The following is a 115343-nucleotide window of genomic DNA, read 5'->3' as shown; positions in this document are numbered from 1 at the left end:
TTGTAAGGGAAGATTCTAAACCAGTCTTCCCTTTCATTTTTCTCATTGTTGTCAAACACAATTCTTTTTGCCGGTTCTTACTTCTTCGAGATAAATAAAAGAACCGTCTTCCATTTTTTTATATAAGTGATGGCTTCAAGTCCTGTTTGGGTTTTGCTATCTCCTACAATCTGATCAGGACTATTTAGGATTTCAGGTATCCTTCCAAAATCTTGTTCAGTAATAGCAATTTGTCCACGCTTCTTTTCTTCCTCTTCATTTCCATGCTTTCTTAAAACATGGTTAAAGCTGCTTTTTCTATTGTATGTTTATAATCTGCCGTTATCTCCTTTCCGGTTAGTTGAGATAAAAACAATGCGCCTTCAGGTGTAACACTACCCAGTATGGTCTTTTCGTCAGCATTAAGATAGTCCGTCTTGATTTTTGCAGTAAAATTTACAACTATATTTTTTGCCTTTAGTAACAAGTCTTTTACACTCCAATATCTTACTGTAGGTTCGCTAACAATTAACCCTGATAATGATGATTCATCTAATTTATATTGTATATAATACAACTTGCTTTGCACTTCGCGGTATTCTACTTCTTCATCGCTTAATGCAGTTTTCGCAACCGGATCCCAATTGATCATTCGCGCGCCACGATAAATCAAACCTTTTTTATGAAGATCAACAAACACTTTGATTACCGCCTTGTAATAATGATCGTCCATGGTAAAGGTTACACGGCTCCAATCCACGCTACACCCCAATCGTTCAATCTGGTTGTAAATAATCCCACCATATTTATCCTTCCATTCAAATGCATACTTTAAAAACTCATCTCTAGTCAATGTGTTTTTATCAATACCTTTTTCACGCAACATCTGCACTACTTTCGCTTCTGTAGCAATAGAAGCATGGTCGCTACCGGGCACCCAGCATGCGTTGTAGCCGCTCATTCTGGCGCGGCGCACCAAAATATCCTGTACGGTCTCGTTCAGCGTATGACCCATGTGCAGCACACCGGTTACATTGGGCGGTGGGATCACCACAGTAAAGGCAGGTCGTCCATCCGGCTTGCTTTCAAAATACTTTTTTCTTTCCAACGATTGGTCCAAAATTGCTCAATCTGTGCAGGTTCAAAATTTTTCGATAATTGCATAGGGCTGCAAATTTACTGCATTGTTCAAAGAAAATTGCAGTATCTTTAAAAGAGGATTTTACTTATTTTTTCGATACGAACTACAGTGCTTATGGCATCGATATTGCATTGCAAGCACTTCATCGTCCCGATCAATAAGCATCATTTTATAATCAGCCTAACATTATTTTTAAACTGTCCTGTAGATTTAAAAATTGATAAACCATAGAAATACCAGCAGTATTATTGTAATTGATAAACACCTACCACATGCATTCTATAATCAGTCGCTTACTTTTTACGAGCTACCCGAACTCATTTAATTTAATTTAAATACAATCATAGATTTACTTAGATTTTAAAAATCTATTTGTTCATCAAAAAATAACACAGTTGCAACCTATAAGTCGATACTTCATTATTATTATTTTCTTCCTTGTCACCCATTATCCACCTGCTTGGGCACAGGGTAAATCAGAATATGCTGACAGCATACAAAATTTAATAATAGACGCAGAAAATACGTGGGTAAACGCGATGGCTCTGATAGTGCTTTTCTCCTGCTAAAAAAGCAGAAACATTGGCCTTGCGAACCAAAAATGTCATCGATCTTATGAGATTATATAGTAAAAAAGCTTTTCTTTTTCACTATATTAAAGATACAGCTGCGAGTCGAAGATATGTTCAAAAAACGAAAGAGCTTATTAAGCAAACTAATAATTCTTTAGAAATAGCATTTTGCTATGAAATATTTGGAATTATAGAACCAAAAGGCAGCAAAGAGGCTGAAAAATATTACCTGAAAGCCTACCAGCTTTTTTCAAAATTCGGGGAAACCGAAAATTTGATTGATGTGTGTTTTAATTTGGTAGATCATTACAATAAACTGAAAAACTGGAGCAATGTAATTAAATATGCACAATTGAGTATGGACGCTATTAAAGAATCTGGAATAAAATACGGACGGGCAAAATATCTTTACTCCTATACGCTACAAGCATATACGGAATTGGGGAATATTGAAAAAGGAAAGGAAACTATCGCTCATTTAGATTCTATTAGAAAAAGTTCAGGCTATTTTAAATATTCATTGTTTGAATATATGTACTTGAAAAGTGTTGGAAATTTCTATTCCAGCATCAATCAGTATGAAAAAGCAACGCAATTATATATTGAGGCATTTAAAATTGTGGACAGTTTGCGAAAGCAAAAAGAAATACAATTGAGCAACAACATGCTCACTCAAAATAAGTTAAACATTCAGAGTGAAAAGCTAAAAAGATTTGAGGTTGAAAATAAGCTCAAAAAAATGCAAATAAAAGTTGGGTTAATTGTTATTGCCGGCGTACTTGTTTTTCTAATTTTCTTTTCAATATATCAAAGAAAGGTTTCAAAAAAAACTGGTGCGCTGAACTTGGTACTTGAAAATAAAAACAAAGAATTGGAGACCCTGGCAACGGAACTCAAAAACGCTTTAAATGCCAAAACAGAGTTTTTAAATGTAATGACACATGAGCTTTATATACGCCCATAAACGGAATAGCCATTATCACACACAACCTAAAAGCAGAAACAAACAAAGAGTGTTTTGCCCAAAATCTGGACTTGCTTGAGTTTTCAAGCAATTATTTATACCGCCTTCTAAAAAATATGGTAGACACACGATCTATACATCAGGATAAAGACCTGATTTTAAACAGAGATGCTACACACCTGAAATCCCTGGTACAAAAAATTGCCAAAACCGTAAATATTTTTTAAAAACGTCAACCAATAGTTTTCAAAGTTCTGTTGATCCTAATATACCCGATCCACTACAAGTGGATTCTGTCAAATTATCGCAAATATTGATCAACCTGTTAAATAATGCGAATAAATATACATCAAACGGAAAAATATCTTTAGATATAAAACTGACAAAAGAAACGGACGATAACGTACTGATTAGATTCTGCATTACAGATACTGGTATTGGCATTGATCCTGAATTTTTTGAGATTATCTTCGATAAATTTCAACACGGATCCGATTCAATCAAAGAAAAATATGGAGGAAGCGGTGTTGGGCTTTATATTGTAAAACATTTCTTATCGCTTCACAACAGTGAAATTATTGTTAACAGCCAACCAGGCAAAGGCGCTTCTTTTTCTTTCTCCATCTGGTTTGAAAAAGTGTATAAAAACAAAACCTCACCTACAATGCTTACTAATCAAAAAATAGCAGGAAAAGTACTTTTAGTAGATGATAATAATGTAAACCTTATTGTTACCAAAACACTTTTAGAGACAAAACAATATTACTGCGAAACAGCAGAAAACGGGTTTGAAGCTATTGAAAAAGTAAAGGAAAAAACTTACGACCTTATACTTATGGATATTATGATGCCAGGTATAAACGGGTTTGAAACTACTCAAAAAATAAAAGAAGCCAATATACAAACACCTGTAGTGGCCTTAACGGCTGTAGACGTGAATCAAAACCAAGAAGATTTTGACAGAGTAAATTTTGCTGCTGTTATAACCAAGCCATTCATTCCTGATGAGTTTTTTGATATAGTGAAAAATGCTATCGGTCGTTCTTAAACTTTTGATACCATTAAATGCTATTTTATGACATAAAAAAAACCACCTCAAAATAGGACGGTTTAGATATGCGAAACTTTTTTGTTATTCTTTAATGTCAGCGGCTAAACCAGCGCCTGCAAAATCTCTGTTAAGTCGTGCAATATTGGTGATTTCAATTTCTTTAGGACAAACAGCTTCACAAGCACCAGTGTTGGTACAGCTACCAAACCCTTCTTTGTCCATTTGCGCCACCATGGCCAATGCGCGATTGTTTCTTTCCGGCTGACCTTGAGGTAGCAAGGCCAAGTGAGAGGTTTTTGCTGATAAAAACAGTAATGCCGAAGAATTTTTACAAGCAGCAACACAAGCACCGCACCCAATACAAGTTGCAGCAGCGAATGCTTTATCAGCAATATCCTTTCCTATCATGTGGCTGTTGGCATCAATAGTAACACCCGTATTCACGGAAACGTAACCACCTGCCTGTATAATTCTGTCGAATGAAGTGCGATCTACAATAAGGTCTTTCACCACAGGGAAAGCATTGGCGCGCCAGGGTTCTACCACAATGGTATCACCATCTTTAAAAGCACGCATGTGCAGTTGGCAAGTGGTAGTACCCTGCCAAGGACCATGTGGACGCCCATTAATATACATAGAACACATACCACAAATACCTTCGCGGCAATCGTGATCAAAAGCGATAGGCTCTTTTCCTTCATGTATCAGTTGCTCATTCAATACATCAAACATTTCCAGAAATGACATCTCCGAAGAAATGTTATTCACTTTGTATGTTTCAAAACCACCTTTGCTATTTCCGTCTTTTTGTTTCCACACTTTTAAAGTGAGGTTCATATTGTAATGTTCCATATTGTACTAATGAATCAATTTATAATTTTTATAAGAAAACGGCCTTAAGCCAAATTTCTTATCCAAAAATAATAAAGCCGGTGCTTTATACTTTTAAAATTCTTTTTATTAATATCTCTGTCAAAACTCCAATCTTCCTGTTCCACAATTTCTTTCATCACTACCGGATGCGTTGCTTCAAATAAAGTAAGCGAATCAATCTTGCTATAATCAAAGGCAATGTCTTCCTTATGATTGCTTTCCTTTCCATTATACAAACTACTAAATGCAGTCTGCTTGCGATTCATCACAACCGGGTTACGTGCCCAACCGTAATGATAAATATGGGCATTGATCAGTTTTACATTCAATTTACGGCCATCTTCCCACCTGAAGCCTTGCGCATCGCGATATGAGCGTATTGCCTTGTTATTTTTGATCACCCTTATTTCAAATGGATACCAACTGCGGCCATCGCCTAATAACCTGTAGCTTCCATAAAAATGATAATAGCGAAATAATAATCCGTCAATATTTTTATCATCTTTATACTTCAGCATTTGCCGGCGTATTTCTTCATAATCTTTTTCATGAATTACTTCGTCGCCTTGTATGTAAAAGAGCCAGTCCGCATCAACAGATGTAGCGTCCAATGCTTTGTTCGTTTCCTCTGCTAAAACCTTCCCACCTATTCTTAAAGATTCATCCCAAACACTGTATATCTTCCTAATCTTTTCCTGGGGCAAATTATCCACAACCTCATTTGTTCCATCTTCGCTATCGCCCAGGTTAATTATAAATTCATCGACCAAAGGTAATACAGATAATATAGACTGCTTAAAAGGGTAACCGTATTTCACCCCATTTCGAACAAATGAGAATCCGGCTACTTTCATTTTTATATTATTTATAATTTCTTTGGGTCGGCTTAATCAACTCGTAATCCAAGGGTTCTTTCTGCAATTCCCAATCACTATCTCCGTTATATTTCCAAGCAGCCACATACATAAACTCCTCATCATTTCTTAATGCTTCACCTTCCTCTGTCTGGCTTTCCTCGCGGAAATGCCCGCCACAGCTCTCTTTGCGCTCCAATGCATCTTTACACACATTAATTCGCCAAGTTCAATAAAGTCTGCCACCCGGTTTGCTTTATCCAGTTCCGGATTCATTTCGTGTATGCCGCCTGGTATGCGCACATTTTTCCAGAACTCTTTTTTAAGCTCCTGAATTTCGGTGATCGCTTCTTTTAATCCTTGTTCGTTACGCGCCATACCACATTTTTCCCACATTATTTTACCTAAGCGCTTATGGAAACTTTCTACAGATTGTGTGCCTTTTATATTCATCAATTGTGTGATGCGGGCATTTACTGCAGCTTCTGCTTCTACAAATGCCTTATCAGTTGTAGGTATTGGTTTAACGGAAATTTCATCGGCTAAATAATTACCAATTGTATAGGGTATTACAAAATACCCGTCGGCCAACCCCTGCATTAATGCAGAAGCTCCTAAACGATTAGCACCGTGATCGCTAAAATTAGCTTCGCCCAAACAATACAATCCTTTAACAGAAGTCATCAGCTCATAATCTACCCAAACACCACCCATTGTGTAATGCACTGCCGGGTAAATACGCATGGGAACTTCGTAAGGATTTTCGCCGGTAATTTTTTCGTACATATCGAAAAGATTACCATATTCTTCTTTTACCACTTCTTTACCCAAACGGATCAACGTTTCGGTATCGGGATTTTCAATACCCTGTTTACTGGCCTCGGCTCTTCCGTATTTATTAATCAGGTTATATTTAAAATCAAGATATACCGCTTGTTTGGTAGTACCTACGCCATAGCCCGCATCACAACGCTCTTTAGCAGCACGGCTCGCTACATCGCGTGGAACCAGGTTACCGAAAGCAGGATATCTTCTTTCCAGATAATAATCCCTTTCATCTTCAGGAATGTCGTTGGCTTTGCGCGTATCGTTTTGCTTTTTAGGAACCCAAATACGCCCGTCATTTCTTAAAGATTCTGACATCAGCGTTAGTTTAGACTGATGATCTCCAGAAACCGGGATACAGGTTGGGTGAATTTGCGTGAAGCAAGGATTAGCAAAATGCGCCCCTTTTTTGTGTGCTTTCCAGGCGGCTGTTACATTGCTGCCCATTGCATTTGTTGACAGATAAAAAACATTTCCGTAACCACCTGTTGCTAAAATAACCGCATGTCCAAAATATCTTTCTAACTGGCCGGTAGTAAGATTGCGCGCAATGATGCCGCGAGCCTTACCATCTATCATCACAATATCCAGCATTTCGTGGCGGGTATATTGTTGTACATTACCCAAAGCCACCTGCCTTTCCAGCGCCTGATAAGCACCTATTAATAACTGCTGGCCTGTTTGACCTGCAGCATAAAACGTTCTTTTTACCTGTGTACCTCCAAAAGATCTGTTGTTTAGCAAACCACCATACTCACGCGCAAATGGTACACCTTGTGCCACACACTGGTCGATAATGTTTGCGCTTACTTCTGCCAGGCGGTGCACATTGCTTTCGCGTGAGCGATAATCACCGCCCTTAACAGTATCATAAAAAAGACGAAAAACAGAATCGCCATCATTTTGGTAATTCTTTGCAGCATTGATTCCACCTTGCGCAGCAATAGAGTGTGCGCGACGCGGCGAGTCCTGAAAACAAAAAGCCTTAACCCTGTAGCCCTGCTCACCTAAAGTTGCGGCAGCCGAAGCACCAGCCAAACCTGTTCCAATCACAATCACTTCAATCTTCCGTTTGTTAGCAGGATTTACTAATTTACAATGGCCTTTATAATCGTTCCATTTTTCTTCCAGCTTACCCGCAGGTATTTTTGAATCAAGCATAAATCAAATTTCTAATTTCTAATCTCAAATTTCTAATGCAAACCCGTCAACGAACATCCGTCAACTGTCAACTTTTGTTACGAAATCCAGCCAAATAAAAAGCTAAGTGGCATCATAATAAAGCCTAAACATACAATTAAAGAAAACGCCCATCCCAAACCGATCATCATATTGATGTACTTATGATTGGTAAGGCCCAACGTGCGAAACGAGCTTTGAAAGCCGTGCACCAAATGCCAGAACAATGATGCAACCCCTAAAATATAAATAACAATCACAATGTGGCGGTACTCAAATTCACTAAACTTATATTTCATTTCAGCATACAAATTATGATAGGGCTTACCGTCAATTATCGTCTCTGTTAAACCTCCAAAACGGGAAGGAATCCAAAAATCAATAATGTGAATTACCAAAAAAATAAGTATCAAAGATCCTAATATACCCATTGAGCGGCTATACCATTTACTTCCTCTGTTACCCAGGTTTACGGCATACCCGATTTTCCGTTTGCTTCGGTTTTGAATTTCGAGCACCAAACCTTGAATAATGTGGATTAGGAAAAAGGCAAACAGTCCTATTTCCAGCACGCGCGGCACCCAGTTAGCTCCCATGAAATGAGCTGCTTTATTAAACATTACTCCGCCATCATTTGCCCAGATACAGGCATTTAACCCTACGTGTACTATCAGGAATAAAATCAGAAAAATACCGGAAAGCGCCATCGTTAGTTTCTTACCAACACTCGAAGTAAAAAATTGGGACCAATTCATATATAAGCTTATTCTAAAATTGTGAATGGGGCAAAAGTAGCACAGAATTATTAATTCTATGACAAAAAAATGACGCAATAAGCAAAACCATAGTTACAAATTCACGCAAACGATTGCATCCGGCCCCGTTTTTGCCCAATCTTTCTAAATCGTTAAAAAAATAGAACTATTCATCCGAAAAATATTCATTCCCGTAAATCCTAATATGAATATATTACTATCGTACACAGCAAAATTGAAATATATTTACTTTAGTTTACCAGGGGAACCTTTTAATTTTATTATTGATGAGAATAAGTAACAATTTGGAAGACCTATCAAAATCTGTCATTGAACAGTTAAGCAAGCTACAAACCACTATACAAGAATTAGGCGATGGCCTCTATACCCGGCATATACCAATAATGTACGACGCCAGCATTGGCATGCACGCAAGGCATATCATCGAAATGTATTTATGCCTTTTAAAAGCAGTTGAATTACAGGCGCCTGTTGACTATGATGCGAGAGATCGTGATGTGAAGATTGAAACAGATCCTGCTTTTGCTTCAGAACAAATTTCAATGATATGTCAAAAAATAAGTAACACTAACTTTGAAGAATCTTTGGAAGTTGTTTGTCACAATATGCGTGTACAATCTAATTACCAAAGGGAATTGTTATATCAGATAGAACATTCCATTCATCACATGGCATTGATCAAAACTGGGCTTCGCTCTTTGGACATTATTATTGAAGATGAAACCTTCGGGGTTGCCCCAAGTACTATTACTCATAAGCAGACATGTGCACAGTAACATATATTAAAGACGGCGATCATATTTTTTTACTTCCAACAGAGATGAATCTTTAAACCGGGCACCGGCAAAACCACCTCAGTGGTATCCATTCGCCAACGGTAACATCCTTTTCCCAAAAGACGGACATGCAGGAGGTTCCTGGTTGGGCGTTCACGAAAATGGAAAAATTGGCATTTTATTAAACGGAGCGGAAAAAGCACATATAAGGCAAACGCCTTATCGTCGAAGTCGCGGACTTATAATGTTGGATCTGCTCAACACAACATTACGGGTTGAGGATGAGTTCGAAACAATCGATCTTATGAACATTGAACCCTTTACCTTGCTACTTCTGAATTCAAATGGAAAACTTTACCAGCTTAGGTGGGATGGTTCACATAAAACTATTGTTGTTAAAGACGAGAATGAAAACCATATCTGGTCATCCAGCACGCTTTACCAACCAGAACATATTCAACAACGCGCAGCATGGTTTGATCAGCGGCAAAAACAAAATAAATTATCAGATACAAAACATATTCTCGATTTTCATACCAACGGTGGGGTAGGTAATCGTGATATTGATATTAACATGTACCGGACGGAAACGAAAATGCAAACTGTAAGCATCAGCCATATTGCAATCAATGGTTCGACACGTGAGCTACATTATTTCGATTTAATTAAACACAGCGAAACGATTGTACCTTTTTAAGTAAGTATCTGTCAGGGGAATATCATTTATGAGTAATAGTTCAAAAATCTTTCTACATAAAATACTAAACAAGGAATACTGGCCTTCGTTCCTGATTTACTTTCCCCTGTTTCCTGCATGGATCTACTACAGCATTAAAGCACGCTCCTTATTATTTCTTTCTGCGGCTAATCCCGGCATAGAATATAGCGGGATCTTTTTAGAACGCAAGAGCAAAATACATGAAACATTACCGCCTGCATTTACACCCAAGACAGTTTTAATTACACCAGGCAACACAGACGTTCACGAGGTATTAAATATTTTACAAAAAGGAAATATTGGTCTTCCTTTATTTGCCAAACCGGATATTGGAGAGAAAGGAACGGGTGTAAAAAAATAAATACAATCGTTGAAATGCAAGCCTATCACGCTTCTGCAACGACGCCCTATCTTGCACAATCGTTAATTCCGTTTGAGAATGAAGCTGGTGTTTTTTTATCAGAATACCCAACCAGTCAAAAGGTTTTATAAGCGGCATCGTTTATAAAGAACTGCCACATGTGATTGGCAATGGGAAAGATTCGGTAAGACATCTTGCATTTAACGATTTACGTTATGCTATGCAAAAAGAAAGCATCGAAAAGCTTTCGCGTGAATTACTTGATCATATTCCGTCAAAAGGAGAGCGAGTGAACCTGCTTAGTTATGGCAATCATGCAAGAGGCGCTAAGTTTTATGATTATACATTTAAAAACTCGCCGGAACTGGAGCAAACAATAAATGAAGTTTGTTGTGCCATTCCCGGATTTTATTATGGAAGGCTTGACATCAAGTTTGACAATTGGGAAGATTTCACTAAAGGGAAAAACTTTGCAATAGTAGAGTTAAACGGTAGTGGCGCTGATCCTACCCATATTTTCGATCCTAATCTTTCTTTAATTTCCGTTTGGAAAATTATTTTGAAACACTGGAGTGGGTTGTGCAAAGTGGCAACTTATTTAAACAGGCATCAAAACGTTCCTTACATGAGTATTAGAGAATATTTTATTCTAAGAAAAAATACAAGACGTATTTAAAAACCATAAAATAAAACGGATGAAACACCCGCGTAAATTTCTCACCATTTTAGATACATAGGTTTTATGATAAATAGGAGACATAAATACACATAATCGCTCTTTTCCCGAAGGCTATGTCCGCCTAAGGCGGATGCTAAATATCCTCAAACGAAGCAAATGCTATGTATCTATGTGTTTTATTAAAAAAGTTCAAGGATATACTTATCGGGCATTCCATCCGGCAAAAATAATTGCAGCCCAGCGGCAAACTATAAATTATAAACGAATGAAAATATTTATTTGGCTTTTACGTATTGCAGTAGCATTTATTCTGATCAATACCGTTATCATGCATAAATTCCGAGCCACTGAAGAAACCTTGTATATTTTTGAAACGATTGGCATGGAGCCTTACGGAAGAATTGCTACCGGGATTGTTGAACTAATTGCCGGCATATTAATCCTAATACCACGCACATCGGGTTATGGTGCTTTATTGGGATTGGGTACTATGGCCGGAGCTATTTACTTTCACCTTACAACTTTAGGTATTGAGGTTTTGGGTGACGGTGGCGAATTGTTTTATATGGCAATTGGTGTATTTGTTGCATGCCTCGTGTTAGTTATTATTCACCGGAAACAAATACTATTACCCTTCCGAAAAGCCAAGTCGGGCCGATAGTTGACCATCTATTTTTTAAATAAATGATAAGGCTTGTAAATCCTCCAATTGTCCAGTTCCATTAACTCAATAAATTGGTTGAGTTTTGCCTGCTTAAATTCATACTGGGTTTGTTCAGGCATATTCAGGCATACGATCCATCCGTCTTCATCAGAAAGTTCTTCATGTAATTCTTCATAGTATTCTTTATCACTACTGTGAAAATTAAGTACATTTTCCGCAATTAAAATAAACTTACAAATATCTTCCTGCATAAAAGCTTCCAGCACATCCCGCTTGAATGTCATAATATCGTTTTCTACCGCGTCATTCCACTCCCCTATCATTTCAATAATAGCGTACTTTTCGTCATAATCCGCCATCAGCACTTTTAAGTAAAGCGTTTTACTTCCAAAATAATCCCATTGCGGATGGATATAGTAATTGTAGACAGTATCTGTATATTCAAACTGTGAATGTTCCGCTCCAAAAAATGGAGAACGCTCATCTTCTTCACTCACATAAATGTGCTGCCAGTTATAGTAGGGTTCTAAATCGTGCATCTCCGCGGCAAGGTAAATTTATTTGCTTTATTAGCAAAGAGCAACGCTTGTCTAGGTCGAAAAATCAACTATTACTGAAAAGCAATTAACTTTTTTTTAGCAATCTTCAGCTTCGCATACTATCCAGAGATTCGGATACAAAATATCCATCCCCCTTTCTTCTAACAATAATACCTTCTCTTCGCAGGTCCCGGTAGGCTCTTTCAGCTGTTGCAAGAGAAATAGTATTGCCTTTACCAATATCTCTCGCAGAAGGAAGCTTTCCTCCTTTCTCAAATTCGCCATTTAAAATAGCCTGTTTTAGAACATTCTTAACCTGTAAATACAAAAATTGTTCGGAAGACGGATTTATATCAACATTCAGATTACAATCAAAGACCATTCTTCCATTTTTAAAAATTGCTTTCATCCGGTTCTTTTTTATGATTTTAATAGTCAGTTGGCGGAGCTTTGGGGTATGCAAAACGTTGGCTCATTTCATATAACACCACCTATAGATTTAAAACTTGCTTAATTCAGGGATTGGGAAGCGCGGTAACAGAAACCCGCAAATAGGAGTGTTAAAATATGCAATCGCTCTTTATACCCTTACCCGAAACTACTTACAGAATCGAGATAAGAGCATTCATATCGTACCAAAAAATCAGCTTTTTGATACAATTCATTTGACTTTCTGGTTGATTTTCAGTCCAATTGATGTGGTTTGCTCCTTTAAGCAGTAGCATATTTGTACAGGCAATAATGAATGCACCAATTCCTGGATTACGAATTACTGGTATTATCCTGCTGACTGTATTTCTTGGGTGTAGTGCCATACCGCTTTTGAAACATGCGGCCAAAACTAGTTGCATCAGCATAACCTACCATAAATGCTATTTCGGTAACCGAATGTCCGCCTTCGAGTAATAAACGGGCAGCTTTGCTTAGCCGGATGTCCGTAACAAATTCATGTACCGATTGGTTACTAATAGCTTTGATTTTTCGATATAGTTGAGTGCGGCTCATGAACAATTGATTAGCCAGCCATTCCACATTCACCTCTGCATCAGCCATGTTTTCTTCTATCAATGCTACCGCTCTGGTAAGAAAGGATTTATCGGCGGCATTAAGCCCAACGGGGTTTGTGTAAGACTCCGGCGACTGTCCAAATAACTCCCGAAGTTTTGTCCGGCTTTCAATAAGATTACGAATACGAACCTGTAGCAACGGCATGCTAAATGGCTTTGCAATATACGCATCAGCTCCTGTCTCATATCCTTCTGCTTCATATTGATCAGACTTACGCGCCGTTAGCAAAACAACAGGTATATGGCTGGTGTTTTGATCTGTTTTTAATTTTTTACAGAGTTCCAAGCCATTCATGCCAGGCATCATAATATCGCTAATGATCAGATCTGGTATCGCAGATATTGCCTTTTCAAAACCTTCCGTTCCATTGGTTGCTTCTATAACAGAATAAGGCTCCGATAAATTTGAGCTTACATAATTTCTTATATCATCATTGTCTTCAACTAATAATAATGTGAGTCTTTCTGTTGATTCTTCTATTTTAGGCAAATACAAAAACTTATTTTGTAAATAGTCCTCATTCATCATGTTTTGTTGTGGACTTTCTATACCGACATTATTGGTTTCAATATTCATGATTGTAACAATAAAATCAGCACCAATACCAGATTTGCTCTCATGCATGGATAGATCCCTGATGCAGTTCAACGAGTTCCTTTGTAAGGGCAAGCCCCACTCCCGTTCCAGAATGTTGTTCATCAGTTTCCACCTGATAAAAAGGGTGAAAAACCTTCTCAAGATTTTCAACTTCAATACCAATTCCGGTGTCAGATACAGATATCATCACATTGTCAGGCGCTTCACTCTCTGCCCGAATAATTACGCGAATCGTTCCTCCTGGAGGCGTAAACTTAAAAGCATTTGATAGAAGGTTGTAAAGCACTTTGCCAACAATATCAGCATCAAAACCCATAATTATCTTTTGCGGTGTGGCCGATACTAAGAATTCAATATTTTTTTCTGCTGCTTTAAAATCGAATGCTGCTGAAGTGTTTTTTAGAAAAGCGACTAAATCCTGCCGAACTGGTTTCAATTGCATTTTACCAGATTCCAGTTTTCGAAAGTCGAGAAACTGGTTGATAAGCGTAAGTAACCGTTGAGCATTACGATACATCACGTTGTAGTGAGAACGATCCTTTTCGGTTGCTGTATTTTTTCAAGTAACGATCTTAGTGGATCAATAATAAGTGTTAACGGTGTACGAAACTCATGTGAAACATTAGTGAAGAAGCTGGATTTTAATTGATCCAGTTCCTGCGCCTTCTCAGCTTTAAGGCGCTCTGTTAATATTTCACGATGATATTGCTGTCTTATCTGAATGATTCGAAACAATGCAAAAACAGCCATCAAAAAGAATAAAGTGTAAATGGTATAAGCCCACCATGTTTTCCACCATGGAGGCAACACTATAATTTCAAGAATAGCGGGTTTCAAATTCCAAACACCGTCGCTATTGGATGCTTTAACCTTTAAAATATACTTGCCATCGGGCAAGTTGGAGTAACTGGCAACACGGCGCGTAGCATCTGTATAAATCCATTCTTTGTCCTGGCCATCCAGCATATAAGCATATTGATTTCTTGCAGGATTAGAATAGTGAAGCGCAGTAAATTCAATGGAAAAGCTTTTATCCTCGTGTGTTAAGGTAATTGTCTTTGCCATATGTAGTGGTGTAGAAAGAATTATTCGCCCATTTATAGTATCTCCTACACGTACGGTTTTATTCAGAACCTGAAGAGCAGTAAAAGTTGGGTTTGGCAAAAACGGGTTATCAACGATTTCATTCGGGTTGAAATGAACAAATCCTTGCGTGGTTCCGAAATACATTTGCCCAGACGCCTGCTCGAAGAATCCTGAGCCATCCATGAACTCGTAATCCTGGCCAGGTTTCTTTACCGTATAATTTTGAACCTGCTCACTTTTGATATTAAATTTGGATATTCCATTTTTATGCGCAAACCAGATATATCCCGGTGTTGTGCCGCTACGCGGGTAATATATTGATCTACTAACCCAGTTTTAATAGTATAACTTTTGATGCTTCTGGTTTGCGGATCAATCCTGCTAAGCCCGTTTGCTGCTCCAACCAAATAGAACCATCCGAATCTTCTGTTACTGAATACACACGTTCATCCGGCGATCTTGTATCGGACGCTACACTTGTATACATAATAGTATCACTCCAGGCACTGCTTTGAGATTTGCGTTTTAGCTGAACCAACCCGGCATATTCTGTGCCTATCCATAGATTATTTTTAGAATCAAAGAAAAGACATCCCGCTCCCGATCGGGTGTAGAAACCAAACGGCTGTTTCTCAAAAGTTTTCACATGGGGGTCATATTTAAGCACTCCGTTATAATACGAGAACCACAATTCACCCGTCAAAGGATCTTCCGCTATGGCGTAAAAACGGCTATATTCAGTCTCTTTACCCGCATCAAAATAAGTGGTCAATATTTTCGTTACAGGATCATACTTATCAAGTCCTGATCTTTTTCCGATCCAAATATTGCCGTTTTTATCTTTGAGAAGCGCTTTAATATTTTCTCCTTTTAATTGCGTCAATACGTAATGGGTTGTTTTACTTTTAAAATCAAGAAAAACTAAGCCATCATCTTCAGTACCCAACCATATACCTTTGCTATCAACCCACATCGACCTTACAGCCCTGATCAAGTCAGGCTGTCCTGGAGCATTCACCTTTGTACTCTGAAACCTGCTTGCATTAAGATCAGCTTTATTAATTCCTCCAGAACCAGTTCCTACCCATAAGATATCAGCGTCATCACGATAAATACAATTAACATTATTATCATTCAAACCACCATATACACCAACAGGTGTTTCAAACACAATATGCTCTTTAGTAAATGAAAGGTGGAATGGGCCGATCAGTTTTCGCAAAAAATCTTTTGAGTTTTCAAACACCACCAGGTCTCTCATTCGGCTTACAGAATCTCTAAAAGGAGCGGGTAGATCGGTTAATTTAAATCGGGTAAAATTATCAGTATTATAATTGTAACGACAAACCGTCTCATTGAAAACTGATATCCAAATGTCTCCTTTTTGATCTTTATATAAATAGTGAATACGGTTGCTGGCTAAAGAAGATGTATCGCCAGGAATGGTCCGGTATATTTTAAATGAATAGCCATCATAACGACAAAGCCCATTCCAGGTGCCAAACCACATAAATCCGTACTTGTCTTTTACAATGCCTCTTATGGTACTTTGTGGCAAGCCATTTTTAGCAGTTATATATTCGAAACTAACCTGTTGCCCGTTAAGCGCTTTAAAAACAAATACGCCAAATAATAAGATGGATATTCTCAAAAAAGCAGCCATTGACAAACTGATTCTGTTCAGTTACGAATATAAACCATTAAAAGTTTGTATAGTTAGTATTTATAGTCTGCTCAGCAAAAACGATTTGAGTTCGTCAAATAATGGTTTAATAACCACCGATTCTTTCTTGACTTTCATCATCGCATCCAGCGTTGACGGAATTGCTACATTTTTACCTGTCGCGGCTTCCACAGCATCTGGAAATTTTACCGGGTGTGCGGTTTCCAATATAAAACCTTTATCAGCAGTATTTTCCTGTAAATGATTTTCCAAAGCAAGATAAGCTACTGCGCCGTGTGGATCCAAGGTATATCCATGTTTATCATACACACTTTTAATAGTATCGATCGTTTGCTGATCGGTTATGGTTTGAGCCGATAAGTTTTGTTTTAGATTTGGAAACTGCTGTTGAAAGAGTTCGATGATCCTTACAAAATTACTCGGATTGCCTACGTCCATTGCATTGGATAACGTAGCTACAGCTTCTTTAGGTTTCAGTTCCTCCGTTTGTAAATAGTGCGATACAATATCATTTACGTTGCAAGCTGCAATAAAATGCCCAAGTGGCAAGCCTGTGACTTTTGCTAAAATTCCTGCGCATATATTTCCAAAATTTCCGCTGGGTACACAAACAACAGGGTTAATACTTTTTTGTTTCCATTGTTTGTAAGCTAAGAAATAATAAATCTGCTGCGGCAACCAACGTGCTACATTAATAGAATTTGCAGAGGTTAAGAATTTTTTATCGTTGATGTCTTTATCTGCAAAAGCCTGCTTTACCATTCGCTGACAGTCATCAAAGTTGCCTTCCACTTCAAGCGCTGTAATATTTTTTCCAAGTGTAGTTAATTGTTTTTCCTGCACCGTACTTACGCGACCTTTGGGATAAAGTATTACTACATTTACATTGTCTACTCCATAAAATCCATTAGCGACAGCACCACCAGTATCTCCTGAAGTAGCCACCAACACTGTTACTTCACGATCTTCATTTTTTAAAAAATGTCCCAGACAGCGGCTCATAAACCTTGCTCCAACATCTTTAAAAGCAAGCGTTGGGCCATGAAAAAGTTCTAACGAAAAAATATTATCAGTAATAGGTTCAAGCGGAATTGGGAAACTGATTGTTTCGTTTACAATGTTATAAAGCTCCTCATCATTAAGGGATCCATCAACATAAGGTTTCATTACCTGAAATGCTATATCAATATCTGATAAAGATTCAATATCCGCAATCAATGATTTTTCAACAACAGGTAATTTTTCGGGATAGTACAATCCCTTATCAGGCGCTTGTCCTAAAATAGTAGCTTCTTTAAAAGATACAACTGGAGACTGTTTATTAAGGCTATAATAATTCATTAGATGGTGGGGAAGGTTTAATGTGGTTGGATGTGGTTGAAGTTTGTTTAAGATGGTTGAATGGTTAGCGAGTAGGGAGTAGTGAGTGATGAGTAGGCGTTGACCTACCTTCCGTTACCTACTTGCTACTCACTATTCCCTACTCGCCGTTTCTTCCACCCCATTTTTATTAATCGTAGTTACGTAAACATAATTTTCTATTCCAATTTCATCATAAATGTTTTTCATAATATCACCTACAGTCCTTGCTGTATCTTCGTTTTCACTCAACATAAATATAGATGGACCGGAACCTGAAATACCGCCACCCATTGCACCAGCTTCTTTACAACGAAGTTTTACTTCATCAAAAGCAGGAATTAAAATGCTACGCACCGGCTCTATAATTACATCTTCCAGCGAGCGACTTATCAACCCGCGATCGTTATTCATAAAGCCTGCAACCAGTCCGGCGATATTACCCCATTGTTTAATAGCGTCTTTTAAATAAACCTGCTTGCGTAATATTTGCCGCGCATCTGCTGTACGCACTTCAATTTGCGGATGCACAACTGTTACAAACAGATCAGGGCTTGCAAGAGGTACAATATCCAGCGGATGTATAGAACGAATTAATGTAATGCCACCAAGTATGCAGGGTGTAATATTGTCAGCATGCTTCACACCTGTTGCCAACTTTTCACCAATCATTGCTAGTTGCACTAAATCTTCGGTAGAAAAAATATTGCCTAATAATTTATTCGCACCAACCGCTGCACCCGCCGCACTTGCTGCGCTGGAACCCAGTCCACTGCCGGGTTTGATGCGCTTTTCAATAGTAACTTTAATTCCCTTATTGATTCCTGCTTTTTCCAAAGCAGCCAATAATACTACACCAGCTACGTTCTTTTCCGGATCGGTTGGAAGATTGAACTGATCTCTGTTTTGAATTACAACACCAGGTTCATCAATCAACTCAAACTCCATGATGTCGTAAGGCTCTTTCAAAGCAAGCCCCAGTATGTCAAAGCCACAAACCAGGTTGGCTACCGTTCCGGGAGATTTGAGACGTACGAGCCCATCCCCAACCCCTTCCCAAAGGGAAGGGGAGTTGGGTCGTTTAAATTATTGGGTTTATTTTCTTGATTCATACAATTTGTTCTTTAGGGTTTCCAAAAGCCCTCCCTTTGGGAGGGTTGGGTGGGCTTGGCATTATATTGCCGCTCTTACAATATCTGCAAATACTCCGCTTGCTGTTACATCCGCTCCTGCACCAGCTCCTTTAACAACCAAAGGCTGTTCTGGATAGCGCAAAGTATAAAACAAAACCACATTGTCCTTACCGTATAAATGGTATAGATCATTTTCAGGATTAATGTGCTGTAATCCCACTGATGCTTTCCCTTCGTTAAATGTAGCTACAAATTTCAATTTGCATTTTTTGCGTTTGCTTCGTCCAGCAATTTTTTAAAATGTGCTTCATGACGAACCATGCACTGATAAAATTCTTCAACACTACCTTGCATACATTCATCTGGTAAAAATGTATTATTGGTTATATCACCCATCTGCATTTCGTAGCCTGCTTCTCTTGCCAGAATCAATATCTTTCTCATTACGTCTGTTCCGCTTAAATCCAAACGCGGATCGGGTTCGGTATAACCTTCCTCCTGAGCCTGCCGAACAACATCAGAAAAAGGCCTGATACCATCATAATTATTAAATACAAAGTTGAGTGTCCCGCTTAATACTGCTTCTATTTTTTTACTTCGTCGCCGCTATGCACTAAATCATTTAAAGTACCGATTACCGGCAAGCCTGCACCTACATTGGTTTCGAACAAAAACTTGCAATTGAACTCACGCGCCAGGTTTTTAAGCAGTTTGTAATGCTCATAATCTGATGAAGCCGCGATTTTGTTGCAAGCCACAACTGATATACTTTTTTGCAACAATCTTTCGTAAACCGAAGCTACATCTGCATTTGCTGTAATATCTACAAAGATTGAATTACGCATATTTTTCTCAACCACATTATCAACAAATAATGATAAAGAAGCTTTTTCACCATTTTCTAATAATTGCTTCCAATTTTGCAACTCGATGCCTTTTTCATTAAAAAGCATATTGCGGCTATTGCTAATTCCAACTACATTTATTTTTATTTTATGATGATGTTGTAAAGACGCAACCTGTTTTTCAATTTGCTGCAATAATTTGGCTCCCACATTACCAACACCGGTTATAAATAAGTGTACCTGTTTAAAAGTAGTTTCAAAAAGTCTTCATGCAATACGTTAATAGCCTTGCGAACATCGTCTGTTGAAATGACTGCGCTGATATTTTTTCCGAAGAACCCTGCGCAATCGCACGAACATTAATTCCGTTTCTGCCCAATGCACTAAACATGCGCCCGCTCACACCTGGATGACTTTTCATTTGCTCACCAACTAACGCGACAATTGAAAGACCAGTTTCTACTTTAAGCGGCTCAACTTTCTGAAGCGCTAACTCTCCCGCAAAAGCCGCGTCAATTGCATGTTTCGCATCTTCAGCTTTGGCCTCATCTACTGCTACACAAATGGAATGCTCTGAAGAGCTTTGTGTAATGAGTATAACATTGATTTGTTCATTGCTTAATGCTTCAAACAATCTTTTTGAAAAACCCGGAATACCTACCATTCCGCTGCCTTCTAAACTTAACAGTGCTAAATTATTGATACTTGAAATACCACGTATAATATTGCCATTTCCTTCTGATTGTTCATTATTAACAACCAGTGTTCCTTCATCACTAGGCGCGAAAGTATTTTTAATCCAGACAGGAATATTTCTGTTCATTACGGGCTGAAGTGTAGGCGGATAAATCACTTTAGCACCAAAATGTGAAAGCTCCATGGCTTCACCATAAGAAATTTTTTCAATCACTTTAGCGTTCGCTGTCAGACGTGGATCAGCAGTCATCATGCCGCTAACATCAGTCCATATCTCCAAGGCCGATGCATTGATTGCTGCAGCAATAATGGCGGCCGTATAATCAGAGCCACCACGCCCAATGGTTGTAGTAACGCCTTCTTGGCTGCTTGCAATAAAACCGGGAATTAAAAAAGTTGTTGCGGAGCAGCATCAAAGTAATTGATGATATTGGCTTTTGTTAAATCGAAATCAACCTGGGCCTGCGTATAGTTGCTATTTGTTTTAATTAATTCACGGGCATCTTTCCATTGCGCATCCACACCTTCAAATCTTAATTTTTCTGAAATGATCTGCGATGAAATCCACTCGCCATAACTTGCCAGCCTATCTTTTGTGCGCGGTGTGATTTCGCTAAGCAAAAAGATGCCATTGCATATATCTTCGATTTCGTTTATAGATGTTTTGACAAGGCTTAGCAACTGGCTTTGATGCGCCACAGGAATAAGGCTTTTCACAACATCAAAATGTCTCTTTTCAATTTCTGAAATGATCTGCTTATAGTCCTCATTCCCTCTTGCCGCCTCACTTGCAGCCAGCAAAAGCATATCTGTTACACCTCCTAATGCAGACACAACTACTACTGTTTTTTCTTTGACAACTTCATTTTTAACAATAGCGATAACTTTATTGACATTCTCTGCATTGGCTACCGAAGTGCCGCCAAATTTCAAAACCTTCATGGTTTATTTATATTATAATGAACAAAAATGTTTGTGAAAACGGCCTAAGGCCCAAGGTGGTGATATGACAGATTACAACCCTTAACGGGTTGTGATAATAGTTGTGGTTGTAGTGGAAACTACAACGAAGGATGAATTTGTATGTGTACTGTTGTTAAACATGAACCTGCACAAGATAAGACAGGAATGAAATACTAACAAATATTTTTTGATTTCTTATTTCGGCAATTTCATTGACGCCAATTCTTGTCAAACCCATTCTGGACTAATATCTCCTTGTACTAATAATATTATCCGGCAGCTCAAGATGATTCCAGTCCTTATGAATAGCCATCGCCGCACCTATTGCTGTGGCTTGAGACACCGATGCCGCATACACTTCCGCTTTCGGGTACGCTTCAGCCAGTAATTGCATATAGGTTTCATTTTTTGCAAAACCTCCATCTACAAAAATTATCTTTACGTTATTATATACCAGATCCGTAGACCGTTTTTGCGCAATGATTACCTGCTTAATAAAATTGGTATATGCTTCTTCGTAGCTATGATAATTGGTTACGTCAAAATCAGTCAACTCTCTCAACTCTGGTTCTTCTTTCAGCAAAGTTTTATCGTATGCGATCTTTTCAAAATAATTAGGAACCTCGATAAAATGCTGTGACAGCTTTTTAATGATTTGCTCGTGAGCATAGCCAGCGAACAAACGCGATGATTTTACAGTGCCTCCTTCATAGGTCATATAGCAAAGACAATCTTTTTCCAATTCATCTCTGGTAAGTGGTGAATCGTTAAAAGCATTCATGCTAATGCACCAGGTTCCTGTGGATATTAATAAAAACGGCTCTGCTATATTTTGAATATATGGAATGAAAGCTGCCGAGCTATCATGCAAGCCAATGCCACATTTCAACTGCTTGCCATTATAGTTTATGTCCAATGATTTTGCTGAAGAAAAAATAGGTGGTAATTTCTTATCAATGTCTTCCTTCATCACCCAATCGTGATAATTGCTTTTTGAAAAATCCCATAACGCAGTATGGCAACCAATACTGGTAATATCCGAATATTTCTGTCCACTAATTAATGAACTTAAATATTGCGGGAAATGAACTGATTGAGCCGTTCTCTCAAAAAGGCGCGGCTTATGATACTTTAATGAATAAAGCTGCAATCCTGAATTAAGGTTTCCCAATGCTGGAGAGGCCGTGCGTAACGCAATATCTTCCTTAGTGCCATACGCCGAATAAAATTTTTCTTCTACAGCAACAGGATAAGGTTTTAAATAATTATACAAAGGTGCCACCAAGTTATCATGAGCATCTAAATGCACAAAACTGGCTCCATAAGCCGAAAAGTTAACCGCTTTTATATCGTAAGTATTGCTATGTATATACTGACTCAATGTGTCAAGAACCCATCTCCGCAAAGCTCTGATATCTTCACAGGCAAATCCGTCCTCATCTTCTATTTCCTCAAAATACACGGATAACTCTTCAACAATTTTATAATCTTCGTTAAAAAGGAAAAATTTTTTATTGGTCTTTCCAATATCGAATATCGCAATTACAGGAATCAAAGCTATTTATGATTTATGATTTTGTCGTCGTTCCGACCGAAGTTTTGCCTCAAGCAAAACGAGTGGAGGAATCTGTTACTCTACAGGAGATTGCTCAACTCCACTTCGTTTCGTTCGCAATGACGATCAGCTAAATTTTACAACCCGGTTGCTATGCTGTTAGTTCCTCTTTTACCGATCAGTTGCTGTCTTATTTTTTCTTCCCTGAACAATTGCAGTGGCTGCAAAGCCGCGCCAGATCTTAATCTTGCTTCTGCCACTAAGGAACGCAAATCTGTACGATAAGCGCTTTGTAAAATTTCTTGTGCGCCTGCCACGTCATTATTAAGTTGAGCATCGCTCAGTACTTTGCTATCTACCAATAAAGCCTGGGCATAGGCAAGCATGATGGCTTCCACACTTTGCAATAAATCTTCAAGCGGATCTTTTACATTGTGGCTGGCATCGATCATCCAACCTAAATCTGTTGCATGATTCATTCCACGTGCATCCATCCCTTCCACAAGTTCTTTAAATATCAAAAACAATTGATACGGTTTTATGCTGCCAACTGTCAAGTCATCGTCGCCATATTTACTGTCATTAAAATGGAAACCACCCAGTTTCTTTTCGTTCAGCAATAATGCTACAATTTGCTCAATGTTTGCATTGGGCAAATGATGGCCCAGGTCAACCAAAGTATAAGCTTTATCTCCAAGCTTACTTGCGTATAAAAGTGATTGCCCCCAATCGCCAACCGTTGTTGAATAGAAATTAGGTTCGAAAGCTTTGTACTCTACAAACACTTTCCAATCTTCTGGTAAAGCAGCATACACGGCTTGCAAGCTTTCTAAAGTGTTATTAAAAGCATTTCTAAAATTCAACTGCCCCGGAAAGCAGGATCCATCAGATAGCCAAACCGTTAATGAGTTAGAACCTAACTCCTCGCCGTATTTAATCACTTCGATATTATGATCAATAGCTTGTTGGCGCACCGCTTTATCAACATGCTGCATAGAGCCAAACTTATAACTCAGCTTTTGATCTTTCTGATCCTGAAACGTGTTAGAGTTCATAGCATCAAACTTCAAATCGAAGTCTGTAGCAAGGTTTTTAATAGCCTGGGCGTCTTTTGGAATGTCCCATGGAATATGCAAGGAAACCGCACCGCTGCTACGGTTCAGCTGATGCAGCAAACCAATATCTTCTATTTTTTCTTCTAACGTTGACGGCTCACCGCCGCCGCTAAAACGACCAAATCTTGTACCTCCGCTTCCCAAAGCCCATGAAGGAATGGCTACTTGAAAATCTACCAGCTTCCTGATAATAGCCTCCGCATCAGGCAATTCGCCAGATACAAAATCAAAAGCTCTTTTATGTTGCGCTAAGCGTTTTTCGTTATGTGCATCTATCTGCGCTTTATTTAAAATCATAGATCAAAATTTAATACAATTTTATTAATATTTTTATTGAACCAGCTGTAGCATATATCTCATCGAAATTGCGACGCTCCATTCAGCTTCAATACAAATCTCATCTTTTATCCGCCAATTTGATTGGCGGCCATTAATATTGAAGCCCTTGGGGCTTCACAACCCCTGCTTCGCACGCGTCATATAACATCCAAGCCTTTGGTAAGGCGAGGTGCATTGGCTATTCGAGGCGTCTTCGCCTCGAATTACTATGTTATCGCCTCCAGGCGATTTCCTTAATAATTAAAAAAACGGGTCGGCAGACTGGAAAATCACCAACCCTTGTTGCTTTGCTATATGAAGACTCGGCCTCTCCCCAGCCCCTCTCCGGCGGAGAGGGGAGCAGGAGATAAAACTCTTGATAGGTGTTGAAACATTACTCACAATAACCTAAACTAAGACCTTCCAGGTTTTTAAAACCTCGAAGGCCTTATAGAACTCTATCGCACAAAAGCCTGCGCCACTCCACCATCTACATTCAATATATTACCAGTTGATTTATTAAGCAAGCCGCTTACAAATACAAAGCAGGCATTAGCTATATCATCAGGTAAAATAATTTCGTTCATTAATGTACGCTTAGCATAATAAGCCGGTAATTCTTCCACGGTGATACCGTAAGCTTTGGCACGACCTTCGGCCCAGCCGCCAGCCCAGATATTCGAATCAGAAATCACCGCATCTGGATTTACCGTATTCACACGTATTTTATCTCCCCCTAATTCTGCTGACAATAACCTTGAAAGATGCGCCTGCGCTGCTTTTGCAGAACCATAACCCGCATTGTTAGGCCCGGCTACAATAGAGTTTTTAGAAACAATATTGATAATATCACCGCCAATGTTTTGCTTGCGCATGATCTTTACCGCTTCTTTTGAAACCATAAACTGGCCCTTAACCAAAATATCATAAAGCCTGTCCCACTCTTCAATAGAATGTTCCGTAATACTTTTTGATATACTGATGCCAGCATTGTTTATAATAATATCAACACCACCAAATGCAAGCGCTGTACTTTCCATCGCGGTAGCAATTGAAACCGGATCTGTTACATTTAATACCACCGAAGCGGTAGAATCTTTACCAAATGCTTTTTGAAACTCTTCGGTTGTAGCATTGATGCGCTCTTCATTGATATCGTTGATGATAACGCATGCACCTTCCTGTGCAAATTTCTTAGCAATAGCTTTACCAATACCGCCACCGCTACCGGTGATCAGCGCCACACGTCCGCTTAAAGGTTTAGGCTTCGGCATGCGTTGCAGCTTTGCCTCTTCCAATAACCAGTATTCAATATTGAAAGCTTCCTGCCTTGGGAGAGACGTATATTCAGAAATAGCTTCCGCGCCACGCATTACGTTAATGGCATTGGTATAAAACTCAGCAGCAACACGTGCTGTTTGCTTATCTTTTGCGAAAGCAAACATTCCTACACCCGGATAAATAATAATTACCGGATTCGCGTCGCGGATGGCTGGGCTGTTCGGATGTTTACAGGTATTGTAATACTGCTCATACATGTTGCGATAGTCATCAAACAATGGAGCGATCTTCTCTTTAATTGCAGCCACATCTTCCAGGTTTTCTTCAGTTGAAAGATTTAAAACCAATGGGCTGATCTTGGTACGAAGAAAGTGATCGGGGCAAGAAGTTCCCAACGGGGCTAATCTTTCCAGGTCGTTAGAATTAATGTATTGCAACACACGATCATCATCTGTAAAGTGACCAATCATCTTAACTTTTGAAGAACAGAAGCCGCGAAGTACAGGAGCCAGTTCAGATGCTTTTTTCAAGCGCTCTTCTTTAGCTACGGACTGTATTTTTTCGCCACCAAAAACCGGCCCTTTCTTACCCAAATTTTGTTCAATATATTCCGCACATTTTTCGATTACTTCAAGTGTGTTGATGTAACTTTCATAAGCGGTATCGCCCCAGGTAAATAAACCATGTGAGCCTAACATAATGCCGCGGATACCAGGATTTTCGTCCAAACACTTTTTGAGCATTAAACCCAACTCAAAACCCGGTTTTTGCCAAGGCACCCAACCAATGGTACCACCAAATAATTCTTCTGTGATTTTTTTCCGTCTTTTGCTGCCGCAATTGCAATCGCTGCATCTGGATGTAAATGGTCTATATGTTTAAAAGGCAGAAACCCATGCAAAGGTGTATCGATCGAAGGCGCTTTGGAGTTTAGGTCGTAAATACAATGATTAAATAATTCAACCATTTCATCTTCATACTCCAGTCCGCGATATACATTTTTGAGGCTGCGCAGTTTATCTACATATAACGCTGCAAGCCCGTTTTTGGTAAGTGTACCCAAATCTCCGCCGCTACCTTTAACCCACATAATCTCTGTTTCTTCACCAGTTAAAGGGTCTTTAGCCATTGCCTTGCAGGATGTATTGCCACCACCATAGTTGGTAAGGCGAAGATCTGCACCCAACAAGTTAGAACGATAGATCAGCAATGCTACTTCATCTCCCGCGAGTTCAGCAGCTTTTGCCTCGTCCCATAAATAACTTACATGTTTGAAAGTTTTAGTGTCTGTTGCCATAATTCTTGTTTTGACCTCACCCCCAACCCTCTCCTATAGGAGAGGGGAGTGAGATCCTGAGTTTTTAAATATCTCTTTTATATTATTGATTCATATTCTACAGTACAAGAGTGCGATCCTTCGACAAGCCCGACCGATCATCCGGGCAGGCTCAGGATAAACTGCCACGAATGTGATGCCACATAATCGGGACGATAAACCGATCCGCCAGCTGGCGGAAATACCGATGCCATCTGTACTTCAGCCGGATTCATAAAACCTCACCCCTATCCTCTCCTAAAGGAGAGGGAGAAGTTATTTTAATGAATTACCCAAGCCAACTAATAAAACCGATAATAAAATAACGACGATACCTGCGATAACAGTAAACATCGTTTTTTTACTTACGCCTTTCCATTCTTTTAATATTAATCCCCACACATTTGCTATTAAAATAATAAAAGCCATGTGTAATATCCACGAACTGGGGCCGTTACCCATTTTGCTTTCTCCCATACCATAAAAGAAGAATTGCAAAAACCAGGTTGTTCCTGCCAATGCACAGAAAATAATATTAGAGAGAATGGGTGTTTTATTATTTGTATAATCCTTAAAAGTTTTGTTACGTGCATTTAGGATTAAACACCAAATGAGATTGGTGGTGAGTCCGCCCCATAAAATAATGATATAAGAAACATTGTTCTGAAATAAGAACTCGCCCTGATTAGGATTAGCGGCTTTCCAAAGTTCGTTAGCAACGTTTGCCATTGGCTTGGCTGCCTCTATTCCAAAGTTGAAACAGGCACTCAATATACCAGAAACGATGGCTACGGCGATACCCAATCCAAATTTGTATTCATCCTTCCCCGAAAGATGTGCTTCTGTGTCAGCGTTACCAACTGCATGTGGATCTGAGTTGGCGAGCGCACTGCCTTTCAGCTCCTTTTCTTTCATCACGCCGGCCTTGCCGCACATAACAATACCAATAATACAAACCAATAACCCCGCTAAAACCGTTTGCCCCCAACTGGTTCCCGTTAATAACCCGATCGTATCTTTTCCATCTGCTGGTGTAAACTGATAATAAATAGCAGGCATTAAGGCTCCAAAAACCATAGACAAACCAAGGATAATACTGCTGCCTAATGATACGCCCAAATAACGAACGCCCAACCCATAAGTTAAGCCGCCAATACCCCAAAGCAATCCAAACAGAAACGCAAAACCAAGCGTAGAACCACCAGCCTGGCTAATGATTTCAGTAAAATTGGGAATGGTAAGCCATGCCGCAATTGGCGGAACAATGAGCCACGAAAACAAACCGCCCACAAGCCAGTAAGATTCCCAGGCCCAGCCTTTTACTTTTTATAGGGGATATAGAAGCTTCCCGAAGCAAAACCTCCAATAAAATGAAAAATAACTCCAAGTAAAGCGTTCATGAATTGTAAATTTTCTATATAGTAAGCAAATCTTTAGAAGTCGAAAATAATTCAACAAAAACCGCTAACTGTCATGTACTGTCATGATTTATTGTAATTTTTACAAAAATTAAGAAAATAGAAACATTTCTGTTCATTTCTCTATATTGCTTCCTTAACATATTTGACTTTGCTTTACCGGTTACTTAAAATATATGTGCGTGCGGCTATTCATCTTTTTTGCCATTCTATTTATGTTGACAAAAAATATTTGTTGAATACAAAGGGCCCTTTACTTATTGCCGCTAATCATCCCAACTCGTTTCTTGATGCGATGATTTTTGATGTATTGTTTGAGATTCCCATAACCTCTTTGGCAAGAGGCGATGCGTTCAAAAACAAATATATATTTAGAGTATTGCGAGCGCTAAAAATGCTACCGGTGTACCGCGTAAGGGAAGGCGCAGAAAATCTGAATATTAATTATAAAACGTTTGACGAGTGCATTGAGTTGTTTAAAAAAGAAGAGGCTGTATTGATATTTAGCGAAGGGCTTTGTGTGAACGAGTGGCACTTGCGTTCGTTAAAAAGGGTACAGCAAGGCTTGCGTTTCAGGCATGGAACACTGGCATACCTGTGAAAGTATTGCCCGCCGGAATTAACTATAGTTCTTTCTATAAGTTTGGGAATAAAATCCATCTTCATTTTGGAGATTTTATTAACGCCGATGTGTTCGATTTAAATAATGCCGATGGCATTAACTATACGCTGTTTAACGAAAAGCTGAAAACCCAATTACAGCCGTTGGTTTATGAAGTGAAACCTCTAGACAAAAAATTGCTTAAACAAAAATTTGGCAAAAGCTCATTACTACAAAAAATAATTCTTGCTCCTTTTGCTTTGGCAGGAGCCTTACTTCACGCGCCATTGTATTGGACAATCAAATGTATTGTAACGCTACTTTTTGGCAAAACCGATCATTTTACTTCGATTATGTTTGGTTTGTTATTATTGACTTATCCTTTTTACCTGGCTGCAATTACCATTGTAGCATACAGCACTGGCGCGGGATGGGGACTACTGACCTTGATCGTTATGCCTTTACTTGCGTTTAGTTATGTGAAGTATGGTGTGAGGAAAGGGTAGTGTTTAATATACGAGATACGGAAAAACTGTTGTGGCTGGCTTATGTTGGCTGAATATATTCTACTGTACAAGCGAGCGTGGCAACACCGATCCCATATATTGACTGCTGACTAATACACAAAAAAACCCCGGCAAAATACCGGGGTCTTACAATTTATCTGAAACTACTTATTCACCATTCACTATTCCCTACTCGCTAATTAAGCAGTTACTTTACCTTTTGCTTTTGCAATCACTTCTTCCGCGATGTTGGTAGGTGCAGAAGCATAGTGAGAGAACTCCATGGTGCTGGAAGCACGGCCAGAGCTTAAAGAACGCAATTGAGTTACATAACCAAACATTTCGCTCAACGGAACTTTAGCTTTAATAACCTGAACGCCTGCACGGGTATCCATACCTTCCATTAATCCACGACGACGGTTTAAGTCACCCGTTACATCTCCCATGTATTGCTCGGGAGTTAATACTTCAACTTTCATAATGGGTTCTAACAAAACTGGTTTTGCTTTTCTACCGGCTTCACGGAAACCTTGCTTAGCGCAAAGCTCGAAAGACATAGCATCAGAATCCACAGCGTGGAAACTTCCGTCGAATACGCGAATCTTCATATTATCTACCGGATAGCTTGCTAATACGCCGCTTGTCATTGCTGACTCAAAACCTTTTTGGATAGCTGGTACAAATTCACGAGGAATAGAACCACCAAAAAGATCGTTTACAAACTGATAATGTTTATCGGGATTTTCTTTTTGCCACTCTTCGTCTACAGGGCCAATGCTAAACTGGATGTCGGCAAATTTACCACGACCACCGGTTTGCTTTTTCAAAGTTTCGCGATGCTCCACAGTTGTGTTGAACGCTTCTTTGTAAGCTACCTGAGGTGCACCCTGGTTTACTTCTACTTTAAACTCACGACGCATACGATCGATGATGATCTCCAAATGAAGCTCACCCATACCGCTTAAGATAGTCTGGCCAGTATCTTCATCTGTTTTTACACGAAGTGTAGGATCTTCTTCAACCAGCTTCGCAATAGCCATACCCATTTTATCAACGTCAGCCTGAGTTTTAGGCTCAACCGCTACAGAGATTACAGGCTCTGGAATGAACATGTTCTCTAAAGTGATCGGATGGTTTTCATCGCAAAGAGTATCACCGGTTTTGATTTCTTTAAATCCTACCGCTGCACCAATATCACCCGCTTCAATAAAATCAACAGGGTTTTGTTTGTTTGCGAACATTTTCATGATACGGCTGATACGCTCTTTCTTACCGCTACGCACATTCAATACATATGAACCTGCATCTAAATGGCCGCTATAACAACGGAAGAAGGCCAGACGACCCACGAATGGATCCGTCATAATTTTAAAAGCCAATGCAGCAAAATGGTTCTTTTGCATCGGGCTTACGAACTAATTTCTTTTCAGGATCTTCAGGATCCGTTCCTTCAATTGCTTCTACGTCAACCGGAGAAGGCAGGTAGCGACAAACTCCATCAAGTGCGGTTTGTACACCTTTATTTTTGAAGGAAGAACCACACATCATTGGCACAATGCTTAAATCGATTGTTGCCTTACGAATGGCTGCATGAATTTCATCTTCAGAAATGGTGTTTGGATCGTCGAAGAATTTCTCCATCAACTGATCGTCATATTCAGCCACCGCTTCAACTAATTGTGCTCTCCATTCATTCGCTTCTTCAACCATGTCGGCAGGAATATCAATTTCATCAAAAGTCATTCCTTCAGTTTCCATGTGCCAGATGATCCCTTTCATTTTGATCAGATCCACCACACCTTTAAAATCATCTTCAGCACCAATTGGTAACTGCAATGGCACCGCTTTAGAGCCCAGCATTTCACGAACTTGTTTTACAACGTTCAAAAAATCTGCACCCTGGCGATCCATTTTATTTACGAACCCGATACGTGGAACTCTGTAACGGTTAGCCTGGCGCCAAACTGTTTCAGATTGAGGCTCCACACCATCAACCGCAGAAAACAAGGCGATCAAACCATCCAAAACACGCATAGAACGCTCTACCTCAACGGTAAAATCCACGTGACCCGGAGTATCAATAATGTTAAAAGAATATTCTTTAGTAGTTCCTGTAACAGCTTTTCCTTTATCGGTAGGGAACTGCCATTTACAGCTTACTGCAGCAGAGGTAATGGTAATACCGCGCTCTTTTTCCTGCTCCATCCAGTCGGTGGTAGCAGCGCCATCATGTACCTCACCGATACGGTGAATCATACCGGTGTATCGTAAAATACGTTCGGTTGTGGTGGTTTTACCGGCATCAATGTGGGCGGCAATACCAAAGTTTCTTTGAAATTTTAAATCTGCCATGATTATTCTTAGTTGAATTATAAACTTTTAAATCCTTAAATTACTGATTGTCAACAACTTGAATACCAAGCGCATGAAGCCCTTAATTTAAGGCTGCAAAGGTAAGGAAATAAGCAGAATTAGTAATTTGATTTTTTTGTAACCGGCGACAGTACTTCTATCGGCGAAATTGCGTCGCACTTTTGTTTTGTGGTGCATGCCTGGACTGTTGCGCTAACATAAAAGACTTCGCAGGATTTAAAACCTGCGAAGTCTTTGCCCCGTTTATATAGGATGCCATTTGCACCACAAAAAAACGGAGCGTAGCAATACCGATGCTACATATTCATTGACGGCTTAATAAAGATCCGCCGTTTCTTACTCTTTATTTTTAAGTTTAGAAAAGAACTCTTTCACTTCTTGTCCTGCTGCTTCGCGCCCGCCTAATCCAAAAGACAAAGCAAATGCCACAGCAATAGCACCCAAACTTAAACCAAATGCCAGTTCAATAATATCGTTGGCAATACCCATGGCGTGTAAGCCCATTGCCAAAAAGATAATAATAATAGCGCCACGTATAATTGCAGAAGTAAGTTTATTGGCATTTTTGTTTTTCAGGAAAAGGCCGGTAACAAAATTTGCCACCACATTGCCCAGCGCCAGAATCAACAACCCAAATACAATTTTACCGGCAACTGCTAATACGTTATCCAACACATCTACAACCTCCATCAATCCTAACTGTTTGGAGGCTTCAACAATACCAATGTAGATGATAAAAAAGTAAGCAATGTTGGTGATCACTTTTACAAGGCTGATACTGCCCAGCACATTATTTAATTGTAGTTTTTCACTTAGCTTATCTGCGCCAAGGCTTATTAGCAATTCGCGCAACAGCCCTGTTAAGAATTTACCACCGATTGCTGCAGCCAACAGAATAATAATGGCATACACAATACTTGGTATAGCATTAATAAAAGTATCGAGCATATTGGTAGCAGGTTTTGTAATTACCTGCATATTTAATTTCTCTAAGGCGATGATCAGGATGGGAACGAAAATGAAAATAAAAGCTACGTTTTTAGAATGCGCACAATGTCAATCTGCGCCGCATCTGCTTTTACTTCTTTTAGGTCCTGGTTTACTTCCGTCAAACTATTGTCAAACTGGTTGTTGTCTTTAATTTTAGTAAGTCGCGGCATACAAGAGCGAATTTTATCGCCCGATGCTTCAATAAGTTCAGCAACGATTTTTGCAAGAAAATAACCTACATAAGCAATGATACCCGCAGCCAAAATGTTTGGAATGGCTCCAAAGAACTTACTCGTCATTTGATTGAGCGGGGCCAAAACATCTCCACTTACTCCCATTAAGCTTAACGTAGCCATCAATACGATTATCATCAACAGGTAATATACCAGCTTACCTGCCATTTTCGATATGGATATTTTTCCTTTAGTTTTACTATCGATACCCGATTTGCTGATCGCATTTTTTATAAGTCCGCCAACAAACTTTGCTACCAAATATCCCAAGATCAGCAATAGCAACCCACCTACAATGTTTAATGCATGCCCGGTTAAACCCAGCCATTGACCAGCACTTTCAAACCGCTGTGCTAGAGTTTCGGAGGCTCCATATATTACATTCGATTGTTCTTCATTAGGGTTTATTTGTTGTTGCAATAAAATTTGTGAAAGTAATTTTACCATTGTGTTTTAGGTTTTAGTTTTAGTTAAAAAAATAGAATTTCTCTGCAGTAAGAAAACGACGGTAGTTAGCGTTAGCGCCTTACTTAGTTAAACGATAAATGCGTAATAGGTCAGCAAGAATTATCGTAAAGGAAATAATGACATTATGTTGTCAATTATATCTGTGATCCATACAAATATAGAAAAAATTAATGCAGCACAAAGAAAATCTGCAACACGTTGATTACCGTTGCATTACATGCAAGGAAGTAAAATATTTTTTAGAACTAGTGTTTTGTTAAGTAAAATCTGTCGTGTCTGTTATCACCCTGAGCCTGCGAAGGGTCGTCAGAGTGGGCTTCGGCAAGCTCAGCCTGACATCATACTATACTTAACACTATTAAATTAGCTATTGTAAGGATTACAATCTTTCTTCAGCTTCTATCAACAACGTGTTGGCTTTATCAAATAACTTAAGCCGATTGCCAATCACCTGGTATTTACTAACCAAAGGCAACACTTTAGTAAACACCGATTCATTAACCGCAGCATCCTGGCAAAACATTCTTGTACTGATCGCATTACCGATGCTGATGTTGTAAGTATCATCGGCAGTGACAGCAAATGAAAAACGATTGCAACCTACGCTTCCTGTTCCTTTATCAAAATCAGTTAAGTCTATAAATGCCGTGTCTTTTAGCAACTGCTCATTGTTGGCGTTGATCATAGTTTGAATATACCATTTGCGGTTTACTGAGCCTTTCTCATCATCAGCTGCTTTACGACCTTTAAATAAAGTAGAACCATCAGTAGCAAAGAATTTCAGATCACTATTTACCAAAGAGAAAGTAGCGACATCTTTAAGGTTGCTCAATAGAATATTATCAAGCGAACCATCTGAACACGCTGCTAAATGAGTAGAAATATTATCTATTTTTATTCTGCTATTATGCCCAAACTTTGGCGTAAAAGAAAAATATTGACAGCCCGCAGTTGCGCCAGAATGATAAACATCTCTTAAATCAATATATACATCAGGCAAATTGTCTTCAGCATTTTTCATGCTTACAATCTTCCACTTATGGTGTAACCCTTCGGTATGCATTGAGCTTGTTAGCGGGGCATTTTTATGGCCGCAAGACGAGGCCCATATAAGGATTACAATTGTTAAACTCTGGATTAGCTGTTTCATACTTTTCTTAAGATTTAAACCAATTGATTCGTGTTGCAAAGGTTAGTTTTTTTCATGAACCTAAATTATCTAATTAATGGTTATGCAATTTGCGCCAGAATCGCATCTTAATATTAAACAGATTTATGAGAACTATTCTAACCCTGATCTTTATTTGCGCTTTTCTGAGTTCTTATTCACAAATGCCTACGCTTAAAGTTACCGGCGAAACAGGCAACCCTGTTGTACTTGAGAAAATGAATGTGGACGTAACAATTGTTGGAAATATTGCCACCACCAATATGACCCTTTCATTTAAAAACAGTGGCAAAAGAGTGTTGGAAGGTGAACTTACTTTTCCTATGCCCGAAGGCGTAACTGTAAGTCGATATGCCCTCGATATAAACGGCACAATGCGCGAAGCGGTTCCTGTTGAAAAAGCAAGAGCAACAGAAATTTTTGAAAGCATTGAACAGCGCAATGTTGATCCGGGTCTTTTAGAAAAAGTAGAAGGCAATAATTTTCGTACCCGTATTTTTCCTTTCCCTATTGGCGGTACACGCACCATTACAATTGGCTATGAAGAAACCTTAAAAATGGTTTCGGGCAATGCCTTGCAATATCATTTGCCGTTTCAATATGATAAAGCGATTGCTGAGTTTGATTTAAAAGTTTCAGTTTTTGCAACCAACCAAAAACCAATATTAGTTGAACAGCCAGACGGTAGTTTTTCTTTTTCGCAAACTGCAAATGCATTTATTGCAGAACTGAATAAGGAAAATTATAAACCGGAAAAATCGTTGGTTATTAATTTACCCAAACAAATCAACACATTTGAAAGCCTCATACAACCTAATACAGACAAAAGCGCTTATTTTTTAATTAATGATTTTCCTGAAACTGAAAGCCGCGAAAGGCGTTGGGGAAACAATATCGGATTGCTATGGGATATTTCATTAAGTGGTTCCAAAAGGGATCATAAAAAAGAACTGGAGTTACTGGATAAAATCATTCAACAAAAACAAAATCTCTCAATTACTTTAGGCCTTTTAAACGATCGACTTACTTATGACAACACATACCGCATTTCAAATGGGGATTGGAGCGCTTTGAGGAAACGTATTGAAAGCTTTGTATATGATGGCGCTACCGATTACAGTGTACTTAAGTTGCCGTATTTTGTTAGTAACATTCTACTTTCTGGCATTGATGAAATATTATTTTTTACAGATGGCATGAGTAGCTTTGGCGATAACGAAATCAATCTTAACAAACCAATTCATACCATTACCACCAGCGCCATTACTGATTACAGTGTATTAAAAAATATTAGTGGGAAAAACGGAGGGCAGTTTATCAACCTGGGAAATCAGTCGGTTAATCAGGCTTTTAATGATCTGAGCAAAGAACATCTGCAATTTCTGGGTATTGAAGGGGATGGTGTGAGCGAAGTATATCCCGATGTGCATATTCCGGTTTCGCATTCTATAAGCATTTCGGGTTTACTACAAGATCCATCAAAAGAAATTATTCTGCTATATGGCTGGGGAAATAAAATTACACAACGCAAAAAAATAAAACTGAATGAGGATGCTAATAATTTGGATGTGCATCGTATTTGGGCACAAAAGAAAATTGCAGCTCTGGATTTGAATTATGAAAAAACAAAGAAAACATAAGCAATTTAAGTAAGCAATTTAGTATCGTTACCCGCAACACCAGCTTATTAGTATTGGAAAATGTAGCAGATTATGTGCGATACGATATCGCCCCACCGGTAGAATTGATGGCTGAATATAATCGACTTAAAAAAGAAAACATACTGGCTAAAGAAGAACGGGTAAATGATTTATTAGAAGATGCCGCAGCAACAGTAAGCGAGCTGAAAAAGTGGTGGGCGAAAGATTTTAAGTCGTCTACTAAGAAACAATATCCAACTCCGGTAATAAGAGGGATTGCGACAACCGCACCAATAGCGCCACCGCCTGTCAGAGAAAGTGAAATGAGCAACATAGTTAACGCTGAAGCTACAGCAGATGGCAACTTACAAGATTCTAAACTGGAAGAAGTTGTAGTAATTGGTTATGGAACGCAAAAACAAAAAAGCATTACAGCTGCCATAACTACTGTAAAGAATATCAATGCTGTAAATATTCCAGATATTAAAATTCCAGAATTTAAAAGCGATAAAGATTATATTAAAAAATTAGAAGGCGTAAAAAAGAAGATGCCTATGCTACTTATTTACAACTGAGAAATGTATATGAAACTACGCCTTCATTTTATTTTGATGTAGCCAATTGGTTTTATAAAAACAATAATAGCGATACGGCCGGAATGATACTTAGTAATATCGCCGAACTTGCTATCGAAGATGCGGCGTTATACAAAATGATGGCATACAAACTAAAACAATTGGGAAACTTTGAAAAAGAGCTTTGGGTTACGAAAAAATAAAAGATTGGCGGCCAATGGATCCTCAAAGCACCAGAGATTATGCGCTTGCGCTTGCGGATAATAAAAAATATCAAGAAGCGTTAAATGAATTGTATGCTGTTCTTACTAAAAGCTACAGCCAGGAAGCTGCTTTCAGAGATGAGGGTATAGAAGAAGTAATTGTGATAGAAATTAATGAGCTTTTGGCACTACATCGCAATCAGCTGGACATAACAAAAATTGATAAACGCATTATCGCAAACCTTCCGGTGGATGTGCGTGTAGTCCTTAACTGGAATAAAGCAGATACCGATATTGACCTTTGGGTAACTGCGCCTAATGGTGAAAAATGTTATTACAGCAATAAACAAATATCTATTGGAGGCAGAATAAGCAATGATTTTACGGATGGTTTTGGCCCAGAGCAATTTCTACTAAAAAAGGCAATTAAGGGAACTTACAAAGTAGAAACTAATTTCTTTGGAGAAAATCAACTTACAATTAGCGGACCAACCACTTTAATGGCTGAAATATATTTGTATTATGCAAGCGGTAAACAAACCCGAAAAATTATTACACTACAAAGTGGCGAAAATGGTAAAGAAGCAGATGGGATGCTGGTGGGTGAGTTTAGGTTTTAATTTTAGAAAAATCGTGAAGGCGGTTTTTTAAACTCTATTTTTAACGTTATAAACAAAGACCCGGAAGATTTTAAAAACCTTCCGGGTCTGAAAATATATTACAGTTCATTTATAATCGGAACGATGAAACGAGCGTGGCAATTTCGATGCCACATGCAATACAGCCGGGTCAATAAAAACTATCTCAAATATCCCAATATCTTCAACATGCTTTGAGCAGATTGTTCTTTAGCGTACACCCATTCTTCCAAATTTCCATTTTTATCATATTCGATAATGACATGCTTAGGCGAAGGAATAAGACAATGCTTAATACCGCCGTAACCGCTTATCTGATCCTGGTAGGCGCCGGTGTGGAAAAAGCCTACATATAATGGCTCTTTATCTTTTTCTTCTTCGGGCTTACGGGTGGGATCAATAGAAAGCACACCTAATCCGCCAACACCGTTATCATTTTTTATTTTGGGTAAGAATACTTCGTTAATATGTTCTTCCGAATCGTAATAATCGTGGCCGTCGCATGTAATACCGCCCAGCACAACGCGTTGATATTCGTTTTCCCACTTATTAATGGGCAACATTAAAAACCGCTCACCAATGCCCCATGTGTCGGGCAATGTAGTGATGAAAGACGAATCGATCATATACCAGGTTTCGCGGTCGTTCTGGCGCTTTTCGCCAATGACGCTGTAAATATGTGCCATGCTTTCGCCAACCGTGTAACTGCCAAACTCTGTGTAAATATTAGGAACAGGCACTTTGGCTTTTTTACAAGCCGATTTGATATTGCTGATGATCTCATTTATCATAAACTGATAATCGTAATCAAAAGCCAGGCTATGCTTTATAGGAAAACCTCCGCCGATGTTTAGGGAATCTAACTCAGGGCAAATTTTTCTTAACTGACAATACAGGTTGATGCTTTTACGCAACTCACTCCAGTAGTAAATATCATCTTTAATCCCTTTGTTTAAGAAAATGTGCAACATTTTAAGTTGAAACTTATCTTCGTTTCCTTCAATCTCATCTACATAAAATTCCAACACATCTTTTGCCCTTATACCCAATCTTGAAGTGTAAAACGGAAAAGTGGGTTCTTCCTCAACCGCAATGCGGATGCCTATTTTAAAAGGATCTTTGCTTTTTACACTTCGCTTATACATATTCAGCTCTTCTTTGTTATCCAAAACCGGTATAACATTTTTGAAACCGCTGTTAATCAATTTGGCTATTCGCGATGTATAATTTTTTTGTTTGAAACCGTTGCAAACGATGCTAATATCCTTTGTTATTTTACGGCGTTTATAAAGCTGATTGATAATATCAATGTCATAAGCATACGATGTTTCCAAATGTATGTTGTGCTTTAACGCTTCGCCTACCACAAATGAAAAGTGAGAACTTTTGGTACAGTAAGTATAAAAGTACTTGCCTTCATATTTATACTTCTTCATGGCGTTGGCAAAATACTGCTTTGCCTTATTGATATTGATACCAATTTTAGGGAGATAACTCACCTTTAAAGGTGTACCGTATTTCTTAACAAGCGCCTTATAATCTATGCCGTTAAAAATAAGGTCGCCATTCTTAACTTCTATATTTTCCTGCGGAAAATTAAAGGTCTGTTCAACCAGTCCTAAGTATGAGTTATTCATTTGCCATAACGCCGGATGCACCGGCACTTATTGGGTTTAAAATTGCCCGCTAAATTAAGGAAATATGTCTGAACCCGCATTTGTTTAAAGTTTGAGATTTTAAGTTGCATGTTCAACGTTAAAACCAGAAACATTGAACCCGAGATCAATCATGAATCCAGATTCAAATAAAAAAGCGACACTGTTTATAGTATCGCTTTTTTAAAACTTATCGCTATTACGAATTTATTTTACTGAAGCTACCAAAGCTTTGAAAGACTCAGGGTTGTTCATAGCTAAATCAGCTAAAACTTTCCTGTCAAGCTCAATACCTTTAGTTTGCAATTTGTTGATGAATTGAGAATAAGTCAATCCTTCTTCGCGTACAGCAGCGTTGATACGTGCGATCCACAAAGTACGGTATTCTCTTTTCTTTAATTTACGACCTACATACATGTAAGTCATACCTTTTTCTACAACGTTTTTAGCAACGGTGTACACGTTTTTACGTTTGCCGTAAAAACCTTTGGCTTGTTTTAATATTTTTTTCTGCGGGCTTTAGAAGCTACTGCATTTACTGAACGTGGCATGTTTGAAAGAGTTTAAATGTTTTACAAGTTTAAAAGTTGATAAGTATTGCTACCAACTTTTATTTTAATCTTAATAGGCGTTGTACAAAATGCATGTTTGGTTTTGCAACAACACCATCGATACGCATGTGACGTTTACGCTTTGTAGATTTTTTTGTAAGAATGTGACGTTTGAAACTCTTCTGGTGTGTGATTTTGCCGGTACCAGTTACTTTAAAACGCTTTTTTGCGCTTGAATTTGTTTTTACCTTAGGCATGGTAAATTTTATATTTATTTGTTACACCTTTGAGGCGTTGACACTCATGTATCAATCTTTTTGAGCCTCTTCAGTAATGTATCCATTTTTCCAAATGGAGCGCAAAGATAAGTGGAATTTGTGATTTATGATTTATGATTTATGATTTATTGCTCTTCATTTTCATTTTCAGCCATTTACGCACCGGCTCATCGAAATATTTTAAAGAAATCCAGGCCAATAATATGGAGCTGATAAGGATTCCTATTGAGAATATATATAATTTTTGCTGGCCCGGATTGGTAGCTGCGTAATTGCCCAATATCCAAATCATCCAATAATGCACCATATATAATGGATAAGAAATATCACCCAGAAAAATGCAGATTTTACGCAAGCGTTCTGAAACCTGTGTACCTGCGCCGCCTGAAATGATCAAAGGAAATAACAGAATTACAAAAGCTATTTCTGTAAACCAATCATTCTCAAAATGAGGAAAAAGAAATACGCCGCTTAATAAAAGGCCATACAGCAAAAAATTGATTCGATTTTTTAGAATCAGATTGAAACGATAAACAGTTAATCCAGCCAAAAAAGAAAACAAAACCCTTGCGTAACCATCACCGTAAGAGGATGCGCTCCATCCGCCAACAATGCTACCATGCAAATAAGCAACCGTTATGATAAATGCCGTTGCTAATACCAAAAAAAGCAGCAGCATTTTTTTAGAAAGATGAATCAATACAAAAGCATAAAAAAGATTAATAAAATACTCCATTGATAAAGACCAAGCCGGAGCGTTTAACGGGAATACATTTTCATATCGCCCCAAAATGGGAGAAGGCAGCAACAATAAAGAACACACCGTGGCTAAGATTATTTTACCCCAACCAAATTCCCGCACCGGCGATGCTGTAAGAAAGGGATCGAATAAAAACCCCAACAAGCCCAATACCGTTCCCAACACCACCAAAGGTTGCAGCCTTATTAATCGATTTATTAAAAACTGTTTTACACCAAGTGTTTTAATACGTTTATCATAAGCGTATGCTACTACAAACCCCGAAAGGCAAAAGAAAAAATCAACCGCCAGGTAACCATGCGCTATTGGATTTTTAGTAAGGTCGGGGGTTAATATTTCATAGCAATGAAAGATAACCACTGCAATGGCGGCAATACCGCGCAGGCCATCCAGCGCGGCATAATGCGGCTTTGCGGATTTCAAATTGTTTTGCATTCATCCATTTTATAGTCGGCAAATATAGTAGGGCCAAACGGTATCTCTCACAGATTACACAGAAATACACGGAAAATCGGAATCCTGCGAATAGAAGATTTCCAAGGCTTTGAATCTCGAACATCTTTTCCCAAAAATCAAACGTCTGTGTTTATCTGCGCTTTCTGAGAGAGAGCATCGTTGCATTCATCATCATTTTCACTTATTTTTGAGCGCTTGCTTTGCACGCTTTATCAGCTTAAAGTACATCAATCTAAATGCACAAAACATCAGTTCTTATTACAGTTTCGTTTGCTTGTTTGGTTTACAGTTGTTCAATCTCAAAAAAACAAAGTCAAACCGGTGATGCGCTTCAATATGAAGGCATGCATCCTGCTTCGCAAATTAATGCAGTAAAAAATTTTATAAATGCAAAAGACAAAAACACCATTTCTGCCTTTGAGCAGATGATTGTTAGTGCTAATGCGGCTTTAACCATGCAGCATCATGCTTTGGCAGATTTTAGCGTGCCGGGTTTTTATAAAGATTCTGCTACGCATCGCAGCAATTCACTTTCTATTCAAAAAGATGGATTTGCTGCTTATAATTGTGCGCTTGCCTGGCGCTTAACCGGCGAAGAAAAATACAGAAAAAAAGCTGTTTATTTTTTAGATGCCTGGTCTACAATCAATAAAAAATATTCTCAAAATGATGGTTCTTTGGTAATGGCTTATTCAGGAACTTCTTTTATGATGGCTGCTCAATTATTAAAACCATCGAAAAAGTGGGAAACCGCCAGTCGCGAAAGTTTTAATCAATGGTTGAATAATGTGTACCTGCACGCAGCCAATAAAATCAAAAAAGGTCATAATAATTGGGGCGATTGGGGATGCTTTGGCGCTTTGTTAGCCACTTCCTATTTAAATGATACCGCAGCGTTTGCCGAAAATGTTCAACTGTTAAAAAAAGGAATCATTGATAAAATTTCGGAAGACGGCCACATGCCTGCCGAAACAAAACGTGGCGGCAACAGCATTTGGTACACGTATTTTTCTTTGGCACCCATTACGGCTTCTTGCTGGGTGGTTTACACCAACACCGGAGAAAATTTATTTCAGTTGGAGCAAGATGGAAAATCAATAAAAAAGGCATTGGATTATTTGCTGCAGTATCACGAAAATCCGGGCAAATGGCCTTGGGCAAAAAATCCCGTAACCCAAGTTGATAATCACAGATTAGGGCCGGTTGGTGTTTGGCCATATAATTTATTTGAAGCGATGCATGGCATTTATCAGGATAAAAATTTTAAGAAATTTGCTGATAAAGAAGCTCCCATTATTTATCCAGATCATCATTATGCATGGGTTTTTCCATCTTTAATGCAGCCGAAAATAAAAGGAACTAATAAGTAAAGTTTTTATTAACCCAGCAGATGAATATATAGCATCGATCTTCCGCCAGTTGGCGGACAGCATGACCTTCAGTACATAACTGAACTTATATAAACGACGCAACTCTTCGCCGATAAAAAATGAATAAGGTAGTGTTTAGTTAGAATAATATGACTGTCAGGCTGAGCTTGCCGAAGCCCACTCCGACGACCCTTCGGCAGGCTCAGGGTGACAGACACTCCATAATTTGACAGAACACTATTTTTCAAAAAATAATGTATAAAATAATAAAATAATGATCTTCCAAAAAATCACAAAACCTTTATTTGCTTCCGTTCTTTTATTCGTTACTTCTTTAGCCGTAGCACAAACGGGAAAAGAATCTCAACAGGAAATTTATGCAAGCTTAGAAAAAGTAGCCGATTGGCAAATTGAAAATATGTGGATCAAAGGCCACAGCAGAAATGTGTATCATCCCACCAACTGGACCAACGGAGCCTTGTTTGCCGGAATGATGAAATGGGCCAATCTTTCTAACGATACCACTTATATCAGTTTTTTAAAAAAATAGGAGAAAAAACCGATTGGAAATTAGGCGAAGCCTTGAGCCTTTATCATGCCGATGACCACGCCGTAGGCCAAATGTATTTGGAAATGTATCGAAGGTTTAATGACAAAAAAATGCTGGAGCCTACATTAAAACGCTTCGACTATATTTTGTATCACCCGGCAAATACAGGTTTGCAGCATCGCGGTCCTTATCATCAGGACAGGTGGAACTGGAGCGATGCTTTGTTTATGTCGCCGCCCGTTTGGGCAAAGCGTATCGCATTACCGGCGATAGAAAATATCTGGATTTTATGTTTTCAGAATTTAAAGCCACCACCGATTATTTGTTTGATAAAAAATCTGGTTTGTATTACAGAGATGATAATTACATTGGAAAGCTGGACAAAGGCACAAAGATTTTTTGGAGCCGTGGAAACGGCTGGGTGTTTGCCGGACTTACAGATATTATAAGAGAGCTGAACAAAGGATCTAAAGAGTATAAATATTTTGTAAAGCTGTATCAAAAAATGGCCAAAAGCCTGAAAAAACTTCAAACATCGGATGGTTATTGGGCCATGAGTTTGGAAGGCGCTCATCTTTATCCCACACCAGAAACCAGCGGCACCGGCTTTTTTACTTACGGAATGGCCTGGGGCGTAAACAATGGCTTTTTGGATAAGGATGAATATGCAGCAGTAGCGTGGAAAGGCTGGAACGCGCTACAGCGTTGCGTTACAGAAAATGGAATGCTGGGTTATGTACAACCCATTGGCGCAGCACCAGGTTCAGCTTGGCCGGATAAGACAGAAGTTTATGGCGTTGGCGCATATTTAAGTGCTGGTACGGAAATGTATAAGCTGGCGGGTAATTAAGGTTTTGGTACGAATTCATTTCTTACGTCCGAGCTTCATCAAAACTTGCGTTAAGACCTCCGAAGTTTTCAAAACCTCGGAGGTCTTTCCATTTGTAGCATTTAATTTTCTGACCAATTCGGTAGCGTTCATTACAATTTAGACAATTCCTAATTCGGCTATTTTTTGTTATTTTCGACCCAATCAGAATACTTGATGTTTTCTGAAATTTGACTATTGTTTATGAACCATTTACCGCATTTAATAACCGATCTGGCCTTAATACTTGGCGTAGCATCTATCATTACTATTATTTTCAAGCGTCTTCAACTTCCTTTAATTCTAGGCTACCTTGTTTCGGGTATTCTTATCAGTCCAAACTTTAAAATCTTTCCTCCCAAGGTTTATGAGCTAACCGATGTACAGATTTGGGGCGAGATTGGTGTTATCTTTCTATTATTCAGCTTAGGGTTGGAGTTCAGCTTTAAAAAACTGGCAAAAATGGGCGGATCGGCTACAACAGCAGCCGGTTTTGAAGCGGTAGGAATGGCCATTATGGGTTTTGGATTGGGCAAGTTGCTGGGGTGGCAATTGATGGATTGCATCTTTCTTGGTGCTTGTTTAACCATATCATCATCCTCGGTAATTGTAAAAAGCTTTGCTGATCTGGGTTTGAAACAACGAAATTTTGCACAATTAGTATATGGCATTTTAGTAGTTGAAGATTTGATTGCCGTGGTTCTTTTGGTATTGCTGGGTACTTTCGTTGTTAGTCAAACATTTGATGCCGGAGAAATAGGCTTGTCCATTTTAAAACTGGCTTTTTTCTTATCGTTTGGTTTGTGGGTGGTATTCTTTTTATTCCTTCTCTTCTTAAAAAAGCCAAAAATTTTTTAACCGATGAAATTCTTTTGATTGTAGCCGTTGCCATGTGTTTCATAATGGTATATCTATCATCACAAGCCGGGTTTTCGGCGGCTTTGGGCGCTTTCATTATGGGATCGCTTTTAGCAGAAACCACTAAGGCCGAAAGGATTGAACACCTTGTTGTTCCTGTAAGAGATTTGTTTGGCGCTATCTTTTTTGTATCTGTTGGTATGCTGATCGATCTGAATGTTATTATAGATCATTGGCTTCCAATTTTATTAATTACAGCAACGGTTATTGTCGGCAAAAGTTTTGTTATTAGCCTGGGCGCTTTCATTTCCGGCAACAGCCTTAGAACGTCTTTACAAACGGGCATGAGCCTTGCGCTTATTGGCGAATTTTCATTTATCATCGCATCAATGGGTGTTAAACAAAAAGTAGTAAGCGAAGAGCTTTATCCTATTATCATTACCGTATCAGCCTTAACTATTTTCACAGCTCCTTATCTCACCCTTTCCAGCACGCGGGTTTACAGTTGGCTCAACAATCATCTTTCTCCAAAGTGGGAAGCCAGACTGAACAGGTATAGTGTAGAAGCCACTGCATTAAGAGCCGTTAACGACTGGAATCATGTATTGAAATTCTTTCTTATCAACACAATTGTTTTCTCTGTTATTGTTATTGCCTTAATAGCTCTTACAAATACATACTTATTGCCTTGGCTGACAGGGTTTGGATATAATTTTGGGCGAACAACTTCTGCTATACTTGGGCTGGCAGCTATTGGCCCTTTTTTGTGGGCCTTAATTATCCGAAACGAAAAAACTGAGCCTTTTGCCAGAATTTATGCACAGCAAAAATACCACGGTCCGATATGGATAATGCGGATTATAAAACTTGCGTTGGCTTTATTCTTTATTATCGTTCTTTTAAGAAATATTTACTCTATTGACATTGCGTTATATGCCGGTATCATACTTTTAGTGTTGATTTTAATTTTTAGAAAACGACTACAAAAGACTTATGACAAAGTAGAAGACCGGTTTATTAAAAATCTCAATAATCGCGAAATCGAAGAGCAGCGTATTATTGCAGAACTTGATGCAGAAAGAAGAAATCAAAGCCTGGCACCTTGGGACGCACACCTCACCACCTTTGAAGTATCTGCTGAAGCCATTACCGTTATCGGAAAAACGCTGGAAGAACTGGAATGGCGGGAACGTGTTGGAGTAAATGTAGCAATGATCAAACGTGGTACATTAACGCTTATACCACCCCAAAAAGATGACCGTATTTATCCCGGAGATAAGCTGTATATTATTTGTACTGATAGCCAGGAAAGAAGAATGAACGCTCTTTTGCGACCAGATAAAAAACTGGTTAAAAATAATCAGGAAGTTGAAATGAAGTTGGATCAGCTGGTAATAGAAGCCGATTCGCCTTTTATACACAAAACCATTCGCGAAAGTGGCATGCGCGATAAGGCCCATGGCCTGGTAGTTGGTATTGAACGAAACGGTGAGCGGTTTTTAAACCCTAAATCTGATTGGGTATTCGAAGAAGGGGACCGGGTATGGATCGTGGGTGAAAAGAAATTGATCAATACTATTACGGAGTAAGGTGGTAAATTGAGTTAACGAGTTGATATGTGTAAAAGAGTATTGCAAATCCTTATCAACTTTACAGCCCTTCGAGTTACTAACTTATCTAAGCTTATACGTATCTCCAGGCTTTGCACTTTCTACTTTTTGCTGGTTGCCTGTGGCCGCTTTATTACAACCATTTTGACTAAAGTAAACAATAGCCACTACAGCAGAAACAGCCAATAGGATCCACATTAAAGTACCCCGCGTCGTCTCGGTTCATCAGGCAGCAGTAGCTGTTCACGCATGTGAGAAGTTGTAGTTTCCTTGTCCCCTACGATGGTAGCATGGCTCGTATGCTCTCTTATAATTTTTTTGCTGAAACATTAGTAAAAGGAGAAAGGTTCTCTGTAGTTGGTACAAATATATTTTGGTCATCGATCTGCTCAAGAACGCCCAATCCTGGCCATTCTACTTTTTCTCCTTTTGCAAGTCTGGCTTCAATATCAGCCGAAAAGTTTTTGAACGCCGCTATCGCTTCATCTTTCGAAATACTTTGACTTGTTGCAAGCCAGTTATACAGTAATTCATTTTCACTACCACCTGCTTCCTCCCTGTTGCTTATAAATTCAAGCACCCACGAAGGTGGCGCAATAGTACCAGCAGCCTGATCAGCGTTAGCCTCTCTTGCACTCACATCAAAAACTCCAATTTTGGGTAGCTTAAGATGTTTAAACTCCAATAAGTATTTCGCCAGGATGTCAAACATATTATTGTAATAATTTAAACGAATATAGCAATTCGTAAGCTGATTACCATAGACGGATCTTTGCAAAAGAGTTAAAAGTAACCGCTAAAAGAGAGCGGCATTCTTATAATTATTTCATTAAGTTTGTCTGCTATAAAATAACTATTTATGAAATGAGCCATACAGATTCTTCATACCAAAAAAGAATACTTATTTGGCGAATTCAATCTGACCATTAAAACAATAAAAATAAACAGATGAAATTAATGACTTCCAAATACTCCGAACCTTCTATAAGCATTGCTTTGTTACTGCTTCGCGTCATCGCAGGTTCGTCAATGTTAATGAATCATGGGTTGAAAAAGATCATGAATTTTAATGCTATGTTAAGCAAAGGATTTGCCGATCCCTTTCATATTGGGACAAAAGCATCGCTTAGCCTCACCATTTTTGCCGAATTTTTTTGTGCGGGTCTTATCGTAATTGGTTTATTAACGAGGTTGGCAAGCATACCACTTATTATAGCCATGGTGGTGGCTTTGTTCTTTGCACATGGCGGCGAGCTGTTTGGTGAAGGAGAAGCCGCCGGTCTTTTTTAACGATGTTTATCATTATCTTTTTAATGGGTCCGGGCAAATTTAGTTTAGATAAAAAGATAGGCAAATAGACCATGTATAGTACCGATACTAAAATAAGGGTTCGCTATGCCGAAACGGATCAAATGGGCGTTGTGTACCACAGTCATTACTTTCAATATTTTGAAGTAGCCCGTGCTGAATGTATCAGAGACTTGGGGTTTACTTATGCTGATATGGAAAGGACAGGAATTATTATGCCCGTTGTTGAAGTGAACTGCAAATATTTTCGTCCAGCATTGTATGACGATCTGTTAACTGTAAAAACAATTTTAAATCAACTTCCAGAAAATCATAGAATATTATTTCATCAGGAAGTATATAATGAAAAAAACGAGCTGTTGGCGGCAGGTAACGTATTATTATACTTTATGAATGCTAAAACAAAGCAGCGAGCTAAGATGCCCGACGTGCTTTATCAAAAAATAAAACCTTTTTTTGATGAGGATAACAGAACCTGACAGAAGTTTTCAAGAGCCTTCCATTATTTCAGCATATCCTCCCAAGCATCATCTGGAACCAGCTGATAGCAGGCAGTTGCTATTAAAAGGTTTATATAGCGTCGTATTGTATCTTGGACTTGGATATCTTTTATTAAAAAGATGGGACTTGCTTTTAGTAATATTTGGAATCATCATTTTGCACGAGGCTGGCCATTTCCTGGCTATGAAGTATTATAATTATGCTGATGTTAGCGTACTCTTTTTGCCTTTCATTGGTGCTTTTGTGAAAGGCAGTAAAAAGGAAGTAAGTCAAAAACAAAGTGCCGTAATACTGCTGGCTGGTCCATTGCCCGGAATAATGCTCGGTATCATTATTCATTTTTTGAACAACGGCAATCAAAGTAATTACATTGGAGGTGTTCCATTACAACTGGTAGCCCAATTATTAATATGGGCCAATCTTTTGAATCTACTGCCTCTTTATCCGCTTGATGGAGGCCAGTTATTGAATCGTGTATTTTTAAATGAAGAAGGACGCTTAAGTAATATTTTTATATTCCTGTCTATTGCAGTGATTGCATGTTTTGCCATTAATATTAAGTTTTACATACTTCTTGCTTTCCCGGCATTATTGGTATATAGATTTTTCAGCGCACGAAGTTCTACTAAACTGGAAAAACAAATTGATCAATCAGGAATTGATGTTGATAAGAACTTTGAAGATCTAACAGATGAGGAATACTGGAAATTAAGATCAATTGTAATAAAGCATACTCCCGCTTTTCAACAAGTAGCCGCCGGTCCTCCATTTGTTTATGATGACAAAGAAACCCGCATTGCCACAGAAGTGGATAGTGTATTACAACGCAATTTGTTAATGGACATTTCTGTTGTGCAAAAGCTGTTAGTGTTATTCATCTGGGCACTATTTATTTTACTTCCCTACTTGTTAAATATAGATTTTTTGTTGATCAGGTATTTGTACCGATAAGGGTTACCTTTATCAATCCTAAAAAATATACATACATGAAAATACCCAAAGGCCACCAGCCACTTATGCCTTATCTGATTTTAAAAAACGCCGATGCATTCATAGAATTTACAAAGGTTGTATTTGGCGCTACAGAAATATTTAAAAGCTACCGCGACAACGATAATAAAATAATTATGCACGCCGAAGTGCAGATCAATGGTTGCAATATTATGTTTGCTGACATGAACGAATTTTATGGCGTGGCCAACGGCAATCTCTTCATATATGTTGAAGATGCAGATAAAACCGCTGCTGTCGCTTTAGAAAATGGGGCTAAAATAATAAACGAATTGGCAGATCAGGATTATGGCCGCAGCGGTGGTATTGAAGATCCTTTTGGAAATGTATGGTGGCTAACGAGTATGAAGTGAGTGTTGCTGTTACAAGTTACTGGTTACAGGCACCTGAAACTTGTAACTTGTAACTTGAACCCTTCTATAAAAACCGTTCTTTCAACTCTGTCGTTGGCAACATGCATTCATCTTTTTTACCGAACATTTTATAACGGTTACGCGCAATCAGGTCATAAAAAAATTTCTGATAAACCTCGGAACAATCATAAAAACCGATAACAGTTTTGTAGGGAACGATAATTTACCAGCAACTTTTAAAGCCGCGTCAGACTTGGTATAAACTTTATCATCATTGATATACACAAACGATTTCAGATGATCTTCAGGCAACCCTGATTTTGAAAGAAAATTTTTTCCGGCTTCAGATTGCAAAGAAGCAAATTTGAATATACCTTCCTTATCACGCTTTATTACATATTGAACTGCACCGTTACATAAATTGCATACACCGTCAAAAAGAATGATATGCTTTACGCCATTCATACTTATTGTTGAGTGACGCTAAAGTACACTTTGGTTTCAGCCTTCTCCAACGTTCTGGTTGGGTCGGGCGTTATACTATCCAGCTTAAATAAATATTTCTCATTGCCAACATTAAGCGGGTATGCATCACTAAGACCCCTGCCATTACAATCTGCACCGGTACATAGCTGTACGTTTCGCTCGCTTTTCTCACCGCTAACAACATTCAAAACAGCAACGGCATCTCCCGCTCTGATGCAACGTGCATTCATCGGGCAACGGCTTTCTGCTACTTCTTTAAAGTAATAACCACATTCTCATACGTTGCCTTTTCGTTTATCTTAAGCGAAATAGAATTACGCTGCGCTACAACAGATTTAGATCCTGTGCCACATGATAAAAAGATCAATCCACTAACAAAAGTTAATAAATATTTCATCCCTTATTTTTTATTATATCGTCAGTAAATATATATCATCTTCGTTGCCACGCTCGCTTCAACTGTACAATAAAACTGATCCTACTTATTTTATGCCTTTCGGAAGCTTCGCATCCGGCTATTCAATTTCATCCCTTCGGGATGTACAAACCTGTAACCTGTAACAAACCTTAAACCACCGGCAACTTCCAACCATTTTGGTAAATAGGCTTCACTAATTTTGTTGCCTTGTCAACATTAAATTTATTCTTGGCTTCATCCCAATATATTTTTTCGCCGGCACGTAATGCGATATTACCAAAGTGGCTGGTAATAGCAACTTTAGCACCAGCATCAATCGGACAATGAAGATCTTCCTTTTTACGAGATTTTACAACATCAATAAAGTTAACGGCATGCAGGTCTAATCCACGGTCAACAGATTTAGCCCATGCTATAGATTCCATTTTATCTTTTTCACCTTTTACTTCCCAACCCTGGCGATTAAGCAGCAATGTTCCATTTTCACCTATAAATGCAATACCATGCTGCATGCCATATAAACCTACGCCTGTAGCCATGTTATGTTCCCAACTCATTTGGAAATCGCCAAAATCGTATAATGCAGTCTGGATATCGGGCGTTTCGCGTGCATCATCAGGGAAAACATATTTACCACCTGTAGCCATTACAGATTTAGGCGTACCGGCTTTCATTCCCATCAACACCATATCAATAAGATGCACACCCCAATCTGTCATCAGGCCACCTGCATAATCCCAAAACCATCTAAACTCATAATGAAAACGGTTTTTATTGAAGGCGCGTTTTTGCGAAGGACCGAGCCACATGTCATAATTTACACCAGCAGGAACAGGTGAGTTTGGCACAACTGTCAAAGGCGTTGTTCCGCCACGATACATCCATGCTTTAGTTGAAGACACTTTACCTAATTTCCCTGAATGCACAAATGCAATTGCATCTCTGAAATGCTGTTGGCTGCGTTGCCACTGTCCTACCTGAACTACACGGTCATAACGTTGAACTGCCTTGTTCATTAATTGCGCTTCGTAAATTGAATTGGATATTGGCTTTTCACAATATACATCTTTGCCTGCAGCACAAGCATCAATCATCTGTAGACAATGCCAATGGTCAGGCGTTCCTACAACTACTACATCTACATCTTTATCAGCAAGAAGTTTGCGATAATCTCCGTATAACTTTGGCTTAATATTTAATTTATCAAGATCAGCTTTTCTTTGGTTCAAAATATCTTCATCAATATCACATATCGCAACACATGTCACTTCTGGCACTTTTAACAACGCGGTCAAATCACTCCATCCCATCCCCTTACATCCTATTACACCAACGCCAATTTTATCATTGGGTGAAACTTTGCTTTTTATGGATGCAAGCATTTCTAAAGGAAAGAGTGCGCCTGCTCCGATAATGGCTGAACTTTTCAAAAAATCACGACGATTATTCATGTGGACTTTCAATTTTATATTTACAATCTTTAAAAAGGGTTTAATATATTTGAGTCTTATTCGAACAACATAGAGATGTATTAAATAGCCAAACGTTGGCTGTTCACTGCGGGACTGATCTACAGATGGTTGCTTGAAACAAAACAAATATACTGAAACACATAAAATGAAACCGACATTTTAAAATAATCATTAAAATACCGGGAATGATTATTTTAAAGATCAAAGGTTCTATCCTAAAAAAAAATCGTCCGCCGCGGCGGACAAACTAAAAAGACCAAGGATGAAATTGAAAAGACTTTTATTATTCGCCGCTATTGTTTTAACCTGCTCAACCGCTGATGCGCAATGGCAAAAACTGTTTAATGGTAAAGACCTCTCAGTTGGAAGCAACTGAATGGTAAAGCCAAATATCATGTTGAGAATGGCGTTATTGTCGGTACTTCTGTTATGGGCGAACCTAATTCTTTTTTAGCCACTGAAAAAGAATACGGTGACTTTGTTTTAGAATTTGAATTTAAAATTGATAGTACGCTGAATTCAGGCGTACAGTTTAGAAGTTTGAGCCGGCCCGATTACATGAAAGGCCGCGTTCACGGGTACCAGTTTGAGCTTGATCCTTCATCAAGAGCGTGGACCGGCGGTATTTACGATGAAGCAAGAAATGGCTGGCTTTATGCGCTAAACTTAAATCCCAAAGGACAAACAGCCTTTCGTCAGTCTGCATGGAATAAAGCACGGATTGAATGTATTGGCACTTCCTTAAGAACTTGGGTAAACGGTATTCCCGCTGCTCATTTAATAGACGCCACCACCGCAAAAGGCTTTATTGCTTTGCAGGTGCATGCCATTGGCAAAAAAGAAGATGCCGGTAAACAAATAATGTGGAGAAATATCAGAATAAAAACAAATAAGCTAAAACCCGCACCATTACAGGGTGTTTTCGTGATCAATACTATTCCCAATAGTTTATCCGAAGCAGAAAAAAAAGCAGGGAGTATCACTTTTGTTTGATGGTAAAACCACCAAGGGCTGGCGTGGTGCTTATAAAAAAGCATTTCCTGAAAAAGGATGGCAGGTTAAAAATGGAGAGCTTGAAGTATTGCCTTCTGATGGCGCAGAATCTACCAACGGCGGAGATATTATAACACAAAAAGAATACAGCGCTTTCGTGCTTCAGTTTGAATTTAAATTAACCGAAGGTGCGAATAGCGGCGTAAAATATTTTGTTACTGAAAGTGAAGGAAATGAAGGCTCTGCTATTGGCTTGGAATATCAAATACTGGACGACGAAAAACATCCTGATGCCAAAATGGGCCGGGACGGCAACCGAACGCTGGCTTCGTTATACGATTTGATAACATCAGATCGCAACTCGCGCGCACGTGTTAAAATCGGTGAGTGGAACAGAGGCATTGTAAAAGTATTTCCAGATAATCATGTAGAACACTGGCTGAATGGCTGGAAAGTTACTGAGTATAAACGTGGCTCTCCCGAATATCTTGATCTGGTTAAAAAAGTAAGTATGCTAAATGGCCAGACTTTGGTATGGCACCAAAAGGCCATATTTTATTACAGGATCATGGTAACCGTGTTTTCTTCAGAAGTTTGAAGATTCAGGAGTTGAAGTAGGAAATATTGAATGTAGAATATAAAATGTGGAGTCTTCTGAATTTTATATTCTACATTTTTTTATTTATAATTCATCATTTACCAAACCTTCCCCACACTTCATAAATCGGATCTCCTTTGGAACTTTTTCCAGAATGAATCCAATTGCCATTTTCTAATTTACCATCAAAGGTCAATGCCATTCCAACGCGAGAGCTATCTCTTGAAAAAATTCAATATGTTCTGTGTACTTACCATCTTTAAAAGCATAAGTACCGCCGCCGGTTCCTGAAAATTCGCCGGTTTCAATATTAATAGCCGCCCATTGAAAACGTGTAGCGGTAAGCAGCTTTAAAGTCCTTCTGGCTCGAAGTGGAATGTCCACCATTTTGTCTTCCTGTTTACGCTGGGTAATGCGCCAGTTTCCGGCAAGGTTTTTATCGCCTGCATCCACACGTTTCCATTTCATTTCAAAACCTTCAACGGTTGTGGTTAAATCATCGCCCGAAAGTTTAAAAGCATATTCATGCTCTCTACCTACATCAGCTTTATCAGCACTATGGAACTGTACCTTGATTTTTATCTTACCATTTTCGACGGTAAATGGCCCGCCGGATGTTAAACCAAATTTTTTTCAGCCAGGCTATACTGTGTAAACATACAGTAACCATCTTTCAGTAACATCGAAAAATCTTCTCCGTTGTAACTAAGGCTCCACGCGCCTTCCAGCGTTTCTTCTAGGTTTTCTGATCCATTATTTCGCATAGCTAAAAAACAATGGAACACAGCAATAGCAAAAGAGGAAAATTTTTTATATTATTCATAATGCAAGTTTTAATCTGCTTTTATTTTAGTTTTGAACTATAAAAATTCAACATCTTAAAAGTCCCCCTCCGGGGATTCAGGGGGCTTATGATTTCAAAATATTCTCAATTCCATTTAGCTCTACTTTGTCAAAAGACAAATTTTGAAGACATTTTAAAGAATCGGTTAATTGCGCTGCACTACTAGCTCCAACCAGTACGGATGTAACACGTTTGTCTTTTAGCAACCAGGCCAACGCCATTTGAGCCAGGCTTTGATCTCTGTCACCAGCAATTTCGTTCAATTTTTTTAATTGGCCCAATCGCTCTGGCGTAATAGCATCTTTTTGTAGAAAGCCGTGCGCTTTGGCCGCACGTGAGTTTCGTGGAATACCTTTCAAGTATTTATTGGTAAGAAGGCCTTGTGCTAATGGCGAAAAAGGAATACATCCCACCCCTTCTCTTTCCAACACATCCAGCAATCCGTCTTCTACCCAACGCTCATACATAGAATATTTAGGTTGATGAATCAAACAAGGTGTTCCCATTTTTTTAATAAACGTATCGCTTTTTTTGCTTCATCCGCTTTGTAGTTTGAAATGCCCACGTACAAAGCTTTTCCTTGTCTCACAATCAGATCAAGAGCAGTCATCGTTTCTTCCAACGGCGTATCAGGATCGGGCCGATGATGATAAAAAATATCAACATAGTCCAGCTTCATTCTTTTTAGACTTTGATCCAGACTGCTAACCAAATATTTTTTACTGCCCCAATCGCCGTAAGGCCGTTCCACATGGTGTAACCAGCCTTTGTAGAAATGATCAGCTCGTCGCGATGATCCTTAAAATCACTATGCAATATTTTTCCAAAATTAGTTTCTGCACTTCCCGGAGGCGGGCCATAATTATTGGCAAGATCAAAATGGGTAATCCCATTGTCAAAAGCTGTATGCAATGTTTTACGATATACTTTGGAGTCATCAACATCTCCAAAGTTGTGCCACAAGCCTAAAGATATAGCCGGAAGCAATACTCCCGATTCGCCACAACGGCGATACTGCATATCGGCATAACGTTTTTCTGAAAATTTCATTTGTATATTTTTTTAATGGTAGGATGGTATTTGGTGCCATATCAATCAAATGATGTTTTGTCAGGCTGAGCTTGTCGAAGCCCGACCCTTCTTCGACAAGCTCAGGGTGACAATGAGCGTGAAAATTATTTCAAAATATCTAACACTTTGTACATTTTCCTGATCAGGGAATACTGGCTTCCATTATAATTATTAATCAGCATTGAAAAAATATATTCTTTGCCACTTTTTGATTTTTGATATCCTGTAAAACCCTTTACACGATTAATAGTGCCGCTTTTCATTTTCATATCGTTATACAAAGGCAACGCTTCGTAGAAATCGGGGAACCAGGTTTGCGACTTGGCATAATTTAATACGCTGACTTCTGCATGAGGCGTAATGCGGTTTTGCGGCGAAAGACCTGAGCCGTCGTATAAGTGCAATTCTTCAGGATCCACACCTTTTTCTTTCCAGAATTCCTGCAAAGCTTCCACTCCTTTTTCCGTTGTAGCTTCTCCTTTCAATTTAAAAGCAACCGTTCTAAGAAACGCTTCTCCATACAAGTTCACACTTTTTCTCAAGAACCAATATACAATTTTTGAAAGTGTGGGCGATGTATGCGTGTATAGCCATTCTGCATTATTGTATGTGGTTCCTGTAATTACGATATCTTCTTTTATTGCGGCAACGCCTTTCAACTCGTTGATAATAGTTTTGGCGAACTGACGTGCCGGATCATAAATTGATCCCGATATAACAAACTCGCTTTTACCAGCCGGAATCGTGCCTTTTAATACACTATAATTATTTCCTTTTGAAGGATAATACAAGGCCGATTCATCTCCTGTTTCTTTGCCGGCAGCTTTGGCTTCTGATATAATTTTATAATCATACAAATAAGGTTTTGTTCTTAAAATTGTAACTTCACTTCCAATACTTGAACCTGACTTTACAATCAAATCAAATTGATTTTCTCTCCAATTCAACCCTTGCGAGCCAGCTCCATAATATTGCCCGATGTCCTCCCAAGTCCATCTTGCAGGAAGCCCGTCATCTTTGATCCAATCTTTGGTGTTAATAATAATAGATTCCAGCTTCGTAATTCCTTTAGCTTTTATCGCGCTTTTTATAGCCTGCAGTATAACTTCTTCTTTTGTTTCATCCCAACGCCAACTTCCTAAAGTTGGATCGCCGGAAGCCTGTATGTAAAGGCTCTTGCCGTTTCCGGTATTTACAATTCCGAATTTTGTTTCGTAAGTAAAATCTTTTCCTAAAACATCTAATGCAGTAGCAGCTGTTACAACTTTTTCGGTAGAAGCAGGAGCCAGTCCGGTAAATGCGTTTTGCTCGAAAACAGTTTTTCCCGTTGCTGCATCTATCACATAAAAGCCAGCGCTCGCAAACTTGAGTTGTTCATCATTATTAAAAGATTTCATTGTCGCCGCCAATGCATCATTGGACTGAGCACGAGAAATGATAGAACAGAAAAAAAGAATATCAATAGTAGTTTGACTTTAATCATCATTCAACTTTACATTTTTATTTAGATAGAACTCGAACCTTATACAATTTAACATCAGGAATTTCAATTGTCTTATCAGGATTTTTCTGATAGATATGATGAGTCCACCAACTTTCTTCTGCCTGTGTGTAAACCAGTGTTTTTGTCTTTTTGTTATAATTCGCAGATTTGATATTTTCTTTATCAGCCAACATATCAAATACACGAAAAACTCCTGTCTTAATATTAAAAACAAATACATTGTGATGCGTGCTTACCAGCATTTCGTTTTCGGCAATTGATGACAAATCATGACCACCTTCGTTGGGAAGTTTCCAGGATTTCACAAGATGGAGTTTTGGAGATACCGTATTCCAATCTTTCAATTCGTAAGCTTAATTCATCAAAACCCAGCGCAAACAATCGCTGCTGTTTTTTATTCCATACTACACCATGCCCGGAATATAAAGAATCTTTGAATAATAGCTTTTCCGGCGATGCCACATCATACAACTCAATACTATTACCAGCCTTATGTGTTGATAGCGCAACTACGACACGATGATTAGGCAACATATCTGCTGAATGCGCCATGGGTACCTTTGCATAAAATAATACTTTTTTGTGGCTTTGTCAAGCAATAGTGCACCACCTCCGGATGAAGTTATTAAAAGTTGTTTACCACCTTCAACCGGCTTACATTCATCAAGCGGAATCATCAGTTTTTGATAACCTGCCGGAATTTCCGTTGCTTCTGAAACTTTCCAGGTCCAGACTACTTTTGCTTTGCCATTTATAGCAGTTTTGCTGTCAATGATCATTACTTTATCATCGCCGCAGGCAATCCAATCTCCCTGAGCAAAAGAACATTGTATTAAAAGGAAATAGAAAATAAACGTGGCAAAGAGTTTTAAATTCATCTGTATGATTTATCTCCGCAATTTACTTTTTCTTTAAGCTTATTTAAAAGATATTTGCTGCATAAAATATTTGTTATAAATGCAAGAAATAAATGCCTCTATTATAACTATTGGAGATGAACTATTGATTGGACAAACGATCGACACCAACAGCGCTTTTATCGGACAGGAATTGAATAAAGCGGGTATATGGGTGAAACGCCGCGTAGCCGTTGGCGATGTGTATGACGATATCTGGAAAGCGCTTGACGAAGAACGAAAGTATTCGCGCCTGATTATTATTACAGGCGGTTTGGGACCTACAGCAGATGATATTACTAAGCCGCTGCTTTGTGATTATTTCAATACAAAGCTTGTAAGAAATGAATCTGTATTGGCGCACATACATGACCTGTTCGTAAATGTTTATAAACGTAAAGTGGCGCTTTCGGAACAAAACATAAAACAAGCAGATCTTCCTGAAAACTGCACGGTACTTCATAATGCGCATGGCTCTGCATCAGGCATGTGGTTTGAAAAAGAGAACGAAGCAGGAGCTAAAACAGTATTTATATCGCTGCCGGGTGTGCCTTACGAAATGAAAAAGATTTTGATGGAAGAAGCGTTGCCAAAAATAGTGAAACATTTCGGAGGTGAGGCTGTAGTGCATAAAGTGCTTTCTACTTTTGGTATGGGCGAATCGATGGTAGCAGAAAAATTAGCAGCGATTGAAAGCCGCTTACCTGCGCATATTAAACTGGCTTATTTACCCGGCTACGGAATGGTAAAACTTCGACTGACGGGCCGGGGAGCAGACAAAGCAATTCTGGAAGACGAACTCAATTCGTTTTACAATGAAATGCGCATATTGCTGAAGCAGATTACCATTGCTGAAAACGATGACAGTTTAGAAATGATCATTGGTCAGTTGCTTCAAAAGCAACAAAAAAAAATGGCTACGGGCCGAAAGTTGCACCGGCGGTTATATCGCGCACAATTACCAGCCTACCCAAATCTTCTTCACATTTTAACGGCGGCGCGGTTACTTATAATCACGAAGCAAAGGAAAATCTGCTTGATGTGCAGCATGAAACACTAGAAACGGAGGGTGCTGTTTGCGAATCGACTGCCAAACAAATGGTTGCAGGCGCACTTAAACGATTTGATGCAGATTATGCAGTGGCGACGACCGGTATTATGGGGCCACCGTCAGATAATGATGAAAAACCTGTTGGAACGGTGTGGATTGCGGCGGGAAATAGTGAAATGATCGTCACCAAGCAGCTAAATCTTGGCTACGACAGACAACGCAATATCCAAAGCACCGCATTGCAGGCTTTAAACTTATTGAGACAATTTATTATCGAAAATGACGTTGAGTAAGTTCTCACAGATAGCACAGAATGACACAAAAATGATTTTATGAAATAATCTGTGATGATCTGTGTTTTCTGTGAGAAATATCCTTGTGTTATTATCGCAAATGACGTTAAGCAATCGCGCACAAAGGTTAGCATCCAATTCCCTACTTTTGTGGCATACCTGGTCTGACCGTCCCGGTCTGACCATTGCTGGTATAGAGTTGATAGCGTCGTTTATCAGCCTGCGGCGGACACGTGTAGGATGAGTTATAATCGGGACGATAAAACGAGCGTGGCAATTTCGATGAGTTGTATTCCACAGCTGGTTCAATAAATTTTAAAAAGAATTATCATTATGGCAATTGTTGATCTGGTAATGCCTAAACTGGGCGAAAGCATCATGGAAGCTACCATTTTGAAGTGGTTGAAAAATGTGGGCGATGCCGTAAAAATGGATGAAACAGTTTTGGAAATTGCTACTGATAAAGTAGACAGTGAAGTGCCGAGTACTGCCGAGGGAGTGATTACTGAAATTTTATATCAGGAGAACGACGTTGTGCCGATTGATGCTGTGATTGCCAGGATTGAAATACAGGGCGATGGACCGGCGCCAACAATACCAAATGTTGAAAAAGCGCAATCCAGTGAAAAGCATGCAACAGCACAAGAAGATATTAAAGAAACAACTGCCGAAGTGATTTCGAGCAAAATAAAACATGAAGCGGCTATTAAGAGCCATACCAGATTTTATTCACCATTGGTTTTGAATATAGCCGCCAGAGAAGGTATTCCGTTGAGCGAGCTGGAACAATTGGAAGGAAGCGGCAATGAAGGCCGTGTAACAAAAAACGACCTGCTGAGTTATATTGCTAAAAGGAAACGAGGCGACGGTGAAACAACTTCAAGAGAAGTGAGTACACAATCGGCCGTGCCTGCTGCATCGCAGGGCACAAGCACTTATACGGGAGGTAATGTTGAGATTATAGAAATGGACCGGATGCGCAAACTTATTGCCGAACACATGGTTCGTAGTGTGCATACCAGTCCGCATGTGACCAGCTTTAGCGAAGCTGATGTAACGAATATTGTGCAGTGGCGCGATGCGGTAAAAAATGATTTTGAAAAACGGGAAGGAACGAAGATCACTTTTATGCCTTTGTTTATAGAGGCGATTGTAAAGTGCATCAAGAGATTCCCAATGATCAATAGCTCGGTTGACGGCGACAGAATTATTATAAAGAAAGACATTAATATTGGCATGGCTGCGGCTTTGCCTAATGGGAACCTTATTGTTCCGGTTATTAAAAATGCGGATCAGCTAAACCTTGTTGGCCTGGCTAAACAAGTGAACCACCTGGCCAATGCTGCCCGCAACGGTAAACTCAAAGCCGACGATACACAAGGTGGCACTTTTACACTTACCAATGTTGGCACATTCGGCAGCCTTATGGGTACACCAATCATCAACCAACCGCAAGCGGCAATTATGGCTGTGGGTGCTATTAAAAAACGCCCGATGGTAATTGAAACGCCACATGGCGACAGCATTGCGATTCGACACATGATGTACATCAGTATGAGCTACGATCATCGTATTATCGACGGAAGCCTGGGCGCTACATTTGTAACGGCGGTTGCAAAGGAGCTGGAGCATTTTGAAGGGAGGGAGTTTTAGTGGGTAACTTTTAATAATTTATAGAGTTGCGCCAGTGGCGCAACTTTTTTTAGGATGTGGTGTATATTTGAGAATAGGTTAGCATATCACAAACTTCAACCAAATTATAACTTATGCAACAGGATATTGAACTTTACGAAACTTATTTTCAAAATAACAAATCCTATTATATTGACAAATGGGCAAAATTTCATGCGGGACAAAAAATCTCTTTCAATTTTTTTGCATTTCTTCTCGGCTTATTTTGGTTTATGTACAGAAAAATGTATATCGAAACGGCAGTATTAATTATTGCCATAATTATTGAGAGTGGTTTAGAAACAATAATATTACCGAATGACATTGAGGAAGGGAGCGCAAGTTTAATCAATCTTGTTGCAACTATTGCAATTGCAACTGCTGTTGGGTTTTTAGGAAACTTACTTTATATCCGCAAAGCTGACAAAATTGTTCAGGAAGCAAAAACGAAGTTTTCTGATAGTGAACAACAAAAAAATATTTAAGCAAGAAAGGAGGTGTTAGTTATTTATTTTCAATAATTCTTCTTCTCCTTGTAATTTTAGTTTTTATTTACAACAACCACATTAGCAAATAATAACTAATGTTTCATTTTGTGCAATGGAAAGAAAATGAATACTCAAACAGAAACCTCCACCTCCTTCCTATTATCCCTCCTCAGCACCAACATGTGTAACACCAGCGTAGACATAATAACTGCTGTACCCAGATAGAACCCTTTATTCAACACCTGATTTTCCTGAAATAAAATAAATGCCATTAATATTCCGTACACCGGCTCTACGCTGTAAGACAGGTTTACCGTGAATGCTGATAATTTTTTAAGCGCATTCATAGCAAACTGAAAAGCGATTACTGAACAAACCCAGGCCAATACCAGCAACCATAAAAAATCAGCTAATGAAGGCGCCAAAGTGGCCACAGGAAAGACTTTCAGGTAAAATGGCATTACCAACGAAAGGGTAATAAAACCGCCGGTCATTTGCCAGGTAAGCACAGTTTGCATATTAATGCGTGTCATCTTCATTTTCAAAAGAATGGGAAACAAAGCGCCAAAGAAGGCTGCCACCAGCCCAAGGCCAATACCCAATTTGTAAGTGGTATCAAAATGAAAGATCAGCCAAATGCCAAATACATTCATCAGCCCAAATAATAGCTCCAATTTATTGATACGAACCCGATTGATAATCGGTTCTAAAAAAGAAGAAAAAAAGCTGATAACGGAAAAACAAACAAGGGCAATAGATACATTAGCATACTTGATCGAAGCGTAAAAAAATACCCAATGCAAAGCACTTATAAAACCAACACCGGTCAGTTGCAACATATCTTTCATGGATATTTTTTGCAGGCGCTTTGTAGCATAAAATAATATCCACAACGTTATGGCCGTGATTAATAAGCGATACCATACGATAAGCCCTTCATTCATGGTAATTAGCTTACCTAAAACGCCGGTAAAACCCGCCAGTAATACCGCAATATGTAATTGTAAAAACGATTTCCGCATTAGGTCGCAAGCTAAGGAAAATAGTCAATGGTTAATTGTCAATAGTCAATGCACTATTCCTAAATCTGCACGGCTTTGCTTAATTTTGGTTTATAGGAAGCCGCTTTAGTGCCGTACACATTTATGCAAACAAAAGATATAAACGTTAGTTCAGAAATCGGAACACTGAAAAGATTGCTAGTACACAGTCCGGACAGCGGTTTGGGCAAGGTGGTTCCGTCAAAGGCCCAGGACTGGCTTTTTGAAGACATTGTGCATTTAGAAACCATTCGCCGAAAGGAGTATGATTATTATATAAAGCTGTTGCTTTATTTCTTAGATCCTGAAAAAATAAAAGGCCGACTTTCGGACATAGATGACCCAAAAAACAATTTTGATTTTTATAAACCGGGAAACAAACACTTTTATAAATCAACCGATGTTATTGAGATAGAATGGTTATTGGCAGAAGTTCTAAAGGAAAAAGATATTCGGTTAAAACTAGTGGCTTCTGTTTGTGCCATTGAGAACTGCTCTTATGAATTGCAGAATGAACTAATGGAAACTGACCCGAAAGAGCTTGCACATGTTTTCATTACCGGTACTTATTACAAAGAAAGTAACATGCTGTTTCCGCCGGTGCCTAATTTTATTTTTACAAGAGATATCGGCATTGTTATTAATGATTATATTTTGCTTAATAAACCTGCAAAGCAGGCTCGTACAAGAGAAGCTTTGCTGATGAAATATATTTTCTTCAATCATCCCTTGTTTGAAAATTATCGAAATAAAATCATCGAGCTTCCTGAAAGAAATCTACAATTTCTACTTCCTGCTGATTCGGAAGAAAAGCCGGTTACGCTTGAAGGCGGAGACGTGATGGTGGTAAGTCCCGATCATGTATTAATTGGCGTAAGCGAGCGCACTTCGCTTGAAGCGGCGCATATTGCGGTTAAAACACTTTTTGAAAAAAATGTAGTAAAAAAAGTTACGGTAATAAAAATTCCCAAAAAGCGGGATTACATGCACATTGACACCATCTTTACACAGGTTAAAAGAAATATGTGGGTAATGCTGGGGAAGTTTTCTCGCAAGCATGTAAAAAAGAAGATGCAGACGATATACAAAAAGCATTGGACACAAGAAAGAAAGAAGAAGGGATAAGCGCCATACAATTTAAAAAGAAAGACATTACCAATCCGGTTCACTTCGATAATCTGGAAGATCTTTTAATTGACGTTAGTAAGAATGATTTAAAAAGTACGGACAAAGTAAAATTCATTTATTCCGGCAATAGTGAATTTCCATTTGATGTGCGCGAACAATGGACGGATAGTTGTAATCTTTTGGCACTAAAGGAAGGTGTTGTTGTTGGTTACGACCGCAACGACAAAACCTTGCAGGCTTTTATTAAAGCAGGGTTTACATCCATTCATGTAAAAGATCTTTTGCAGCAACTGGAAGATGAAACCATCAACATTCAGGACATTCAAAACACATTTATTGTAATGCCTTCGGCCGAGCTTTCGCGCGCCCGTGGCGGGTTTCATTGTATGAGTATGCCGTTGCTTCGCAATCCAGCTAGTTGATTAGTTAACAAGTTAATAAGGGGAATTCCTTTTCAACTTTTCAATTTCACACCAAATGACCACCTCCACCCTACTAATGATACGTCCCGCTGCGTTTGCCTTTAATCCAGAAACGGCAGTAAATAATAGTTTTCAAAAAGTATCTGATCAATTGAATGTACATCAAATGGCCTTGCAGGAGTTTGATGATTTTGTAGATATGCTACGGCTTAACGGCATTCATGTCACGGTGATCCAGGATACTTTAGAACCGCATACGCCCGACTCTATATTTCCTAACAACTGGGTCTCGTTTCATGAAGACGGGACAATAGTTGTTTACCCCATGTTCGCTGAAAACAGGCAACTGGAACGCAGTAAAAATGTGATAGAAAAAGTTAATGAAACCTTCTACATCCGCACCAGCATTGACCTGACAGAATATGAAAACAAGAAGATTTATTTGGAAGGAACGGGAAGTATGGTTTTAGACAGAGACAACGAATTTGCCTATGCATGTATTTCTCCCAGAACTTCACCCTCTGTATTATACGACTTTTGCGATGCTATGGGTTATAGGCCAGTTCTCTTTAATGCTGTTGATCAAAACGGAAATGAAATATATCATACTAACGTGATGATGTGCCTTGCAGACGAATACGTTGTTATTTGCATGGACGCCATAACAGAAGATGTTCAAAAGGAGATGCTTAGGCACAAGTTTGAAGAAACAGATAAAGAGATCATCTATATAAGTCTTGAACAAATGAACCAATTTGCAGGAAACATGCTTCAGGTGCAAAATATAGCAGGAGCTCAATTTCTGGTGATGTCAACACAGGCTTTCAACTCCTTAACCGAAGATCAAATACGGCAACTTCAATCTTTCAATCCTATTATTCATTCATCATTAAATACGATTGAAAAAAATGGTGGAGGTAGCGCAAGATGTATGATGGCTGAAATATTTTTGCCATTAAAGCCGAAAGAGTAAAGATTTTTTCTCACGGAATACACGGCGCTACGCAGAATTTTTTCTTAAAAATATTTTTCCGGCATGCTGTGTTCATCTGAGTTTTCTGTGAGCCATTACAACTCCAACGTCTTCTTCAACCCTTCTTCAAAACTCATTGGTTTATATTCCAGTTCGCCAATTGCTTTACTGATATTTAAGCCTCCTTTTAAAGGGCGCTGCGCCACTTCTTCAAAAGTGTCTCGTGTTACAGCGAAAAGTTGATGATCTGATACATCAAGATATTTAGCGGTTGCTAATGCCATTTCATAAGGCGTTAATACATCTTTTTCCAGCCAAATTGTAAACACCTGTTGCGCGCTTGTTTACTATCGCCACAATTCCTTTTGCCAAATCTTCGGCATGCGTTGGTGTGCGAATTTGATCGTTTACTACTTTGAATGGCTCATTATTTTTCAACTTTTTTGCGATCATTGTTATAAAGCTGTCTCGTCCATAAAAAGGTTTACCATATACAAACACAGTGCGAACAATGGCCCAATCGTGCTGATACTCCATCACCGCTTCTTCAGCCTGTAATTTGGTTTTCCCGTAATAGCTTATAGGGTCAGGCTTGTCTTCTTCCAAATGCATTCCTTTCTCACCATTAAAAATAAAATCACTGGAAAGGTGCACAAAGAACGATTTATATGTTTCGGCATTCAACAACAACTGCACGGTACCAAAAACATTTGCATCAAAAGCGTCAGACTGATTCAACTCACACTCGTCCGGCTTGCTCATCGCGCCGCAATGCACAACTACATCGGGTTGTACAAATTCAAAAGCATCGTGTAGAGAAAATGGATCGGAAAAATCTACCTGAATAAAACGGTAATTCTTATTGCTGTTAAAAGAAGATGAATCACCAGTTCGTGATGAAGCGAACACTTCATGTCCGTCCTGTAATAATTGATTGACGATATAACTTCCTACAAATCCGTTGGAGCCGGTTACAAAAACTTTCATCTGTTTATTTTTTATTGAATTTTATTTGCCAGATGGAATTCGCTGAAAAATTATCATCGCTTTGGGTACAATTTGGCTCGCTAATTTTTATGCTCATTTCATATCAAACAAAAATAGCCTGTAGTTAAACTACAAGCTATTTTATTTTTATTTTTATTTTTTTAGAAGACTGTTACCCCAAATAAGATTTCAATGCACCGCTGTATCTTGCTTTTTGCAAACGCTTAATAGCGCGTTCTTTTATTTGGCGGATACGCTCTTTGGTTAAATCATATTTTTGTCCGATTTGCTCGATCGTAACGCCATTTTCTCCGTCGAGGCCAAAATACGCATTTACAATTTCTGCTTCACGCGGAGAAAGAGATTTTAATACACGACGAATTTCGTTACGCAAAGAATCTTTCATCACATCATCATCGGTATCAGAACCGCCTTCCAATAAATCGCCCATTGCCACGTCTTCTGCTTCGTGAACTGGTGCATCTAAAGAAGTATGGCGGGTATTGCTTTGGAAAATATTATTGATCTCTGTTTCGCTCATTTCCAGCAATTCAGAAAGCTCTTCGGTAGAAGGTTCCCTTTCATGCTCTTGCTCAAAAGCCATATACGCTTTGTTGGCTTTATTGTAAGTACCAATTTTATTTTGAGGTAAACGCACCAAACGGCCTTGTTCTGCCAAAGCTTGTAAAATGCTCTGACGAATCCACCATACGGCGTAAGAAATAAACTTAAACCCTTTGGTTTCATCGAAACGTTGTGCAGCTTTGATCAAACCAAGGTTTCCTTCATTGATCAAATCACTGAGTGATAAACCCTGATGCTGATATTGTTTAGCAACAGAAACCACAAAACGCAGGTTGGCCTGAACGAGCTTGTCTAAAGCACGCTGGTCACCCATTTTTTTTTTGAGCAAGAGTTGTCTCTTCCTCTGGTGTAATCATTGAAATTTTAGAAATCTCCTGAAGGTATTTTTCAACCGCCTGAGAATCTCTGTTTGTAATTTGAGTAGCAATTTTGAGCTGACGCATATTCTATTTGTATATAACCTTTTGGTAAGTGTAGGATTGTTCCTAAATATAAATAATAACTTGCAAAAGTACGCAGAAATTAGAATAAAATCAACAGTTAATAGCTAAACATAGTCTAAAAAAACCGCGATTCCTTTCTGCATGTTCGAAAGTATCAAACTAATAACGTATTTACCTGCTAGTTGGTTGTATGTTCTTATGATTTGTTTTGGCAAATATAATCATTGCTATTCCGGCAAATATGATCCCGAATGATATAAGCTGAGCCTGTGTCATCTCAATTCCCAGGAAATGCATTTTTACATTTACCCTGATGCGTTCGATCATGAAGCGCTCAATACCGTTAAGAACCAGATAAATGCCAAATAGAAGCCCAGGAATTTTAATACGCTTACGAATCATCCATAAAATACCAAATAGTATCAAGCACATGATGATTTCGTACAAGGAAGTTGGAAATACCGGAACTGGTAAATGATTGCAGTATTGAAGATCTGAGCAGTTAGCCAATTTAACGCCGGTTTCATTTACGTTATGAGGAAAGTCGTAAGCAAAAAACCAATAAGGAAGAAAACTAAGAAAGCCGGGCTTAGGAACAAAAGCATGATGTAGTTCATGCCTTGAGAAAAAATCAGCATTTGCAGTTACGGCTGCCTGAAAATCGGCCTGCGTTGCCGGGAAAACGCCGCCATTTGAAGTTGTTTTAAACGCAGCATTATAAATGCCCCAATCTCCATCACCCGATACCTGACAACCTATCCGGCCCAACGCGTATGCCAGCATCATAATTACGCCTAAAACATCTACAAAATGAAAAAAGTTGATCTTGTGTTTTCTGGCAAACCACCAAAGGGCGATACCAGCGCATATTAGGCCTCCGTAAAAGGTTAAGCCTGATGCTGAAAATATGGAAGACGGATCTTTTAAAAAAGAATCCCAGTTTTCAAAAGTGTCAAAGATTTTAGCGCCAACAAGGCCAAAGATCAGGGCGATCATTGTAATTTCTCCCACTCTGTCGTGTGGCCAAACCCGTATAACTCTTGTTTCGGGCTTTGCAAGTTTTTGTTTGTCTTTCTCCTTCCATTTCAGCGCGGCAAAAAATATTCCTAAAACAATTCCAGCAACCCAGTTCCCTTGTGAAGAAAAAATGTACTCCTGAGGATTTACACTTAAAGAATTCTTCATAAAAAAAAGCCCTAAAATCTTATATCCCAGCACAAAGCCCAGTATAAAATTGGTAATCAATTCCCCAATAGAGGCAGGCTTTCCAACTGTAATGGTTTCGTCAGTTGGTTGAAAAACACCTTCTTTGCTTTTGCGCCTGAGCTCTTTTGCAAGCACAATCGAACATATGATGAAAGCAATAGCAACAAAAAACCAAATGAGTTTACAAAATGTAAAAACTTCCACTCCACCCCAAACCAATCTCTAAAAACATAATACAAATTAGGATACATGCAGTAAAGCGATTTATAATTAGTGGCAATATTACGACAAAGTAGGTTGAAAAGTTGATATGTTGATACGTTGACAAGGTAGATTGTTGAAAATTAACACCTAAATATAAAAAAAGGATGCACTTCTTAATGCATCCCTTATCCACTTTCAACCTGTAAACTTTTCAACCTCTAAACCTCACCTATGCGCAGTATTCGTCAAATGCTGCTAAAAGATTTTGAGCGATCATTTGAGCCGAGCGACCCTCAATCATATGTCTTTCAATAAAATGCACCAACTTGCCATCTTTAAATAATGCAATAGCAGGTGACGATGGAGGATAAGGAAGTAAATGCTCACGCACTTGCTTAACTGCATCAATATCGAAACCGGCAAAGCTGGTTGTCAGAAGATCTGGCTTTTTCTCAGCATTTGCAACAGCCATTAAAACGCCTGGTCTGGCAGTTCCTGCCGAACAGCCGCAAACAGAATTAATTACCAAAAGATTGGTGCCACTTTTAGCGAGGCTTGCGTTTACCTCATCTGGAGTTTGCAATTCTACAAAACCATTATCCGTCAATTCCTCTTTCATAGGAACTACTATTTCTGCTGGATACATACAATTATTTTAGATTGTTAATTTGATATTTTAAATCAAACACAAAATTAGCTAAAAAGTTGGTTTGAAATTTTAATCCTTATTTCTATATGATCTTTTAATTAAAGTCATATTTACAATAAGGCTGAATGAAATAAGACATTATGTCACTAATAAATTGAAAACATGCAATAATGTCTTGTTTTATTGCAATGGCTTATCGTTTGTAATTTGGTAAATACATTTCAAAACAATTAAAAATTTAAACTGAATAAAAATGACGAACGTAAAATTTAATGGTGTTCCTTTTGAGAGAACCTTTACAAGCCTGGTAGACGATTTCTTTACTGAAATTCCTACTATCCTAAAGACTGAAGTTAATAAGCCCAATATTAAAGGCCATGCCCCGGTAAATATTACAGAGAACGAAAACGACTATCAAATTGAAGTAATTGCGCCGGGTTATGATAAAAACGACTTTAAAATTAATGTTGAAAACAACCTGTTGACAATTTCGGCAGAAAAGAAGGAAGCCGAAAAAGTGAATGCTGGAAAAAGCATAAGAAAAGAGTTTCACTTACACTCTTTCAAAAGAACTTTTACTATCGATAACAAAATAGATACAGAAAAAATCGCTGCCCGTTTTGTTAACGGAATCCTAATAGTAACCTTGCAACGCAAGGAGGAAGCAAAAGCAGCGTCAAAAGATATAGAAGTACAATAACAAGTTTTTTCTCATAAGCAGTTAGTTTTGGTTTAAACCCTTCGTTTCCACGAAGGGTTTTTCTTTTCATGATGTTTAATTCCATTTTTATTGACCTGAATCATCAAATCATTTAAAACCTATAAAATTTTTTTGCCCGGCGCAATTCCAGATAAAATATGCCGTCATATGTAGCAAGAAAGTATAAATTATTAAGTTTTTCTCATAAGCAGTTAGTTTTGGTTTAAAACCCTTCGTTTCCACGAGGGGTTTTTTATTTTCCAAACTACCTGCTACCAATTGAGGCATTTAGCCGTCTTATGCATAAATTTGCTGATATTGAAAAATCTTCTAAGCTTAAAGATGCGTTATCCAATCCTAATTTTACTTATAGTATTTGTTTCGTCTGCCAATGCTCAAATAAGGCCTGATAGCATTGTTATTCAGCCGATTCAGCAAATTCCCCATCTGGATGATAACTCTCTGCGAATTGTTAACTTTAGTCCGTTTTTTCTTTGCATGTAGACTCAAGCCTTAACTACCGCTTTATTCTTAACAAAGATGCGAAGCAATATTACTGGTATTTGAAGAGCGCACCCGTTGGATTTAAAATAGACAAAGACAATGGAACATTAAGTTTTCGGAGTAATAAATCGCTTTTCTTAACCGGACGTTTAAAATATGATCAGGAATATCCAGTAAGCTTTGGTGTTCAAAACCTTTCTAACCCGTTGGATAAATTGGATACTACTTTAAATGTGATTTTCTATAGTACCGATGTTGTGTATCCACGCATTAAACCTTCCGTGGTAAGTCCTGTAACCATCACCGAAGGAGACAGATTAAGCTTTAACGTACTTTGCGAGAACGGTAATTTCCCTATTGATAAGATATTGATGTCAAGCGACATTTCTATTGGCAACTTTAAGCTGCCTAAAAGTTGTGACGATAATTTTGAGTGGACTCCTACTTACGATTTTGTTAGTGAAAAAGATGCTAAAGGCGAAAGAATTGTAAATCTCGAATTTGTAGGTACAACCAATTTTAATTTTGCTGACACCGCAAGAGTGAAAGTAGTGGTGAAAGACGGCCTCAATTATGATATAGCCACCCAAGAGTATAACGATGCCTTAACAAATATTAATACATGGGTTCTAAGATATAAGTACACTTTCCTGCAACTTGATAAAAAAATAAAAAATACGAAAGGATGGCGTTCAGGCTTTGATATAACAACTGCTTCTACAACTTTATCGGGAACTGTATTAGCAACTACTGCGGGCGAAAATAAAGGAAAACAAAATACCGGTAAAATTTTACCAAGCATTGGTGTAGTGGCCATGCCTGTTAAGGAGGCCGCAGCACCTGCAAAGAATGTAGAACAGAATCAAGCCACCTTACTAAGGTCAAATATTAAGCGTCTGGAATACGTTGTTTTCGAAAATAAATTGTCTGGAGACAGGGATCCACTGATCAATGTCAAAACTGAAAATTTAAAAAAGAGCTGAGGCAAAGCCAAACACAACTTTCTGAAGTACCTACAGATATGTCCATGAACATGAGCGAAAAACAATTGAACGATTATTTTAATAGTCCGCGGGTTCAGAAAAAATATCGATTAAGATAAATTACATGCTTTAGAAATGGAAAGCATTGAAATCAGAAAAGTTACCATTGTCGAGCTAGAGGAATTGCAGAAAATCAGTAAACTAACATTTACTGAAACTTTTTCTTCGGATAATACCGAGGAAAATATGAATCTATACCTGGACAAAACTTTTTCAATAGAAAAATTGAAAACTGAACTAGCTGACAAAAACGCTGCATTTTATTTTGCATTACTTGACAACAAAGTCATCGGATATTTAAAAGTCAATTTCGAATCCTCTCAAACAGAAATAAAAGATGAGAACTCTATTGAGATAGAGCGGATCTATGTTTTAAAAGAATTTCACGGAAAGAAAGTGGGACAACTACTTTACAATAAAGCCATCGAAATAGCAAAGCAGAAAATGGCGAATTATGTATGGCTGGGGGTGTGGGAAATGAATTATAAAGCTATTCGGTTCTACCAAAAAATGGATTTATGGCGTTTGATAAACATATTTTCCAGCTAGGTGATGACGAACAAACAGACATCATGATGAAACTTGACGTAAAATAAAAAACTGCGAATTTTAGATTCGCAGTTTTTTATTCAGATAACTTTTAGATTACAGATCAGTAATCGGTTTATATTTCGGAACCAACGATTTCATAACAACCCAACCTATCAGGTAAGCAACTGCGCAAAAACAAAATATGATAAAGTACCCCGCTGGCTTACCTTCAAATCCCAAAAACGTTAAATTAGTTTCTCCCGAATAAACAAATAATTCCCCGGCTACTTTTTGAAGGATCATTGATCCAACTCCTCCTGCCATACCGCCAATACCGGTAATGGTTGCAATAGCCGCTTTAGGAAACATATCACCAACTGTAGAAAAAATATTTGCGGACCAGGATTGATGTGCTGCACCTCCTAAACCGATCAGAATAACAGGAAACCACGGAGAAATAGTTCCCAACGGTTGCGCCAACAGAACTAATAAAGGAACAAATGCAAAAATAAGCATGGCCTTCATACGCGCCATATATGGATGTTGTCCAGTCTTTCTAACAATGATCGAAGGCAACTTACCTCCATAAATAGAAAGCATCGTTATGGCGTAAAGCGTAAATATCAGCGCAACACCTAAGCCATCAGATGTCTTAATACCAAACTGTGTGTTCAAATAGGATGGTGCCCAAAATAAAAAGAACCACCATACACCGTCTGTCATAAACTTGCCGAACGCAAATGACCAGGTTTGTTTGTATTTAAAGCATTGAACAAACGATATTTTTCTGTCTTTATCTGCCGCCTCATCAGCCTCCGTTCTATTTTCTGCTTCCCTATCAGACAGTATATAAGCCAACTCTTCTTTACTCACACGTGGATGCTCTTCAGGCTTTTTATACATAAACACCCAAAAGCCCATCCATATAAAACCAAGCACACCAATTATGATAAATGACATTTCCCAACCCATATATTTGGCCAGGATCGGAATGGATAATGGCGCTAATAAGGCACCCACAGAAGCTCCTGCGTTAAAAATACTTGTAGCGTATGCCCTATCTTTTTTAGGAAAATATTCTGCAGTTACTTTAATCGCAGCCGGAAAGTTTCCCGACTCTCCAACAGCAAGTACAATACGCGCTACAATAAAACAATACATACTAATGGTAGAAATGATCACAGCAGTGTCACCTGTTGCCTGCATTAACTCTGCCGCTGTATTCAACCCTACATACCTTTCGGTAATAACCCCGCAAAGTGCATGAAGGCACGCGCCAACAGACCAGACTGCAATAGCCCATAAAAACCCCCTTTTCGTGCCCAGCCAGTCTACAAAACGACCGGCAAAAAGCATAGAGCCTGCATAAACGATGGAAAAAATAGCGGTAATTGTTCCATAATGATTTTCATCCCAATGAAACTCGGGCTTTATAAACTCATCCCAGGTAAGTGACAAAACCTGTCTGTCAAGATAATTGATCGTGGTTGCGGCGAATAATAAAATCACCATTGTCCACCTGTAGTTGGTCATTTTCCTTTGTTCATTGGCTTGCTGCATGTCGTTTTTTTATTTTTTTATTGATTGAATAGTGGCCAGTACTTCTTTGGTGGCATTTTCTATTGTAGCGTAATCTTTTTCCGCCATTAACGGTTTGCTGATAAGCTTGCTTCCCATACCCACTGCGCAAACACCAGCTTTAAACCATCCTTCAATATTTTCCTTCGTGGTATCTACGCCGCCTGTTGGCATAAACAATAATTTAGGAAAGATATCTTTAATTGTTGAAAGGTACTTTGGCCCCAGCATATCACCCGGAAAAAGCTTGATAAACTTCACTCCGGCATTTTCGGCAGCGATAATTTCGGTAGGTGTCATACAACCGGGTGCATACAAAATGTTATTAGCAACCGCATGTTCAGCAATCTCTGCTACAAAGCCCGGACTTACCAAAAAGTCGGCGCCAGCAGATAAATAATCTTTCACCTGCGCTAAATTTTTAACTGTTCCTATTCCAAGCAACAAGCCCGGCATTTCAGCATTGCGCACTTCCACCAGTTTCTTAAAATTAGCAAGCGCTGTCTCTCCGCGGCTGGTGTATTCAATTGCTTTCACACCGGCTTTATAAACCGCGCGAAGTACGTCCACGCTTATTGTTTCGTCAGCGTTAAAATATAAAGGCAACATGCCTTGTTCCACAATTGCATCAATAGATTGTTGTACCGTAGCCATTTTTATTTCTAATTTTTTATAGTTTTTATTTTGTTACCAGCTTATGAATATATGGCATCTTCCTTGCGTCGCACTCTTCAACTTTTGAATATAACTCAACCTACATATTCTTCGCAATTTGTCTGAACCATGATTTATTCGATTATTAAGATTAACAGGATGTGCGATAAACCTGAACTCGAAACCATTATCACATTAGCTAATTATCACATTGGCTAATTGGCTAATTAACTAAACCCTCACCTTAATCACCATCTTCTTAATACTTCCTTCGCCAATCATCGGAGCATGTACATCTTCAGGAAAAAGAATTACAAACTGATCCTGAGTTAATGTGAAATAAGTATCTGGATGGTCTCCAAAAAATTGAACATCTTTGGCTTCGTCGTACCCGCCTTTGTCTGCAACGCAGCGCTCAAGCGGCTTCCAGCCAATCTCTTCGTTCCCGTTAATGCAAACCTGTATATCAATATTTTGACGATGGCATTCAAATTTTTGTAACGATTCTTCTCTTGCCCTGCCGGGCTTGTCAGAAACAATTGCTTTTAATCCGTCCTGAATTTCGTAAGTGCCGGGTTCAATAGCAGCTAAATCAATCCCAGCAATATATTCAAATGCCTTAGCAAACAACGGATGAACACTGTAATATTTAGCAGCGTTTTGTAAAGTATCGATGATCATGGAAAATATTAAATAATAAATATTGAATGTAGAATATTAAACTATAAATGACCTTTTATTTATCATTCATCATTTAATATTTTACATTGGTCATTTTACCGTTGTACCCTTCCGCTTGCGTCGCCTTTCATTAAGCCTTTTACATCGCTTAATGTTGCATGGTTCAAATCGCCCGGAATTGTATGTTTCAAAGCAGATGCCGCAACACCAAACTCAGCTGCATCAGGCATGCTCATGCCGGTAACCAATCCGTAAATTAAGCCACTTGCAAAACTATCGCCGCTACCTACACGGTCAACAATGCGAACATTATATTTTTTAGTATGATAAAATTCATTGCCATCGCTTACTAAAGCGCTCCAGCCATTATCGCTAGCACTATAGCTTTCGCGTAAAGATGAAGCAATATATTTAAACCCAAATTTTTCTTTCATCTGGCGAATCACATCTTTATATCCGTCAAGATTTAATTCACCTTTTGTTATATCGCTGTGTGCTGCTTTAAAGCCTAAAGTAGTTTCAGCATCTTCTTCGTTACCGATACATACATCCACATATTTGCACAACTCTGTCATTACCGATTGTGCTTTTTCCTTGCTCCACAATTTCTTGCGGTAGTTCAAATCAATACTTGTTGTAACGCCTTTAGCTTTAGCCGCTTTCAAGGCTGCTTCAGTAAGTGCTGCTGCTTTGTCGCTTAATGCAGGCGTAATACCGGTTGTATGAAACCAGTCTGCTCCGTCAAAAATTTTATCCCAATCAAATTCGCTGGCATCCACTTCTGCGATAGATGCGCCCGCACGATCGTAAATAACCTGCGATGCACGCATTGATGCGCCAGTCTCTAAGAAATAGATACCCAACCTGTCGCCACCACGCGCTACAAACTGTGTATCCACACCGTAACGGCGTATATGATTAATGGCAGATTGGCCAATGGCATTGTCTGGCACTTTAGAAACAAAAACGCCGTTTAATCCATAATTACTTAAAGCCACAGCTACATTGGCTTCGCCGCCGCCATAAGTAACATCTAACGATTCGGATTGTACAAAACGTTGAAAGCCGGGTGTTGACAAGCGCAACATTATTTCTCCAAGAGTAACTACTTTTTTAGACATATAATCGATTTGAAATTTTTAACTTCTAATTCGTACATCGTAATGCTTACGTTGTACATTAAATGATGATATATATTCTACTGCTGAAGAGTGCGACGCAAGACTGATGCCATGTATTCTTCAGCTGGGTTCATAATTATTTTAACGTATTAACCGGTGCCGGATCCATATCTGAATACACTAAATTTTCGCCAGCCATTCCCCAGATAAACCCGTAATTGGCCGTGCCGCAACCAAAATGCGTGCTCCATGGTGCAGAGATAACGGCTTCATTATTTTCCATTACTAAATGGCGCGACTCGGCAGGATTGCCCATAAAATGGAACAAACGCTGATCCTGCGGCAAATCAAAATAAAAATAAGCTTCCATGCGGCGTGTGTGCGTATGCGGCGGAACAGAATTCCACACGCTGCCCTGCGCTAAAATGGTAAGTCCCATTACCAGCTGGCAACTTTTAATACCATCTAAGTGAATATATTTATAAACCGTTCTTTTGTTGGAAGTTTCCGCCGCACCTAAATCTACCGGTGACGCCTGCTCTTTTGTGAAAACAGTGTTGGGATGTATAGCATGCGCCGGAGCTGATAAAATATAAAATATGGCAGGCGCTTTTTTTGAAGCAGAAGCAAAACTTACTTTCTTAGTTCCTTTGCCTAAATAAAGGCAAGACAATTTTTCCAGATCAAACTTTTTACCATCAGCTGTAACGGTGCCTTTGCCGCCAACATTGATGATACCCATTTCTCTTCTTTCCAAAAAATAGTCTGCACGCAACTCAGGATGATTGCCCAATGTAAGTGCTTTTGAAGCCGGAACCGCACCCCCAATAATAACCCGATCGTAATGGCTGTACACCAGTTTCAGCTGGTCTGGTACCATTAAATCTTTTATTAAAAAATTGTCGATCAGCTTTTGCGTGTCCATCTGTTTGGTTTCTTCTGGTCCTACTGCAAAACGTATTTCCATATCACCATCAACAAAGGTATTGGTGTTATAATCTTTTAAAGCTGGTGCTGTATTTGTTTTTTAGCCATATCTTTTTTGAGGCCACCATTGGATTGGCGGTTATTTTGTTGAAGCCCTTCGGGCTTCGTTGATTTTAATTCGTAATTTAAAATTCGTTATTCTACATTCCTCTTTATCTGCCCATCCATCCGCCGTCTACCACTAATATTTCTCCATTTACATAATTCGATGCATCGGAAGCAAGGAAGATCGCAGGCCCTGCAAAATCTTCAGGCGTTCCCCAGCGCCCGGCAGGAATGCGACTTAAGATAGATGCGCTACGATCCGCATCTTCGCGCAAAGCCTGCGTATTATCGGTTGCAATATATCCCGGAGCAATGCCATTTACATTTACACCCCTAGAAGCCCATTCATTACTCATGGCTTTTATTACGCTTGATAAAGCGCCTTTGCTTGCTGCGTAACCGGGAACTGTAATGCCACCCTGGAAAGTAAGTAGCGAGCAAGTGAAAATAATTTTTCCTTTCCCATGTTCCAGCATGTGCTTGCCAAACTCGCGCGCTAAAATAAAAGGTGTGTCCAAATTTATAGACAACACATTATCCCACCATTCATCAGGATGTTCGGCTATCGGTTTGCGCATGATCGTTCCTGCATTATTCACCAAAATATCAATGCGCGGATTTTCACTCAAAACTGTTTTTACAAAGTCGTACACACTATTTCTATCAGCCGCATCCATTTTATACGATTTGAAATTGCGGCCCAACTTTGTTACCTGTTGCTCAATTTCAGAACCAGCTTCAACGCTACGTGATGCAACAATAATATCAGCTCCGGCCTGCGCCAAACCTAAAGCCATTCCGGCACCAATACCTTTATTACCGCCAGTTATTAATGCTGTTTTACCTGATAGATCAAAAAAATTTAAACTCATGATTTGTGCGAATTAAAACGAATTTGTGCAAATGAAACGAATTATCACATCATCACATTGGCTAATTAGCTAATTGTCTCTCTACTTTATTCCAAACCCAAAATATTTATTAGCATTGTTGAAACAAATATCCTGCACTACCTGGCCTATCCATTCGATATCTTCGGGAAGTTCTCCATTTTCTACATCGTTGCCAAAAAGATTGCATAAAATTCTTCTGAAATACTCATGTCTCGGGAAAGATAAAAAACTTCTGGAATCGGTAAGCATGCCAACAAACTTACTTAATAACCCCATGTTGGAAAGTGCATTCATTTGCTTGATCATTCCATCTTTTTGATCTAAAAACCACCAACCAGAACCCCATTGAATTTTTCCGGCAACAGAGCCGTCATTAAAATTGCCAATCATAGTAGCCATCAATTCATTATCTGCCGGATTGAGATTATAAAGAATCGTCTTTGTCAATTTATCTCTTTCAATGAGGCCACCGAAAAATTTTGATATAGCGCGTGCCTGGGGGAAATCGCCTATTGAATCCCAGCCCGTATCAGGGCCTAATTCCCGTAGCGCTTTAAGGTTGTTATTTCTTATAGCGCCTAAATGATATTGTTGTACCCATCCTTTTTCGTGATCCCACTCAGCAAAATACACCAACATTGCAGAACGAAACTTATTTTGTTCTTCAAGTGTCAAGTCATGTCCGCCATATACTTTATCGAAGATTTCATGAATTTCAGTTTCTGTATAATCTTCGGCATAAATCTGCTCCAATCCATGATCAGAAACCGTGCAACCCATTGTTGCAAAAAAATCATGTCTTTTTTCAATGCGTCCAAAAAATCTTTAAAGAATACGATCGACACATTTGATGCCGCTTCTACTTTCTTTACATAAGATACAAAGTTTTGTGCATTGGCTACATTCATTGCGTTGTCTGGCCTCCAGGCAGGAACAACAGGAATCTCAAAACCATCATCTTTTATTTTTTGATGATGTTCCAAAGTATCTATCGGATCGTCAGTAGTACAAACAGTTTTTACATTCATCATGCGTAAAATATTTCTTACGCTGTATTCCTTAGTTTGAAGTTTTGCAGTGCATTCATCATAGATCTTTTTTGCTGAACTTGCATCCAATATGTCATGCACATCAAAATACCTTTGCAATTCCATGTGCGTCCAATGATATAGCGGATTGCGCATGGTGTAAGGAACGGTTTCGGCCCATTTTTCAAACTTTTCGTAGTCGCTTCTATTTCCGGTGCAATAACTTTCGTCAACCCCGTTAGTTCTCATGGCGCGCCATTTGTAATGATCGCCATACAACCATATTTGTGTAAGATTTTCAAATTGCTTGTCAGCGGCTATCTGGTCCGGAGGCAAATGGCAATGGTAATCAATAATAGGCATTTGCTTTGCATACTCATGGTAAAGCCTTTGTGCCGTGTCTGTCTCTAATAAGAAATTTTCGTCTAAAAATTTTTTTGCCATCGCCTGTGTCAGAATTTTGATTTTATGAATACGCGGAAATATTTTTAATTGATTGCATCGTTTGAATATATCGCGGAACATGAAAAGTAACTAGAAAATCTTGATTACTTTTAAACGATTTCACATTATCAGTATTCAAACGTTTGAATTAAAAACTATAAACTCACACCACGCTTCCATGGAATAAAATCATCCTGGTTTAAGAGAACTGCTTTTGGTATTACTTCCCCGCTGGCAGCCTTAATGCAGTATTCCAAAATATCTTCGCCCATTTCTTCGATTGTTTTTTCACCTTCTACTACCGGGCCGCAATTGATATCAATAATATCACTCATTCTTTTAGTCAATACATTGTTAGTAGAAACTTTGATTGTAGGACAAACAGGGTTTCCCGTAGGTGTTCCCAATCCTGTTGTAAACAGTATCAAAGTAGCGCCCGATGCGGCTTTACCTGTTGTTGCCTCTACATCATTACCTGGTGTACAAACCAAGCTCAGACCTGGCTTTACAACTGGTTCGGTATAATCTAACACATCAACCACAGGCGACGTACCGCCTTTTTTAGCAGCGCCTGTGCTTTTTATCGCATCTGTAATCAACCCGTCTTTAATATTACCAGGCGAAGGGTTCATGTAAAAACCAGAACCTACGGCTTCTGCCTGGCTATTATAAGTGGTCATTAAATGTATAAACTTCTTTGCTTTATCTTCATCAATGGTGCGATCAATCAGGTTTTGTTCTGCACCGCAAAGTTCAGGAAACTCTGCTAATAACACCTTTCCACCCAAGGCAGCTAACAAATCGCTTGTATAACCTACTGCAGGATTAGCACTGATGCCGCTGAAACCATCGCTACCGCCACATTTTACACCCAATACTAATTCTGACAATGGGGCTGGTTGACGTTCTATATTATTAGCTTCTACAAGTCCTTCAAAAGTTTGTTTGATTGAGTCACTAATCAATTGTTCTTCACTTTGAGATTGCTGTTGTTCAAATACCAATAAAGGCTTATCGAAGTTTGGATTACGTAGTTTGATTTCTTCCAACAATTGTTTTGTCTGCAAATTCTGACAACCTAAACTTAAAATAGTAACACCAGCAACATTGGGGTGATCAGCATAAGCGGCCAACAGTTTACCCAAAACACCAGCATCCTGGCGCGTACCACCACAACCACCCTGATGGTTCAAAAACTTAATGCCATCAATATTTTTGAAGAGCCTGTCACCGGTAATGCTTTGCGCAGCAGGTGCTAAATTGATGTTATCAATATCTTCTCCCTTTTTGTATGCTTCCACCAAATGATGCGCATACTTTTTATATTTATCGGTTACCGCGTATCCCAACTCGTTATGCAAGGCTTCACGAATTACATCAAGATTCCTGTTTTCACAAAAAACAGTTGGCATAAAAAGCCAATAATTAGCCGTTCCTACGCGGCCATCTTTGCGATGATACCCATTAAATGTCCGGCCTTCAAACTTTGAAACATTCGGAGGTGTCCATTGATAATTGTAAGGACGATATTCAAACGGATCGGCAGCATGTTTTGTATTTTCTGTATTCATCACACCACCTTTGGGAATGAAATGTTGCGCCTTTCCTACCAACACGCCATACATCGTGATTTCATCACCTGTTTGCATGTCATTAGTAAAGAACTTATGTTTTGCATTTACATCATCCTGCAATACAAATTCTTCATCTTTATAGTTTATAGTCTGTCCTTTTTTAAGGTCTTTAAGTGCGACGATCACATTATCGTCGGGATGCACTTTTAATACTAACTCAGCCATAGTTGCAGATTTGAAGCCCCCATCTTTTAAAATATTTCACGCAAAGAGCGCAAAGGATACAAAGACAACAAAGAAATTATTTGATTCAATCTTTATACTTTTCTCTTATCGCGAATGTTTAAAATGATGGGTTAAAGCATGATTTATTTTTTTAGTTTTTCGAGATTATTTATTTTAAAATTTCCGTGATAGCACCATTCATTCCTTTATTCAGAATAGCGTTTACATCAACCGCTACCTCTTCAGCAAAGCCAGGCAATGTTGCTAATGGAGCTGTCCAGATTTTCTTATTATTTAAAATACCATTAATCCAACCTTGTATATCATCTTTATTAAATGTTGACTGAATAAATTCAACAAACTCTTTTGTATCATTAGGAGTAAAGGATACTTCAGCTTTACCACTATACAAAACTAATAAAGCAGCAAATGAAAATGTAGTAAGCTTTGCGCTTTTGCCCAGTTTGTTATAATTATCAGCAACCGTAGGAAAATCGCGCGTCTCCCATTTTGATAACGAATTAAGCGATATATCTTTTAGATAATGCTTTAAATATGGATTGTAAAAACGTTCCAGAATTTTTGCAGCAAAGGCTTTCAGCTCTTCAGGGTCTTCTCCAATACCCGGCAATACTTCTTCAGCAACCATGCGATTGATGAATTGCTCCACTTCCGGAGTGTTGAAAGCATCCATTACTGTTTCGCAACCTAATTGTAACGCAACCGGCACCATTGCTGTATGCGCGCCATTTAATACACGTACTTTCTTAGCTCGGAATGGACGGATATCATCCATAAACAATACATTCAATCCGGCTTTATCCAACGGCAATTTTTCTTTGATAATACTGTTACCGCCAATCGCCCATACGTGAAAGTACTCTCCTTTTACAACCAGGTTATCATCAAATCCGATCTCTTCTTTTATTTCATTGATTGTTTCTTTGGGAAAACCCGGAACGATACGATCAACTAATGTATCGTAAAAGTTACAAGCAGATTTCACCCAGGCTTCAAAGTCAGCACCAAGATTATTAGCGGCGCATGTTGTAATACATATTCTCGCAAAGTGGAACCATTATCTTCGATCAATTCGCAACAAACTATTTGTAGCCCCTTCGATGTATCGCCATTAAATTTCTTAAACCGCTTGTGAAGCAAGGCTGTAACCTTTGCAGGGAAAGACTTTGGCGGCTCAGCGTTCAAATCATCACCTTCTTCATAACGAATGCCGGCTTCTGTTGTGTTCGAAATAATCGTTTCTAAATCTTCACTTAAAAACAGATCTTCATACTTTTTATACTCCGTATAAGGATTGATAATATCAGTAACAGATTTAATCAGCGCAACTTCTTTTACAGGTTTTTTATCTTTTATCCCTTCAAGATATACATGGTATAAGCAATCCTGTTTTTCAAATATTTCTTTAATGCCGTCGCTCCCACCAATTGGCTGCACCAACGCTATTCCATGATTTAATATGCCGTCATTATTGGCTTTATCGATCATCCAATCCACAAAAGCCCTGAGAAAATTCCCCTCACCAAATTGCATGATCTTTACCGGGTATGCCGGTTTTTCTACTGTCGTTTTATTTAAAGGTTTCATATTTATTAATAAAGATTATCTTATCCTTCACCACCAATTGGATTGGTGGCAATTCTGATGAAGTCCTTCGGACTTCAATGTTATTCTTTCGTAGTTTGAGCCAAAGTCAACAACCATTTCACCCAATCTACAGAAGCCTTATCGTTTTCAAACTGCTGCGGCAATCTGCTATGCGCTATATATTCATTATAAATCCATGGATCACCCAAAGCGAAAACTGTTCCTTTTCCATGTTTTGCAACTGCCATCACATCAAATTCTGACGTTTTCAAAACCACTTCCGCAGGTGCTGTTGCGGTAACAGAGCAAATTCCTTTTATATAAACATTTTTAGCTGTCTTAAAAATTGGATTCCCATCGTTGATTTTTACTTCACCTTGTTCGAAATGCGGATCCTGTACAACTAATCTATTATCCTTATTGAAAGCGATACCAAATTTTTGAGAAAGGAGATTGAATTTATCAAGTTCACAATTAGTAGAATCATTTCCCAACAATACTAATACGCCTCCTTCTTTTACCCAATTTTCAATAGTTACTGCATAATCCTCATTCATGAAATTAGGAGCAGCCGTTTCTTTTTCATTATCAGGATCAGCGATAATATAAACAGCCGCATTCTTTAAATTTTCAGCAGTTGGCGCTTCAGCTAACGTAGCAAGAGATGCGCCCTCTTTCTTAAAAAGCGCTCCCAATTCAGAATAACCTCCCATACTCGTATCGTTCCACAAGTAGTGCCATTTTACCTGCTGGCCATTTTCATCTTTATATTCATTATTGAAGAAATTGTCTACCATTACATTTATTGTAGAAACACTATCTGTCATTGTACTTCCTTCCTGTTTTGAAGAAGTTTCACCGCAAGAGAAAAAAATACCTGACATGCCAAAAAATGTAACCCCAACTAAAAATCTATTCATATTTCAAACTTTTGCCGCTAAGATAAAACTTAATGTCATCGACATTTTGATGTAAAAATGTTTTAACTATTTAGCAGATGCATTTTTCAATAACCATTTAACCCAATCAGATGCAGCTGCGAAATTTTGATATTCAGCGGGTAGTTTTCTACCATCGACGTATTCATTATAAATCCAGGGATCACCAAGCACAAACACGGTTCCTTTGCCATGTTTGGCGGTAGCCATCACATTAAATTCTTTTTTCAAAATGGTTTTAGCAGGAGCAGAAACATCAAGCGAGCTTATTTCCTTTATGTATATTTTTTGTGCTGATTTAAAAATTGGGTTTCCGGCATCAATAGTTATAGCACCCTGTTCGTAATTACTTCCCTTTACCATTAGCTGATCGTCTCCATTAAACTTAATTCCAAATTTTCCTGCTAATAAGTTGATGTATTTTTGTTCTGCATTACCAGAGTTGTTCCCCATCAAAACCAATACACCACCGGCTTTTACCCAATCAGCAATAGTTGTAGCATAGGCTTCAGTTATATAATTAGGATGAGCCGTTTCCTTTTCTGTATCCGCATCTACTATGATATATACGGATGCTTTAGAAAGATTTGATTTCGCAGGCGCGGTTTTTAATGTTTGCAATACAGCTCCGTTCTGTTCAAATAAGTGACCTAAAAAATAATACCCATTATTATCGCGCTCTTCCCAAACATAATGAAAAGGCTGTTGCTGGCCGCCCGGACCTTTTTGCCATTCGTTGTTGAAATAATTATCCAATACTGTTTTGTTTTTCCCAACAGAAAGCTTTGGCATCATTTCAATTTCATTGGCAGCCAAAATAAAAGCGCCCATCCCTTTAGGATCGTTTTGCTTTACTTTTTCTCTCATGTAATAATCAAAACTTCCGTCGCGGTAAGGTTTTCCACCTAAGCCAGATACCGTCACGGTTCCCTCAAGATTCGTGAAACCGTCAGTTCCTTTTGTGATCTGATATTTAACCAATCCGTCAAATGCTCTTTTGGCATTGGTAGCATAGCTTTGAGCGATGTAACCTTTTCTTGCACCTTTTGCTAAAGTGTAAGAAAGCATAGCTGTTGCCGAAGATTCAAGATAATTGGGTTTCCTGTTTGGCAGGTCAACAATATCATACCACATTCCGGTTTTAGCATCCTGCACTTTTACAACCGCTGTTGCAAAACGCTTTAAAATATCGATTATTTGCTGACGGCCAGGATGATTTTCGGGGAAATAATCCAGTGCATCCACCATCGCTACGCCATACCAGCCCAAAGCACGCGCCCAAAAATGAGGTGATCTACCAGTTTTCTTATCGGCCCATTGTTGTTCTCTCGATTCGTCATAACCATGATACAATAAACCTGTTTTGGGATCGCGGCTATTTTTTTCCATCAGCACAAACTGTTTTGTAACATCATTGAAAATAGTATCTTCTCCAAAAACCTGTGCATACTCCGCATAAAAGGGTTGACCCATATATAAACCGTCGAGCCACATTTGCCAGGGATAAATTTGCTTGTGCCAGAAACCACCTTCTTTAGTTCTCGGATGCGTTAGTAATTGTCTTCTTAACAACTCGACCGCTTTTTTATATTTGGCTTTGCCAGTAACGCGATAAATAGTCAATAAAACTTTCCCGTTATTTAAGTGATCAATATTATAATGATCTGCATCATAATCTTTAATAGAACCATCTTCGCGCACATAATGATCCATGCTGTGTTCAATATATTTGAACCATTTTGCATCGCCCGTTGCCTGCCAAATGCCTTCAATGCCTTTCAATATTACACCTTGGTCGTAGCTCCAGCGAGCTGGATTTCCCGGTGTTGCGCTAAAAGAGTCCGGCCATATATGCATGGCTGTTAAAGCCAGTTGCTGTGAATAAGGCACTTGTTGCGCCTGCGCTTTGAACGATAGAAGAACAATTAGTATGAATAATATTTTTCGCATATAATATGATTGTCTGAACCTGGATTATTAAGATTATTATGATTAACAGGACGTGATGATTTCCGTTTGTTGTTCTTACATCTGTTCTAATAAATAAACCACATAGACACATAAATTTTTACCGGTTTAGGAAACATAGATTCCGCCAAAGGCGGAGCATAGCCTTCATTCAATGAAGCCTTATGTATTTTTATGTTTTCTATTTTTATCATAATACTATGTGCCTATGTGGTTAAAAATAAGAAACCCAATCACTCTATTTTATAAACACAGCTTTATCAGATGCGCCTAACTCCGCCTGTACTTTTTGCTTTGTTTTACCATAATCAGTTGCTTTCATCATTATCGCTTTTGTTCTTTCACCAGCCACACGCATCAATAGATTCGCATCTTTACTGTAATCAAAATTCTTTACACCAATGCTGTCGCTATTAATAATATCAATCACCGGTTCTGTTTGTTTGCTAAATACTTTTACGTTAGATAGATAAATATTGCTGGCTTCCTGAATGTCCACGCCGTAATCAGATTGAAATACTGAATTTTCTATTTTTATATTTTTCACATGCATTTCTGGTAAACCCCTGATAAATATGGCTTTTTTGCACCATTGCAATAAACGTTACTGATATTAATATTTCTGAAAACTGGTGTAGTTTCATCCACAGGAAGCATTTCAACCTTTGGCAGTTCACGCTTTTCTCCATGTTGAGGCACCGGATCTTTCCCCATGTAATACATATCAAACAAAATGGCATCTCCGGGAATATCTTTCATATAAATATCTTTTATAAAGATATTCTCAACTACGCCACCGCGCCCTCTGGTCGTTTTAAAACGAAGGCCAATATCGCTTCCTATAAAAGTACAATTACTTACATATACATTATTTACGCCACCACTCATTTCGCTTCCAACTACAAATCCACCGTGCGAAGCATAAACGGTGCAACCGCGGATGATTACATTTTTTGTAGGCATCGCTCTTGCACGGCCATCGGCATCGCGCCGCTTTTCATACATAATCCGTCATCGCCTACATCAAATACGCTATTCTCTATTAAAGTATTGCTGCAACTTTCTAAATCGATGCCGTCTCCATTTTGTGCATACCAAGGATTTTTTACAAAGATATTTCGTACTGTAATATTGCTGCTCATTAAAGGGTGCAAGCACCATGCAGGTGAGTTTTGAAAGGTAACTCCTTCCAGTAAAATCTTATCACACTTTGTAAGCACTACTAAATTGGGACGTAAAAAATCTTTTATCGACTCAAAAAAGCCGCATCTTTGTCGGCTGAAAGCCTTCCTGCATCTTTCATACTCTGGCCTTTTGCAAAACTTTCAGAAGGCATCCAAATGTCTTTTGCTTCATTTAGTACACCTCCGGAAGCTAATAATTCTTTCCATTGGCCTTCTGTCATTTTTCCTTTTTTCACGGCACGCCATCCGTCTCCATTTCCGTCTATAATACCCTTGCCGGTGATACCAATATTGGTGGCGCCTTCGGCAGATATAGGCGACTGGTTACGCATTTGCTCAAAGCCCTCCCAGTTAGCCTTTACTAATGGATATTGGCTTTTGTCTTTTGTAAATAACAAAGTAGCTCCTGTAGAAAGATTTAAATTCACATTACTTTTTAAAACAATCGGACCTGTAAGCCATAGCCCGGCAGGTACCTGAACTATTCCACCGCCTTTTGCATGGCACTCATCAATAGCTTTTTGAATAGCGGTTGTGTTAAGTTGGTGGCCATCCCCTACAGCCCCATATCGGGTGATATTAAAAATTGTGGACCTAAAGCTAGTTGCAGCAATTTTTGGAAGGTTCCAGTTTTGCTGCCCACAAATGCTTAATGTGCTTGTAGCAAACAATAATAAAAAAGCAAGAATTTTATACATCGCAATCAATTAGGCATACAAGGTAATTAGAATACATTGTTGCCATTGCAATTGCGCATCAATTTATTTACGCAAACGTTATCGTATAACGTATTATAGTAAAAAAGCACATGCCTATTCTAAAATAATCCATTATGTAACAAAAAAGCCCGGCATATTGCCAGGCTAATATCGTAAAGAGTTTGAAAAGATTACCAATCTTGCTTAGCAACACCTGCTTTAATAGCAGCTAATGCTTTTGCTTCTCCTAAAAGGGCAGTTAATTTATTGCCTTTACCATCATTACCTTTAGCGATATACCCGCCTTTAGCTGTTTTTGATATAACTGCATCCTGAATAGGAACATTCTTCTCTTTAGTTTTTACATTGTAAGCTGTAAGTGTTGCATCTGACATAGCTATTATTTTGGGGTTAAGAAAAATTGAAATTAAGGGTTTTCGGATAAAAACCAACAGATAAATATTTTATAACACCATCATATAACTAATATATTAGTTATATTTATAGTGAAATAATCCTCATGAAATCAATAACTATGCTTAAAATACTGCTTTTCATTGCCTTGTCCGCGCCTACCTGTTATGTAAAAGCGCAGCATGCTACCTATAATCGAGCAGAGACCTTAACTTATTTTCAGAACATGGATTTTGAAAATGGCTTGAATTGGTTAAAAAATCAACCCATAAATGATTATATCAAAGCTTACTTGATGGATGTGGTTATTGTTATTATATGCTGGAAATGCCGCTCGAAGCGAGAGATACTTATAAAAAATATACGAACAGGAACCGATGGATTTTCAAGCTAATCTTTTTATAGCAACAATATATGATAGATTGATATACAACAAAAATGACAGTGCAGTTATTCATTACAAAAATCTCACTTCCATACAGCCCGAAAAATCTAAGTTCTGGTATCTGGCTGGTCTGGCTTTAAATAGTGAAAAGGAATACGATTCTGCCTTTCTGTATTTACAAAAAGCTTACGAACTGAAGCCTTCATCGAGCAACATTGTGATGGCTTATGCCAGTGCTTTGCAGCGCAAAAAGATACCATTGAAGCTGAAAAAATTATTGATGCTTTCTTGCAAAAAGATTCCTCCAGCGTTGCGGTTATTAATAAAAAAATTTCGATAAGGTATAAAGAAAAGGATTATAAAGCAGTGATTTTTTGGGGCGAAAAATTGTTGCGCGATTCGGTTCAGCCTTTGTCTGCGGTAGGCCCCTACATACACCTTGCTTATAGTTATTTGAATACTAATAAAATTGAAAAAAGCCTCAACTTGTGCAACTGGATGAATGAAAATAATCTATCGAGCGAAACCATCACTTACTGCCAGGCACTTTGTTATAGCAGACAACAAAATTATACCAAAAGCAATGAGTTGTTGAACGAATGCATTGATCTCAATATTCAGAAGGAGGCGCAAATATATTTTAGAGCAAAAGCCGATAATTATGCATTGATGAAAAACTATACAACAGCGGTCCGTGAAATGGACACTTCTTATTATATTTTTCACGATCCGATTGATCTTTACCTTGCAGGAAAGGTTTATGATGATCAAAACAACAAAGCCAAAGCATCCGTTTATTACAAAAAATATCTTTCTGAAAATAAAAAACCAGCTTCACCATTGGAGGTAAAGCTAGAAAATTATATGAAAGAGTATTTGAAACCGCGGTAATTGCTGCGCATTAAATATCCAACTTCGCATATTTCGCATTGGCTTCAATAAACTCACGCCTTGGCGCTACTTCATCGCCCATCAACATGCTGAACACGCGATCGGCCTCCGCAGCGCTTTCAATGGTAATTTGTTTTAAAGAACGACGATCCGGATCCATAGTGGTTTCCCAAAGTTGGTCGGCGTTCATTTCACCCAAACCTTTATACCGCTGTATACCTACGGACTCTTCGCGGCCTCCGCCCAACTTTTCAACCAATGCTTTCCGTTGTTCTTCATTATACGCATAGGCCGATTCTTTTCCTTTCTTTACAAGATACAATGGCGGCTGTGCAATATAGACATAGCCCTGTTCTACCAACTCTTTCATATATCTATACACAAAAGTCAATATAAGCGTGGCAATGTGGCTTCCATCCACATCGGCATCCGTCATAATAATCAGTTTATGATAACGAAGCTTGGTAAGATTAAGCCCTTTAGGATCTTCAGGCGTACCCACAGTTACACCTAAAGCCGTGTACATATTGCGTATCTCCTCGTTCTCATAAATTTTATGCTCCATCGCCTTTTCAACGTTCAGTATCTTACCACGCAATGGAAGGATCGCCTGAAAAGAGCGGTCGCGGCCTTGCTTAGCAGTTCCTCCTGCCGAATCACCCTCTACAAGGTATAATTCGCAACGTTCAGGATCACGGTCAGAACAATCTGCCAGCTTACCAGGCAATCCGCCGCCACTCAACACTGATTTGCGCTGAACCAAATCTCTTGCTTTCCTTGCAGCAGCCCTTGCCTGAGCTGCTAATATCACTTTATTGATGATGTTTTTGGCGTCTTTGGGGTTCTCTTCCAGGAAAACTTCCAGCGCTCGCGCCAATGTTGTTTGCACCACGCCGCTTACTTCGCTATTGCCCAGCTTGGTTTTTGTCTGGCCCTCAAACTGAGGTTCCGGAACTTTTACGGAAATTATTGCGCTCAATCCTTCACGAAAATCATCCCCTTCAATACTAACTTTTGCTTTTTCAAACAAGCCGTTTTTATCTCCGTAGGTTTTAAACACCCTTGTCAACGCCTGTCTGAAACCGGTAACGTGCGTACCCCTTCAATAGTGTTGATGTTATTTACATAAGAGAAAATATGTTCGCTGTAAGAGTCATTGTAAATAAGTGCCACTTCTACCGCTACATTAGTATTTTCGTCATGAGCATCTACTCCTAAAACATTTGGTATTAGGGGGTTCTGCCAGCACTTTTATCCAGCATTTCCACAAACTCTATGATACCGCCTTCGCTATAAAAAACCTTGGTAAGAATCTCTCCGTTTTCATTTTTCTCCCGAAGATCGGTAAGTGTAATGCGAATACCTTTATTAAGATAAGATAGTTCGCGCAGCCTGCCCTCAAGAATATCAAACTTATATTCTGATGTAATAAAAATGGATGTATCGGGCCAGAAGTGTTGATGGGTCCCCGTTTTATCAGAAATGCCAATTTCCCTTACATCATATTGCGGTACACCAATGCGGTACTCCTGTTCAAACATTTTTCCTTCGCGATGTACCGTTGTGATCATTTTGGTACTTAATGCATTTACGCAACTTACACCAACACCATGCAAACCACCGGAAACTTTATAGCTGTCTTTATCAAACTTACCTCCGGCATGCAAAACCGTCATCACTATTTCCAGCGCTGACTTGTTTTCCTTTTTATTGATACCTGTTGGGATACCACGCCCGTCATCCTGAACGGAAATGGAATTATCCTCATGAATAGTTACATCAATATTTTTACAATGTCCTGCAAGTGCTTCATCAATCGAGTTATCGACTACCTCATACACAAGGTGATGAAGGCCTTTTATACCGATATCGCCTATGTACATTGCCGGGCGTTTTCGCACCGCTTCCAACCCTTCTAAAACCTGGATACTATCAGCCCCGTAAGCGGGTTGTTCTACCGCTACTACTTCTTTTATTTCTTCGCTCATAAATCTTTAAAAATGCATGAAATGATGCCATTTAGGCAATGGGCAAATTTACGGAAAAATAAGCACTGATAGGAGGTTCCAATACAAATGTTGATATTTCACTAAAACGGTATTAAAACTAATATTAATCAAGTCCGAAAAAGGCATCTTTAGAAAGATAATTATTTAATTACCAACGAACTCTGACGTTGTAAACTTGTTTTAAATACTCCGGCGCAAAATAAGTAGAGTAGTTGGGTAAGGTTTGTCCTTTATGATTTTTTCTGTTTAGCATCACCCAATATGCTTCCGCAATTACAGCATCTAAAAGATCGCGGGTAAGACTTACGTGAAAGTCATAACCAGACCAATCATATTCAACAGATTTTTTATCAATATGAAGTTCTCTTGCAACGATTTTTATACTTTCAGCCTTATTTGCTTTTATAAATAATTCGGTATCTATATATGCTCTAAGCAGTTTTAGAGTTACATCTTTATTATCCTGTATAAATTGCTTATTGCCGACTAAATTCTTATATCCCGTAAATATAGCCGAGTCTCTAAACACTACTGCGTTTTCACCTAAAATGGATTTTATTTTGTTCATATAAGGCGCCCACAAAATCGCAGCGTCTATTTTTTCCCATCAACAATTCCTGGCACCAAGTCTGAAGGCAGCAAGTTTACTGTTTTTAGATCTTGCATGGAAAGGCCATGCTTATCAAGAAGTTTGTCTAAAAATATTTGAGAGCCGGACCCCGCAACTATTCCAATTCTTTTTCCTTTTAAATCATTAATGTCGGTAATACCTTTATCCACCCTTGCAAGCAAACCTATTCTATATGTTTTTTCAATATTACAAAGCACCTGTATATCGAAAGGATCAAATCCGAAAAAGGCAATATTTGTTTCTACAAGATTTGCAAAGTCGGCCTTGCTATTTTTAAGATACTCTAAAGCGATTTTCCCCGTTTCTACATATTCAACATTAACATCCAAACCATAATTTGCAAAAAAGCCCTTTTCCAAAGCAATTATAGTAGAAATGGAATAAGTTGCGCGCGGCACAACAAGTACTATCTTCCCTTTTTCGCGGGCCGATATATAACTTTTTATTTCCCAAGCGATTAGTATAATACCTAAAAATAAAAATATCAGGATAGCAATTTTGCTGTATCTCATAGGTGTAGTCTAATATTTCACAACAGCTTCACTTCATTTCACACTTAACAAAATTATAGATATTTTTTATGGAACAGTAGCTACAAATAAATAAAAAACATATTTAATGTAAAAAAAAATCATTAAATTACTGCTATCGCTATCTAACCTATTAAAACACCAAATTGAAAGCTAACAACCTATTCATAAAATACCTGCTATGTATATGGGCTACTTCCATGCTAGTAATTGACAGTTATGGACAGAAGGATAATGCCCCTACTGCGGCTTACCCATTTGGATCGGATTATGTTGGTTTACTTTATAAAAAGACTCAATCCTAGATGCTAAAAATGCTATCCGGGAAAGTATAGAACAATCACTCCAAAACAAAGATAGCCAGGCATTAGTTATAGGCTACAATGCAATAGGCACCTTATATGAAAAACTTGGTAATTACGAAATCAGTAAAGAATATTACGCAAAGTCCTTGCAATATGTGCGTATTAAAAACGAACTTAAGATCAGTCTGTTGCAGAATAAATTATTAAATGTTTATATCAAAGGAAAATTTTATACCTCCTTTGACAGCCTTTACCCAATTGCTCAATCTTTATCAGAAAGATTACAAACCGAAAACACGCTTAAAAATTATCTCCTTAAAACAGTAAAGTATTTTGCTTCGCGTGATTTTGATAGATTGTACTCATTTACAGAATCGATACTTCCTGTTGTAAAAAAAACGAATCTTGACAAACTAACATACTCAACAGATTTAAGCTCTGGTGATTTTAAAAAATTTATACAATACCAGTTACGCCTATACAATGCTTTTTCTCAAATCAAACAGGAGTCAACCACAATACAAAATGAAGGGTACAAAAATTTTCTTTCATTAAGCAACGACTCTTTGATAGCTTCTTTTGCTGTGATTGACAGAGAAATATATAGTTCGTATAGAATTTCCTCCTTATTATTGAACTATCAGGCTAAATACTACTTTGATAAAGGTATATACGACTCTGCTGCTATATTATATGCGGAAGCGGACAATCAAAAATACAGGGCTATAAGGGAATATGAGGAACGACTGGCTATTAATGGAAGTCTTTTGTATCAGGCAGCTAAGGACGAGGAGGAAATTGCATATAAAAGAGATATACTGAAAAAGAAAAAAAAGCTTTTCCTGACATATAAGTTAATGGCGGGAGGAGCATTAATAAGTTCGCTTATACTTTTATTTTTTTAATTTACTATTCAAGAAGCCAAAAGCGAATTAAGCTGATCAATAATAAACTGATTTTAAAGAATGAGGAACTTTTGAATTATGATGAAGAACGCAAAATATTTTTTGACATTGTTAGCCACGAACTACGTACACCGGTATATGGTATTAATGGATTAGCTACAATGATAGAATCAGAGCAAGATCCAGATGAAAGACAAAGATATTTTGCTTCACTAAAGCATACGGCGCAACATATATCAATGTTTGTAGATAATATTCTTCAGGGAAGTAAATATAGTTTTGATGAACGAAAATTAAATATGACCCCTGTAAATATTCGCATCAAAATGGAAAATATTTACAATTCAATTCATGTTTTTGTAAAAGAAAAATCGCTTGAATTTAAACATAAATTATCAATACATTCTGACAGCCTTATTATTTTATTGGACAAAGTAGCATTAAATCAAATTATCATTAACCTTATATACAACGCTATAAAAAATTCAGATTATGGAAAAGTTATTTCTTTTGATGTATCAGAAATAAGCAGGACTACAGATAAAGTAGCGTTGCAGTTCGACATTATCGATGAGGGACGTGGATTAAGATATGCTGAAGACATTTCTGAATTTACATTGTACGAAAAGCAAAAAAACCTAAAACATTTTCAATCTGAAAGAGGCTTAGGATTGATCATCGTTCAGCAACTACTGAAATATTACAATTCTGAACTTTTTGTAAAATCTGTATTAAATAAAGGAACTCATTTCCGCTTCACCTTATTACTGCCGATATACCAAGCCTCACAACGAACTTATCATGAACCGGCGCAAGTACAAACCGTTAATCAAGAGAAAAGAATTCTTGTAGTTGATGACAATCCGCTCAACCTGCTTATATCCCGAAAAACTGTAGAAAAAATATCTCCTTTTATTAAAGTGACAACAGCGGATAGTGGTGCAAAAGCAATCGATTTGTTTAAATATATAAATTTCGACCTGGTTCTTATGGACCTTAACATGCCCGATAAAGATGGCTTTGAAACAACTTTAGACCTCAAAGCATTAAACAAATTTATTCCTGTTGTTGCTCTTACAGCTTTAAGTTACGATAATGTTATTGGAAGAGCGAAAGAAGTAGGTATGGAAGATGTAATAACCAAGCCCTACAATTTAGAAGCGTTTGAAAAAATCATCAGGTACTACCTCAATCCTAATATAAAAAAATCCTAACTATCGCTTCACGATCTGTGCAACCAAATCAGCTTCCGTCGCCACTTTGTTACCCACATAAACGGTTCCGCGCATTTCACAAATGCCGCGGCGGATAGGTGCAACCAATTCCATCTTTAAAATCATGGTATCACCCGGGCGTACCATTTGCTTAAACTTACAATTATCTATCTTCAAAAAGTACGTGTCGTACTGGCCTTCACCCGAAAGGTTTATGGCTAATATGCCGCCGCATTGAGCAAGGGCTTCTATTTGCAATACGCCTGGCATTACAGGATTACCGGGAAAGTGTCCCTGAAAATACCATTCGTTAAATGTTACATTCTTTATACCTACAATCTTTTCATCTGTAAGATCAATGATTTTATCAACAAGCAAAAAAGGAAAGCGATGAGGTAATGTTTTTTCGATGTATGGCAGATCGTAAACCGCCGGAACTGCCGGATCATAGCTTGGCACATCTTTAATATGCTTATTTGCTTTTATATGCTTTTTTATAAGCTTTGCAAAAGCTACGTTGCTACTGTGCCCGGGCCTGTTAGCAATTACACGCCCTTTTACCGGGTAACCAATCAAAGCAAGGTCTCCTACCACATCCAACAACTTATGCCTGGCAGGCGTTAGGAAAACGAAGTTCAAGGTTATTCAGATAGCCTTCGCTTTTAACTTCTATATCATCTTTCCTGAATATCTTTTTTAATCTGTCAAGTTCTGCATCTCCAACCGGTTTATCTACCACTACAATTGCATTATTTACATCACCCCCTTTTATCAGGTTATGATCCAGCAGCATTTCCAGTTCATGTAAAAAGCAAAATGTGCGGCAGGTTGAAATTTTGTCTTTAAAATTTCTCATTGTTTTTAATTCCGCATGTTGTGTTCCTAAAACAGGCGAATTAAAATCAATCAAAGTGGTTATCTGGTATTCTCTTGCAGGCATAATTACCATTTCCACGCGCTTTTCCTCATCCGTCAGATAAAGGTTTTCATCTATAGAATACCAAACCTTAGCTGCGTCCTGCTCCTCAATATCAGCCTCTTCAATAATTTCTATAAAAGGCATCGAACTTCCATCCATAATAGGTACTTCCGGCCCGTTAATTTCAATAAGACAGTTGTCAATACCCATGCCTACAAGAGCGGCAAGCAGATGCTCAACCGTACTTACCTTTGCTCCGTTCGCTTCAAGCGTTGTGCCCCGGCTGGTATCTGTTACCAGGTCGCAATCTGCTTTTATAATAGGCTTATTAGGCAAATCAACCCGTTGAAACTGATAGCCGAAGCCAGCATTAGCTGGTTTAAGCGTTACATCAGCTAAAATACCGGTATGCAAGCCGGTACCGCTGATTCCGATCGCTTTTTTAATGTATGCTGCTTGTCAGGGTTGAAATTATTGCTCATAGTAATTATTCAATTCGGCAAATATAATAATCTTGCCATACTTGCTATGCTTTTGTGGTGTCATCAATCAATAAAAATCATCGGTTTTGCCACGCTCGCTTCATCGTTCCGATCATTAATCAACCTATATATTCGCAGGCTGGCTTTCTCACAGATAGCACAGAATGCCACAGAAAAAATAATTAGAAAACATATCTGTGCTATCTGTGTATTCCGTGAGAAAAATAAAAATGTTATGCACCAACCATTCTTGATTGCAAGAATTTCTTTGCACATTTGCTTTCTATATGAATCATATCAATCTAAAAATATTAAGTCACCCTTCTTTATAGGTGTTGCCGGTGCTGGCATGAGCGCTATTGCTCAATACCTGCAAGGTTCGGGAATGGCGGTGAGCGGAAGTGACCGCTTTTTTAACGAGGGCAAAGCAGGCGATATTAAAGAGAAGTTAGAAGCAGAAGGGATTCAATGCTATTTGCAGGATGGAAGTGGTATCACGTCAGCAACTGATCTTGTAGTTGCATCTACCGCAATTGAAGATACTGTTATCGAAATTAAAAAGGCGAAGGAACTAGGCATTCCTATCATAAAGCGCTCAGAACTATTATCACTTATTGCAGCAAGCAAAAAAACAATTGCGGTGGGTGGTACCAGTGGCAAAAGCACAACAACCGCTATGTTGTTTGATATTATGACTTACGCCGGCTTATCTCCATCAATTATTAGTGGTGCAGGTTTAGTGAGTCTGATAAAAAAGGAAAAATCGGAAATGCCTTTGTTGGAACAAGCGATTGGCTGGTTATTGAGGCCGACGAAAGCGATGGTTCCATTGTTCAATATCATCCGGCAATAGGGTTGTTGCTTAATATAGAAAAAGATCATAAAGAATTAGATGAGCTGATGCTGGTTTTTGAAACATTCAAAAAAAACAGCGAAAGCTTTATTGTTAATCAATCTAACGAACACTCAAAAAAGCTGTCGGTTGAGCTTACAAAAGATTTTGAAATGGAAGGTGAAAATTCAGATGCAGGATTTTCGGCAACTAACTTTCAACAAAAGGGGTTTAATATTTCTTTCGATATTAGCAAACAACATTTCGAGCTTCAGATCGCCGGTAAGCATAACATGGAAAATGCAGTAGCTGCTGTTGCTGCTGCATCGCAGGCAGGTATTTCATTAATAACGGCCAGCGAAGCGCTTAAACATTACGAAGGAATATACAGACGTTGCCAGGTGCTTGGACAGAAAAGGGGTATTTGGGTTGTTGATGATTTTGCACACAACCCGGTAAAGTGCGCCGCAGCCATACGCAGCTGTCAACCTGTTTCAGAAAAAGTATTAGCCTGGTTCCAGCCGCATGGGTACACTCCTACTAAATTCTTAAGAGCTGATTTTGTTAAGGAAATATCGGAAGCATTAAGACCGGAAGATGAAATTTGGATGAGCGAAATATTTTATGCCGGTGGCACTACAACCAAAGACATTTCAGCAAATGATCTTATTGAAGATATTAAGCAAACCGGTAAACAAGCTGTTTTTGTAGCCGATCGAAATGATTTTTTGGAAAAAGCCCAGTCTCATTTGAAAGAAGGGAACGTGTTGTTACTGATGGGTGCAAGAGACCCATCGCTTGAACAATTTTCCAAAATTATATTCGAAAATCTTTAAAGGGCTAAAACAGGTTGTTCCTGTTTTTGAGGATGGCCTATTAAGTAATAGCATAAAACCATTAAAAGTCCTTTTTTTGCTTCAGCAGTGGGATTTTCCAAATCGAGGCTACAAACGGTAAGAGGTTCTTGTGCGTCTTCTTCAGTAATTTCCACCTCATTATTGTTGAGGAAGTTAAGAAAATAACGCTTTTCGTCAATTAATATATATTCCCGTCCACCTTCTTTTTCAATCTTCCCAAGTCGGTGCCATACTCATTTTCTAAAACCACCTTGTTTTTTAAAAGGCCTTTGTTGCGGCATTTAAAATGCCTTTTCTCACCATCTTCCGATTCTATGTAAACATTGTCTGACTGGTTTTGAAAAGCAAGCGTGAGTAATTTCCGGCCATTGCTCCATAAGCTGAAGGCTGTATTACCCAAACCACTTGTTATTGTCTTCCACTGCATAGTTATAGAGTTTTGCTATGCAAAGGTGGTTCTTTAAATTAGCTTTTCAAGGCAGTTAACATTAAATTAATATTGAAAAAAGGTAGAGCAGGCATAAAATCCATTTATTATCACCATTTGTGAAAAACTCTAAATCATAATTGGAAAAGCGCCTTTTTTTCTTATACTTAAGGTTGTCCCTGCTTATGCAGAAAAAGATAAATAAGCGATATTATAATCAGTAGAATAAGTATCGAAAAATACAAAGTCCATTGCGGCTTTAGTTTCATCCGCTCTCGTGCAGCCGTTTTTTTGCAATCTTCTTCTTTAGATTTCTATTCAGATCATCCACTATCAACTCTATCTTTTCCTTATTCTCCACCTCTTCTAAACCCTCAAGCGCGTCTGCCTCAAACGGATCATTTGCTATTTCCTTTTCCAGATCATGCCTTTCAGTTTGATCCAGCTCATCATTCAAATACTTCATTAGCTGATCCTGGCTGAGGTCGCCTTTTGCATTGGATAATATGTTCTTTAAATCATCTTGCATTTTTAGAATCAGTTTCTGTAAGTTTTTTTGAATACTTAATTTAAGGTTTCTTTTCCCGTTTTGTATGTGGCTTTTACTTTCAACAGAGGATATCCGGTGATATCGCTTATTTGCTGATAACTGTTTTTTTAAGATAAAACAAAGTTACGCAATTGTATTGCTCTTCATTTAGTTCGTCCAACGCCTCCTTAAGCAGCCCATCGTCTATTTCAGGCGATCGTTCTTTAAGGTCTTCATCAGCCTCATCAGTTAAAGGGCTATTAAGTTCTGATAAGGCTACCGGAATTTTCCCTTTCTTATCTCTAAGTATGGTAAGGCATTGATTCTTGGCTACCATATAAAGCCAGCTTTTGAAATAATCTATTTTATACTTCGAAGCCTCCTGAATAACCTTTAAAAAATTTGCTGCACACAGTCTCGAGCATCATCCTCTTCTTTCAAATATTTCATGCACACACCAAACAGCAATAAGGTATAACGCTGCAGCAAAATACCAAGCCATTCGTTATTTTGCGTCTGCCAAAAACGTTGCAACAATTCCTTATCGGTAATATCCTTGTACGGGTCTTTACTCACACGGTTAAAGTTATTAAACCTTAAGATGCAAACAATTTATAATTCCATAACTTTTTTATGTAATCAGCTGAAGAATATATGGCATCTTCGTTGCCACGCTCGGGTTATCGTCCCGGTTATAAATCAACCTACATATACGATATTTGATGTACGGGTGTACACAAATCAGAACTCTTAAATCATAAATCGAACATGGAATATGCGATCGTAACAGTGCCTGCCGCTCCAGTGCGTAAAAACCCAATCACCGGCAGGAGATGTGTAATCAGCTATTGTTTGGAGAAGCAGTAAAAATTCTCAAAAAACAAAATGCCACTTGGTTAAAAGTAGAAAGCCTTTATGACGGTTACATTGGCTGGGTAACTCATCATCTTATAACTATTGTTGATGGTGTAACAGCTTTGCAACCGTGCCAAACGCTTGCGCCTCATTTTTTAAATAAGGTAGTTTATAATAATCAATCAATGCATGTTCCGTTAGGTTCTTCTTTGAGAAATTTTAAAAATAAAAAAGGAGACATTGCAGGGATTGCGTACTCGTTTACTGGCAGGCCAGTTGATACAACTTTAGTTGACAATAAAGTAGAAACACTTTTGCAGCAGGCATTTTTATGGTTGAATGCTCCATATATGTGGGGCGGAAAAACCATACTGGGCGTGGATTGCAGCGGATTTTGCCAAACTGTATATAAACTTGTTGGGGCTCGCATTGCACGTGATGCATGGCAGCAGGCAACTCAAGGCAAACTAGTACGTTCGTTAAAAACAGCAAAACCTGGAGACCTTGCGTTTTTTGATGAAAAAGATAAAATTGTGCATGTAGGCATCTTATTGGGTCCTAACGAAATTATACATGCATCAGGGAAAGTACGAATTGATAAAATTGATAGGAGTGGAATTATAAATACAGACACAGGTGAGAGAACGCATACACTTAAGCTTATTCGGAGATTTAATTATTAAAGAGCTTGGTATTAATAAATTTTTAAGAAGCCATCCGCAAATGCATTTTGTTTAAACTCAGTCACATTGCTAATTCTTATTTCTTCCAGGCTACTAAATCATAATTCTCGTCCACAGGCCTACCAGGATAATGACCTAATGGATAAGCACGATTATTAATAACTGCAAACTGAACACTAATTTTAAGTTCCAGCTCTTTGGTAGATGGCAAGATAGCCCAGGAAAGGCGTGATGACATTTGATCTTTATACCCTTTAAAATAAAAATTAAGCAACGCTCCATTGGCTCCCAGGTCTTTTCTACGTACCGGGTTGTCGTATAAATCTCCGAAACGGTAGGTGGTGTATAACCACCTAAACCTGTTAACCATCAACCAATAATCTCTTCTTATTTTTTTCTTGTAAATTGATTATCATCAAATCTCGCAGTAAGAGTATAAACATACATTGGAGTAGGAACGCCAAAGTAAATTTCTTCCTTATCAGATTGAAACTGCATTTCTATTTGATTTGCATTAACGCTAAATGGATTAAACACATTGTATGAACCCGAAAAATTATACATTCTTTCTGACTCATTTGTGTACTTTTTCCTTAACAATTGCTTATCCGTCGACAATGCTTTTATAAATGCAGAAAATTTCCCCTCAAAAGGGTCTACTCGATAATAGTGATTTACAAACTTTAGAAAGTCTTGTTGCCCAAGCACTGCCAAAGACATAAAAAGAAAAACAAGCAGAAATATTTTTTATGCATATGCCTACATTTTTAGTACACACAACCGTTTGAGTAATATTCTTATCAGTCTTGGAAAAAGTCTACCCCTCATTATCAATAAAAACCTACATATTATTTACCGGGACCGCATAATTATTTAGCTGCCTTATTCGTACTATAATGGTCAAGCCAAGTTGCTTAGATGCGCTCAACGTTTGCCAACTTATAACCACCGGAGCAAGTTGAGATGTATTGTAATTGTTATAGGTTGAGATCTCACCATCCTCAATATTGTTATAGCCTTTCAGGCTTTTAATATCAGTGTAATACAGGTCTCTTTTAAATTTTCTGGCTAATTTCTTGTAATCTTTCTTTATCGCTTTTCGGGTCAATTCTGTATCAGGAAAATATGATGTAAGCTGGTAAGTATAAAAATTAAAAAGATGAAAATCGTTGCGAGCTTTTAAAGAACTCTCATAAAAGATCATATCAACTTTATTAGCATTGACGCTAAAAGGGTTGAATACTTCATACTCCCCTCTCACATAATATCCTGTAGAATCTGTCTGTTTTAGGATTTGCTTATTTAGTAAGGCCGAGTCTTTCGTTAATACGTCTATAAAAGTAGAAAAAGTGCCCTGAAAAGGATTGACACGGTAATATTCCTTTACCGTATTTTCAAAATCTGACTGTCCGGCAACAACTGATACCAGCAATAATGAAAATATTAAAGCAGAACAATATTTCAAAATGGGGTGTTTGTTTAATAGCTATCTATCAGTTAGGAAGGACGCATTTCTTTGATCAAAAGTTGCATTCAATCCAATAAAATAATGCAAGTATAGTCACGCATTAATTCCAATTAAGCGCTGCGCCAGAAAAAATGGTTGGTTAAACGCTAAGAGATGCTTAACCTTGTTTCCCGTATTTTTCTTTATAATATTCTATTGCTTCCGAAACAATGGGTAATGCCGTTTCTTTATCCTGGAACGTATCAATAACCACTTTTTTATCTTCAAGCACTTTGTATTGTTCAAAAAAATTACGCATTTCCAGCAAGAAATGTTGCGGCAGCTCATCAATATTGTCGTATTGCCTTACAGACGGATCATTAAGCGCTACTGCTATCAATTTATCATCGCGCTCACCACTATCAATCATTTGCATATTACCTATAACCTTAGCTTGCACCAGGCATAAGGAGCGGATAGATTGAGAACATAATACCACAATGTCGAGCGGGTCATTATCCTGCCCCAAAGTTTGAGGGATAAAACCATAGTTCACCGGATAGTGGAAGGAAGAATAAATAACCCTATCCAACTTGAGCAATCCCGTTTCTTTATCTATTTCATATTTCGATCTTGAACCTTCAGGAATTTCGATAATAGCATTCACATATTCAGGAGCATTTGCACCGTAGCTTACACCATGCCAGGGATGTTGGATAGTTGACATAAGGCTCTATTGGTTTTTTTTGATATTTTTTAAAGTCTGCAAAAATATGATTTTAATAGTAGTTTCTATTCATGGTCGAACAGGTATTTAAAATCTACCAGCCATTTACCATCTATTTTGACCACTTTCAAAGTATCATGGTTTTCTTTATGAAATGAATTGGAATAAATGATAATACTTGTAGAATCATTAATCAGCTTTCTGCTATGAATATTGATGCTGGCGTCCCAAAGCCCCTGTTTTTCGTCAGAAGAAAGTTGCATACGCGACACAGCATCGAGCCTTTCATCGTTTAGGGAATCGTGCAGCATAAAATCTGCTGCTCTATCATACTTTCCTTTTAAAGCCGACTGAACAAAGCCGGTTGCTGCTGCAATATCACTTTCCGCGGCTTCTGAATCTGATCCTGTATTGCAGGATGCAAGCAAACCGATGACTCCTATTGCTAATATTGAGATTTTTTTCACTTGTTTATAATTTGATTTTTAGGTGGTTCCTTGGTATCCGAGGTTTCTCAATTCAGGTTTTCCAGCTTCTTTTGTATGTCCTCTAAAGTTTTCGGATCCATATTTTTCAACACACTGTCTGCCATTTCCATACCCTTCTGCATTTCCTCACTATTCATACCAGAGGTATCATCCATATTCTGCTCTTTCAGACTTTTTGTACCCATGCGCATCAGCGTTCCCATAGTAAAGTCTACTTTCCAGCCATCACTCTGTTTGAGCAGCTTGAATTCTGCATCGGGGCGCTGCCGACTTCTACTCTTTACAGTGACGAATGCGGAATCACCCATTATTTTGGCTGGCTCAAATGCTACATCTTCAAAATCTTTCATAGGGTCTGACTGCGGCAATGAGTCTTTCATTTTTTCAGCCATATCCAAACCTTTTTTCATCATTTGCATGGTTGGTTTGCTATCGCTCGTTACATATTTCGATGCTCCATCAATATCCTTTTTGGCCAGATGTTCAAAGAATTCTTGTAATACAGCGTTAGGATCATTACTGGTAGTGTTGCTGCAAGCGGCTAAAAGCATAGACATTATCAAACCAGAGAATAAGAATTTGAGGACGTTTTTCATCCGTGTATTTTTTTATTGTTGAACTTGTTAGACTTTTTATAAAACACATAGATACATAGCATTTCTCCATTTGAGGATATATAGTATCCGCCGTAGGCGGAACATAGCCTCTGGAAAATGAACGATTATGTGTATTTATGTTTCCTATTTATCATAAAGCCTATATTTTTATGTGGTAAAAAATAAGTTTAAACAAATCCGTATTACATGAACAAATGTAAGCATGTGTTTCAAAAGTAAAATGTTATAAAATAAAAAGCCGAAGTTTAATTATAAACTCCGGCTTTAATTTTAATATTCTTTTTAGGCAGAATTTCTGCCAGCGTTGATAATACCAAATGAACAACGCATAACCAGTTTACCATAGGTGTCTTTTATGCCGTCGCCATCATCATTACCAGCCTCAATTTCCCGGATTTTACAGAGCGCATACTGCTGAATGGTAAGCAACGGCAAAACAATTCTTTCACGCATAGAAATAGAAAGTTTATCAACCGGATAATTTCCCATTAATGAGTCGTTGCCGGAAAGTTTTAAAACATATTCAAGCGTGAGTTTATACTCTTCAAAAATCATATTCCACATCTCACCATAAGTTTCATCATTCGCTATGTATTGGGTAAGCGGGAAATAAGATTTAGACATCGCCATTTCACAATTATCAATCAGTGTTTTAAAGAATAAAGAAGTCTGATACAGCTTTTCTACTTCTTCAAAACGTCCAATATATTCCATTTTTTCAGAGCAGATCCAACGCCGTAAAAGCCAGGAACGTTTTGTTTTAACTGGCTCCAGGCACCAGCAAATGGTATAGCCCGCAAATCTTTAAGCGAAATGCCTCCTTGCGATTTACCACGTTTTGCAGGGCGGCTGCCAATATTTGTTTCGCTATAAAATCTAAGTGGACTCACTTCGTACAGATAACTTGCCAGCAAAGGATGCTCTTTTAATTTTTTATACTCATCAAACCCGTAAGAGGAAAGCTCCTGTAACAGTTCTTCCTGTTTACCTGTTAGCGGAGCATGCCTGTCTGCATAAAGGTTGTTTGTTATACCAGCATTTAATAATTGTTCAAGGTTGTATTGTGCCGAATCTATAATCCCAAAATTTGAGCTGATCGTTTGTCCCTGTATAGTAAGTTGAATTTCCCTGTTTGAGATATTGCTTCCCATCGATGCGTAGAACTTATGTGTTTTACCACCACCGCGCGAGGGCGGACCACCTCTTCCATCAAAGAAGACTACTTCAACACCATAATATTTTGTAATGCGCGTCAGTTCTTCTTTGGCTCGATAAATACTCCAGTTAGCCATAAGATATCCGCCATCTTTAGTACCATCACTAAAGCCCAACATTATAGTTTGCGTATTATTGCGGCGTTTCAGGTGTTCTTTATAAGCAGGAATACTATACAAGCTCTTCATAATCTCAGCAGCATTTCCTAAATCATCAATAGTTTCAAACAAAGGAACTATATCCACATTAATCTCATCGTTGGCAAAACCCTGCATTTTAAATAATGCGAACACTTCAATAATATTCAGGGTACTTTCACAATGGCTGATAACATAACGGTTGCATCCGGCTTCTCCGTTAGCCTTTTGTATTTCCGCAACAACAGTGGGAATCTGGGCTGTATCTTTAATCACTTCATCATCGTAGATATCGGTATTGACTTTCCCTTCAATATTAAGCAGCGCTTTTATTTTATCTGATTCGCTCAACTCTACGTAGTTACCCGGAATAATACCGCCGCTTTTGGCGGCTGCAATTTAGTAATTTTTGATGTATGCCGCTGTCCTGGCGAATATCAAGCGAAGCAAAGTATAAACCAAAAAGATCAATCTTATTAATAAGGCTTTGTACCTGAGATGTAAACAAAGAGTTATGGCTCTCCTCCAAAATTTTTTTATACTTACCAGCGTATCTTTTATTTCTTTGGTAGTTATGTTGATCTCAAAACCCGGAACAAAAACGTTATCATATAATTTTGTTTCCAGTTCGGCGATAGGCTCTTCAACGCCGTGGAAAGTAAGCCTGCGTTTTAAACGTCTAACATCCAGATAATAACATTTCAGAATAGCGCTACGTAACGCATCAGCTACCTTTAAAGTTGTATCACACTTTACAAAGGGATTACCGTCTCTATCTCCGCCCGGCCAAAAACCCATTTGCAGTACAGCATTCTGATCTGATACCGCACCAGGGAACTGGCTTTTTAATTCGTTGACAATGCGCCCGGCAGCTGTATAAAATACATTTTCTAAAAACCACACCAGGCTTATGGCTTCATCAAAAGGTGTTGGCTTTTTCTTTTTAAGAAAAGGTGTTTTACCTAATTGTTGCAAATACGTATTTATTTCAACCGAGTCATTTTTAATAAGCGCACGGCTAAGATCGTGTATGATACCCAAAACGGATCCCGGATAAAACTGCGTTGGATGCGCAGTAAGCACTAATCTTACACCAAATGTTCTCAACACTTCAGCAAGTGCCTCGGCATTGTTGTTCTGCATCACATCACCCATTACCTGCTTTAAAGTGCCCGCCCCGCTAAGATCGTGCGTGTTTTTGTAAGCAGCGTCTTCCAAAGCATCAAACAAAACGACCTGTCTTTCTACGTACTGATTGAACTTGAACAAAAGATCAAGCTTTTCATTTTCCGTGGTTAAGGTGGTGTGTTTATTAAAAAACTCGTTTATTATATCAACAGGGCTTTGTGACTTAGCATATCCTTCTTCACAGTTGCTCGAAAAAAGCGACAGTAAAATACCGTCTTTTCCATTTTATGAAAGGGAAGCGAAGTAAAGAGGCTATTATATAGTTGAAACCTTGTACCGACTTCTGTCCTGAAATGATGCAAACTCTTGCTAACAGCAATATCCATTATTCTATAAATTATATGTTCTGTTTATTTTAATTCCATCGCGGATAATAAAGGCCGTTAAGGTAATAATTTTTACACAGATGAGGGCATTTTTATACTTTTCAAAAGCGACTTATGCAAAAATTGAATAGAGCGATTTGGAAGAATATTGTACGCATCAAACATCTGACTTACCAGCAAGCTATAATTATGAATATAGACTTAAAAGCAATACCCATTTATCAATAGAGAACAAGGTAGAAATAAAAAATTCAGCCTGAAAAAGTCGCTATTACAATTATTTTCCAACACAGTTTGACCTTTGGACGTCATTAGATTTAAACTTATAAATAATTGATAAACAATTTATTGAAACGACTTTTTAAAATTTCAGCCTCCTGAAAAGAGGCATATAATGGTTTGCAACAGGCTTTCACAGGTTCTATCTTTGTGTTATAAATACATAATCAATACAAAATACCGGTATGATTAGGTAAGAGCTCAAAACCAACTTTCGCTTGTCTCGTTTTGTTTGCCGCCTGGCGATTAGGTCCATATTGTGACGAGAAATTATTTGAAGAATTTAAAAAAAGGAGACAATTATGAAAACAGTTCTTTTACAAGCAAAAAAAGTAGCCTACGAATTAGGGTTATTATTTGCAAACACTTTGACCACCAGCGGACCGGTTTCAAAGCAAACAAAATAAATGGATGCCTGAATAAACAGGCCCATTTTTAAAACAATAATTAATTTTTAAAAAATATAAAACTTTATACAATGAAAACATATTTATCAAAAACAAAAACTTTCGCTTTAGCTTTAGTAACTCTTTTCGCAACCTCTATCGCTGCTCCTGCATTTGCAGTAAACGATGAAGATAAAAAAGGCGAGATCAGCTATGTAGGTAATGTAAATGACCTGCCTGTTTACAGACTTTCTTTAGACAATAAAGCAAACGAAATCTTCTTCGTATCTGTTACAGACAACGATGGTAATGTTCTTTACAACGAAAAAGTAAGCGGTAAAAAAATTGTACGTAATTATCAATTTGACAACGACGTTTACAGCGAGTATGACCTTACTTTTACTATCTCTAACATTAAAGGTAAAACTGTAAGTGTTTATAATGTAAGCAACAGCAAAAAAATCGTAAACGAAGTAGCAGTAAACAGAGTAAAATAAGTATAACTTATTCCCGATAAAAAAATAACCCCTGCAATTGCAGGGGTTTATTATTTTAAAGCAATTTAGGATTGCTCATTATTTTCTTGCATCAGCCATATCCGGAATAGCATTTGTTTTATAAGACCCGGCATCCAGCTTTTCTTTAACGGCAGTAAAGGCTTCCAGCGTTAGCTGTATATCTTCGTCTGTATGTGATGCTGTTGGTATTAACCTGTAAATAATATGTCCGCGGGGAATTACCGGGTACACTACTATTGAGCAGAATATTTTATAGTTTTCTCTAAGATCCATTACCATTGCGGTTGCTTCTTCCACTCCACCTTTCATATATATAGGTGTAACAACCGAATCGGTATTACCAATATCAAATCCTCTATCTTTTAAACCCTGCTGTAGCTTAAGTGCATTTTCCCAAAGTTTTGCTTTGAGCTCGGGACGGGTTTTTAATAACTCCAATCTTTTTAAATTACCAACAACCAACGGCATTGGTAAGCTTTTGGCAAAAATCTGGCTGCGAATGTTGTACCGTATATAATCGATGATCTTTCTATCGCCTGTAACAAAAGCACCAATTGAAGCCATCGATTTTGCAAAGGTTGAAAAATAAATATCAATCTGATCCTGTACGCCCTGCGCCTCACCAGCACCGGCACCTGTTTCTCCAAGCGTTCCAAAACCGTGTGCGTCATCAACCAACAACCTGAAATCATATTTACTTTTCAGATCAGCAATTTCTTTCAGTTTTCCCTGATCACCGGCCATTCCAAATACACCTTCTGTAATTACCAGTATGCCGCCACCTTTATTTTGCTTTTCGATATAAGCAGTAGCGCGCTGCATTTGCTTTTCGAAATCTTCGATATTGTTATGTTTGAAAACAAAACGATGGCCGGGGTGCAATCTTAATCCGTCTATAATACAGGCGTGGCTTTCCGCGTCGTAAACGATCACATCATGGCGGCTGCAAAGCACATCAATAACGCTTACCATACCCTGGTAACCAAAATTCAGCAAAACCGCATCTTCCTTGCCTTCAAATGCGGCCAGCTCTGCTTCCAATTGTTCGTGCAGGTTGCTGTTTCCGCTCATCATACGTGCACCCATGGGCAGGGCTAAACCAAATTCTGCAGCACCGTCTGCATCAGCTTTCCTGACTTCAGGATGATTCGCCAATCCTAAATAATTATTTAAGCTCCATACAATAACATCATTACCTCTAAATTTCATGCGGCTGCCTATTTCACCTTCGAGTTTCGGAAATGCAAAATATCCGTGTGCTCTTTCGCGGTGCTGGCCTATTGGTCCGTAATTCTTCAATAATCTTTCAAAAATATCTGCCATATACTACAAAGTAATTTAATATGAGTAAAATTCGTGCAAATATAACACGCAACAGCGAAAGAAGATAGATATGATTTCCTCTAAAGATTACCTTTATTAAGGATGATCTTTAAAAAAAGAAGGATTTGAAAAGCTTAAAGCCTGGTTATTCTTTAAAAAGTAGAAATGATATGTAACTATTTTATGAACCCGGCACTAAATATATAGCATCAAAATTGCGTCGCTCCATTCAACTGTATAATATATGGCATCCCATATAAGCAACACATTCCCGCTTTCCCGGTAATGGTCAGACGAAACTGTCAGACCGTATTTTTATAGTTTCAATCAACCCTTAATCTTCTTTTTTTCCGAATATCTTTCTAAAAATGCCCTTCTTTTTTTGGGCTCTTCTGGTGTCCCAATTGGTTTCTCCTTTACCTTCTTTTTATTGCTGGTATCTTTTGCAGGCTTTTTAATTTTGTTCGGATCTTCCGGTATTGGCGCAGATTCGGGGCCAATATATTCGCCATTATTCAACAGATAGTCCTCGGCACTACCAACACCCAAATCTTCGCCTGCGGCGCTCGGTTCTATGCTGTCATCCAAAACAAAAGAAGAAGGATCAGCACTAACTGCATCATTGCTTAGCGATGGAGGTTCAATAAACCGGTCCTCTTTATTTATCCCTAAGTCTTCATTAGCATACACCTTTTTAAAGAAATATTCCCAAATAGGTCTTGCCGCACTACTGCCCATTCCACCTGCACCTTCATTGCGAATAAACCTATCATCACTTCCAACCCAAACCCCGCCCATTAATTGTGGTACAAAACCCATAAACCAGGCATCACTATTGTCGTTCGTTGTACCTGTTTTCCCAGCCATTTCTGCGGCACCTAACCTGGCGCGAAGTCCGGCTGCTGTACCTTTATCAACCGGCCCCTGCATCATTCTAGACATGATGTATGCTGTAGCTTCGCTGATGGCCTCTCTGCGGTTTGCACTATAATCGAAACGTTTAATTACATTTCCATTTCTGTCTTCTATTCTGCTAATATAATAGGGCTTTGTAGAAAATCCACGTCCGCCAAACATAGAATAAGCCCACATCATCTCAAACAATGAAAGTTCGCAGGAACCCAGGGCAATGGACGGATGTGGGGCTACTTTTGTGGGAACGCCTATTCTTTGCAAAAAGTCTACAAATTTACCCGGCCCAACCTGTTTCATAATATAGGCTGTGGCACAGTTTCTCGACCAAGCAAGGGCATTTGCCATAGGCATTGTACGGCCGGTACAGGTTCCTCCTGTTGCAGGCACAAGCCTGCCACCTCCAAAATTTTGCTGTACATCCTGAACAGGAGTTTCAGGGGTAAAGTTCAATTCTTCAACAGCCTCGCCGTATAACAAAGGCTTAATGGTTGACCCAACCTGCCGTTTGGTATTCAAGTTGGCATGATCGTACTTGAAGGTTTTGAAATCAATACCACCAACCCAGGCTTTTACTTCGCCTGTTAACGGATCCATTGCCATAAATCCTGCTTGTGTAAATAACCTGTGGTATTTGATGGAGTCGTACGGTGTCATCACCGTATCTTTTGATCGCTCCGGGTTCCAGGCAAATACTTTCATCGGTGTTTTTTCAAAAAAGTCGCTTTTATTTCTTTATCGCTTAACCCATCGTCAGCAAGATTTCTCCATCGTTCGCTATTTTTCATCGCAGCCTCCAGCACATTCTCATGTTTTTTCCAAACACTTCCATTCTTAACAAAACCCTGCCTGATCACATTTTTATATAACTGAGGTGCCTGTTTTGCCACCGCTTCCTCGGCATAAATTTGCATAACAGGATTGATCGTTGTGTAGATTTTCAATCCATCATTATAAATACTATAGGATGATCCATCAGGTTTGCTGATATCTTTAAGGAGCTTCTTAAGTTCCTCTCTCAAAATTTCTCTGAAATATGGAGCATAGCCCAAATCCTCTGTAGGTTTCTTATAATTTAGCGTAATAGGTTTGGCTTGAAGGTTTCCAGCTTCCGCGGCTGTTATATTGCCATTTTCTGCCATCCTGCCAAGAACAAGATTTCGCCTGTCCATTGATGCTTTGGGATTACGGCGCGGATTAAAAACGCCTGGACCATTGATAGTACCTACCAACAGCGCAGCCTCATCTACACTAAGCTGTCCTGGTTCTTTTTGAAAGAAAGTTTTAGCTGCATTCCTTATCCCAAATACATTATCAGGATATGGCACAGCGTTTAAATACAAGGCCAATATTTCTTCCTTCGTAAAATTTCGCTCAAGCTTCACAGCAATGATCCATTCTTTTACTTTCTGAATCACTCTTTTTACAGGGTTTCTGGCACGCTCATTAAAAAGCGCCAAAGCCAGCTGTTGCGTAATGGTACTACCACCTCCTGCCGAACCGCCATAAATAACAGCTCTCAATGTTCCCTTTATATCAATTCCCGAATGCTCGTAAAACCTTTTATCTTCTGTTGCTACCAAAGCATTAATAACGTTGGGCGAAATTTCTTTATACTTAACTATACTTCTGTTACCTGAAGGCAAATAATATTTACCCATCAAGGTGCCATCACTTGCAAATACTTCTGATGCCTGTGCTATGGTTGGATTTTCAAGTTCTTCAATAGAAGGCATTTTACCAAACACACCAAAATTGGCCATGAGGAGAATCGCAATAAACAATCCCATTCCTATAAAAAACAATCGCCAAAAAATTCTTACGGATTTCTTCATTCAATATTTATTTAGAAGTTCATCAGCTTTTCACTTTTAGCCAACGAAGCAAAATTGCGGTAAATCTACATTTTAAAGTAAATAATATTTCTTAAAATTCAAAAACTCCATTAAGACCATATATACAAGGTAATAATTTATTAGTTTTATATTAAACAATACGCTTGGATTCAAAAAATTACACACCCTGGCTACGTTACCTGGGCGTTACAGCACAATTGTTAGTTTTAATCGGACTTGGAGTCTTCGCCGGTATCAAGCTGGACGAAAAATTTGACATATCTCCGTTATTAACAGTAGCCTTACCTTTGCTGGTATTAGCTGCAACATTTTACAAATTAATTAAAGAAACCGGGAAAAGGAATAAGAATGATGGACGCGAATAAAAAAGGTTTTAGCCCCCTGAAATTGATGATACTTGTTTTTGTGCTGTTGAGCGCCTTCTTTATAGTTTTCAGGCAAACACTTGCCAAGTCTGCTGTTGACACAACTGTATTACTCATTGCTAATATCATTTTATTTCTGGTGGGAATTTTTACCGTTCGAAACGGATTAAAGGCAATTGGCAATCCTAACCCGCATGTATTTGTGCGTGTATTTTACACCGGTTTTATCATAAGGCTGTTTGTGTGTGCCATCGCGGCCTTTATATATATTTACTTAAGTGATGGAAATGTAAATAAAGCTGCTCTATTTGGCAGTTTGGGAATATATATGTTATATACAATAATAGAAGTTACCTCATTACAAAAAGCTTTAAGGAATAATAAGAATGCCTAAGAAGGAAGTGCCATTACCACAACTGGCGCAATACTTACCTGAAAACACTTACGAACCGGTTATTGCCTTTCTTAATTTTTATAAGGTACACCTTACTATTGCCAAAAGCAGAAATTCAGTTTTAGGTGATTATCGCCACAGCGTAGACACAAAGCACCATCGCATTAGCGTAAACGGTAACCTCAACAAATATGCTTTTCTAATTACATTATTACATGAACTGGCGCATCTTATTACGTTTGAAAAATATGGAAATAAAATACAGGCGCATGGCAAAGAATGGAAGACCATTTACGGACAAGTGCTTGCCCAGTTTATTGAAAAGAAAATATTCCCTACTGATATTGAGTATGAATTGCTGAGAACCCTTCATAACCCCGGCGCTTCTACATGTTCTGAAGAAAGCCTGCAGCGCATTTTATATAAGTACGACCCTAAAAAAGAAGGTCACAGTCTGGTTGAAGATTTACCCGAAGGCGCATTTTTCAGATTAAAAGATGGCCGGGTTTTTCAGAAAGGAAAACGAAGAACGAAAAGATACAGTTGTCTTGAAGTATCAACCAATAAAACCTACCTTTTTAGCCCTGTATATGAAGTGATGATAGTTGGGAGTTAATTCAGGTTGCAAGTTACAGGTTGCAGGTTTCTGATTTTAGGTTTGAAAAATGAATAATATAATGTTCAACAATCAATTTTCGATAAACGGCACACATTTGAACATGGAACATAAATCTTGAAACCTGTTCATCAAATCCCTTCTAAAAAATTATCACTTATATATTGGGCAACTTTTTTAAGATCTTTAGTTTCTTCGTAAATCGCTAACTGCCTGTCTGCACCTGTACCGTTTTCCATGATCTTGTGCACATAATCAATTCTATGTTGGCTACCCAAATGTGGAACCACCGGGTCAATAAAATTCAACAGTTCATAAATTAGCGCACGTGTGTTCACTTCTTCTTCTTTACCAAAATCAATCATATAACCATCTAAGCCGTAGCGGCTGGCGCGCCATTTGTTTTCGTTAATGAGCGGCCGGGAATATTGAATATAGTTCATATTCTTACTTCTTAACATATATATCCGGGCACAAATAGCTTGAAACAATGCTGCAATGGCAATAGTTTCATCAGCGGTCATCGGTATATCACAGATCCTGAATTCTACTGTATTAAAAAATGGATGTACCCTAAGATCCCACCATATTTTCTTTGCGTTATCAATGCAATTAGTTTTGATAAGCATTTTCACATAATTGTCATAAGCTTCAATACTTTCAAACGCATCAGGAATGCCGGTACGCGGAAACTTATCAAATACTTTGGTACGATAAGATTTATATCCCGTAATACGTCCTTCCCAAAATGGAGAATTGGTACTTAAAGCAAAAATGTGTGGTAAAAATATCTTGTTGAATTAGCGATATGATTAGCCAGTTCGCGGCTTTCCATACCAACATGTACATGCAAACCAAAGATCAAATTGCTGCGTGCAGCCTCTTGTAATTCAGCAATGATATCGTTGTATCGTTGATGGTCTGTTATCAATTGCTTTTCCCAATGACTGAACGGGTGCGTGCCCGATGCTCCCAATGTCAGATTAAGACCACCAGCAATATCACTAATGGTTTTTCGGAGGAAAGCAACATCTTTATAGGCTTCGTCGATATCCTGACAAATATCCGTTCCCACTTCCACAACAGCCTGGTGCATTTCAGCTTTTACTTTGTCTTTAATGGTCTTTTGCCCTTCCTGAACAATTTGTTGCTCGTGACTTTTCAACTCATAAGTTTCCGGATCTAGTACCATGTATTCTTCTTCTACGCCAAGCGTGAATGTTTTATAATTTAAGATCATGCTTTAAATATGATGATATGATAATGAGCTAATGTGATAATGAGACCAAGTTGACATAAAATAGTAGTGTTATGTTAAGCAAAAACTGCCGTATCCGTTGTCACCCTGAGCCTGCCGAAGGGTCGTCGGAGTGGGCTTCGGCAAGCTCAGCCTGACAATCATATTATACTTAACAGTAGGATGATGTGCCACCCATTATCACATTATCACATCACTTAATTAGTTAATTTTTCCTGCACTCTGTTTCACATACTCGCCCCAGGTAAGGTTATCACCGCCATTATTGGCAAGTGCCTTCTCAATAGCAAAGTTGGCAGATGTTTCTACAACCCATTCAAAATTCTCTTCACCAACGCTGGCAATATCCGCATCTGGAGCGGGATTGCAAAAATCAATCGCATAAGGCACACCATCCCTTAACGCCAGTTCAACCGTATTAAAATCATATCCCAGGTATTTGTTGATCTTTAAAACGATTTCTGTCATTTCCTTAAGCTTTTCTTCGCCTGGCGAAAAGTCTGCTTTGTATCGCAGGTGGTGCGGATTACGAGGCTCGTAAGGCATAATTCGAACATGCTTACCACCAATGCAATAGCATCGATAATATTCTTCAAACACAATTTCTTCCTGAAGCAACATAACCAACTGTCCGGTTTCATTATGTTTTTCATAAAATTCTTCCATGCTATTCAATTTATAGACATTTT

133 protein-coding genes and 9 pseudogenes (2 of these 142 only partly in view) are annotated in these 115343 nt (G+C 38.4%); 45 read left to right on the top strand and 97 right to left on the bottom strand.

Annotated features, from left to right (window positions below; all coding sequences use genetic code 11):
* Positions 1 to 1143, bottom strand: a pseudogene (locus MKP09_RS24225) (valine--tRNA ligase) (it extends 2159 nt beyond the left edge of the window).
* A gap of 592 nt (positions 1144 to 1735) precedes the next feature.
* Between MKP09_RS24225 and MKP09_RS24220 the strand changes: the two are divergent.
* Together MKP09_RS24220 and MKP09_RS27700 are read left to right on the top strand one after the other, a co-directional pair.
* Positions 1736 to 2656: a hypothetical protein gene (locus tag MKP09_RS24220; protein ID WP_240833211.1), complete on the top strand. Its 921-nt coding sequence runs from the start codon at positions 1736 to 1738 to the stop codon at positions 2654 to 2656.
* 286 nt (positions 2657 to 2942) lie between these two features.
* Positions 2943 to 3704 (top strand): response regulator, encoded by a 762-nt coding sequence (locus MKP09_RS27700; protein ID WP_317235429.1) that lies wholly within the window; start codon positions 2943 to 2945, stop codon positions 3702 to 3704.
* Between the two features lie 84 nt (positions 3705 to 3788).
* Here the strand turns inward: MKP09_RS27700 and MKP09_RS24210 are convergent, their stop codons facing one another.
* The 5 genes from MKP09_RS24210 to MKP09_RS24195 form a co-directional block, all read right to left on the bottom strand.
* Complete coding sequence (locus MKP09_RS24210) at positions 3789 to 4559, bottom strand: succinate dehydrogenase/fumarate reductase iron-sulfur subunit (RefSeq protein WP_240833209.1); 771 nt, start codon at positions 4557 to 4559, stop codon at positions 3789 to 3791.
* Positions 4560 to 4603: 44 nt separating this feature from the next.
* Positions 4604 to 5434, bottom strand: coding sequence for a glycosyltransferase family protein (locus MKP09_RS24205; protein ID WP_240833208.1), 831 nt, complete (start codon positions 5432 to 5434; stop codon positions 4604 to 4606).
* Between the two features lie 7 nt (positions 5435 to 5441).
* The gene (locus MKP09_RS27085; protein WP_317235428.1) at positions 5442 to 5648 is read right to left on the bottom strand and encodes a hypothetical protein; all 207 of its coding nucleotides are present in this window, start codon (positions 5646 to 5648) and stop codon (positions 5442 to 5444) included.
* Positions 5564 to 7420 carry a fumarate reductase/succinate dehydrogenase flavoprotein subunit gene (locus MKP09_RS24200; protein ID WP_262915606.1) on the bottom strand — a complete coding sequence of 619 codons (1857 nt, stop codon included), beginning with the start codon at positions 7418 to 7420 and terminating at the stop codon, positions 5564 to 5566. Before MKP09_RS24200 ends, MKP09_RS27085 begins: the two co-directional genes overlap by 85 nt.
* A gap of 77 nt (positions 7421 to 7497) precedes the next feature.
* Positions 7498 to 8193 (bottom strand): succinate dehydrogenase cytochrome b subunit, encoded by a 696-nt coding sequence (locus MKP09_RS24195; RefSeq protein ID WP_240833206.1) that lies wholly within the window; start codon positions 8191 to 8193, stop codon positions 7498 to 7500.
* A gap of 305 nt (positions 8194 to 8498) precedes the next feature.
* On the opposite strand from MKP09_RS24195, the gene MKP09_RS24190 reads away from it, so the two are divergent.
* The 5 genes and pseudogenes from MKP09_RS24190 (at position 8499) to MKP09_RS24170 (ending at position 11409) form a co-directional block, all read left to right on the top strand.
* A complete protein-coding gene (locus tag MKP09_RS24190) occupies positions 8499 to 8990 on the top strand; it encodes a hypothetical protein (RefSeq protein WP_240833204.1) in 492 nt (163 codons plus the stop codon).
* Positions 8991 to 9030: 40 nt separating this feature from the next.
* Positions 9031 to 9687: pseudogene (locus MKP09_RS24185) on the top strand (NRDE family protein); the annotation flags it as partial.
* Positions 9688 to 9715: 28 nt separating this feature from the next.
* A complete protein-coding gene (locus MKP09_RS24180) occupies positions 9716 to 10069 on the top strand; it encodes a hypothetical protein (RefSeq protein WP_240833202.1) in 354 nt (117 codons plus the stop codon).
* A 160-nt stretch (positions 10070 to 10229) separates the two neighbouring features.
* Positions 10230 to 10745 (top strand): hypothetical protein, encoded by a 516-nt coding sequence (locus MKP09_RS24175; protein ID WP_240833200.1) that lies wholly within the window; start codon positions 10230 to 10232, stop codon positions 10743 to 10745.
* Positions 10746 to 11013: 268 nt separating this feature from the next.
* A complete protein-coding gene (locus MKP09_RS24170; protein WP_240833198.1) occupies positions 11014 to 11409 on the top strand; it encodes a DoxX family protein in 396 nt (131 codons plus the stop codon).
* An 8-nt stretch (positions 11410 to 11417) separates the two neighbouring features.
* On the opposite strand, the gene MKP09_RS24165 is transcribed toward MKP09_RS24170, so the two are convergent.
* The 18 genes and pseudogenes from MKP09_RS24165 to MKP09_RS24095 form a co-directional block, all read right to left on the bottom strand.
* Positions 11418 to 11951: a hypothetical protein gene (locus MKP09_RS24165; protein WP_240833197.1), complete on the bottom strand. Its 534-nt coding sequence runs from the start codon at positions 11949 to 11951 to the stop codon at positions 11418 to 11420.
* A gap of 106 nt (positions 11952 to 12057) precedes the next feature.
* Positions 12058 to 12360 carry a GntR family transcriptional regulator gene (locus MKP09_RS24160; RefSeq protein WP_240833195.1) on the bottom strand — a complete coding sequence of 101 codons (303 nt, stop codon included), beginning with the start codon at positions 12358 to 12360 and terminating at the stop codon, positions 12058 to 12060.
* 353 nt (positions 12361 to 12713) lie between these two features.
* The gene (locus MKP09_RS24155; protein ID WP_240833193.1) at positions 12714 to 13643 is read right to left on the bottom strand and encodes a response regulator transcription factor; all 930 of its coding nucleotides are present in this window, start codon (positions 13641 to 13643) and stop codon (positions 12714 to 12716) included.
* Positions 13636 to 14133: a sensor histidine kinase gene (locus tag MKP09_RS24150; RefSeq protein WP_240833191.1), complete on the bottom strand. Its 498-nt coding sequence runs from the start codon at positions 14131 to 14133 to the stop codon at positions 13636 to 13638. Before MKP09_RS24150 ends, MKP09_RS24155 begins: the two co-directional genes overlap by 8 nt.
* A complete protein-coding gene (locus tag MKP09_RS24145; RefSeq protein WP_240833189.1) occupies positions 14133 to 14885 on the bottom strand; it encodes a triple tyrosine motif-containing protein in 753 nt (250 codons plus the stop codon). The genes MKP09_RS24150 and MKP09_RS24145 overlap by 1 nt, the downstream gene beginning before the upstream one ends.
* 142 nt (positions 14886 to 15027) lie before the next feature.
* A complete protein-coding gene (locus tag MKP09_RS24140; protein ID WP_240833187.1) occupies positions 15028 to 16365 on the bottom strand; it encodes a ligand-binding sensor domain-containing protein in 1338 nt (445 codons plus the stop codon).
* Positions 16366 to 16425: 60 nt separating this feature from the next.
* A complete protein-coding gene (gene thrC / locus MKP09_RS24135) occupies positions 16426 to 17727 on the bottom strand; it encodes a threonine synthase (protein ID WP_240833185.1) in 1302 nt (433 codons plus the stop codon).
* 132 nt (positions 17728 to 17859) lie between these two features.
* A pseudogene (locus MKP09_RS24130) lies at positions 17860 to 18768 on the bottom strand (homoserine kinase); the annotation flags it as partial.
* A gap of 150 nt (positions 18769 to 18918) precedes the next feature.
* Positions 18919 to 19137: a hypothetical protein gene (locus tag MKP09_RS27080; RefSeq protein ID WP_262915605.1), complete on the bottom strand. Its 219-nt coding sequence runs from the start codon at positions 19135 to 19137 to the stop codon at positions 18919 to 18921.
* Positions 19134 to 19412: a hypothetical protein gene (locus tag MKP09_RS27075; protein WP_317235487.1), complete on the bottom strand. Its 279-nt coding sequence runs from the start codon at positions 19410 to 19412 to the stop codon at positions 19134 to 19136. The genes MKP09_RS27080 and MKP09_RS27075 overlap by 4 nt, the downstream gene beginning before the upstream one ends.
* 50 nt (positions 19413 to 19462) lie before the next feature.
* The gene (locus MKP09_RS24120) at positions 19463 to 19933 is read right to left on the bottom strand and encodes a hypothetical protein (RefSeq protein WP_240833183.1); all 471 of its coding nucleotides are present in this window, start codon (positions 19931 to 19933) and stop codon (positions 19463 to 19465) included.
* Between the two features lie 46 nt (positions 19934 to 19979).
* Positions 19980 to 20762 carry an aspartate kinase gene (locus tag MKP09_RS27070; protein WP_317235486.1) on the bottom strand — a complete coding sequence of 261 codons (783 nt, stop codon included), beginning with the start codon at positions 20760 to 20762 and terminating at the stop codon, positions 19980 to 19982.
* A gap of 44 nt (positions 20763 to 20806) precedes the next feature.
* Entirely contained in the window at positions 20807 to 21361 is a 555-nt protein-coding gene (locus MKP09_RS27065; RefSeq protein ID WP_262915604.1) for an amino acid kinase family protein, read from the bottom strand.
* A gap of 265 nt (positions 21362 to 21626) precedes the next feature.
* Entirely contained in the window at positions 21627 to 22937 is a 1311-nt protein-coding gene (locus MKP09_RS24110) for an FGGY-family carbohydrate kinase (protein ID WP_240833181.1), read from the bottom strand.
* Positions 22938 to 23074: 137 nt separating this feature from the next.
* On the bottom strand, positions 23075 to 24349 hold the full coding sequence (locus MKP09_RS24105; protein WP_240833179.1) for a sugar isomerase: 1275 nt from the start codon (positions 24347 to 24349) through the stop codon (positions 23075 to 23077).
* Between the two features lie 479 nt (positions 24350 to 24828).
* Positions 24829 to 26430 (bottom strand): bifunctional rhamnulose-1-phosphate aldolase/short-chain dehydrogenase, encoded by a 1602-nt coding sequence (locus MKP09_RS24100; RefSeq protein WP_317235427.1) that lies wholly within the window; start codon positions 26428 to 26430, stop codon positions 24829 to 24831.
* A complete protein-coding gene (locus MKP09_RS27060) occupies positions 26394 to 26948 on the bottom strand; it encodes a class II aldolase/adducin family protein (RefSeq protein ID WP_262915603.1) in 555 nt (184 codons plus the stop codon). The genes MKP09_RS24100 and MKP09_RS27060 overlap by 37 nt, the downstream gene beginning before the upstream one ends.
* A 294-nt stretch (positions 26949 to 27242) precedes the next feature.
* Positions 27243 to 28256 carry an L-rhamnose/proton symporter RhaT gene (locus MKP09_RS24095; RefSeq protein WP_240833177.1) on the bottom strand — a complete coding sequence of 338 codons (1014 nt, stop codon included), beginning with the start codon at positions 28254 to 28256 and terminating at the stop codon, positions 27243 to 27245.
* Between the two features lie 279 nt (positions 28257 to 28535).
* Here MKP09_RS24095 and MKP09_RS24090 point away from each other — a divergent pair, with 279 nt between their 5' ends.
* Both MKP09_RS24090 and MKP09_RS24085 read left to right on the top strand, forming a co-directional pair.
* Positions 28536 to 28985 (top strand): 1-acyl-sn-glycerol-3-phosphate acyltransferase, encoded by a 450-nt coding sequence (locus MKP09_RS24090; RefSeq protein WP_240833175.1) that lies wholly within the window; start codon positions 28536 to 28538, stop codon positions 28983 to 28985.
* Positions 28982 to 29491: a hypothetical protein gene (locus tag MKP09_RS24085; protein ID WP_240833173.1), complete on the top strand. Its 510-nt coding sequence runs from the start codon at positions 28982 to 28984 to the stop codon at positions 29489 to 29491. The genes MKP09_RS24090 and MKP09_RS24085 overlap by 4 nt, the downstream gene beginning before the upstream one ends.
* A 200-nt stretch (positions 29492 to 29691) precedes the next feature.
* Here MKP09_RS24085 and MKP09_RS28780 read toward each other — a convergent pair whose 3' ends face one another.
* The 5 genes from MKP09_RS28780 to MKP09_RS24065 all read right to left on the bottom strand — a co-directional run bounded on the left by MKP09_RS28780 (position 29692) and on the right by MKP09_RS24065 (position 34705).
* A complete protein-coding gene (locus MKP09_RS28780; protein WP_317235426.1) occupies positions 29692 to 30855 on the bottom strand; it encodes an elongation factor G in 1164 nt (387 codons plus the stop codon).
* Positions 30856 to 30859: 4 nt separating this feature from the next.
* The gene (locus tag MKP09_RS28775) at positions 30860 to 31843 is read right to left on the bottom strand and encodes a GTP-binding protein (protein ID WP_317235425.1); all 984 of its coding nucleotides are present in this window, start codon (positions 31841 to 31843) and stop codon (positions 30860 to 30862) included.
* A 357-nt stretch (positions 31844 to 32200) separates the two neighbouring features.
* Positions 32201 to 32842 (bottom strand): mechanosensitive ion channel, encoded by a 642-nt coding sequence (locus tag MKP09_RS24075; protein ID WP_240833171.1) that lies wholly within the window; start codon positions 32840 to 32842, stop codon positions 32201 to 32203.
* A 53-nt stretch (positions 32843 to 32895) separates the two neighbouring features.
* Positions 32896 to 33534, bottom strand: a complete 639-nt coding sequence (locus MKP09_RS24070) for a mechanosensitive ion channel family protein (protein ID WP_240833169.1) — start codon at positions 33532 to 33534, stop codon at positions 32896 to 32898.
* A gap of 400 nt (positions 33535 to 33934) precedes the next feature.
* Entirely contained in the window at positions 33935 to 34705 is a 771-nt protein-coding gene (locus tag MKP09_RS24065) for an META domain-containing protein (RefSeq protein ID WP_240833167.1), read from the bottom strand.
* Between the two features lie 125 nt (positions 34706 to 34830).
* On the opposite strand from MKP09_RS24065, the gene MKP09_RS24060 reads away from it, so the two are divergent.
* The 3 genes from MKP09_RS24060 (at position 34831) to MKP09_RS24050 (ending at position 37761) form a co-directional block, all read left to right on the top strand.
* Positions 34831 to 36363 (top strand): VIT domain-containing protein, encoded by a 1533-nt coding sequence (locus MKP09_RS24060; protein ID WP_240833166.1) that lies wholly within the window; start codon positions 34831 to 34833, stop codon positions 36361 to 36363.
* Positions 36364 to 36416: 53 nt separating this feature from the next.
* Entirely contained in the window at positions 36417 to 36938 is a 522-nt protein-coding gene (locus MKP09_RS24055; protein ID WP_240833165.1) for a hypothetical protein, read from the top strand.
* A gap of 184 nt (positions 36939 to 37122) precedes the next feature.
* A complete protein-coding gene (locus MKP09_RS24050; protein ID WP_240833164.1) occupies positions 37123 to 37761 on the top strand; it encodes a YfaP family protein in 639 nt (212 codons plus the stop codon).
* A gap of 179 nt (positions 37762 to 37940) precedes the next feature.
* Here MKP09_RS24050 and MKP09_RS24045 read toward each other — a convergent pair whose 3' ends face one another.
* From MKP09_RS24045 to MKP09_RS24030, 4 genes are all read right to left on the bottom strand, one after another.
* Complete coding sequence (locus MKP09_RS24045; protein ID WP_262915703.1) at positions 37941 to 39416, bottom strand: type III PLP-dependent enzyme domain-containing protein; 1476 nt, start codon at positions 39414 to 39416, stop codon at positions 37941 to 37943.
* Between the two features lie 225 nt (positions 39417 to 39641).
* Positions 39642 to 39896 (bottom strand): 50S ribosomal protein L20, encoded by a 255-nt coding sequence (gene rplT / locus MKP09_RS24040; RefSeq protein WP_449587076.1) that lies wholly within the window; start codon positions 39894 to 39896, stop codon positions 39642 to 39644.
* Between the two features lie 148 nt (positions 39897 to 40044).
* On the bottom strand, positions 40045 to 40242 hold the full coding sequence (gene rpmI / locus MKP09_RS24035; protein WP_240833162.1) for a 50S ribosomal protein L35: 198 nt from the start codon (positions 40240 to 40242) through the stop codon (positions 40045 to 40047).
* Positions 40243 to 40381: 139 nt separating this feature from the next.
* The gene (locus MKP09_RS24030) at positions 40382 to 41458 is read right to left on the bottom strand and encodes an acyltransferase family protein (RefSeq protein ID WP_240833161.1); all 1077 of its coding nucleotides are present in this window, start codon (positions 41456 to 41458) and stop codon (positions 40382 to 40384) included.
* A gap of 299 nt (positions 41459 to 41757) precedes the next feature.
* On the opposite strand from MKP09_RS24030, the gene MKP09_RS24025 reads away from it, so the two are divergent.
* The 5 genes and pseudogenes from MKP09_RS24025 (at position 41758) to MKP09_RS27685 (ending at position 46714) form a co-directional block, all read left to right on the top strand.
* Entirely contained in the window at positions 41758 to 42849 is a 1092-nt protein-coding gene (locus MKP09_RS24025) for an alginate lyase family protein (protein ID WP_240833160.1), read from the top strand.
* Positions 42850 to 43123: 274 nt separating this feature from the next.
* Positions 43124 to 43399 (top strand): glycoside hydrolase family 88 protein, encoded by a 276-nt coding sequence (locus MKP09_RS24020; RefSeq protein WP_240833159.1) that lies wholly within the window; start codon positions 43124 to 43126, stop codon positions 43397 to 43399.
* A 32-nt stretch (positions 43400 to 43431) separates the two neighbouring features.
* Positions 43432 to 44249, top strand: a pseudogene (locus MKP09_RS24015) (glycoside hydrolase family 88/105 protein).
* 222 nt (positions 44250 to 44471) lie between these two features.
* Complete coding sequence (locus MKP09_RS24010) at positions 44472 to 45125, top strand: cation:proton antiporter (protein WP_240833157.1); 654 nt, start codon at positions 44472 to 44474, stop codon at positions 45123 to 45125.
* Positions 45071 to 46714, top strand: a complete 1644-nt coding sequence (locus MKP09_RS27685; protein WP_240833156.1) for a TrkA C-terminal domain-containing protein — start codon at positions 45071 to 45073, stop codon at positions 46712 to 46714. Before MKP09_RS24010 ends, MKP09_RS27685 begins: the two co-directional genes overlap by 55 nt.
* A gap of 328 nt (positions 46715 to 47042) precedes the next feature.
* On the opposite strand, the gene MKP09_RS24000 is transcribed toward MKP09_RS27685, so the two are convergent.
* Entirely contained in the window at positions 47043 to 47447 is a 405-nt protein-coding gene (locus MKP09_RS24000) for an HU family DNA-binding protein (RefSeq protein WP_240833155.1), read from the bottom strand.
* A gap of 236 nt (positions 47448 to 47683) precedes the next feature.
* Here MKP09_RS24000 and MKP09_RS23995 point away from each other — a divergent pair, with 236 nt between their 5' ends.
* From MKP09_RS23995 to MKP09_RS23980, 4 genes are all read left to right on the top strand, one after another.
* Positions 47684 to 48025 carry a DoxX family protein gene (locus MKP09_RS23995; RefSeq protein WP_240833153.1) on the top strand — a complete coding sequence of 114 codons (342 nt, stop codon included), beginning with the start codon at positions 47684 to 47686 and terminating at the stop codon, positions 48023 to 48025.
* Between the two features lie 71 nt (positions 48026 to 48096).
* On the top strand, positions 48097 to 48522 hold the full coding sequence (locus tag MKP09_RS23990) for an acyl-CoA thioesterase (protein ID WP_240833151.1): 426 nt from the start codon (positions 48097 to 48099) through the stop codon (positions 48520 to 48522).
* Complete coding sequence (locus tag MKP09_RS23985) at positions 48503 to 49495, top strand: site-2 protease family protein (protein WP_240833150.1); 993 nt, start codon at positions 48503 to 48505, stop codon at positions 49493 to 49495. Before MKP09_RS23990 ends, MKP09_RS23985 begins: the two co-directional genes overlap by 20 nt.
* 35 nt (positions 49496 to 49530) lie before the next feature.
* Entirely contained in the window at positions 49531 to 49908 is a 378-nt protein-coding gene (locus tag MKP09_RS23980; protein ID WP_240833149.1) for a VOC family protein, read from the top strand.
* Positions 49909 to 50055: 147 nt separating this feature from the next.
* On the opposite strand, the gene MKP09_RS23975 is transcribed toward MKP09_RS23980, so the two are convergent.
* From MKP09_RS23975 to MKP09_RS23960, 4 genes are all read right to left on the bottom strand, one after another.
* Positions 50056 to 50373, bottom strand: coding sequence for a thiol-disulfide oxidoreductase DCC family protein (locus MKP09_RS23975; protein WP_240833148.1), 318 nt, complete (start codon positions 50371 to 50373; stop codon positions 50056 to 50058).
* A 2-nt stretch (positions 50374 to 50375) separates the two neighbouring features.
* Positions 50376 to 50624, bottom strand: coding sequence for a hypothetical protein (locus MKP09_RS23970; protein ID WP_240833147.1), 249 nt, complete (start codon positions 50622 to 50624; stop codon positions 50376 to 50378).
* A gap of 17 nt (positions 50625 to 50641) precedes the next feature.
* A complete protein-coding gene (locus tag MKP09_RS23965) occupies positions 50642 to 50791 on the bottom strand; it encodes a hypothetical protein (protein WP_240833146.1) in 150 nt (49 codons plus the stop codon).
* A gap of 170 nt (positions 50792 to 50961) precedes the next feature.
* Entirely contained in the window at positions 50962 to 52263 is a 1302-nt protein-coding gene (locus tag MKP09_RS23960) for a Gfo/Idh/MocA family oxidoreductase (protein WP_240833145.1), read from the bottom strand.
* Positions 52264 to 52656: 393 nt separating this feature from the next.
* On the opposite strand from MKP09_RS23960, the gene MKP09_RS23955 reads away from it, so the two are divergent.
* Both MKP09_RS23955 and MKP09_RS23950 read left to right on the top strand, forming a co-directional pair.
* A complete protein-coding gene (locus MKP09_RS23955; RefSeq protein ID WP_262915700.1) occupies positions 52657 to 53277 on the top strand; it encodes a 3-keto-disaccharide hydrolase in 621 nt (206 codons plus the stop codon).
* Positions 53270 to 53875 carry a 3-keto-disaccharide hydrolase gene (locus tag MKP09_RS23950; protein ID WP_240833143.1) on the top strand — a complete coding sequence of 202 codons (606 nt, stop codon included), beginning with the start codon at positions 53270 to 53272 and terminating at the stop codon, positions 53873 to 53875. The genes MKP09_RS23955 and MKP09_RS23950 overlap by 8 nt, the downstream gene beginning before the upstream one ends.
* Positions 53876 to 54067: 192 nt before the next feature.
* On the opposite strand, the gene MKP09_RS23945 is transcribed toward MKP09_RS23950, so the two are convergent.
* From MKP09_RS23945 to MKP09_RS23920, 7 genes and pseudogenes are all read right to left on the bottom strand, one after another.
* On the bottom strand, positions 54068 to 54343 hold the full coding sequence (locus MKP09_RS23945) for a hypothetical protein (protein WP_240833141.1): 276 nt from the start codon (positions 54341 to 54343) through the stop codon (positions 54068 to 54070).
* A gap of 149 nt (positions 54344 to 54492) precedes the next feature.
* Positions 54493 to 54639 carry a hypothetical protein gene (locus tag MKP09_RS23940; RefSeq protein ID WP_240833139.1) on the bottom strand — a complete coding sequence of 49 codons (147 nt, stop codon included), beginning with the start codon at positions 54637 to 54639 and terminating at the stop codon, positions 54493 to 54495.
* A 145-nt stretch (positions 54640 to 54784) separates the two neighbouring features.
* Positions 54785 to 55398, bottom strand: a pseudogene (locus MKP09_RS28770) (aldo/keto reductase).
* Positions 55399 to 55403: 5 nt separating this feature from the next.
* Positions 55404 to 55769 carry an aldo/keto reductase gene (locus tag MKP09_RS28765; RefSeq protein ID WP_449587075.1) on the bottom strand — a complete coding sequence of 122 codons (366 nt, stop codon included), beginning with the start codon at positions 55767 to 55769 and terminating at the stop codon, positions 55404 to 55406.
* Between the two features lie 125 nt (positions 55770 to 55894).
* Positions 55895 to 57187 (bottom strand): D-alanyl-D-alanine carboxypeptidase/D-alanyl-D-alanine endopeptidase, encoded by a 1293-nt coding sequence (dacB, locus tag MKP09_RS23930; RefSeq protein ID WP_240833137.1) that lies wholly within the window; start codon positions 57185 to 57187, stop codon positions 55895 to 55897.
* Positions 57188 to 57290: 103 nt separating this feature from the next.
* On the bottom strand, positions 57291 to 57599 hold the full coding sequence (locus MKP09_RS23925) for a hypothetical protein (RefSeq protein WP_240833135.1): 309 nt from the start codon (positions 57597 to 57599) through the stop codon (positions 57291 to 57293).
* Between the two features lie 204 nt (positions 57600 to 57803).
* Positions 57804 to 58172, bottom strand: coding sequence for a hypothetical protein (locus MKP09_RS23920; protein ID WP_240833133.1), 369 nt, complete (start codon positions 58170 to 58172; stop codon positions 57804 to 57806).
* 79 nt (positions 58173 to 58251) lie between these two features.
* Between MKP09_RS23920 and MKP09_RS23915 the strand changes: the two genes are divergently transcribed.
* The 4 genes from MKP09_RS23915 (at position 58252) to MKP09_RS23900 (ending at position 61690) form a co-directional block, all read left to right on the top strand.
* Positions 58252 to 59250 carry a competence/damage-inducible protein A gene (locus tag MKP09_RS23915; RefSeq protein WP_240833131.1) on the top strand — a complete coding sequence of 333 codons (999 nt, stop codon included), beginning with the start codon at positions 58252 to 58254 and terminating at the stop codon, positions 59248 to 59250.
* Positions 59136 to 59534 carry a CinA family protein gene (locus MKP09_RS23910; RefSeq protein ID WP_317235485.1) on the top strand — a complete coding sequence of 133 codons (399 nt, stop codon included), beginning with the start codon at positions 59136 to 59138 and terminating at the stop codon, positions 59532 to 59534. Before MKP09_RS23915 ends, MKP09_RS23910 begins: the two co-directional genes overlap by 115 nt.
* 333 nt (positions 59535 to 59867) lie before the next feature.
* Complete coding sequence (locus tag MKP09_RS23905) at positions 59868 to 61187, top strand: dihydrolipoamide acetyltransferase family protein (RefSeq protein WP_240833129.1); 1320 nt, start codon at positions 59868 to 59870, stop codon at positions 61185 to 61187.
* Between the two features lie 113 nt (positions 61188 to 61300).
* Entirely contained in the window at positions 61301 to 61690 is a 390-nt protein-coding gene (locus tag MKP09_RS23900; RefSeq protein ID WP_240833127.1) for a DUF2628 domain-containing protein, read from the top strand.
* A gap of 134 nt (positions 61691 to 61824) precedes the next feature.
* On the opposite strand, the gene MKP09_RS23895 is transcribed toward MKP09_RS23900, so the two are convergent.
* Positions 61825 to 62715, bottom strand: coding sequence for a DMT family transporter (locus MKP09_RS23895; RefSeq protein WP_240833125.1), 891 nt, complete (start codon positions 62713 to 62715; stop codon positions 61825 to 61827).
* Positions 62716 to 62838: 123 nt separating this feature from the next.
* On the opposite strand from MKP09_RS23895, the gene MKP09_RS27045 reads away from it, so the two are divergent.
* The 3 genes from MKP09_RS27045 (at position 62839) to ctlX (ending at position 65256) form a co-directional block, all read left to right on the top strand.
* The gene (locus MKP09_RS27045) at positions 62839 to 63858 is read left to right on the top strand and encodes an arginine deiminase family protein (RefSeq protein WP_262915602.1); all 1020 of its coding nucleotides are present in this window, start codon (positions 62839 to 62841) and stop codon (positions 63856 to 63858) included.
* The gene (locus tag MKP09_RS27040; protein WP_262915601.1) at positions 63828 to 64283 is read left to right on the top strand and encodes an arginine deiminase family protein; all 456 of its coding nucleotides are present in this window, start codon (positions 63828 to 63830) and stop codon (positions 64281 to 64283) included. The genes MKP09_RS27045 and MKP09_RS27040 overlap by 31 nt, the downstream gene beginning before the upstream one ends.
* Positions 64284 to 64359: 76 nt before the next feature.
* Complete coding sequence (gene ctlX / locus MKP09_RS23885; protein WP_240833123.1) at positions 64360 to 65256, top strand: citrulline utilization hydrolase CtlX; 897 nt, start codon at positions 64360 to 64362, stop codon at positions 65254 to 65256.
* A 95-nt stretch (positions 65257 to 65351) separates the two neighbouring features.
* Here ctlX and MKP09_RS23880 read toward each other — a convergent pair whose 3' ends face one another.
* The 6 genes from MKP09_RS23880 to MKP09_RS23855 form a co-directional block, all read right to left on the bottom strand.
* Positions 65352 to 65585, bottom strand: a complete 234-nt coding sequence (locus MKP09_RS23880; RefSeq protein WP_240833121.1) for a Rossmann-fold NAD(P)-binding domain-containing protein — start codon at positions 65583 to 65585, stop codon at positions 65352 to 65354.
* Positions 65542 to 66243, bottom strand: a complete 702-nt coding sequence (locus MKP09_RS23875) for an SDR family oxidoreductase (RefSeq protein ID WP_240833119.1) — start codon at positions 66241 to 66243, stop codon at positions 65542 to 65544. The genes MKP09_RS23880 and MKP09_RS23875 overlap by 44 nt, the downstream gene beginning before the upstream one ends.
* 172 nt (positions 66244 to 66415) lie before the next feature.
* Positions 66416 to 67141, bottom strand: a complete 726-nt coding sequence (locus MKP09_RS23870) for a sigma-70 family RNA polymerase sigma factor (RefSeq protein WP_240833117.1) — start codon at positions 67139 to 67141, stop codon at positions 66416 to 66418.
* On the bottom strand, positions 67134 to 67271 hold the full coding sequence (locus MKP09_RS28490; RefSeq protein ID WP_240833115.1) for a sigma-70 factor domain-containing protein: 138 nt from the start codon (positions 67269 to 67271) through the stop codon (positions 67134 to 67136). Before MKP09_RS28490 ends, MKP09_RS23870 begins: the two co-directional genes overlap by 8 nt.
* Before the next feature lie 171 nt (positions 67272 to 67442).
* Positions 67443 to 68612: a prolipoprotein diacylglyceryl transferase gene (locus MKP09_RS23860; protein ID WP_240833114.1), complete on the bottom strand. Its 1170-nt coding sequence runs from the start codon at positions 68610 to 68612 to the stop codon at positions 67443 to 67445.
* A 298-nt stretch (positions 68613 to 68910) separates the two neighbouring features.
* Complete coding sequence (locus MKP09_RS23855; RefSeq protein WP_240833113.1) at positions 68911 to 69327, bottom strand: BrxA/BrxB family bacilliredoxin; 417 nt, start codon at positions 69325 to 69327, stop codon at positions 68911 to 68913.
* Between the two features lie 256 nt (positions 69328 to 69583).
* Between MKP09_RS23855 and MKP09_RS23850 the strand changes: the two genes are divergently transcribed.
* The 3 genes from MKP09_RS23850 (at position 69584) to MKP09_RS23840 (ending at position 72126) form a co-directional block, all read left to right on the top strand.
* A complete protein-coding gene (locus MKP09_RS23850) occupies positions 69584 to 70030 on the top strand; it encodes an Hsp20/alpha crystallin family protein (protein ID WP_240833112.1) in 447 nt (148 codons plus the stop codon).
* Between the two features lie 494 nt (positions 70031 to 70524).
* Positions 70525 to 71517, top strand: coding sequence for a hypothetical protein (locus MKP09_RS23845; protein ID WP_240833111.1), 993 nt, complete (start codon positions 70525 to 70527; stop codon positions 71515 to 71517).
* A 135-nt stretch (positions 71518 to 71652) separates the two neighbouring features.
* The gene (locus tag MKP09_RS23840) at positions 71653 to 72126 is read left to right on the top strand and encodes a GNAT family N-acetyltransferase (RefSeq protein WP_240833110.1); all 474 of its coding nucleotides are present in this window, start codon (positions 71653 to 71655) and stop codon (positions 72124 to 72126) included.
* A gap of 96 nt (positions 72127 to 72222) precedes the next feature.
* On the opposite strand, the gene MKP09_RS23835 is transcribed toward MKP09_RS23840, so the two are convergent.
* The 17 genes and pseudogenes from MKP09_RS23835 to MKP09_RS23760 form a co-directional block, all read right to left on the bottom strand.
* Positions 72223 to 73668: an MFS transporter gene (locus MKP09_RS23835; protein ID WP_240833108.1), complete on the bottom strand. Its 1446-nt coding sequence runs from the start codon at positions 73666 to 73668 to the stop codon at positions 72223 to 72225.
* 9 nt (positions 73669 to 73677) lie between these two features.
* Entirely contained in the window at positions 73678 to 74340 is a 663-nt protein-coding gene (locus MKP09_RS23830) for a bifunctional 4-hydroxy-2-oxoglutarate aldolase/2-dehydro-3-deoxy-phosphogluconate aldolase (RefSeq protein WP_240833106.1), read from the bottom strand.
* Positions 74341 to 74571: 231 nt separating this feature from the next.
* A complete protein-coding gene (locus MKP09_RS23825; RefSeq protein ID WP_240833104.1) occupies positions 74572 to 75021 on the bottom strand; it encodes a NanQ anomerase/TabA/YiaL family protein in 450 nt (149 codons plus the stop codon).
* A 95-nt stretch (positions 75022 to 75116) separates the two neighbouring features.
* Positions 75117 to 76142: a sugar kinase gene (locus MKP09_RS23820; protein WP_240833102.1), complete on the bottom strand. Its 1026-nt coding sequence runs from the start codon at positions 76140 to 76142 to the stop codon at positions 75117 to 75119.
* A gap of 136 nt (positions 76143 to 76278) precedes the next feature.
* Positions 76279 to 77109 (bottom strand): 5-dehydro-4-deoxy-D-glucuronate isomerase, encoded by an 831-nt coding sequence (kduI, locus tag MKP09_RS23815; protein WP_262915600.1) that lies wholly within the window; start codon positions 77107 to 77109, stop codon positions 76279 to 76281.
* 172 nt (positions 77110 to 77281) lie between these two features.
* Complete coding sequence (locus MKP09_RS23810) at positions 77282 to 78046, bottom strand: SDR family oxidoreductase (protein WP_240833100.1); 765 nt, start codon at positions 78044 to 78046, stop codon at positions 77282 to 77284.
* 81 nt (positions 78047 to 78127) lie between these two features.
* Positions 78128 to 79539 (bottom strand): annotated as a pseudogene (gene uxaC, locus MKP09_RS23805) (glucuronate isomerase).
* Between the two features lie 155 nt (positions 79540 to 79694).
* Positions 79695 to 81338 carry a UxaA family hydrolase gene (locus tag MKP09_RS23800; protein ID WP_240833099.1) on the bottom strand — a complete coding sequence of 548 codons (1644 nt, stop codon included), beginning with the start codon at positions 81336 to 81338 and terminating at the stop codon, positions 79695 to 79697.
* Positions 81339 to 81507: 169 nt separating this feature from the next.
* Positions 81508 to 82344 carry a mannitol dehydrogenase family protein gene (locus MKP09_RS23795; RefSeq protein WP_240833098.1) on the bottom strand — a complete coding sequence of 279 codons (837 nt, stop codon included), beginning with the start codon at positions 82342 to 82344 and terminating at the stop codon, positions 81508 to 81510.
* Complete coding sequence (locus tag MKP09_RS23790; RefSeq protein ID WP_240833097.1) at positions 82341 to 82946, bottom strand: mannitol dehydrogenase family protein; 606 nt, start codon at positions 82944 to 82946, stop codon at positions 82341 to 82343. The genes MKP09_RS23795 and MKP09_RS23790 overlap by 4 nt, the downstream gene beginning before the upstream one ends.
* A gap of 80 nt (positions 82947 to 83026) precedes the next feature.
* Entirely contained in the window at positions 83027 to 83866 is an 840-nt protein-coding gene (locus MKP09_RS23785) for a DUF4350 domain-containing protein (RefSeq protein ID WP_240833096.1), read from the bottom strand.
* 66 nt (positions 83867 to 83932) lie between these two features.
* Positions 83933 to 85834 (bottom strand): glycoside hydrolase family 88 protein, encoded by a 1902-nt coding sequence (locus MKP09_RS23780; protein ID WP_240833095.1) that lies wholly within the window; start codon positions 85832 to 85834, stop codon positions 83933 to 83935.
* A 256-nt stretch (positions 85835 to 86090) separates the two neighbouring features.
* Positions 86091 to 86399, bottom strand: coding sequence for a hypothetical protein (locus tag MKP09_RS23775; protein WP_240833093.1), 309 nt, complete (start codon positions 86397 to 86399; stop codon positions 86091 to 86093).
* On the bottom strand, positions 86396 to 86815 hold the full coding sequence (locus tag MKP09_RS27035) for a glycosyl hydrolase family 28 protein (RefSeq protein WP_262915599.1): 420 nt from the start codon (positions 86813 to 86815) through the stop codon (positions 86396 to 86398). The genes MKP09_RS23775 and MKP09_RS27035 overlap by 4 nt, the downstream gene beginning before the upstream one ends.
* Positions 86797 to 87072 (bottom strand): glycosyl hydrolase family 28 protein, encoded by a 276-nt coding sequence (locus MKP09_RS27030; RefSeq protein ID WP_317235424.1) that lies wholly within the window; start codon positions 87070 to 87072, stop codon positions 86797 to 86799. Before MKP09_RS27030 ends, MKP09_RS27035 begins: the two co-directional genes overlap by 19 nt.
* Positions 87073 to 87098: 26 nt before the next feature.
* Positions 87099 to 87734, bottom strand: coding sequence for a glycoside hydrolase family 28 protein (locus MKP09_RS23765; protein WP_240833091.1), 636 nt, complete (start codon positions 87732 to 87734; stop codon positions 87099 to 87101).
* Between the two features lie 191 nt (positions 87735 to 87925).
* Complete coding sequence (locus tag MKP09_RS23760) at positions 87926 to 88129, bottom strand: hypothetical protein (RefSeq protein WP_240833090.1); 204 nt, start codon at positions 88127 to 88129, stop codon at positions 87926 to 87928.
* 125 nt (positions 88130 to 88254) lie between these two features.
* On the opposite strand from MKP09_RS23760, the gene MKP09_RS23755 reads away from it, so the two are divergent.
* From MKP09_RS23755 to MKP09_RS23745, 3 genes are read left to right on the top strand one after another with little or no spacing between them, the layout of a single operon-like run.
* Positions 88255 to 88542: a hypothetical protein gene (locus tag MKP09_RS23755; protein WP_240833088.1), complete on the top strand. Its 288-nt coding sequence runs from the start codon at positions 88255 to 88257 to the stop codon at positions 88540 to 88542.
* Positions 88526 to 88873 (top strand): hypothetical protein, encoded by a 348-nt coding sequence (locus MKP09_RS23750; protein WP_240833086.1) that lies wholly within the window; start codon positions 88526 to 88528, stop codon positions 88871 to 88873. The genes MKP09_RS23755 and MKP09_RS23750 overlap by 17 nt, the downstream gene beginning before the upstream one ends.
* Complete coding sequence (locus tag MKP09_RS23745; protein ID WP_240833084.1) at positions 88822 to 89424, top strand: tetratricopeptide repeat protein; 603 nt, start codon at positions 88822 to 88824, stop codon at positions 89422 to 89424. The genes MKP09_RS23750 and MKP09_RS23745 overlap by 52 nt, the downstream gene beginning before the upstream one ends.
* Positions 89425 to 89434: 10 nt before the next feature.
* On the opposite strand, the gene MKP09_RS28760 is transcribed toward MKP09_RS23745, so the two are convergent.
* The 5 genes and pseudogenes from MKP09_RS28760 to MKP09_RS23730 all read right to left on the bottom strand — a co-directional run bounded on the left by MKP09_RS28760 (position 89435) and on the right by MKP09_RS23730 (position 92576).
* Complete coding sequence (locus tag MKP09_RS28760; RefSeq protein ID WP_317235484.1) at positions 89435 to 89614, bottom strand: hypothetical protein; 180 nt, start codon at positions 89612 to 89614, stop codon at positions 89435 to 89437.
* Positions 89615 to 89812: 198 nt separating this feature from the next.
* Positions 89813 to 90654: pseudogene (locus MKP09_RS28755) on the bottom strand (toprim domain-containing protein); the annotation flags it as partial.
* Complete coding sequence (locus tag MKP09_RS28750) at positions 90654 to 91412, bottom strand: ATP-binding protein (RefSeq protein WP_317235423.1); 759 nt, start codon at positions 91410 to 91412, stop codon at positions 90654 to 90656. The gene MKP09_RS28750 and the pseudogene MKP09_RS28755, both read right to left, overlap by 1 nt.
* A 169-nt stretch (positions 91413 to 91581) precedes the next feature.
* Positions 91582 to 92016 carry a substrate-binding domain-containing protein gene (locus MKP09_RS23735; protein ID WP_240833082.1) on the bottom strand — a complete coding sequence of 145 codons (435 nt, stop codon included), beginning with the start codon at positions 92014 to 92016 and terminating at the stop codon, positions 91582 to 91584.
* Between the two features lie 11 nt (positions 92017 to 92027).
* Positions 92028 to 92576, bottom strand: coding sequence for an ABC transporter substrate-binding protein (locus tag MKP09_RS23730; protein ID WP_240833081.1), 549 nt, complete (start codon positions 92574 to 92576; stop codon positions 92028 to 92030).
* Between the two features lie 478 nt (positions 92577 to 93054).
* Here MKP09_RS23730 and MKP09_RS23725 point away from each other — a divergent pair, with 478 nt between their 5' ends.
* Together MKP09_RS23725 and MKP09_RS23720 are read left to right on the top strand one after the other, a co-directional pair.
* The gene (locus MKP09_RS23725) at positions 93055 to 93804 is read left to right on the top strand and encodes a hypothetical protein (protein ID WP_240833080.1); all 750 of its coding nucleotides are present in this window, start codon (positions 93055 to 93057) and stop codon (positions 93802 to 93804) included.
* Between the two features lie 71 nt (positions 93805 to 93875).
* On the top strand, positions 93876 to 95018 hold the full coding sequence (locus MKP09_RS23720; RefSeq protein WP_240833079.1) for a response regulator: 1143 nt from the start codon (positions 93876 to 93878) through the stop codon (positions 95016 to 95018).
* On the opposite strand, the gene fabZ is transcribed toward MKP09_RS23720, so the two are convergent.
* Both fabZ and MKP09_RS23710 read right to left on the bottom strand, forming a co-directional pair.
* Positions 95019 to 95657: a 3-hydroxyacyl-ACP dehydratase FabZ gene (gene fabZ / locus MKP09_RS23715; protein WP_262915598.1), complete on the bottom strand. Its 639-nt coding sequence runs from the start codon at positions 95655 to 95657 to the stop codon at positions 95019 to 95021.
* Positions 95623 to 96351 (bottom strand): UDP-3-O-acyl-N-acetylglucosamine deacetylase, encoded by a 729-nt coding sequence (locus MKP09_RS23710; protein ID WP_262915597.1) that lies wholly within the window; start codon positions 96349 to 96351, stop codon positions 95623 to 95625. Before MKP09_RS23710 ends, fabZ begins: the two co-directional genes overlap by 35 nt.
* Between MKP09_RS23710 and MKP09_RS23705 the strand changes: the two genes are divergently transcribed.
* Both MKP09_RS23705 and MKP09_RS23700 read left to right on the top strand, forming a co-directional pair.
* Positions 96346 to 97272: a Mur ligase domain-containing protein gene (locus tag MKP09_RS23705; RefSeq protein WP_240833078.1), complete on the top strand. Its 927-nt coding sequence runs from the start codon at positions 96346 to 96348 to the stop codon at positions 97270 to 97272. The two genes, MKP09_RS23710 and MKP09_RS23705, sit on opposite strands and share 6 nt — an antisense overlap.
* Positions 97182 to 98087 carry a glutamate ligase domain-containing protein gene (locus tag MKP09_RS23700; RefSeq protein WP_317235483.1) on the top strand — a complete coding sequence of 302 codons (906 nt, stop codon included), beginning with the start codon at positions 97182 to 97184 and terminating at the stop codon, positions 98085 to 98087. Before MKP09_RS23705 ends, MKP09_RS23700 begins: the two co-directional genes overlap by 91 nt.
* Here the strand turns inward: MKP09_RS23700 and MKP09_RS23695 are convergent.
* The 5 genes from MKP09_RS23695 to MKP09_RS23675 all read right to left on the bottom strand — a co-directional run bounded on the left by MKP09_RS23695 (position 98084) and on the right by MKP09_RS23675 (position 99640).
* The gene (locus tag MKP09_RS23695) at positions 98084 to 98242 is read right to left on the bottom strand and encodes a hypothetical protein (protein ID WP_240833077.1); all 159 of its coding nucleotides are present in this window, start codon (positions 98240 to 98242) and stop codon (positions 98084 to 98086) included. The two genes, MKP09_RS23700 and MKP09_RS23695, sit on opposite strands and share 4 nt — an antisense overlap.
* 44 nt (positions 98243 to 98286) lie before the next feature.
* Positions 98287 to 98535, bottom strand: a complete 249-nt coding sequence (locus MKP09_RS23690) for a hypothetical protein (RefSeq protein ID WP_240833076.1) — start codon at positions 98533 to 98535, stop codon at positions 98287 to 98289.
* Positions 98536 to 98800: 265 nt separating this feature from the next.
* Complete coding sequence (locus MKP09_RS23685; RefSeq protein WP_240833075.1) at positions 98801 to 99064, bottom strand: hypothetical protein; 264 nt, start codon at positions 99062 to 99064, stop codon at positions 98801 to 98803.
* A gap of 106 nt (positions 99065 to 99170) precedes the next feature.
* Positions 99171 to 99401 carry an RNA polymerase sigma factor gene (locus MKP09_RS23680; RefSeq protein WP_240833073.1) on the bottom strand — a complete coding sequence of 77 codons (231 nt, stop codon included), beginning with the start codon at positions 99399 to 99401 and terminating at the stop codon, positions 99171 to 99173.
* A gap of 56 nt (positions 99402 to 99457) precedes the next feature.
* Complete coding sequence (locus tag MKP09_RS23675) at positions 99458 to 99640, bottom strand: RNA polymerase sigma factor (protein ID WP_240833070.1); 183 nt, start codon at positions 99638 to 99640, stop codon at positions 99458 to 99460.
* Positions 99641 to 99897: 257 nt separating this feature from the next.
* Here MKP09_RS23675 and MKP09_RS23670 point away from each other — a divergent pair, with 257 nt between their 5' ends.
* Positions 99898 to 100602, top strand: coding sequence for a C40 family peptidase (locus MKP09_RS23670; RefSeq protein WP_240833068.1), 705 nt, complete (start codon positions 99898 to 99900; stop codon positions 100600 to 100602).
* A 76-nt stretch (positions 100603 to 100678) separates the two neighbouring features.
* Here MKP09_RS23670 and MKP09_RS23665 read toward each other — a convergent pair whose 3' ends face one another.
* The 10 genes and pseudogenes from MKP09_RS23665 to MKP09_RS27020 form a co-directional block, all read right to left on the bottom strand.
* A complete protein-coding gene (locus tag MKP09_RS23665) occupies positions 100679 to 100975 on the bottom strand; it encodes a hypothetical protein (protein WP_240833066.1) in 297 nt (98 codons plus the stop codon).
* Positions 100976 to 100989: 14 nt separating this feature from the next.
* Positions 100990 to 101322, bottom strand: a complete 333-nt coding sequence (locus tag MKP09_RS23660) for a hypothetical protein (protein ID WP_240833064.1) — start codon at positions 101320 to 101322, stop codon at positions 100990 to 100992.
* Between the two features lie 121 nt (positions 101323 to 101443).
* Positions 101444 to 102034, bottom strand: coding sequence for a hypothetical protein (locus MKP09_RS23655; RefSeq protein ID WP_240833062.1), 591 nt, complete (start codon positions 102032 to 102034; stop codon positions 101444 to 101446).
* 193 nt (positions 102035 to 102227) lie between these two features.
* Entirely contained in the window at positions 102228 to 102776 is a 549-nt protein-coding gene (locus MKP09_RS23650) for an inorganic diphosphatase (protein WP_240833060.1), read from the bottom strand.
* A 65-nt stretch (positions 102777 to 102841) separates the two neighbouring features.
* The gene (locus tag MKP09_RS23645; protein ID WP_240833058.1) at positions 102842 to 103243 is read right to left on the bottom strand and encodes a hypothetical protein; all 402 of its coding nucleotides are present in this window, start codon (positions 103241 to 103243) and stop codon (positions 102842 to 102844) included.
* 47 nt (positions 103244 to 103290) lie between these two features.
* Complete coding sequence (locus MKP09_RS23640) at positions 103291 to 103860, bottom strand: nuclear transport factor 2 family protein (protein WP_240833056.1); 570 nt, start codon at positions 103858 to 103860, stop codon at positions 103291 to 103293.
* Between the two features lie 303 nt (positions 103861 to 104163).
* Entirely contained in the window at positions 104164 to 104595 is a 432-nt protein-coding gene (locus MKP09_RS23635; RefSeq protein ID WP_240833054.1) for a phosphoenolpyruvate carboxylase, read from the bottom strand.
* The gene (locus MKP09_RS23630) at positions 104565 to 105584 is read right to left on the bottom strand and encodes a phosphoenolpyruvate carboxylase (protein WP_240833052.1); all 1020 of its coding nucleotides are present in this window, start codon (positions 105582 to 105584) and stop codon (positions 104565 to 104567) included. The genes MKP09_RS23635 and MKP09_RS23630 overlap by 31 nt, the downstream gene beginning before the upstream one ends.
* A 10-nt stretch (positions 105585 to 105594) precedes the next feature.
* A complete protein-coding gene (locus tag MKP09_RS27025; protein ID WP_262915596.1) occupies positions 105595 to 105741 on the bottom strand; it encodes a phosphoenolpyruvate carboxylase in 147 nt (48 codons plus the stop codon).
* A 194-nt stretch (positions 105742 to 105935) separates the two neighbouring features.
* A pseudogene (locus tag MKP09_RS27020) lies at positions 105936 to 106376 on the bottom strand (phosphoenolpyruvate carboxylase); the annotation flags it as partial.
* Positions 106377 to 107504: 1128 nt separating this feature from the next.
* Between MKP09_RS27020 and MKP09_RS23620 the strand changes: the two are divergent.
* Positions 107505 to 107909 (top strand): hypothetical protein, encoded by a 405-nt coding sequence (locus MKP09_RS23620; RefSeq protein WP_240833048.1) that lies wholly within the window; start codon positions 107505 to 107507, stop codon positions 107907 to 107909.
* A gap of 78 nt (positions 107910 to 107987) precedes the next feature.
* On the opposite strand, the gene MKP09_RS23615 is transcribed toward MKP09_RS23620, so the two are convergent.
* Together MKP09_RS23615 and MKP09_RS28955 are read right to left on the bottom strand one after the other, a co-directional pair.
* Positions 107988 to 109253 (bottom strand): aminotransferase class I/II-fold pyridoxal phosphate-dependent enzyme, encoded by a 1266-nt coding sequence (locus MKP09_RS23615; protein WP_240833046.1) that lies wholly within the window; start codon positions 109251 to 109253, stop codon positions 107988 to 107990.
* Between the two features lie 327 nt (positions 109254 to 109580).
* A pseudogene (locus MKP09_RS28955) lies at positions 109581 to 111748 on the bottom strand (penicillin-binding transpeptidase domain-containing protein); the annotation flags it as partial.
* A 416-nt stretch (positions 111749 to 112164) separates the two neighbouring features.
* On the opposite strand from MKP09_RS28955, the gene MKP09_RS23600 reads away from it, so the two are divergent.
* From MKP09_RS23600 to MKP09_RS23590, 3 genes are read left to right on the top strand one after another with little or no spacing between them, the layout of a single operon-like run.
* On the top strand, positions 112165 to 112386 hold the full coding sequence (locus tag MKP09_RS23600) for an AtpZ/AtpI family protein (RefSeq protein WP_240833040.1): 222 nt from the start codon (positions 112165 to 112167) through the stop codon (positions 112384 to 112386).
* Positions 112370 to 112780, top strand: a complete 411-nt coding sequence (locus MKP09_RS23595) for a hypothetical protein (protein WP_240833038.1) — start codon at positions 112370 to 112372, stop codon at positions 112778 to 112780. Before MKP09_RS23600 ends, MKP09_RS23595 begins: the two co-directional genes overlap by 17 nt.
* Complete coding sequence (locus MKP09_RS23590; protein ID WP_240833036.1) at positions 112773 to 113396, top strand: SprT-like domain-containing protein; 624 nt, start codon at positions 112773 to 112775, stop codon at positions 113394 to 113396. Before MKP09_RS23595 ends, MKP09_RS23590 begins: the two co-directional genes overlap by 8 nt.
* Positions 113397 to 113527: 131 nt before the next feature.
* Here the strand turns inward: MKP09_RS23590 and MKP09_RS27015 are convergent, their stop codons facing one another.
* The 4 genes from MKP09_RS27015 to MKP09_RS23575 all read right to left on the bottom strand — a co-directional run.
* Positions 113528 to 114130 carry a glutamate-cysteine ligase family protein gene (locus MKP09_RS27015; protein ID WP_317235482.1) on the bottom strand — a complete coding sequence of 201 codons (603 nt, stop codon included), beginning with the start codon at positions 114128 to 114130 and terminating at the stop codon, positions 113528 to 113530.
* A gap of 29 nt (positions 114131 to 114159) precedes the next feature.
* Complete coding sequence (locus MKP09_RS27010; RefSeq protein WP_262915595.1) at positions 114160 to 114636, bottom strand: glutamate-cysteine ligase family protein; 477 nt, start codon at positions 114634 to 114636, stop codon at positions 114160 to 114162.
* 219 nt (positions 114637 to 114855) lie between these two features.
* Entirely contained in the window at positions 114856 to 115320 is a 465-nt protein-coding gene (locus MKP09_RS23580; RefSeq protein ID WP_240833034.1) for an ATP-grasp domain-containing protein, read from the bottom strand.
* Between the two features lie 5 nt (positions 115321 to 115325).
* Positions 115326 to 115343 carry the 3' portion of an ATP-grasp domain-containing protein gene (locus MKP09_RS23575; protein WP_240833032.1) on the bottom strand. Its footprint extends 366 nt past the window's final position, so only the last 18 of its 384 coding nucleotides appear in the window; its start codon lies off the right edge, out of view — the gene reads right to left on this strand; it ends in the stop codon at positions 115326 to 115328.

This window comes from Paraniabella ginsengisoli (genome assembly GCF_022513635.1).
Lineage (GTDB): Bacteria > Bacteroidota > Bacteroidia > Chitinophagales > Chitinophagaceae > Niabella > Niabella ginsengisoli.
The sequence above is the reverse complement of the archived record's forward strand: the minus strand, read 5'-3'. Positions and strand labels throughout refer to the sequence as shown.

Bases quoted from the DNA above. Each gene is read 5' to 3' on its own strand.
- MKP09_RS24220 (WP_240833211.1), top strand. From the start codon at position 1,736: ATGAGATTATATAGTAAAAAAGCTTTTCTTTTTCACTATATTAAAGAT.
- MKP09_RS24210 (WP_240833209.1), bottom strand. From the start codon at position 4,559: ATGGAACATTACAATATGAACCTCACTTTAAAAGTGTGGAAACAAAAA.
- MKP09_RS24205 (WP_240833208.1), bottom strand. From the start codon at position 5,434: ATGAAAGTAGCCGGATTCTCATTTGTTCGAAATGGGGTGAAATACGGT.
- MKP09_RS24200 (WP_262915606.1), bottom strand. From the start codon at position 7,420: ATGCTTGATTCAAAAATACCTGCGGGTAAGCTGGAAGAAAAATGGAAC.
- MKP09_RS24195 (WP_240833206.1), bottom strand. From the start codon at position 8,193: ATGAATTGGTCCCAATTTTTTACTTCGAGTGTTGGTAAGAAACTAACG.
- MKP09_RS24180 (WP_240833202.1), top strand. From the start codon at position 9,716: ATGAGTAATAGTTCAAAAATCTTTCTACATAAAATACTAAACAAGGAA.
- MKP09_RS24170 (WP_240833198.1), top strand. From the start codon at position 11,014: ATGAAAATATTTATTTGGCTTTTACGTATTGCAGTAGCATTTATTCTG.
- MKP09_RS24165 (WP_240833197.1), bottom strand. From the start codon at position 11,951: ATGCACGATTTAGAACCCTACTATAACTGGCAGCACATTTATGTGAGT.
- MKP09_RS24160 (WP_240833195.1), bottom strand. From the start codon at position 12,360: ATGAAAGCAATTTTTAAAAATGGAAGAATGGTCTTTGATTGTAATCTG.
- MKP09_RS24155 (WP_240833193.1), bottom strand. From the start codon at position 13,643: ATGCATGAGAGCAAATCTGGTATTGGTGCTGATTTTATTGTTACAATC.
- MKP09_RS24150 (WP_240833191.1), bottom strand. From the start codon at position 14,133: ATGTATCGTAATGCTCAACGGTTACTTACGCTTATCAACCAGTTTCTC.
- MKP09_RS24145 (WP_240833189.1), bottom strand. From the start codon at position 14,885: ATGGATGGCTCAGGATTCTTCGAGCAGGCGTCTGGGCAAATGTATTTC.
- MKP09_RS24140 (WP_240833187.1), bottom strand. From the start codon at position 16,365: ATGGCTGCTTTTTTGAGAATATCCATCTTATTATTTGGCGTATTTGTT.
- thrC (WP_240833185.1), bottom strand. From the start codon at position 17,727: ATGAATTATTATAGCCTTAATAAACAGTCTCCAGTTGTATCTTTTAAA.
- MKP09_RS27065 (WP_262915604.1), bottom strand. From the start codon at position 21,361: ATGAAGGTTTTGAAATTTGGCGGCACTTCGGTAGCCAATGCAGAGAAT.
- MKP09_RS24105 (WP_240833179.1), bottom strand. From the start codon at position 24,349: ATGATTTTAAATAAAGCGCAGATAGATGCACATAACGAAAAACGCTTA.
- MKP09_RS27060 (WP_262915603.1), bottom strand. From the start codon at position 26,948: ATGGCAACAGACACTAAAACTTTCAAACATGTAAGTTATTTATGGGAC.
- MKP09_RS28780 (WP_317235426.1), bottom strand. From the start codon at position 30,855: ATGACGGATCCATTCGTGGGTCGTCTGGCCTTCTTCCGTTGTTATAGC.
- MKP09_RS28775 (WP_317235425.1), bottom strand. From the start codon at position 31,843: ATGGCAGATTTAAAATTTCAAAGAAACTTTGGTATTGCCGCCCACATT.
- MKP09_RS24075 (WP_240833171.1), bottom strand. From the start codon at position 32,842: ATGCAGGTAATTACAAAACCTGCTACCAATATGCTCGATACTTTTATT.
- MKP09_RS24070 (WP_240833169.1), bottom strand. From the start codon at position 33,534: ATGGTAAAATTACTTTCACAAATTTTATTGCAACAACAAATAAACCCT.
- MKP09_RS24065 (WP_240833167.1), bottom strand. From the start codon at position 34,705: ATGAAACAGCTAATCCAGAGTTTAACAATTGTAATCCTTATATGGGCC.
- MKP09_RS24060 (WP_240833166.1), top strand. From the start codon at position 34,831: ATGAGAACTATTCTAACCCTGATCTTTATTTGCGCTTTTCTGAGTTCT.
- MKP09_RS24045 (WP_262915703.1), bottom strand. From the start codon at position 39,416: ATGAATAACTCATACTTAGGACTGGTTGAACAGACCTTTAATTTTCCG.
- rpmI (WP_240833162.1), bottom strand. From the start codon at position 40,242: ATGCCTAAGGTAAAAACAAATTCAAGCGCAAAAAAGCGTTTTAAAGTA.
- MKP09_RS24030 (WP_240833161.1), bottom strand. From the start codon at position 41,458: ATGCAAAACAATTTGAAATCCGCAAAGCCGCATTATGCCGCGCTGGAT.
- MKP09_RS24020 (WP_240833159.1), top strand. From the start codon at position 43,124: ATGATCTTCCAAAAAATCACAAAACCTTTATTTGCTTCCGTTCTTTTA.
- MKP09_RS24010 (WP_240833157.1), top strand. From the start codon at position 44,472: ATGAACCATTTACCGCATTTAATAACCGATCTGGCCTTAATACTTGGC.
- MKP09_RS24000 (WP_240833155.1), bottom strand. From the start codon at position 47,447: ATGTTTGACATCCTGGCGAAATACTTATTGGAGTTTAAACATCTTAAG.
- MKP09_RS23995 (WP_240833153.1), top strand. From the start codon at position 47,684: ATGAAATTAATGACTTCCAAATACTCCGAACCTTCTATAAGCATTGCT.
- MKP09_RS23990 (WP_240833151.1), top strand. From the start codon at position 48,097: ATGTATAGTACCGATACTAAAATAAGGGTTCGCTATGCCGAAACGGAT.
- MKP09_RS23985 (WP_240833150.1), top strand. From the start codon at position 48,503: ATGAGGATAACAGAACCTGACAGAAGTTTTCAAGAGCCTTCCATTATT.
- MKP09_RS23980 (WP_240833149.1), top strand. From the start codon at position 49,531: ATGAAAATACCCAAAGGCCACCAGCCACTTATGCCTTATCTGATTTTA.
- MKP09_RS23975 (WP_240833148.1), bottom strand. From the start codon at position 50,373: ATGAATGGCGTAAAGCATATCATTCTTTTTGACGGTGTATGCAATTTA.
- MKP09_RS23970 (WP_240833147.1), bottom strand. From the start codon at position 50,624: ATGAATGCACGTTGCATCAGAGCGGGAGATGCCGTTGCTGTTTTGAAT.
- MKP09_RS23965 (WP_240833146.1), bottom strand. From the start codon at position 50,791: ATGAAATATTTATTAACTTTTGTTAGTGGATTGATCTTTTTATCATGT.
- MKP09_RS23960 (WP_240833145.1), bottom strand. From the start codon at position 52,263: ATGAATAATCGTCGTGATTTTTTGAAAAGTTCAGCCATTATCGGAGCA.
- MKP09_RS23945 (WP_240833141.1), bottom strand. From the start codon at position 54,343: ATGAAATGGAAACGTGTGGATGCAGGCGATAAAAACCTTGCCGGAAAC.
- MKP09_RS23940 (WP_240833139.1), bottom strand. From the start codon at position 54,639: ATGCGAAATAATGGATCAGAAAACCTAGAAGAAACGCTGGAAGGCGCG.
- MKP09_RS28765 (WP_449587075.1), bottom strand. From the start codon at position 55,769: ATGAAATTTTCAGAAAAACGTTATGCCGATATGCAGTATCGCCGTTGT.
- dacB (WP_240833137.1), bottom strand. From the start codon at position 57,187: ATGAAATCTTTTAATAATGATGAACAACTCAAGTTTGCGAGCGCTGGC.
- MKP09_RS23920 (WP_240833133.1), bottom strand. From the start codon at position 58,172: ATGAATTTAAAACTCTTTGCCACGTTTATTTTCTATTTCCTTTTAATA.
- MKP09_RS23915 (WP_240833131.1), top strand. From the start codon at position 58,252: ATGCAAGAAATAAATGCCTCTATTATAACTATTGGAGATGAACTATTG.
- MKP09_RS23905 (WP_240833129.1), top strand. From the start codon at position 59,868: ATGGCAATTGTTGATCTGGTAATGCCTAAACTGGGCGAAAGCATCATG.
- MKP09_RS23900 (WP_240833127.1), top strand. From the start codon at position 61,301: ATGCAACAGGATATTGAACTTTACGAAACTTATTTTCAAAATAACAAA.
- MKP09_RS23895 (WP_240833125.1), bottom strand. From the start codon at position 62,715: ATGCGGAAATCGTTTTTACAATTACATATTGCGGTATTACTGGCGGGT.
- MKP09_RS27045 (WP_262915602.1), top strand. From the start codon at position 62,839: ATGCAAACAAAAGATATAAACGTTAGTTCAGAAATCGGAACACTGAAA.
- ctlX (WP_240833123.1), top strand. From the start codon at position 64,360: ATGATACGTCCCGCTGCGTTTGCCTTTAATCCAGAAACGGCAGTAAAT.
- MKP09_RS23875 (WP_240833119.1), bottom strand. From the start codon at position 66,243: ATGAAAGTTTTTGTAACCGGCTCCAACGGATTTGTAGGAAGTTATATC.
- MKP09_RS23870 (WP_240833117.1), bottom strand. From the start codon at position 67,141: ATGGGTGACCAGCGTGCTTTAGACAAGCTCGTTCAGGCCAACCTGCGT.
- MKP09_RS28490 (WP_240833115.1), bottom strand. From the start codon at position 67,271: ATGCGTCAGCTCAAAATTGCTACTCAAATTACAAACAGAGATTCTCAG.
- MKP09_RS23855 (WP_240833113.1), bottom strand. From the start codon at position 69,327: ATGTATCCAGCAGAAATAGTAGTTCCTATGAAAGAGGAATTGACGGAT.
- MKP09_RS23850 (WP_240833112.1), top strand. From the start codon at position 69,584: ATGACGAACGTAAAATTTAATGGTGTTCCTTTTGAGAGAACCTTTACA.
- MKP09_RS23840 (WP_240833110.1), top strand. From the start codon at position 71,653: ATGGAAAGCATTGAAATCAGAAAAGTTACCATTGTCGAGCTAGAGGAA.
- MKP09_RS23835 (WP_240833108.1), bottom strand. From the start codon at position 73,668: ATGCAGCAAGCCAATGAACAAAGGAAAATGACCAACTACAGGTGGACA.
- MKP09_RS23830 (WP_240833106.1), bottom strand. From the start codon at position 74,340: ATGGCTACGGTACAACAATCTATTGATGCAATTGTGGAACAAGGCATG.
- MKP09_RS23825 (WP_240833104.1), bottom strand. From the start codon at position 75,021: ATGATCATCGATACTTTACAAAACGCTGCTAAATATTACAGTGTTCAT.
- MKP09_RS23820 (WP_240833102.1), bottom strand. From the start codon at position 76,142: ATGTCTAAAAAAGTAGTTACTCTTGGAGAAATAATGTTGCGCTTGTCA.
- kduI (WP_262915600.1), bottom strand. From the start codon at position 77,109: ATGGAAATACGTTTTGCAGTAGGACCAGAAGAAACCAAACAGATGGAC.
- MKP09_RS23810 (WP_240833100.1), bottom strand. From the start codon at position 78,046: ATGAGTTTAAATTTTTTTGATCTATCAGGTAAAACAGCATTAATAACT.
- MKP09_RS23800 (WP_240833099.1), bottom strand. From the start codon at position 81,338: ATGGCTGAGTTAGTATTAAAAGTGCATCCCGACGATAATGTGATCGTC.
- MKP09_RS23790 (WP_240833097.1), bottom strand. From the start codon at position 82,946: ATGAAACCTTTAAATAAAACGACAGTAGAAAAACCGGCATACCCGGTA.
- MKP09_RS23785 (WP_240833096.1), bottom strand. From the start codon at position 83,866: ATGAATAGATTTTTAGTTGGGGTTACATTTTTTGGCATGTCAGGTATT.
- MKP09_RS23780 (WP_240833095.1), bottom strand. From the start codon at position 85,834: ATGCGAAAAATATTATTCATACTAATTGTTCTTCTATCGTTCAAAGCG.
- MKP09_RS27035 (WP_262915599.1), bottom strand. From the start codon at position 86,815: ATGCCTACAAAAAATGTAATCATCCGCGGTTGCACCGTTTATGCTTCG.
- MKP09_RS23765 (WP_240833091.1), bottom strand. From the start codon at position 87,734: ATGTATAAAATTCTTGCTTTTTTATTATTGTTTGCTACAAGCACATTA.
- MKP09_RS23760 (WP_240833090.1), bottom strand. From the start codon at position 88,129: ATGTCAGATGCAACACTTACAGCTTACAATGTAAAAACTAAAGAGAAG.
- MKP09_RS23755 (WP_240833088.1), top strand. From the start codon at position 88,255: ATGAAATCAATAACTATGCTTAAAATACTGCTTTTCATTGCCTTGTCC.
- MKP09_RS23750 (WP_240833086.1), top strand. From the start codon at position 88,526: ATGGATTTTCAAGCTAATCTTTTTATAGCAACAATATATGATAGATTG.
- MKP09_RS28760 (WP_317235484.1), bottom strand. From the start codon at position 89,614: ATGAACGCCGACCAACTTTGGGAAACCACTATGGATCCGGATCGTCGT.
- MKP09_RS28750 (WP_317235423.1), bottom strand. From the start codon at position 91,412: ATGAGCGAAGAAATAAAAGAAGTAGTAGCGGTAGAACAACCCGCTTAC.
- MKP09_RS23730 (WP_240833081.1), bottom strand. From the start codon at position 92,576: ATGAGATACAGCAAAATTGCTATCCTGATATTTTTATTTTTAGGTATT.
- MKP09_RS23705 (WP_240833078.1), top strand. From the start codon at position 96,346: ATGCAAGCCGGTACCGCTGATTCCGATCGCTTTTTTAATGTATGCTGC.
- MKP09_RS23690 (WP_240833076.1), bottom strand. From the start codon at position 98,535: ATGCAGTGGAAGACAATAACAAGTGGTTTGGGTAATACAGCCTTCAGC.
- MKP09_RS23685 (WP_240833075.1), bottom strand. From the start codon at position 99,064: ATGCAAGATGATTTAAAGAACATATTATCCAATGCAAAAGGCGACCTC.
- MKP09_RS23680 (WP_240833073.1), bottom strand. From the start codon at position 99,401: ATGGTAGCCAAGAATCAATGCCTTACCATACTTAGAGATAAGAAAGGG.
- MKP09_RS23670 (WP_240833068.1), top strand. From the start codon at position 99,898: ATGTGTAATCAGCTATTGTTTGGAGAAGCAGTAAAAATTCTCAAAAAA.
- MKP09_RS23660 (WP_240833064.1), bottom strand. From the start codon at position 101,322: ATGTCTTTGGCAGTGCTTGGGCAACAAGACTTTCTAAAGTTTGTAAAT.
- MKP09_RS23650 (WP_240833060.1), bottom strand. From the start codon at position 102,776: ATGTCAACTATCCAACATCCCTGGCATGGTGTAAGCTACGGTGCAAAT.
- MKP09_RS23640 (WP_240833056.1), bottom strand. From the start codon at position 103,860: ATGAAAAACGTCCTCAAATTCTTATTCTCTGGTTTGATAATGTCTATG.
- MKP09_RS23635 (WP_240833054.1), bottom strand. From the start codon at position 104,595: ATGGAATATATTGGACGTTTTGAAGAAGTAGAAAAGCTGTATCAGACT.
- MKP09_RS23620 (WP_240833048.1), top strand. From the start codon at position 107,505: ATGAAAACATATTTATCAAAAACAAAAACTTTCGCTTTAGCTTTAGTA.
- MKP09_RS23615 (WP_240833046.1), bottom strand. From the start codon at position 109,253: ATGGCAGATATTTTTGAAAGATTATTGAAGAATTACGGACCAATAGGC.
- MKP09_RS23595 (WP_240833038.1), top strand. From the start codon at position 112,370: ATGATGGACGCGAATAAAAAAGGTTTTAGCCCCCTGAAATTGATGATA.
- MKP09_RS23590 (WP_240833036.1), top strand. From the start codon at position 112,773: ATGCCTAAGAAGGAAGTGCCATTACCACAACTGGCGCAATACTTACCT.
- MKP09_RS27010 (WP_262915595.1), bottom strand. From the start codon at position 114,636: ATGATCTTAAATTATAAAACATTCACGCTTGGCGTAGAAGAAGAATAC.
- MKP09_RS23580 (WP_240833034.1), bottom strand. From the start codon at position 115,320: ATGGAAGAATTTTATGAAAAACATAATGAAACCGGACAGTTGGTTATG.